This is a genomic window from Actinospica robiniae DSM 44927 (assembly GCF_000504285.1).
GTDB lineage: Bacteria > Actinomycetota > Actinomycetes > Streptomycetales > Catenulisporaceae > Actinospica > Actinospica robiniae.
The window spans coordinates 1,904,833-2,020,175 of sequence record NZ_KI632511.1 but is presented as its reverse complement, the minus strand read 5'-3'; the positions used below and the strand labels follow the sequence as shown (position 1 = coordinate 2,020,175).

Here is a 115,343-nt window from a genome sequence, read left to right as displayed (position 1 = left end):
CACCGCTCCCGGCGTCGAGGGCCAGATAGCCGCGATGAGCGAGGCCCTGGCGGCAGCCGGCGTCGAGCCGGGCAGCGTCGGCTATATCGAGATGCACGGCACAGCCACCGCGCTCGGCGACCGGATCGAGGTCGCCGCCACCGCCGCGGCCTATTCGGACGCGGGCACCGGCATCACTATCGGCTCGGTGAAGGCGAACATCGGCCACCTCGACGCCGCCGCCGGTATCGCGGGCCTGATCAAGACAGTGCTGATGCTGCAGCATCGTACGATCGTCCCGCTGCCCGGGGTCGCCGCGCCCAACCCGGAGCTGAAGCTCGCTCAGGCCGGGCTGCGCCTGGCCACCGAGCCGGCGGCGTGGCCGAGCGACGGCGCTGCCCCGCGCCGGGCCGGCGTCAGCTCAGTCGGGCTCGGCGGCAGCAACGTGCACGTGATCCTGGAGGAAGCACCGCGTGCCGCGGACAGCGGCCAGGGCAGCGAGAGCGCGCCCTCCGGCCACGTCAGCCTCCTGCCGATCTCCGCGCGCACATCCGAGCAAGCCGCGACGCTCGCAGCAAGCCTCGCCGAGGCCATCTCCGCGGATCCTCGGCTGCGCCTCGCCGACGTCGCCCACACGCTGCAGGTCAGCCGATTGCCGCTGGCAGCGCGCGGATACGTCCTCGCCGCAGACCGGGCCGAGGCGGTCGACGCGATCCGGGCGTCGGCCGCGAGCGCACGCTATCAGCCGGTGTCAGTCGATGAGGACACTGATTCGTACGGATGCGTGTTCGTCTTCCCAGGCCAGGCAAGTCAATACGGCGGCATGGGCCGCGAGCTATACGCGCAGCACAGCGCCTTCCGCGACGCGATGGACCGCTGCGCGCGGATCCTGACGGCGAGCCACGGCATCGACCCGCGCTCGTGGGCGCCGCAGCACGGAAACCCGGTCACGGACATCCTCGGCCGCACCGACTACTGGCAGCCGACCATCGTCAGCGTCGAGTACGCCACCGCCGTGCTGCTGCGCGAACTCGCCATCGAACCGGCGGCGACGGTCGGCCACAGCATCGGCGAGTACACCGCAGCATGCCTCGCGGGCGTACTCGACCTCGACGACGCACTCCAGCTCGTCGCCGAGCGCGGTCGCCTGATGTCGGCCACCGAACCGGGCGCGATGCTCGCCGTGTTCGCCGGCGAGGAGCAGGTGCGTCCGCTGCTGACAGCGGACATCGACATCGCGGCGGCCAACGGCCCGGACGCGTGCGTCGTATCCGGCGACGCCGCGAAGGTGCGTTCGCTGGCCGGCGTGCTCGACTCGCGCGGCATCAGTCACCGCGACCTGAACGTGCAGTACGGCTTCCACTCGTCGCTGATGGACGGCGTGGTCGAGGAGTTCGCGCGCATCGCCGCGCAGGTGACGCTGCATGCGGCCGATCAATCCTCGCCGCGCTACGTCTCGACCGTCACCGGAGCGTGGGCGAGCGCCGATCAGGCCACTGACCCGCGCATGTGGGCGCAGCAGATCCGCGGGCCGGTGCTCTTCGGCGCGGCGATGGCCGCCGCCCAAGCCGCGCACCCGGCCGCAATGGTGCTCGAGGTCGGCCCGGGCGTGGCCCTCAGCGGGCACGTGCGCCGCAGCCGGCCGGGGACGCACGTCCTGGCCACGCTCGGGCGCGGCGGCGACGAGCCCCGCGACCTCCTGCGGGCGGTCGGCGAGCTGTGGAGTCGCGGCCGGCGGATCGAGTGGAGCGCGCTGGGGGAGGAGGGCCGGCGAGTGCACCTGCCGACGTACCCGTTCGCCGGTGCGTCGCACGGCGCGATGACCCTGCGGGCGCTGACATCTGTGGCAGTGAGCAGCGAGGCACAGGGGCCAGGCGCCCGGTTGGCCGAGGTGCCGCAGCCCGCCGAACCAGGCACGCCGGCAGATCGGATCGCGGCGTTGCTGCGGGAGACCCTGGGCGTGGCAGAACCCGACGACCGTCGGCTGTCTTACCTGGCCGCCGGCGGCGAGTCGCTCACCGCCGTGCACCTGGTCGGTCGTCTTCGCGAGGAGTTCGGCCTCGAGGCCCCGCTCGCGCTGCTGCTCGAGCCCATCCCGCTGCGCGAACTAGCCGACCGGCTGGTCGCCGAGGCCTCCGCCGCGGGCGACCTGCTCGCCGCGCTCCTGGACGAGTTCGAGGCGGCTGGACCCGAATCGCGCGACGCGGGCGCCTGAGCTCGGAAGCCGATTCCTCTGCTCGCGACCGTCTAGTGTCCCCAATCCGGAAAGGGACACTACTGCGGGTTGATGATCGGCTGAGTGGTCGTGGTGGCGGGGGCGGCCGCTTCGCGTCGCCCTGTTTGTCGGACCACCCGCCCACCCGTTGCGTCGCGGGGCGGGCTGCAGTTTCAAGATTTCGCCTCCGGCGCGGGCCTTCCCTCGGAGAGAGTGCCGGGTCTCCGTAAGTGCTGTCGTTGGCGGGGCGGGCTGAGGTTGGGGGTGGTGGGGTTGCGGGTGCGTGCTCTCTCCTCGGTCGGTCCCCGGAGGCAATCAGGAACCTGTCGGGAGGTCAAGCGGCGGTGGTTTCCGCGTGCTCGATTGTGCATGGCGCCGCTTGAGCTCCCGGCAGAACCCTGATCGGGCTTCGCCTGCCCGACCGAGGAGAGAGCCCACCCCCTGGGGGAGTAGTGCGAGCTGCACTCGGGCCCAGTCCCGGACCGCGGCCCGGCCGCGCTCGATGCGGAAGGATTCTGCATCGCCGTTCTGAGCGGTCGCTTCTTCTCTCCTATGTCAACGACGGGGAGCATGCCCGAGTTCCCCGGTAATCTACGGGATTTTCTTTATTTGCCGAAGGCCGGGTATGCAACTTTTGTCGGTGGCAGCGTCTAGCATGGAAGCGTACGGAGTTGTTGTGGTTGTGGCAGGAGGGGTTGTGGACGGGATGGCTGCGCGGACGGCGTCAGGGGTGTGGCTGAAAGCGGTGCAGGATTTCCCCTCGGCGTGCGACCGGGCCGCGCGATCCCGTGCAGTGCGTGAATACCGGGTGGATCCGACCGGGGCGATGCAGAATTCGACGGCAGGTACGACCGGAGCGCCGACGCCTTCGTGCGGATCGAGGACTAGGATCGTCGGATCAGAGTGATGCAGGATCCTTCCGGGTCGAGCGCGGCCGGGCCACGGGATGGGACTCGGCCTGAGTGCAGCTCGCACGACTCCCCCAGGGGGTGGGCTCTCTCCTCGGTCGGGCAGGCGAAGCCCGATCAGGGTTCTGCCGGGAGGTCAAGCGGCGCGATGCGAAATCGACCATCAGCGCAGGCCACCGCCGCTTGACCTCCCGGCAGGTCCCTGATTGCCTCCGGGGACCAACCGAGGAGAGAGCACACCCCCGCAACCCCACCACCCCGAACAACAGCCCGCCCCACCAACGCCAGCACCCACGCAACCCCGGCATCTCTCTCCGAGGGAAGGGCCCGCGCCGGAGGCGGAATCTTGAAACCGCAGCCCGCCCCGCCCACGCAACGGGTGGGCGGGTGGTCCGACAAACCGGGCGGAGCGAAGCGGCCGCCCACACCCAGACAACCACCCTGACCCGACAGGCCATCACGCCCGGCAAGCAAACGAGTCGCTCATGCGGATCGACCCCAACGACAGCCTGAGGCAGATGAGGACCGTCGCCGAACTTCTCCAGGTCCCGCTGTACGACCACCAGCGCTGGCTCGGAATGCGCGAGGCCAGAATGGGAAGCCGTCCAGCTCGCCGCCGTCAATGACTGGCCTCGAACCCGCTTTTCAAGCGTGCCCCCGGCGGGCGGCTCGGCCGCCGCCCGCTGGGATGCGCGCGGGTCAGGCCCCTACGGGCTGATAGCGATGGAAACCCCGGCCGGACTTCTTGCCCAGCAGCCCTGCCTCCACCATGCGGCCGAGCAGCGGAGGGCAGGAGTAGACCGGGTCGCGGAACTCGGCGTAGAGACCCTCGGTCACGGCAGCGAGGGTGTCGAGGCCGATCAGGTCGGCGAGGGCGAGCGGGCCGATGGGGTGGGCGCAGCCCAGGCGCATGCCCTGGTCGATGTCCTCGGCTGAGGCGAAGCCCGACTCCACCATCCGGACCGCGGACATCAGGTAGGGCACGAGCAGGGCGTTGACCACGAAGCCGGCCCGGTCCCGGGCGCGGATCACGGTCTTGCCGAGCGGGCCGGCGATGAACTCCTCGGCCTGCCGTGCCGTACCTTCGTCGGTCAGCAGCGAGGCGGTCACCTCCACCAGCGGCAGCAGCGGCACCGGGTTGAAGAAGTGCGTGCCGACGACCTGCTCCGGACGCTCGCAGACCCGGGCCAGCCGGATGATCGGCAGCGAGGAGGTATTCGTCGCGAAGACGGCCGCCGGGTCCTCGACCACGCGATCGAGCTCCGCGAACACCTTCTGCTTCGCGGCCTCGTCCTCCGGGACGCACTCGAAGACGAACTGACGGTCGGCCAGATCCCCGAGGTGCCAGGTGAACTCCACCCGCGCCAGCGCCGCATCGCGCTGCGCCTCGGCGAGCCGGCCGCCGGCGACGGCGCGGTCCAGTGAGGCGGCGAGGCTGCGCCTGGCCGGCTCGATCCGGTTGGCGGCGGAGACCGCCACCCGCACGTCCAGGCCGGAACGTGCGCAGACCTCTGCGATGCCCGAGCCCATCGCCCCGCAGCCGACGACCCCGACCCGGCGGATGTCCGCGACGGCGCCCGCGCCGCTCACCCGACACCGCCGACGGACCACTGCAGCAGGCAGTTGCCCATCGCCATGCCGCCGCCGAAGGCGGAGAGCAGGACGAGGTCGCCATCGTGCAGCGCGCCGCTGCGGTTCGCGTCGTCGAGCGTCACCGCGACGGACGCGCTGCCCATGTTGCCGTAACGCGGCAGAGTCAGGTGCAGGTGAGCCCAGCCGAGGCCGGCTTCCTGCGCGATCTTGCCGACCATCACGCCGTTCGCCTGGTGCGGGATGAAGTGGTCGATCTCGGCGGGCTGCAGACCGTTGCGCCGCACCAGTTCCATGAGCGCGCCGGGGACGTTGCCGAGGACGAACTCGGTGACCTCCCTCCCGCGCATCCGCAGCAGGTGCGCCTTGTCCGCCACGGTCTCGGCGCTGGCCGGGCGGCGGCTGCCGCCCGCCTCGATCACCAGCAGCTCGGCGGCGCCGCCGAAGCCGCGCAGGTCCACGTCGTGCAGGCCGCCGCCGGCGGCGACCTCGCCGAGCACGGCCGCGCCCGCACCGTCGCCGAGCAGCACCGCGGTGCTGCGGTCGTCGTGGTCGATGAACCGGGAGTAGAGGTCCGCCGCCACGACCAGGGCGCGCGCGCCGGGGCGGGAGGCGAGCAGGGACCGGGCGACTTCGAGCGCGTACACGAAGCCGCTGCAGGCGATGTTGAGGTCGAAGCAGGCCGCTCGGTTCGCGCCGATCAGGGACTGCACCAGGCAGGAGGTGGCGGGGACCGCGTGATCGCCGGTGGAGGTGGACACGATCAGGAAGTCCACCTCCTCGGCGGTGAGCCCGGCGTTGTCCAACGCCGCCTCGGCCGCCTTGGCCGCCAAGTCCGAAGTCGCCTCGTGCGGCGCGGCGTAGCGGCGGCACTGGATCATCGTCTTGCGCTCGATCCACTCCGTGGTGACCTCGAAGCGGGCGGCGATCTCCGCGTTGGTGATCTCCTCTTTGGGCAGGTAGGCGCCAGTGCCCAGGACGCCGATAGAACGATGCGCGGCCATGGTCAGTCTCCCATCAGGTTGAGTCGGTCGGCGCCCAGTCGCGCCCGCTTGGCCGGGTCGGTGACCCCGAGCCCCTGCTCCGGGGCCAGGCACAGCACCCCGACCTTGCCGAAGTGCCGGTTCTCCTGCACGAGGCGCGCCGCCTCGCCGATCTCGGCAAGCGGGTAGACGGTGGAGAGGGCGGGCACGATCCGTCCCGCGTCGACCAGGGCGTTGCTCTCCCACATCTCCTGCAGGTTGCCGGCATGGCTGCCGATGACCCGCTTGAGCTTCATCCACAGGTACCGGTTGTCGTAGCGGTGGTTGTATCCGGTGGAGGACCCGCAGGTGACGATGCTGCCGCCGCGGCGCAGCACGAACATGGAGATGCCGAAGGTGGCCTGGCCGACGTACTCGAACACGATGTTCGGGTCCTGGCCCGTCTCCCGGCGGATGATCCGGCCCAGCCGTTTGCCCGCCTCGATCACGCTGTCCGGATCATCGGAGACGTCGCGGCCGATGCCGATCTCCTCACGGTTGATCACGACGTCGCAGCCGAGCCGGCGCAGCATGCGCGCCTTCTCCTCCGAGCTGACCACGCCGACCGCGGTGCCGCCGCCGTTGCGCACGATCTGCACCGCGTACGCTCCGAGGCCGCCGGCCGCACCCCAGACCAGCACCACGTCGCCCTGCTTCATCCGGGCACCGCGGTCGCTCACCAGCATCCGGTACGCGGTGCCCGCACAGGCCGGCGTGCTGGCCGCCTCCTCCCAGGAGAGGTGGGCCGGCTTGGGGATGAGCTGGCTGGCGCGCACCACGGTGTAGTGCGCCAGGCCGCCGAAGTTGGTCTCGTAGCCCCAGGCGCGCTGCTGCGCGCCGTGCATCCCGTCGGCGTGCGTGGCCGGCTCCTGGTCGTCCGCCTGGACCGGGCTGACGAGCACGTGGTCGCCGAGCTTCCAGCGGCGCACCCCGGCGCCGACGCGGACGATCACGCCGGCGGCGTCGGAGCCGAGCACGTGGAAGGGCTGGTCGTGCCGTGCCTCCCACGGGCCCTGCCGGCCGTAGTTGCGCAGGAAGTCGAAGGTGGAGACCGGCTCGAAGGTGCCGGACCACACGGTGTTGTAGTTGACCGAGCTGGCCATGACGGCCACGAGCACCTCGTCCGGCGCGAGCTCCGGCATCGGCACCTTGCCGACGTGCAGGGACTTGCGCACGTCCTTGTCGGCCACGTCCTTGAACATCCCGACGTCCTCGGCCAGCGTGTGCGCGGCGGTGAACTCGGCGGGCACCTCGAGGCGGGCGATCTGCTCGGGGCCGGCGCCGTCGAGCAGCGCCTGGGCCAGTGCATCCATGGAAACTCCCTGATGGTTGTGGTGGGGTGCGGATTCAGACGGCGCTCAGCTCCGGCTCGGGCAGCCCCGCGGCCTGATCGGTGTTCGGCGAGGCGTCTGCGTCGGCGTCGGCGCCGAAGCCGCGCCAGCGGCGCTGCACCAGCCCGGCCAGGACGGCCAGGCCCATCAGCCCGGCCGCGATCGGGAAGTAGGCGACGGTGCTCACGTCCTGCGCCACCAGGCCGGCGGCGAGCGCGGCGAGCGGGAAGACCCCGAAGCTGGCCAGCATCAGCAGCCCGGTCAGCCGGCCGATGAGGGCCGGCGGGGCCCAGCGCTGGAAGGTCGTCAGCATGATGATGTTGCCGAAGCCGTAGCCGATGCCGAACACCGCCAGCGCCGCGCCGGCCGCGATCGGGCCGCCGAGGTACGGGACGAGCCCGAGGGCGAGGGCGCACAGCAGGAACGAGGCCGAGCCGAGGATCGCCGGCCGGCGGGCGCGGCGCACCTGTCCGGCCGCCACGGCGCCGAACAGCGCACCGCCAGCGATCGCGGCCAGCAGCGCGCCGTAGCCGGTCGCGCTGACGTGGAGTCTGTCTTGGGCGAAGGCGGCCAGTGCGACCTGGCTGACACCTCCGGAGCCGAGGTTGGCGACGACGGTGAGCAGGAGCAGCATCAGCACGACGGGCTCGGCGCGCAGGACCTGCCACGTAGAGGTGGCGGGCTGCTCGGTGACGCCGGCCGTGGTCACTGCGGGGTCGGCCGCCGTCACCTCGGCCCCGGCGACGTCGGGAGCCGCCACGCTCTTGCGCTGGAGCACCCGGACGCCGAGCAGTGTCAAGCCGGACAGGACGAAGGTCGCGGCGTCGAAACCGAAGGCGAAGGTCGCTCCGGCCAGGGCCACCAGCGCGCCGCCGAGAGCCGGGCCGACGAAGCCGGCGAGTTCGGTGCCGCTGGAGGCGAGCGCGTTGCCGGCCTGGAGTTCCTCGTCCGGCAGCAGGGCGGGGACGATCGCGAACGAACCCGGCAGGAAGAAGCCCTCGCCGGCGCCGACGACCACCGCGATCGGAATCAGGATCCAGAGCCGGGGCGGGCCGCTGTGCGCGGCCACGGCCAGCCCGACCAGGGAGAGCGCGCGCACGGCGTCGGCGCTCATCATGGCGCTCCACGGTCCCCACCGGTCGGCCGCGAGCCCGCCGACGGACAGCAGCACGGTGCGCGGGACGCCGTAGGCGACCAGGATGAGGCCGAGCATCAGCATGCCGCCGTGCGCCGACAGGACGTACCAGGGCAGTGCCACGGCGTAGAAGGCGTCGCCGATGTTCGAGGCGAGTTGGCCGCCGACGAGAAGCCGGAAGCCGGTGCGGCGCAGCGGGGCCGCGGCGTTCGCGCTCATCGGCGCACCTGCCGGGCACGCAAGTCGTTCGTTTCGCAGGACACGGTGATCCTTTCCGGGCGCGGCGGGGGCGCCCAACGGGAGGGAAGGTGGGAGTTCGAAATCTCGGTGGCGCGGACTCGGACTCGGTGGTCGAAGTCGTCGCGTGCGGGCGGGGACGGCTCAGGGCTCGGTGTCGAAGCCCCACTGCTCCTCGTAGTCGATGTCGCGTAGCAGCTTCCCGGCGAGCTTGAGCCGGTAGGACAGGTCGGGGTCGCGCAGGTCGAAGAGCAGCCCGGCGATGTCCCCGCTGTGCGCGGTGTGCACGCCGGCGGCGCCGGCCTCGGCGGCCGCCTCACACACCTGCTCGAGCCGCGGGATCGGCAGATGGCTCTGGTTGATGCGGGTGCTGACGGTGGCGATCTCGCCGATCCGCGCGACGTCTCCGGAGCGGACGGCCGTGCGCAGCCTGACGCGCAGCTCGTCGAAGCAGTCGAGTTCCCGCTCGGTGTAGCGGGCGGGCAGGAAGCCGACGGTGTCGACCGCCAGCCCGGTGCCGAAGCCCAGCACGTGCATGGCCGGCAGCCGCGCGCCGAAGTCCTCGATGAGCGCGCCCTCGCGGTGGGCGAAGAGCACCGCGCTCTGGTCGAACATCAGCGAGTCGGACGCGGTCTCCGCCGCCACCGCGAGCCGGGCCACGGTCTCCCGCGGCAACCGGACGTCGAAGGCGTCGGCGACCGCCCGGATCGCGGCGAGCACGTCGCTGGTGGAGGAGCCGAAGCCGCGCCCGAGCGGCACGTCGCTGCAGACGCTCAGCGTGCCGCCGAGCCCCTCGCCGACGAGCGGCTCGAGCTCACGCAGGGTCAGTTCGGCGGCCTGGCGGGCCTTGCCGCGCCACTCCGGCAGCACGGTGACCTCGCCGCCGGGCTCCGGGGTGAACGCGGCGGTGGACCAGTACAGCTCGCACGGGATGGTCACCAGCCCGCGCTGGATCCGGCCGTGCACCCGGAACGCGCCCTGCAGGATTTCGCCGTGGTGGATGGGCGAGGTCGCGGTGCCGGTGCGCCGCGCCGTGGTCCGGGTGCGGTTCACTCCTGCTCCCCGCCGGTGACGCACCACTCCAGGACGGCCATGGCGGCGGTCATCTTGTGGTGGGCCTGCCGCCAGGCCACGCTGCGCGGGCCGTCGAGCACCTCGTCGTCGACCTCCTGGCCGCGGACGGCGGGCAGGTCGTGCAGGAAGACGGTCTCCGGCCCGCTGAAGCGCTCGAGCAGCCCGGTGCTCACCCGGTAGTCGCGGAAGGCCCAGAGCCAGTTGGGGTCCGGCTTCGACACGCCCATGGTCTGCCAGCGGCTGGTGTAGACGGCGTCCACCGGGCGGCGCACCTCGTCGAAGCTCTCGTGCTGCTCGACCAGTGCCCGGCCCTCGGAGATCTCGGCGACCTTGTCCAGGATCTGCTTGTCCACGCCGTAGCCGGGCGGGCACACGAGGGTGACCCGGAAGCCGGGGGTGCGGGCGGCGGCCAGGGCGAGCGCGACGGCGCTGCTGTTGCCCTCGCCGACGCACAGCACGTGCAGACCGTCGAGCGAGCCGAAGTGCTCGAGAAGCGTGGCCAGGTCGGCGATCGCCTGGGTGGGGTGCTCGTCGGAGCTCAGGGCATTGACGACGGCGAGGTTGTCGCAGGAGGCCAGCCGGCGCATCTCGCCGACGTCGCCGTTGGTGCGGATGACCAGTGCGTCCACGTATTCGCCGAGGACGCGCGCGGTGTCCTCCAGGGTTTCTCCGGTGCTCAGCTGCAGCTCGTTCGGGCCGTAGGTGATCACGTCGGCGCCGAGCCGCACGGCCCCGGCCCAGAACGAGGTGCGGGTGCGGGTGGAGGTCTTGCTGAAGAAGGTGGCGACGCGGCGGCCGGCCAGTGTTTTGGCCACCGGCTCCGGGCCGCCGAAGCGCACCGCGCGCCGGACCAGGGTGTCGAGTTCGGTCGGAGTCAGGTCGGCCAGGGAGATGAGGTCGCGCATGGGATCACCGGCAATCTCGTGAAGGGGGCGGACGGAGGGGCGGGTGTCGTCGGCGGGCGGCCGGGTCACGGCTGGGCCCGCACGGCCTGGGCGAAGAAGGTCACCGGGCGGCGGTCCACGCCGTCGTCCGGCACGTCCCGGGTGGACCAGCGCTCGAAGATGTCGGCGAACTCGCCGCGCACCTGCACCAGCTCGGCCGGGCTCAGCCGCAGCCAGCAGTCCGCGACGAAGCCGCTGACCTTCCAGTCCGGGCCGAAGGTTTCCCGGGCCTCGGTCCACTCCCGCATGAAGCCGGCGTGGCGCTCCCGGGTGACGCAGAGCATGGCGAAGATCACCGCGCGGGTGACGGCGTCGTCGGCCAGATCGTTGGTCTGCGTGCGCATCCCGGGCGCGGACCGGCGCCACGGCCGCTCCCCGTCCTCGTCGGCGGCGCTCTGCTCGACCAGCCGGCTCTCCTCGAGCAGGTGCAGGTGCCGCTCGATGGTGCGCACCGACTGCCCGGAGCTCTCGGCCATCGCCGTGGCGGTCATCTCGCCTTCGACGTCGAGGAAGTCGAGCAGGCGTCGGCGGATCGGGTGCGCGGTCGCGGCCAGCGCCTCGAGGTCGGTGATCTCGCGGATCTCGGTGGTGACGGTCATGTCAATCTCCTGTCGTGGACGCGGCGGTGGCCGCGGCGGGGCGCGGGGTGTCATGCGGAAGCAGGGCACTGATCCGGGCGGCGAGGCCGCGGGCGTGCGGTTCGGCGAGCATGGACCAGTGGTCGCCGGCCACCGGCTCGACCCGGACCTCCCGGTAGAGCGAGGCGAGGCCGCGTTCGATCGCCGCGCTGCGCCCGGCGTCGCCCGGTTCCGCCTTGAACAGCACAGTGCGGCAGGCCGCCGGCTTCGGCCGGTAGCGCAGCAGGGCGCCGGCGTTGGCCAGGAAGCGGCGGCGCAGCTCGGGCAGTCTGCGGATGCGGGCGCCGAGCGGCCCGGTGCCGAGTGCCACGCCCACCTGCAGGGTGACGGCGTCGCGCAGCACCGCGGGGCTGGCGCCGAGCGGCCGGCCGCGCCGTCCCCGGACCTGTCCGTCGAGGCAGACGAGCAGGTCCACGCTCTGTCCGGCCTCGATCAGCTGACGGGCCATCTCATGCGCGAGTACGGCTCCGAAGGACCAGCCGGCCAGGGTGTACGGGCCTTCGGGCTGGGCCTGTCGGGCGAGCGCGACCTGTTCGGCAGCGAGCCGCTCGAGTCGCGGGAAACGGCCCGGGCGCTCGGTCTGTTCGAGCCCGCAGACCGGGCGGTCCGTCTCGAGCAGGTCGGCCAGCACCAGATAGCTGGAGGAGGTGCCGAGGACGTCGGCGGCGAAGAACACCGGTCGCCCGGTGCCCTCGCGCAAGGTGACCAGACCGGTCGACGCAGCCGAGGTGGCCGCCTCCGCGCGGGTGCGCGCCTGCGCCGCGGCCGGGCCGGCCAGCCGGACCAGGGTGGCGAAGGTCGGGCTCTTGAGGAACTCGGCGGCGGTCACCCGCACGCCCCAGTGCCTGCGGATCTGGTTGACGAGGTTGACCGCCATGAGCGACTCCCCGCCGAGGGCGAAGAAATCGTCCTCCGCGCGGACCGAGGAGACGCCGAGCGCCTGGCGCCACAGGAGCTCCAGGGTCGGCAGCCCGGCCACGTCGTCCTGGTGCGGTGCACCGGAATCCGCCGATTTCTCGGCCGGCGCGGCCAAGACCCAGTCCGCTCGCGGGTCCTGTGCGTCGAAGGCGTACGGAGGCAGCGAGCACACCGGTGCCCGACTGTCGCCGGTCACCGCGGCCAGGTCGATCTCGGCGCCGCGCTCCCACAGGGCGCCGATCGCCCGCAGCAGGCTGCGGTCGCGGTCCTCGGCGGCCCGGCCGAGCATCGGCAGCACGAAGCGCTCCGGATCCCAGTCCCGGTGCCGGCGCAGCGATCCGCACATCGACGTGCCGGGGCCGAGCTCGATGAAGGTGTCGCAGCCCTCATCGATCAGGGTCGCGATACCGGCCTCCAGCTGTACCGTGCGGCACAGCTGGTCCGCCCAGTAGTCGGCGCCGAGCACGGCCTCCGGGCGGGCCCACTGCCCGGTCAGGTTGGAGACGAAGGGCAGCCCCGGCTCCCGGGTGGTCACCCGCGCGAGCGCCGCGCGCAGTTCCCGCGCCGCGGGCTCCATCGCGGCGGAATGGCCGGCCGCCGGGGCATCGAGCACGGTGAGGTCGAGGCCGTCCAGCGCGTCGGTGAGCGTGAGCGCGTCCATGGCCGCTTCGATCCCTGAGATGACCGCGGTGCCCGGTCCGGCCACCGCGACGCCCACCCCGTCGAACCCGGCGATACGCCGGAGGACCTCCTCCACCGGAGCCTTGACCGCGATCATCCGGCCCGGCTTCGTGTTCTGCGCCGCCACGGCCCGGGTATGCACCACGGCCGCGGCCTCCGCGGGCGTCCAGAGCCCGGCCACGGTGGCGGCGACGCACTCGCCGATACTGTTGCCGATCATGCCCGCTGGGCACACGCGCCACTCGATCAGCTGCTTGGCCAGCGCGTAGCCCAGGGCCAGCAGGCCCGCGTGCTGGTGCGCCGGGGGCGAGAACCACTCCGCGTCGCCGGCCCCCGGCACCACGACCGGGGCCAGGTCGACGCCGGGGCCGGCCTGAAAGGCGTCGGCCATCTCGTCGAAGCAGGTCCGGAAGGTCGGCAGTAGCCGGTAGGCGGCGGCCCCCGCGGCGTGGTCCAGGACCCCGTGGCCGGGGAAGAGGAACGCCACCTTGCCGAGCGCGCGCTTGCCCGGGGACGGCGCCGCGACGCGCAGCGCCTCGGCGGCCTCACCCGGCTCCGCGGCGACCACCGCGACCCGGTGCTCGTACTGGCGGCGGCGGGCCAGGGTCTGCGTCGCGTCGCCGAGCTCTGTCTCGCCGTGCTCCTCGAGATGGTCGGCGAGGTTCCCGCGCATCCGGTCGAGGCTGGTGCCGGTCATCGCGGACAGGCCGAGCACGCGCGCGGTGCGGCGCCCGGCCGGGCGGTCGCGCGAAGGGGGCGCCTGCAGGATCACGTGCGCGTTGGTGCCGCCGAGACCGAAGGCGCTGACCGCCGCCATCGGCGTGCCCCGCTCGGGCCAGGGCGTCCGCCTGGTCGTCACCCGGAACGGCGAGTCCTCGAGCTGCAGCCGCGGGTTCGGCTCGGTGAAGTGCAGCGAGGGCACCAGTTCCCGGTGCTCGAGCATCAGCACCGTCTTGATCAGCCCGGCGACGCCCGCCGCGGCCCCGGTGTGGCCGATGTTGCTCTTGACCGAGCCGAGCCCGCAGTAGCCGGTGGCGTCGGTGGAGCGGCGGAACGCGTCGGTCAGCGCCTGCACCTCGATCGGGTCGCCCATCGGGGTGGCGGTGCCGTGGGCTTCGATGTAGCCGAGGTCCGCCGGGTCGACGCCGCTCACCTTCTGCGCCAGCAGGATCGCCTCGCGCTGCCCGGAGACCGAGGGGGCGGTGAACCCGATCTTGTCCCCGGCGTCGTTGTTGACGGCCGACCCGAGGATGACGGCGGCGATGCGGTCGCCGTCGCGCAGCGCGTCCTCCAGCCGCCGCAGCACCACCATCCCGACGCCCTCGCTGGGCACCGTGCCGAGGGCGCGGGCGTCGAACGAGCGGCAGTGCCCGTCCGGGGAGAGACTGCCGCCCTCCACGTACGTGTAGCCCATCCTCCCCGCGGAGGCCAGGCCGACCCCGCCGGCCAGCGCCGCGTCCGTCTCGTAGGAGAGCAGGCTCTGCACGGCCAGGTGCACCGCGGTCAGCGAGGTCGAACACGCCGTCTGCACGGTGAACGCCGGGCCGCGCAGCCCGAGCTTGTAGGCGACCCGCGTGGCCAGGAAGTCCTGGTTGCGTCCGATGGCCCGCAGCAGCGGGTCGATCAGGTCGTCGAGCCCGTCCTCGGGACTGTCGCTGCCCCCGTATACGCCGATCCAGCCGGCGAAGCGGGTCGGGTCGATGCCGGCGTCGTCCAGGGCCTCGGCCGCGCATTGCAGGAAGACGCGCTGCTGCGGGTCGATCAGGGCGGCGTCGGTCCGGCTGTAGCCGAAGTAGGACCAGTCGAACGCGCGCGCCGCCGGCAGCGCGCCGCCGGCCGGGACGAACTCGCTGCTCCGGATGGTCTGCGCGTCGTAGCCCGCGGCGAGCAGCTCGGCCTCGCCGTGCCGGGTGATGCCCTCCGCGCCGGCCTGCAGCAGCCTCCAGTAGCGGGCCAGGTCCGCCGCGCCGGGCAGCCGTACGGCCATGCCGGTCACGGCGATCCTGCCGTCGGTATCCATGCTCATCTCCATTCCGCCCTGCGCCGGATCTGCTCGCGGCGGGCCGCGGCCCTCTCGTCCACGTCGGCGCGCCGCTCGGCCGCGGCCGAGTTCGCCGAGGCCGTGTCGGGCGCGAGGTGGCGGGCGATGGCCCGGATGGTCGATATCTCGAACAGGCGCTGGATCGGCAGCTCCACGCCGAACTCGGCGCACAGCCGCGCATGCAGGCCGATCAGCTTGAGCGAGGTGCCGCCGCACTCGAAGAAGTTGTCGTCGAGCCCGATCTGCTCCACGCCGAGCACCAGGCTCCACAGCGCGGCGACCTTCGCCTCGGTCTCGTCGAGGGACGGCCGGGGCTCGGCCACGCTGGTCGGGCCGGTCGCGACCGGCCCGACCGGAGCCGGCTGCCGCACGGGCGGCGGGGTGGCCGCGAGTCGTCTGCGATCGACCTTGCCGTTCGGCGTCAGCGGCAGTTCCGGCAGGAAGGAGTACTCGTCCGGGACCATGTAGCCGGGCAGCCGCGCGGACAGGTGCTCACGTATCAGTTCACTGTCGAGCGCCGTGGACGGCGCCGTCACCACGTAGGCGTGGATCCGGCCGCCGCCGTCCGCGGTCTTGGACGCGATCGCGACGGCCTCGCGCACGGCCGGGTGCCCGACCAGCGCCGCCTCGATCTCGCCGACCTCGATCCGGAAGCCGTTGATCTTCACCTGGCCGTCGGCCCGTCCGACGAAGCGGAGGTTGCCGTCCGCCTCCCGCCGGACCAGGTCGCCGGTCGCGTACATGCGCTCGCCCGGCGCCCCGAAGGGGTCTGCGACGAAGCGCTGCGCGGTCAGGCCCGGCTGGTTGAGATAGCCGCGGGCCACACCCGCGCCGGCCAGGAACAGTTCGCCCGCCTCGCCCGGAGCGACCAGTTCCAGGCGCTCGTCGAGCACGTAGCCGCGGGTGTTGTCCATCGGCTTGCCGATCGGGACGCTCTGCGCCGGATCGAGGTGCGCGCCGACCCGGTAGCAGGTGGCGTACGTGGTGGTCTCGGTGGGGCCGTAGACCCCGTACACGGTGATGCCCGGGTTGGCGTCGCGCACCTTGGCCAGAGCTTCCGGGGAGACCACGTCGCCGCCCGTCCACACCTCGCGCAGCCCGCGGAAGCAGGTCGGGTCGGCCGCGGCCAGGGCGTTGAACAGGCCGATGGTCAGGAAGGCCGCCGTGATCCGGCCGGTACCCGCCAGCTTCCGCATCAGCGGAACGTCCAGCCGGTCCGGGGCGAGCACCACCGTGCCGCCGCCGAGCAGCGGCACCCAGAGCTCGTAGGTGTTGGCGTCGAAGGCGTGCGGCGAGTGCAGCAGCACCCGCTCGTGGTTGCCGTTGCGCCAGATCCGGTCGGCGGCGAACGCGGCCACGTTGCGGTGGCTGACCGCGACGCCCTTGGGCGCTCCGGTGGACCCGGAGGTGTGGATGACGTAGACGAGCGAGTCAGGGCCCTGTGTCAGATCCGGAACGTGTTCGGCCGCTGATCCGCCCGGCGTTGCGGACCCCTCGAGGTCGGCCCGGACCGGCTTGTGGCCGGCGGCGACCTCATGGTCCTGCGTCGCGTGGTCCACGACCAGGTGTTCGCACCCCGCGTTCGCCAGCACGCCCCGCATCCGGGCGAGCGGGTCGCGGGCGTCGAGCGGGACGTACACGGCTCCGCAGCGGGCGATCGCCAGCAGCGCGACCACCAGGTGCGTCGAGCGCGGCAGCAGCACCGCGACCGGGTCGCCGGGGGCGACGCCCGCGTCGAGCAGCCGGCGGGCCAGCCGGTCGACGTGCGCACCGAGCTGCGCGTAGCTGAGCGTCTGCTCCCCGGACTCCACCGCGACGGCGTCCGGGGTCTGCGCGATGCGCAGATCCAGCAGGCGCGGCAGGGTCGCGTCCGGGACCGGGGTGACCGAGTCCGCCCACTCGCGGCGGTACCCGTCCAGGTCCGGGTCCTCGCGGACGGTCTGCGTGGTCGTCAGGCTCACCGACGGCTCCCGTTCGCTGCGGCCTGGGCCAGCTTGAGCGAGCGCGGGCGCATGTCGGTCCAGTGCGCGTCCACGTAGGCGGTGCACTCGGCGAGGGTGCCGCTTGAGACGGGCTCCCAGCCGGCCGGCACGGCATAGTCCTGCGGCCAGAGCGAGTGCTGGTCCTCGGCGTTGATCAGGACGTTGAACTGCTTGGTCTGGTTCTCGAAGGGACTGGGCATGATTACTCGCCTTCCTGGTTCACCAGGGCGCCGAGGCGCCCGATCGGGGTTTCGGGTTGTGCCGCGGCCGCCTCGAGCAGGCCGACGAGCCGTCGGGCCAGCCCGTGCACCGTGGCCGGGTCGAAGATGTCGGTGCAGTAGTCGATCTCGCCGTAGAGCGCGTCGTCCGCCGCGCCGCCGGGCCGGAAGGTGACGGTGAGATCGAACTTCGCTGTGTTCGGCGCGATCGGCAGGGCTCGGGACTCAAGGCCCTGGAAGCGCAGCGGGTCCTCCTGCTCGAGGTCGGGGACGAGGGAGAAGGCGACCTGGAAGAGCGGATTGCGGTGCGCCGTGCGGGTCGGCGCCAGCCGCTCGACCAGCTGGTCGAACGGGGCCTCCTGGTGCGCGAAGGCACGCAGGTCGGCTTCGCGGACACGGCCGAGCAGCTCCCGGAAGCCGGGGTCGCCACTGGTGTCGGCGCGCAGCACCAGGGTGTTGACGAAGAACCCGACGAGGTCTTCCAGAGCCTCGTCGCCGCGTCCCGTGACCGGCGTGCCGAGCGGGATGTCGGAGCCGGCGCCGCACTGGTCGAGCAGCGCGGCCACGCCGGCGTGCAGCACCATCAGCAGCGTCGCCTGGTTCTGCCCGGCCAGCTCCCGCAGCGCGGCGCCGAGTTCGGGTCGCAGCTCGAAGCCGACCACGGCGCCGCGTCCGTCGCGTTGGGCCGGGCGGGGCCGGTCCAACGGCAGCGGGATCTCCTCGGGCAGCCCGGCCAGTTCCCCGGCCCAGAACTCGAGCTGATGCTCGAGTCCCTCGGCCGCGGCGTCGCGCTGCCACAGGGCGAAGTCCGCGTACTGGAGGGGCAGGGCCGGCCAGTCCGGCGCCCGCCCGAGCAGCCGCGCGTTGTACGCGGTGCTCAGGTCGCGGGTCAGCGGCCCGGTGGACCAGCCGTCGGTGGCGATGTGGTGGATCAGCAGGAGCAGCGTCGCGTCCTGCGGCGCCGAACGCAGCAGCAGGGCCTTGACTGGCTGCTCGGAGGCCAGGGTGAAGCGGTGCGCGATCTCCTGCTCGATCCTGGCCTCGACCTGCTCGGCCGCGACCTCGCAGTCCTCGAGGTCGATCAGCGCGTCCTCGGGGGCCAGGATCAGCTGCCGCGGCTCGCCGAACAGGTCCGGGTAGAGCGTGCGCAGCGTCTCGTGCCGGGCGACGAGGTCGTTCAGCGCCGCCTGCAGGGCCCGCGGGTCGAGCGGGCCGGTCAGCCGCACCGCGAACGGCACGTTGTAGGTGGCGCTCGGACCCTCGAAGCGGTTGAGGATCCACAGCCGCAGCTGCGCCGAGGAGAGCGGAAGGACCTCGGGCCGCGTCTCGGCCCGCGCCACCGGCGGCAGGACGCCGAGTTCGATCTCCTGCCTCGCGGCGGCGGCTTCCAGGCGCTTGGCGATGCCCTCGACGGTCGGCGCTTCGAACAGGTCCCTGATGCTCAGCTCGCCGGCGAACGCGGCGCGGATCCGGTTGGTCAGGCGCAGAGCCAGCAGCGAGTGGCCGCCGAGGGCGAAGAAGTCCTGGTCCACGCCGACCTGCGCGAGCCCCAGCGTCTCCGCGAACAGGCCGCAGACCACTTCTTCGACCGGAGTACGAGGGCTGCGGTGCGTCCGGGGCGCTTCGGCGGCCGGCGCGGGCAGCGCCCTGTGGTCGATCTTCTGATGCGGGGTCAGCGGCAGCTCCGGCAGCACCACGAACGCCGAGGGCATCATGTAGCCGGGCAGCCGCACGGCGAGGAACTCGCGCAGGTCCGCCAGGTCAAGGCCGGCGTCCGGCTCGGCGGGGACCGCGTAGGCGACGATGCGCTTGTCGCCCGGCCGGTCCTCGCGCAGCATGACGAAGGGCCGGCCGACCGCGGGGTGCAGACCCAGGGCCGCCTCGATCTCGCCGAGCTCGATCCGGAAGCCGCGCAGCTTGATCTGGCCGTCGGCGCGGCCGACGAACTCGATCTCGCCGCGCGCGTTCCAGCGCACCAGGTCGCCGGTGCGGTACATCCGCGAGCCGGGCTCGCCGAAGGGGTCGGGCAGGAAGCGGCCGGCGGTCAGGCCGGGGCGGTCGGCGTAGCCGCGGCCCACCCCGGCGCCGGCGATGTACAGCTCTCCGACCACGCCCGAGGGCACCGGCCGCAGGGCATCGTCGAGCACGTAGACGACTGTGTTGTCCAGCGGACCGCCGATCGGGACCGTGCCGGTGAACCCGCTGCCGCGCACCGCGTGGTGCAAGGCGTACACGGTGGTCTCGGTCGGGCCGTACACGTGGAAGACCGCGAGGTCGGGGCAGAGCTGTCCGACCCGGTTCATGGACCGGACCGAGACCCCTTCTCCGCCGGTCCACACCTCGCGGACCAGGCAGAGCGTCTCCGGCGCGTCGGCCACCAGCACGTCGAACAGGGCTGTGGTCAGGAACATCCCGGTGACCCGGCCGGTGCTGAGCGTGTGGTGCAGGCGCTGCGGGTCCACCGCCCCCGGCGGCATCAGCACGACGGTCCCGCCGTGCAGCAGCGGCGCCCACATCTCGTAGGTGGCCGCGTCGAAGGAGTGCGGCGAGTGCATCAGGACCCGGTCGTGATTGCCGTTGCGCCAGCGAACGTCGTCGGCCAGGGCCACGATGTTCCCGTGGGTGATCGCCACGCCCTTGGGCGTGCCGGTGGACCCCGAGGTGAACATCACATACGCGAGCTGATCCGGCGGACACACCAGGCCGAGGTCAGCCGCGTCACCGGGCAGGGCCGTGTCCGCGTCGTCGACCACGATCACCGGCAGGCCGGTGGCCGCGATTGCGGGCACGACCTCGCGCCCGGCGTTGACGAGGTCGGTCAGCACCACGGCCGGCTTGACGTCGTCGAGTACGGCCCGCGCCAGCGGCGGCGGGTACGCGGCCGGGATCGGCACGTAGGCACCGCCCGCCTTGAGGGTGGCGAGGAAGGCGGCGAGCAGGTCGACCGAGCGGTCCATCGCGACGGCGACGAACACCTCCGGCCCGACCCCGTGCCCGCGCAGCAGCCGGGCCAGCCGGTTGGCTCGCCGGTTGAGCTCGCGGTAGGTCACCGTTGCGCCGTCGTACTCGACCGCGACGGCCGCCGGGGTGCGCGCGGCCTGCTGCTCGAAGCGCTCTGCCACGCTGCGCGGGCCGGCGGCCGTGACGAGGCCGGTGCCCCACGCCAGGAGCCGGTCGCGCTCGCCGGCCGGGAGGATCTCGAGCGCGCCGAGCCGGGCGTCCGGGTCGGCGCCGATCGCGTCGATCAGCGTGCTGAGGCGCTCGACCAGGGCCTCGATCGTGGCCCGGTCGAAGACGTCGGATGCGTAGTTGACCTCGCCGGTCAGGCCCGCGGGGGCGGCGTCGGCGCCGTACCGGGGGCGGAAGGTGATGGTGAGGTCGAACTTGGCCACCTCGGCCTGGACCGCGAGCGGCGTCGCGTCGAGCCCGTCGAACGCGGGGCCCGGATCCTGACCGGTCTCCACCGAGAAGATCACCTGGAAGAGCGGGTTGCGGTTCGGGTTGCGGGCCGGCGCCAGGTGCTCGACCAGCCGGTCGAAGGGGGCGTCCTGGTGGGCGAAGGCGCGCAGGTCGGCCTCGCGCACCCGGCCGAGCAGCTCGCGGAAGGTGGGGTCGCCCCCGGTGTCCGCGCGCAGGACCAGGGTGTTGATGAACAGGCCGACGAGGTTCTCGAGGCACGCGTCGGTGCGACCGGTCAGCGGGGTGCCGAGCGGGATGTCCTCGCCGCCGCCGTGCGTGTGCAGCAGGGTGACGAGCGCGGTCTGCAGCACCATGAACAGGGTCGCGTGCTGGTCGCGGCCGAGCTGTTCCAGCCTGCGGTGGCTCTCCGGCCCGGCCGCGAAGCCGACCGTGCCGCCGCGCCCGTCGCGCTGGGCCGGGCGGGGCCGGTCCAGCGGCAGCGGGATCTCCTCGGGCAGCCCGGCCAGTTCCGTCCGCCAGAACTCCAGCCCGTCGTCCACCTCGGCCGCCTGCCAGAGCGAGAAGTCGGCGTACTGCACCGGCAGGGCGTCCCACTGCGGGCCGCGGCCGCGGCGCCGGGCGTTGTACGCCTCGCCCAGGTCGCTGAGGAGCACGCCCATCGACCAGCCGTCGGTGGCGATGTGGTGCACGACGGCGAGGAGGACCGCGGCGTCCGGGGCGGTGCGCAGCAGCAAGGCGCGGAACGGGGGAGTGGCCGCGAGATCGAAGGGCCGCTCCGCCTCGTGCCGCAGCCGGTCGCCGATCTGCCCGGCCGGCACCTCGCAGACCTCGAGGACGACGCGCGCCCGTTCCGGGCTGAGGATGAGCTGGCGCGGCTCGCCGAGATCGCCGGGGTAGCAGGTGCGCAGCACCTCGTGCCGGGCGACGACGTCGTCGATCGCGCTCTGCAGCGCCTCGAGGTCGACCGCGCCCACGAGGCGCAGCGCGATGGGCAGGTTGTAGGTCGCGCTCGGACCTTCGAACTCGTAGAGGAACCGCAGCTGGCGCTGGGCGAAGGAGAGCGGCAGCAGGTCCGGCCGCGGCATCGGCTCGATCCGGCTGCGGCGGGCCGTCTCGGCCTCGAGGCGCCGGGCGACGCCCTCGGCCGTGGGCGACTCGAACAGGTCGCGGATGCGCAGATCCGTCTCCATGGCGGCGCGGATGCGGTTGGTCAGTCGCAGCGCGAGCAGCGAGTGGCCGCCGAGGACGAAGAAGTCCTCGTCGACGCCGACCTCCGGCAGACCGAGGGTCTCCGCGAACAGTCCGCACACCAGCTCCTCGAGCGCGGTGCCGGGCTTGCGATGCACCCGGGCGCGGTCCGCCACCGGAGCGGGCAGCGCGGCGCGGTCGACCTTGCCGTGCGCGGTGAGCGGCAGCTCCGGCAGCTCCACGAACGCGGACGGCATCAACGCGGCGGGCAGCCGGGCGGCCAGGAACTCGCGCACGTCGGCCAGGTCGAGTACGGGGCCGTCGGCCGCCGCGCGGGGCAGGGCCGGCACGAGGTAGGCGACCAGGCGCTTGTCCCCCGGGAGGTCCTCGCGCACGGCGACGAAGGGCTGTGCGATCGCCGGATGCTCGGCCAGCGCCGCCTCGATCTCGCCGGGCTCGATCCGCACGCCGCGGATCTTGACCTGGTCGTCGACGCGGCCGGCGAAGCTGAGCGCGCCATCCCGGTCGACCCGGCCGAGGTCGCCGGAGCGGTACATCCGGGTGCCGGGGTGGCTCGTGTACGGGTCGGCGACGAAGCGGGACGCGGTCAGGGCCGGGCGCCCGACGTAGCCGCGCGCGGTGGAGGCGCCGCCGATGTAGATCTCGCCGACGCCGCCGGGCGGCATGGGCCGCAGGTTGTCGCCGAGGACGTAGACGCGCACGCCCGCGGGCGGCGGGCCGATGGTGATCGGCTCCCCGGCGTGCAGCTCGGCCAGGCCTGCCGCGATCGTGGTCTCGGTGGGGCCGTAGCCGTTGATCAGCACGCGTCCGGGCACCGCCCAGCGGTCGGCCAGCACCGGCGGCACCGCCTCGCCGCACAGCATCAGGGTGTGGAGATCAGGCAGATCGTCCGGGCCGCCGATGAGCGCCGCGACCGAGGGCGTCAGGGTACTGAAGCTGATCCGCTCGTCCGCCAGGACGCGGGAGAGCTCGTCGCCGCCGCGCTCGTGCTCGGTGGCGATGCGCAGCACCGCGCCGGCGCCCCAGGCGAGCAGGAACTCCCAGATCGAGGCGTCGAAGGTGAAGGAGGCGTACTGCAGCACCCGGTCGTGCCGGTCCAGGCCGGACCAGCGGCGCACCGCGTAGGCGAGGTTGCCCAGGCTCCGGTGTTCGATGGCCACGCCCTTGGGACGTCCGGTGGAGCCGGAGGTGTAGATGATGTAGGCGAGCTCGGCCGGATGCGGCGGCCGAGGCGCCGCCGGGTCCGCCGCTCCGTCCGCCGGATCCTCGAGTTCGGTGAGCGTGAGCACCGGCAGGCCGAAGCGGCTCGCCTGGTCCGCGGTGCGCGCCGTCGCCACCAGCACCTGCGCGCCGGAGTCGGTGATCAGGTAGCGGGAGCGCTCCTCCGGGGCCTCCGCGTCGATCGGGACGTAGACCGCGCCGGCCTTCCAGATGCCGAGCACGGCCACGGCCACCGCCGCCGAGCGCGGCACGCACACGCCGACCGCGGTGCCCGCGCCGACGCCGGAGTCCGCCAGGCGCCGGGCGAAGCGGCCGGCGAGCCGGTCGAGCTCGCCGTAGCTCAGTTCCACGGTGCCGTCCGCGACCGCGATCGAGTCCGGGTCCTCGGCGACGACGTAGCCGAACAGGTCCAGGATGGTCCCGGTGTCCTCGGGCGCCGGCGTGGCGCACAGGCCTGACGTCAGCAGGCTGAGCTCGGCCGCGTCGAGCACCTCGATGTCGTCGATGCGTTCGTCGGGATCGGCCGCGACCGAGGCGAGCAGCAGGTCGAGACGCTGGATCAGGCCCTGCACCGTGGCCGCGTCGAAGACGTCGGTGGCGTAGGTGAGTTCACCCGAGAGACCGGACGGCGTGCCGTCGGCGGCGTGGCTGAGCCGGAAGGTGAAGTGCAGGTCGAACTTCGCCGTGGTCGGCGCGATCGCGAGCGTGCGCGCGGTGAGACCGTCGAGCTCCGGCCGCAGGTCCTGATCGGTGTCGAGGGCGAAGGCCACTTGGAAGAGCGGATGGCGGCCCGGCGTGCGGGTCGGCGCCAGCTGCTCGACCAGCCGGTCGAAGGGGGCGTCCTGGTGGGCGAAGGCGCGCAGGTCGGCCTCGCGCACCCGGCCGAGCAGTTCCCGGAAGGTGGGGTTGCCGCTGGTGTCGGTGCGCAGCACGACGGTGTTGACGAAGAAGCCGATGAGATCCTCGAGGCCCTCGTCGTCGCGTCCGGCCACGACGGTGCCGACCGGGATGTCGTCGCCCGCGCCGTGCCGGTGCAGCAGGGCCGCGATCGCCGCCTGCAGCACCATCAGCAGGCTGGCCTGGTTGGCGCGGGCCAGGTCCTGAAGCGCGTCGTGCACCTCGGGGCGGGTGCCGAACAGCTGCGTCACGCCGTCGTTGCCGCGTTGGGCCGGGCGCGGCCGGTCCAGCGGGAGGGCGATCTCCTCGGGCAGGCCGGCCAGCTCCCGCTGCCAGAACTCCAGCTGGTCCTCGACGCGTCCGGCCTGCCAGAGGGTGAAGTCGGCGTACTGCACGGGCAGCGCGGACCAATCAGGATTCTGATCTCGCAGGCGCGCGTTGTACGCGGTGCCCAGATCCGCGATCAGCGGGCCCATCGACCAGCCGTCGGTGGCGATGTGATGCGTGAGCAGGAGCAGCGTGGCCGTCCGCGCGTCCGGGTCCGCGTCCGCCTCGGAGCGCAGCAGCAGCGCCTTGATCGGCGGCTCGACGGTCAGCTCGAAGCAGTGCCCGATCTGGCGATTGATCCACTCCTCGACCCGCGCGGCCGGGACGTCGTCGATCTCCAGGGCGATGTGGACGTGCTCGGGATCGAGGATGAGCTGACGCGGCTCGCCGAGGTAGTCGGGGTAGACGGTGCGCAGGATCTCGTGCCGGGCGACCACGTCGTTGACCGCGGCTTCCAGCGCCTGCGTGTCGAGTGTGCCGGTCAACTCGAGGGCGAGCGGCACGTTGTAGGTGGCGCTCGGGCCCTCGAAGGCATGCAGGAAGCGCAGCCGGCGCTGGGCGGGGGAGAGCGGCAGCACATCCGGCCGCACCGCGGGCTTCAGGCGCGCCCCGGCGGCCGACGCGGTCTGCAGCCGGGCGGCCATCTGCTCGACCGTCGCGCCGAGGAACAGGTCGCGGATGCTGATCTCGGTCTGGAAGGCCGAGCGGATGCGGTTGGTCAGCTGCATGGCGAGCAGCGAGTGCCCGCCCATGGCGAAGAAGTCCTCGTCGATACCGATCCGCGCGATGCCGAGCACGTCGGCGAACAGGCGGCACAGTTCGGCCTCGGCCGGCGTGCTCGGCTCGATGTGCGAACTCTGTGACTGTGCGGCCGACGGCGCCGGCAGGGCCCTGCGATCGACCTTGCGGTGTGCGGTGAGCGGAAGTCCGGGCAGCACCACGATCGCCGAGGGCAGCATGTAGCCGGGCAGCCGGGTCGCCAGGAATCCGCGCAGCGCCTCGAGATCGACGGCGCTCTCGGAGGAGCCGCCCGTGACCGGATGCGGATCCGCCGGCACCACGTAGGCGACGAGCCGCTTGTCCCCGGCGCGGTCCTCGCGCACCACGGCCACGGCCTGGCTCACGCCCGGAGCCTGCGCGAGTACGGTCTCGATCTCGCCCAGTTCGATCCGGAACCCGCGGATCTTCACCTGGCCGTCGGCTCGCCCGGCGAACTCGAGTTCGCCCTCTGCGTTCCAGCGGGCCAGATCGCCGGTGCGGTACATCCGCGAGCCGGGCTCCCCGAACGGGTCGGGCAGGAAGGCCTGCGCGGTCACGGCGGGACGGTTGACGTAGCCGCGGGCCAGTCGCGGCCCGGCCACGTAGAGATCGCCGACAGTACCGGGCGGCAGCAGCCGCAGGCCGCCGTCGAGCACGTAGACGCGGGTGTCGTCCATCGGGGCGCCGATCGAGACCGAACCCTCGTAGCCGCCGGCGCCCACCAGGCGGTAGGTCGCGAACACGGTGGTCTCGGTGGGCCCCCAGACGTGCAGGACTGACAGGTCGGGGCACAGCTGCCCGACGGTGTTCATCGAGCGCAGCGAGGCCTCCTCGCCGCCGGTCCACACCTCGCGCACCAGCGAGAGGGTGCGCGGCGACTCGGCGACCAAGACATCGAACATGGCCTTGGTCAGGTACATGCCGGTGGCGTCCGCGGTCTCCAGGCAACGGGTGAGGCTGTCGGTGTCCACCGCGCCGGGCGGCATCAGCACGACCGTGCCGCCGTGCAGCAGCGGGACCCACATCTCGTAGGTGGCGGCGTCGAAGGAGTGCGGCGAGTGCATCAGGACCCGGTCGTGGTTGCCGTTGCGCCAGCACGCGTCGTCCGTCAGGGTGATGATGTTCCCGTGAGTGATCGCCACGCCCTTGGGGGTTCCGGTGGACCCCGAGGTGAACATCACGTAGGCGAGTTGATCCGGCGGGCAGTCGAGGCCCAGGCCCGAGTCGTCGCCGGGTGACTCGGCGTCGGCGTCGTCGACCACGATCACCGGTAGACCGGTGTCCGCGAGCCCCGGCACCACCTCGCCGCGCACATGGACGGCGTCGGTCAACAGCACCGCCGGCTGGAGGTCGGCCAGCACTGCCCGGGCCAGCGCGAGCGGGTACGCCGCCGGGATCGGCACGTAGGCGCCGCCGGCCTTGAGCGTCGCGAGGAAGGCCACGAGGAGCTCGACGGAGCGCTCCATCGCCAAGGCGACGAATACCTCAGCACCCACCCCGTGCTCGCGAAGGGTACGCGCCAGGCGGTTCGCCCGTTGGTCGAGCCGGCGGTAGGAGACACTGCGCCCCTCGAACTCCACCGCGATCGCGTCCGGGGTGCGGGCGGCCTGCTGCTCGAAGCGCTCGGCGACTCCTTTCGCGTCGGCGGCCAGAGCGGCGCCGGTCCCCCAGCGGAGCAGTTGCTCGCGCTCGTCCGGCAGCAGCGGGTCGACCGTGCCCACCAGGGCATCGCGGTCCGCGGCCAGGGCGTGAAGCACGTGCCGGAAGCGCTCGGCAAGGCGGCGGGCGGCCGCGGCGTCGGCGCGTGACCCGTCCACCGTGACGTCCACGTGCAGGCCGTCGATGAAACCGACGTCGACGACGACGGGATAGCCGGTCCAGCCGATCGAGTCGAGGCGGGTGCGCTCGACGCCGGGCAGGTCGTGGATGACGGCCGTGCCGTTCTCCACCACGAAGATCGACTCGATGCGCGCCCCGGCGTCCTCGCCGCGGCGACCGAGCAGCCGGCCGTCCAGGAAGGGCAGCGCCTCGTCGCTCCAGGCATCCACCAGTTCCCGCTGCACCCCGCGCAGCCAATCCCCGGCCTTGGCCGCGCGGTCCACCGCGAGACGCACCGGCAGAGTCGCGATGCAGGCGCCGACCAGGCGGTCCACGCCGGGAACGGCCTTGGGCCGCTGGGTCGCGGTGAAACCGAAGACGGCCTCGTCACCGCCGGTCAGGCCACTGAGCACCAACGCCCAGGCACCGTGCAGCAGCGAACTCATCGAGACCCGGGCCCGGCGGGCGAAGCCGGTGAGCGAGGCCTCTTCCTCGGCCGTCATCCGCAGCGTGACCCGCTCGAACGCGGCGGCCGAACGCGCGGAGCCGAGCGTGAGCGGGCCGAGCTGCGCGAGGTCGGCGAACCGCGCCGCAGCGGCCCGGGCGTCCTCGTCGGTCAGCTCGCGCCGCCGATCGGCTTGCCACTGGATGAAGTCGGCGAAGTACGGAGCCGGCGGCAGCGCGGCCTCGCGGTCCGAGACCGCGGCGCGGTAGAGCTCGTCGAACTCCGCGTCGAGCACGGTCAGGCTCTGATCGTCCACGAGGATGTGATGGACGGTGAAGAGGGTGAGCAGCTCGGTGCCGGACAGGCTGACGACGGTGAGCCGGGCCAGCGGCGGGCACGCCGGGTCGAAGGGGGTGCGCCGGTCCTGCTCGATGAGCGCGGCGAGTTCGGCCTCGCGCCGCCCGGGTGCGATCGCCGACCAGTCGAGACGGGTCACCGGGAGCCGCGCCGCGCGCCGCACCAGCTGCCGCGGCTCGTCCCCGGCCCACTCGAAACCCGTGCGCAGCGCCGGGTGCCGGTCCACCAGGGACTCGTAGACCGCTATCAGGATGCCGACATCGATGGCTCCGGTGAAACGATCGACCTGCTGCACCAGATAAGGGCGAGCCGCGCCGGGCGCGACATTCGACTCCTCATACAGCAGCCCTGCCTGGAGCGCCGAGAGCGGGTATACGTCCTCGATCTCCACATCGTCTTCATGCATTGCGAGCTTCTCCCGAGTCCGGCCGTTCACCATCCGGCACTTTTGCCGACAGCCAGGCCGGCCGCCGATTCGCCGGCGTGGTCCGGGGCCTGACATGGGCAGTGTGCAGCGGCGTTCGATCGGAACGGCTTCGCCGCGCTATCGGTCCGAGACCCCCCGCCGCGACCTCCGGGCGCCGGATCGAGGCAATCTGAATTCTGATGATCCACCGTTGATAGCGGATGGATAAGGCTTGGAAGGAGTACCGAAAGCAGGCCGTCTTAACTTCATTCCAGTTGGCCGGAAACGGCATCGGCGCACCATCCGAGCGCAGACTGGAGAAACCGCGATGGACATGGTCAAGGGCATCAAGGCGATGGCGGGGATCGCGTCCGCGGCGGGCCTGCTCGCGCTCGGACCGGGCGTGCTCAGCGTCACCGCGCACCACGGCGCGACGGTGGCCGCGCACATTCTGGCCGACGGTTCCACCACGAGCGGCACCCCGGTGCCGCCGGCCGAGCCGGACAACACGTCCTGGGAGTAGGAACAGACCCCGAAGAAGGAGGTGCGCGGCCCACAAGGCCCGACCGCCGAAGGCCCACGAGGCCCGCCGGCACTGCCCACGAGGCAAGCCGATCGCCGCTCCGGAAGACTCCGGAGCGGCGATCGGCTTTTGTCCCCGCCTTACCCCAGGTCGGCCTCGACCACGACGTTCAGCTGCGCGACGGCCTCGTCGAGCGCCCGCCGCACCTCCTCGGCGCTCTCTCCGGACGCGATGACGTAGCCGAGTCGGTCGTATGCGTCGCGTACCGCGTGCACCGCCTGCCCGGGGACGCCGGTGACCGTGACCTGGTCCACGCCGGCCACCGCCCGCGCCCGCTCCACGCCGGTCACCTGGAGCAGGCGCCCCGGAGCCGGCACGGTCAGAAACCTGATGCCGGCCCGCTTCGCGCGGGTCGCCGCGAGGCTCACCGGGAGGCCCGCGGCGCTGCGCACCTGCTGGTCCATCAGGTCGATCCCGGTGGCCAGGCGGACCAGTTCCGGGATCATCCCGCCGGCCGGGCGCGCGTTGACCTCCACCACGACCGGGCCGCAGTCGGCGGTCTTGAGCTCCACGTGCGCCGCGCCGCGCTCGAAGCCGAGCGCCTTGAGCGCCTGCCCGGCCGCCTCGGAGATCTCCCGGGCCTTGATCTCGTCCAGAGCGGCCGGGAACAGGTGGCCGGTCTCCACGAAGTGCGGCAGCGCACTGAGCGTCCGCTCGGTGACGCCGACGCAGTAGACCTCGCCGTTCACGCAGAACATCTCCGCGCTGTATTCCGGCCCTGCGACGTACTCTTCGACCAGCGCCGTGCGCGCGGTCTCCTGGCCGCGCACGTTCCGGGTGACCGCGAGGACCTTCGCGGCGTGCGCGGCGGCGGTCTCGGCATCCGGGCACCACAGCACGTCGTGCGAACCCGACTCACCGACCGGCTTCACCACGCAAGGCAGGCCGACCGCGGCGATGGCGGCGTCGACCTCGGACGGCTCGCTCACGGCCGAGAACCGCGGCTGGCCGATGCCGACGTCCGCGAGCACCCGGCGGGTCAACGCCTTGTTGCGGCAGGCCGCCATCGCGTCGACGGGGTTGCCCGGCACGCCGAGCCGCGCCGCCAGCCGCGCGCTGTGTTCGAGGTAGAACTCGCTGGTGGTGGTCACACCGGCGACGGTGCGTCCGGCCACCGTCTCCGCCACGACGTCGTGCAGCGCGGCGGCGTCGTCGGTGTCGCAGACCACGACCCGGCAGCCGGTCTCGGCCAGGCCCGGGTAGCGCTCCCGGTCCTTCGCGAAGAGCACCGGCTCCACCCCGAGGCGCACAGCCGTGCGCAGCATCAACATCCCGGTGCCGGTGGTGTTGGACTCGACGAACACCAGCACCGGCCGATCCCGGCGCGGGATGCGGGCGAAGGACCAGCTCGTGACGGCGGTCCCGTACTCGACCTCGGCCGGCTCGGCCGCGATCGGTCCGGCCGGCCGGTGCGTGTACACGCTCTCCACGTAGCGGTCGCCGCGGTCGGGCATGATGCCGACCAGTTTCGTGCCGGGCGCGGCGTTGCGCGCGAGGTGGCTCAGGATCCGGTAGACCGAGCCCGAAGTGTTGCCGCCGAAGATCTTCTGCTCCCGGGCCAGCCGGTGGGTGGCGTCGAAGGCCTCGTCGTCGGAGAGCCAGTGCACCTCGTCGAAGAGCGTGTAGTCGATGTTGTCCGGGAACAGGCTGTTGCCGAGGCCGCTCTGCTTGCGCGAGGGCACGTCCGGCTGGGCGAAGAGCACGCTGCCGACGCAGTCCACACCGACGACCTTCAGCTCCGGCAGCCGCTCCAGCAGCGCCCGCGAGGTGCCGCACAGCGAGCCGCCGCTGCCCACCGCGCCGACCACCACGTCCAGCCCGCCCAGATCGGCCACCAGCTCGTCGGCCAGGGTGCGGTAGGCCGCCGGGTTCTGCGGGTTCGAATACTGCCGCGGCCAGAACGCCCCGGGCAGGCCGGCCATCAGCTCGGCCAGCCGCTCCAGCCGGGCGCTCTGCCAGCCCTGGCCGGTCATCGCCTCGACCACGTGCACCTCGCAGCCGAGGGTGGTGAGCTTGGCCAGGGTGATCGGGTCGATCCGCGGGTCGGTGACGATGTGCACCGGATGGCCGAGATGGGTGCCCACCAGCGCCAGGCCGAGGGCCATGGTGCCCGAGGAGCTCTCCACGATGGGCGCGCCCTCGGCCAGCGCCCCGGTCCGCCGGGCCTCGGCGATCACCTGGCGGGCGACCCGGTCCTTCATGGCGAAGTTGTTGAGCATCTCGAGCTTGGCGTACGCCTCCACGCCTTCCGGGGCGTCGATCCGCAGCCGCACCAGCGGGGTGTGGCCGATCGCGTCGATGATCGATGAGTGTCGCATGGTCGGGCTCCTTCGAGAGTCAGGATTCTACGTCGTAAAGCAGGGCATTGACTTCAGTGGCGGCATCGCGGCCGGCCCGGCCGCGCCGCGCCCAGCCCTTGCCGAGCTCCGCCGCCTCGGCGTCCAGGTCGGCGAGCATCGTGCGGACCGCGTCCGGGTGGGCGGAGCCGGCCGAGCGCTTGGCCCGCAGCCCCTCGGCCACGCCGAGGGTGGCCTCGAGCAGCGTCCGCCCGTCCCGCACCGGGTGGCCGGCCTCCGCCGCGACCGCCGCGAGCAGCGCGCCGTCGGGCTCGGCGGGCGCGATCCCCGCCTCGATCGCCCGCTTGATGTAGCGGCCGGCGATCACCTGGGCGGTGCGCCAGGGGACGCCCTCGTCCAGGGTGAGGCGGTTGGCGAGGGTGAATCCGCCGAGGAACTCCGCTTCGCAGGCCTCGCGCATGCGCTCGGTGTGGAACGAGAGGTTGCGCACGACCACCAGCGCGATCCGCAGCACCGAGCGCATCGCGTCGAACTGGCCGTGCAGCCGGGCCCCGGCCTCCTTGGACACCTCGACCGTGTTCGCGTAGGCGCTGTTGCGCTGGCCGTTGGCGAGGTCGAAGGCGAGCCCGCTGACGTGCGCGCACCGGCCCCGCAGCCGCTCGAGCACGGGGAAGTTGCGCTTCTGCGGCATCGCGGCCGAGATCCCGGACAGCTCGTCGGGCAGCTCGAGGAAACCGTATCCGCTGCCGCCCCAGGTCATCAGGTCGGTGCTGAAGCGGCTGAGGGTGACGGCGAAGTTGGACAGCTCCATCGCGACGGCCAGGGCCCAGCCGCGGGAGGCGACCGAGACCAGCGCGTGGGCCTGCGGCCGGGCGAAGCCGAGCAGCTTCGCCATGCGGTCCCGGTCCCAGGGCAGCTCCTGCCCCGCCATCGTCCCCGCGCCCAGCGGCGAGGCGTCGATCTCGTCGTAGACGGCGAGCAGCCGACGCGCACAGCCGAGCGTCTCGCCCGCCACCGCCGCGAAGTAGAAGCCGGGGGTGATGATCTGCGCGGCCTGGGCGTGGGTGTACCCGGGCATCGGGACGTCCGCGTACTCCCGGGCCAGCTCGCCGGCGGCGTGCGCGAGCGCGAGCAGTTCCCCGGCGATCGCGGCCACCTGCTCGCGCGCGGCCATCAGCTGCGCGCAGGACTGCAGGTCGTTGCGGCTGCGGTCCACGTGCCAGGCGCTGAACGGCCGAGCCGAGCCCGCCGCGACGTGGCGCTCGATGGCGAAAGAGATGTCTGACATGTTCTCCCGCGGATCGGCGCGTACCGCCGCGGTATCGAGCGAATCCAGCCGCTCGGCGATCGCGGCCGCTCCGGCCGCGTCCACCAGCCCCATCCGCCGGTACTCCAGGAGCAGCACCCGCTCGATCGCCGCGTAGTGTCCGAGCAGATGCTCGGCCTCGTACGCGAACTGGGGAGCGAGGATCTCCTCGTTCCAGACCTCGGCGGGTACGCCGCTGATCCGGCCGGTCAACTCACCTGCCATGATGAACCCCTTATGGGTGGTTGATAGTTGTATGCGAAGCTTCTGCGGACGTCGAAGACCGGCCCGCGGCCGGGCGATCCGCGGATCAGCGCACGGGTATCTGGATGCTGATGATCAGAATGCTGCCGTGGTGCTCAGGAACCGGCCGCGGCAAGGGCCTCGAGCCGGCGGCCGATCTCCGCGGAGAGCGCCGCGGCCGGTCCGGCGTCGCTGCCGGAAAGCAGCCGGGCCGCCGTGCGCAGCTCGGCCTCCGCCTCGCGGATGCGGCCGCAGGCCTCGAGCACCCGCGCCTTCATCGCCATGGCCTGTACGGACAACAGCGGCGCGCCGATCTCCCTGGCCAGCGCGGCGGCCTTCTCCGCGTGCCCGCCCGCGCTGTCGTGGTGCTCCAGCCCGAGTTCCGCCTCGGCGAGCGCGATCACCGCGCGATAGCCGACCGCGCGGTCGCCCACGATGGCGGCCTGCCGGGCCGCGTCGGCCAGCGCCTGCGCGGCCTCCAGATAGCGCGCTCGCCGCAGGTCCACGCGGGCCAGCCCGATCACGCCGTAGCACCGGCCGACGACGTCCCCGGACTCGCGGGTCATCGCGATCACCTTGTCGTAGCACTGCGCGGCCCGGTCCAGTTCCCCGCTGTGCAGAGCCAGGTCGCCGAGCTGCTTCTCCACCTGCGCCCCGACGCGGTGGTTGCCGGTGCGCTGGCACAGCTCCTCGGCCCGGCGCAGCAGTCCGCGCGCCTGTTCGGCGTTCCCGGACTCGATCTGCACCTGGGCCAGATGGATCAGGCAGTAGGCCTCGGCGATCCGGTCGCCGGCCACCTGGAAGACGCGCAGGGAGGACTCCCAGTGCTCCGTCGCGGCCTGCACGTTCCCGCCGCGCCGCTCCAGCGTCGCCACGTTGCGCTGCACCAGCGCCGAGCCGTACTCGTCGCCGTTCCGCAGGTAGATCTCGTCGGCCAGCGAGAACTGGCGCATGGCCTGCTCGTTGCGCTGGACGAACAGATGCAGCGAGCCGAGCGAGTAGCGCATCGCCGCCTCGCCCCGCTCGTTGCCCGTGCGGCAGGCCGCCTGCAGCACCGCCTCGTGCGTCTCGCGCCAGTCCTCGAAATAACAGCGGGCCTCGTAGAGCGCGACCGAGCTGATCGCCAGCTCCGAGGCGTGGTCCACCAGAGCGTTCGCAGCGCACTGCCTTATCGTCGCGGCCAGCGCGACCCGCTCGTGCTCGAACCAGGCCAGCGGATCCTTGAGCAGACGGTCCGTCAGCTGCTGCGGTAGCGCGCGCCGTCGCGCACGGCCCTGCGGCAGCAGGTATTCGCCGCAGTACTCGCGGCTGTGCGCCGCGCGGGAGAGGTAGAGCATGGTGCCGGCGAGGCGCTCGAGTGCGGCCGCCTGCTCATCGGGCCTTTCCTCGGCGGCCAGCCGTTCCCGGGCGAAGGAGCGCATGATGTCGTGGAAGCGGTAGCGCGTCGGCTCGCCCACCGGCAGCTGCTCGGTGTGCAGCAGATAGGCCTCGACCAGTTCCTCGAGCAGGTCTTCGCCGTCGTAGACGTCCACGTCCAGCAGCGGGGCGACGGCCCACGAGGCCAGGCTCGGGGCCTCGGGCAGCGCCATCAGGCGAAGGAGCCGGCGCGCGCCGGCCGACAAGGACTCGTAGGTCCCGCTGATGCTCGCGCGCAGGCCCATCTCGCCGTGGTGGAGCTCGTCCAGGCGCCGCGAGTCGTCGAGCAGCCGGTCCACGAGCGAGGCAACGCTCCAGTGTGGCCGGGCGGCCAGACGCGCGGCGGCGATGCGCAGCGCCAGCGGCAGCCCGTCACACAACGCGCACAGCGTCGCCACCGGCTCCGGCTCGGCCGCGACCCGCTCATCGCCGAGGATGCGCGCGAGCAGTGCGGTCGAACCCCCCGGCTCGAGAGCGCCGACCTCGTGCCGGCCGGCCGCGGGCAGGCCGGCCAGCCGGCGTCGGCTGGTGACGATGACCGCGCACTGCGGATTGCCCGGCAGCAGCCAGGAGAGCTGCTCCTCGGAGACGGCGTCGTCCAGCACCACCAGGATCCGGCGCGAGCCCAGCAGGTTCCGGTACATCTCAGCCCGCTGATCCAAGCCCTCGGGCAGATTGTGCCCCTCCACCCCGAGCACCCGCAGGAAGCGGCCGAGCACCTCGGCGGCGTCCACCGGGCGGTCGCCCACCTGGAGCCGGGCCATGAGCTGACCGTCCGGATAGTCCGGGGCGAGCCGGTGGGCCACCTCGATCGCCAGCGCCGTCTTGCCCGAACCGCCCGGGCCGAACACGATGTCGACGCTGACCGCGGTCTGCGCTCCGGTCTGGGCCCGGCGCGGGTCGGCGGAGGCGAGGATGCGGGCGGTGATCAGTTCCCGCCCGGTGAAATCCGGCACCGCCGCCGAGAGCAGCCGCGGGATCGGCGGTTCGGACGGGAGCCGCACGGCCACCGGCACCGGCGCGGGGGGTTCGGCCCGGCGCGGGGCCGCGGGCTCCGGCAGCGCCTCGCCGTTGAGGATCGCCCGGTGCAGCCGCTGCAGCTCCGGACCCGGCTCGATGCCGAGTTCGTCCACGATGAAGATGCGGGCCTTGCGGTACGCGTCCAGGGCCTCGGCCTGCCGGCCGGTCCGGTAGAGCGCCGAGATGAGCAAGGCCTGGAGATGCTCCCGGAGCGGATGGTCGCGCACCAGCCGGATCAGCTCGCCGATCGACTCCTGCCGCGGCTCCGCGTGCAGTTCGGTCTCGAGGCACTCCTCGGTCGCGGCCATCCGGGTCTCGTCGAGATGCAGCACGGCGCCGCGCAGGACCGGGCTCTCCAGGCCGGAGAGCGCCGGGCCGCGCCAGAGAGAGAGGGCACTGCGATACGCGGCGGCCGCGCCGGCCCGGTCCCCGGCCTCGCGCAGCCGGCGTCCGGCGGCCACTCCGGACTCGAACGCGTCCAGGTCCAGCCAGTCCGTGTCGAGTTCGAGCAGATAGCCGGGCCGGCGGGTGGAGATCGGATCGCGCCCGCCGCTCTCGCGCAGCAGACGCCGGATGGCCGAGACGCAGATCTGGATCTGGGCCCGCGCGGTGCGCGGCGGATCCTCGTCCCAGACCGCGGTGATCAGCCGGTCCACCGGCACGACGCTGCCCTCCTCGAGCAGCAGCATGGCCAGGACGGTCAGGTTGCGCGGCCCGCCGACGTCGACGGGCATCCCCGCGTGCGCCGCCTCGAACGGGCCCAGCACCCGGAACTCGGTGCGCCGGGCCGGAACGCCTTCCCCGTCTGCGGTGCCGCCCGTCGCTCCCGTCGCATTCCTCACTACACCAGTCCCCATCATCACCGTGCAGTGCAGTCGGTACCAGGGCACGACATCATGCTCCGGTACACATGCGAGTACACCCTGTGCGTCGCAACGCGTCAAGGGTGGCATACACCGCAGGCGGCTTCCAGGGTTGCGCGGGTTCGGCCACTGCGGCCGATTCCGGGCACACCGGCGCCCCGGGTCCGGGCCGCGCCGACCGCCTCCGGCCGTCTGACCGGCCCTAAGTCCTCGCGTGATGCTCACGAATCTCACGTGCCCCTCTCCGATCCGCGCTCTCGAGTCACCCTGGGAACAGTCAAAAGCAGTCAATGAAACGGATTCCCGGCTTCGCGCCGACCGGTCATGCAGCATCCTGATATCATCTGGGGAATGAATGTCCGGGAGGGCTACCGATGATCACCCGCGCCGAGGCCGAGCTCGGCACCGAATACGCCGCACCCGTGACCGAGACACAGCGGCGGCTGACCCTGCTGTGGGCCGATCGTCTCGGCATCGAGCCGGTCGGGATCGAGGACGACTTCTTCGAACTCGGCGGCGATTCGATGGCCGCGGCCGAGCTCCAGCTCGCCCTCGAGGCCGGCTTCGGCGTGGAGGTCGCGGCCGCCGCGCTCTTCCGCGAGCCGACCATCGCGCGCCTCGCCGCGCTCATCGACTCCCGGCGCTGAAGCCCGCCGCCGCGAGCCGGTCCAGCGCGATCCGGTCCAGTTTGCCGTTGGGCTGCCGGGGCAGGTCGGCCACCGTGGTGAACGCGCTCGGCACGGCCGCGGCCGGCACCCGCCGGAGCAGGTGCGTGCGCAGGGTCTTGGCCGAGACCGGCTCGCCGCTGGCGACCACCGCGGCGACCAGCACCTTGCGCTCCGGCCCGGCCGCCACGCCGATGCCGGCCTCGGCGACTCCGGGGCAGGCGGCCAGCGCGGCCTCGATCTCCTCGAGTTCGATGCGCATCCCGCCGAGTTTGAGCTGCCGGTCGGCCCGGCCGTGGAAGTCGAGCGCCCCGTCCGGCCGCACGCTCACCAGGTCGCCGGTCCGATAGCTGCGTTCGCCGTCGAGCACGGCGAACCTGCCGCCGCCGGACGGGTCGATCACCGCCGAGTCCACCGCGTAACCCATCGCCACGCCGGGCCCCGCGACCCAGAGCTCGCCGATCCCGCCGGCCGGGACCGGCTCGAGTCCGGCGGTGCGCACGCGCAGCCGGGCCCCGGGGATCGGCACGCCGATCGGTATCCCGGAGGCGACCGCGTCCTGCGCGCTGCACCGGTGCACCGTGCACCAGACCGCACACTCGGTGGGCCCGTACTCGTTGTCCAGGGCCACCTGCGGCAGCAGTTCGAAGTGCCGGCGGACCAGGTCGCGCGGGCAGGCCTCGCCGGCCACGATCACCGCGGCGAGCCGGGCGAACCGCGCGGCGAGCCCGCCGCGCAGGGCCACGGCGTACAGCGTCGGCACGATCAGCAGGTGCGAGGCACGTGGATCCGCCGCGGCGCGGCCGATCGCGCCCAGGTCGCCGGCCCGCTCGGAGGGGATGAGCAGGGTGGCGCCGGCCGCCAGTGTCCAGAAGATCCCGGCGTACGCGCTGTCGAAGGAGAGCGAGGAGCACAGCACGAAGCCGGTGACGGCCTCGGGATAGTGCTGCAGGCGGGCCGCGGTGGAGGCGGCGATCGCCCCGTGCGAGATGACCGCGCCCTTCGGCGTGCCGGTGGACCCGCTGGTGAAGCAGGTGTAGGCGGGAGCATCCGCGGACAGGCGCGGGCCGTGGAATCCGTCGGCCGGCTCGATCTGCGCCAAGGCCAGCACCCGGAGCGAGTCCGCGTGCGCCGCCGGCATCGGGCCGGTGTCCGGCCCGGCCAACGCCAGCCGCGCGCCGGACGCGGCGATCATCCGCTCCTGCCGCTCCGGCGGGAAGGCCGGGTCGATCGCGACGAAGCGCGCGCCGGCCCGCAACACGCCGAGCAGCGCCGCGATCGCCACCGCGGACGCACCCGCCCGGACGATCACCGGCTCACCCGGCCGAGCGCCCGCGTCGAGCAGAGCGGCGGCGATCCCGGCGCTCACGCGCTCGAGTTCGCGGTAGCCGAGTTCGCCTTCGGGCCCGGAGACGGCCGCGCGCGGGGCGGCCGCGGCGGACGAGGACCAGTGTGCCGAGATGAGGTCGAGGACGGAGGCGGGCGCGTCCAGCGGCGGCCCGTCGAGGTCGGCAGTGGGCTGATAAGTGCGGACCGGCACGAGGGCCCATCCTTTCGGGTCGGGAGGCTGAGTTCGGGTAGGGCGTCGGCTCAGCCGACGCGCAGCGGCCGCGGAGCGCGGACGAGTGCGCGCAGCCGGTCGAGAAGTCCGGGCGCGTCTTGGATGAAGAAGTGCCCGCCCGGGTAGATCCGCACGTCGAACTCGGCGGCGGTGTGCCCGGACCAGGCGCGCACCTCGTCGGGCCGGGCCAGCGGGTCCTGCTCGCCTCCGATCGCCAGGACCGGCAGGTTCAGCGCGGGCTGCTCGGTGTAGTGGTAGGAGGCTCCGGCTCGCAGGTCCGCGCGCAGCGTGGGCAGGAGAAGGTCCATCAGGTCGCGGTTGGCCAGGATCTCCTCGTCGGTGCCCTCGGCCATGCGCATGAAGTCCTTGCAGGCCTCGTCGTCGTCCAGCTTGTCGGGGGCATGCGCGGGCGTGGCCACCAGGCGCAGGTGCGGGGCGCGCGAACCGGAGACGACCAGCGCTCGCGGCGGCCTCCCGGCCGCGCCCAGGGAGCGCGCGGCCTCGAAGGCGATCAGGGCGCCGAGGCTGTGCCCGAACAGGACGTAGTCCTCAGGCTCCTGCGCCGCGATCGCCGCCGCGGCCGCCGCGGCCAGGCGGGGGAACGAGGCGAACGGCGCCTCGCCCAGGCGGCTCTCCCGACCCGGCGGCTGCATCGGCCGCACGTCGTAGGCGTCGGCGAGGTCGGTGATCCAGGTCCGGTACATCGTCGCGCCGGAACCGGCTGAGGGCAGGCAGTACAGGCGCGGCAGCGCGGCGCCGGTCTGTGCGGACCAGAAGGGGAACCAGGGGTCTGTGATCATCGGGAAGCCTCCGTCGGCTCGGGTTCGGCTGCGCGGTGAACGTAGACGCCGTCGGCATCAGTCCTCTATCGCGGCGTTATTCCGCACCCCTGCGGTCGGCGGGATCCGAGGGCGCGGAGCGCACGAGGACCGTGTGGCTTGTACGAGGAAAGCGCCGACGGAGCGGTTCACTACGGCAGCGTGGTCACTATCGCGTAGTCGTCGGTGAGTTCCCGCACGCGCGGACGCGGCTGTGAGTGTGGCGGGTCAGCGGGGCACTGACCTGGCTTTTCCCTGGCCGCATCAGGCGTGACCGGTTCAGGGCGGCCCGTTCCTCTTCCGCCGTCCGCGGGCCCGGCAGCACACTCATGGTTGTCGGGGCAAGCCCGGAGCGGCCCGCCGGATGCGGCGGCCGAGAGCACATCAGAGCACTTCTTTCATCCGACTTCACGCCGTTTGGGGATACCGCCATGTCCGAAACGCTTCGCCGGCCGCTCGCGCTGCTGTTACTGGCCGCCTGCCCCCTCATCGCGGGCGCCGGGCTGCGCGCCTGTGCCGCCCCGCACGCGGCCGCCGCCGCAGTGGTCGCGGTCGGCACGCAGGCCGGTCCCTCGCAGCTGCCGGCGCCTTTGTGCGCGGGGTGTTGGGGGTGAGTGGATTGGACCTGATCTGGCTGAAGCTGACCGCCGAGGGAGACCCCCACGCGGTGGCCGAGCAGACCGTGATCGACATCCTGTGGGCGAGCGTGCGGCCCGAAGACAGGGTGGAGCACATCTCCGTCCGCGCCGACGGCGCGCTCGGCCTGCTGGTCGCGGTGTTCGTCCGGGCCGGCCCGCCCGACGGGGGAAGAGGGGCCGCGCTGCGGGTGGCGCGAGCCGCCGCGGCGATGTCGCCGATGCTGGCCGGCTGGACCGTCCGCCTCTCGCCGCCCGCCGCACCGGAGCCGACGGGCGAGCCCGCCCCCTGACCCTCTTCGCTCCCGGCCGCCCCGCCGGAGAGCTCCACCGGTCGAACGACCGTTCCGGCCGGCATCCCACCAGTAAATCAATGTATTGATAAGGAGTCGTCATGACCCGATCCGTGAAGTCCGTCCGCCGGGTGGCCCGCCTGCTCGCGCCGGTGCTCGTGCTGCCCGCCGCCGCGTTCGCCGCCGCGGGCCCCGCGCAGGCCTTCTCCGGCACCTATCAGGTGACCGGCGCCGACAGCCAGGGCCTGGCCGACCTGACCAAGCCGCACACCGGCGGCACCGACGGCAGCGTGCTGCTGCGCTGGCTCGCCAACGGCGCCAACCTGACCGTGGTCTGCCAGGTCGATAACGGCGACCAGGAGGACGGGCGGACCCAGTACGGCCACCCTTTCACGACCTGGGACCAGCTCAGCGACGGCAGCTACGTCTATGACTGGTACACGAACACGCCCACGGTGGCCACCAACGGCTACTCGCCGGGCATCCCCGCTTGCGGGAGCGGCTCCGTGTCGATCGGCAACGACTACCCGTCGTCCTGGCAGAACGCGGGCAAGGACAGCTTCGCGACCAGTTGGGGCCTCAACCGGGAGTGCGTCTCCTACGCCGCGTGGGAGCTCTACCGCCTCAACGGCGGCAAGCAGACGCCGACCGGCACGGGCTCCGGCTCGCTGCCGAGCGACTGGAGCACCTACTCCATCGACGTCGACAGCGTCTACGGGAACGCGGGCGACTGGGGGAGTGTCGCGCAGTCGAAGGGCATCGCGGTCAACAACTCACCCACGGTCGGGTCGATCGCCTGGTGGACCAACGGCGGCAACAACGGCACCTTCACCGTCGGGCACGTCGCGGTGGTCACCGCGGTCAACAGCGATGGCTCGATCGTGATCGCCCAGTACAACCTGCGCGAGGACGGGCTGTACTCCACGCTGCACATCCCGGCGGGCGGCAGCGCGGTCGACACCTCCAACGGCCACGGCGCATTCACCGTCTACTGGCCGAACGGGTTCATCCACTTCAACGGCCGCTGATCCGGTCGGTTTCGGCGCAGGCCTCCCGCGACTGCTCCTCGGTCGCGGGAGGCCTCCGCGGATTCGCGCCGTCGCCCGTTCACGCGAAGGACTACAACCAGCCGCGCTCCTTGGCGCGCAGCCCGGCTTCGAAGCGGCTTCTGGCGTTGAGCTGCTTCATCAGATCCGCCATGATGCGCCGCACCGTGCGTTCGCCGAGACCGAGCTGCCGACCCGCCATCTCGTCCGTGGCGCCGGCCGCCAGCAGCGCCAGCAACTGCTGCTGCAACCCGGTCAGGCCGGTGGCGGGATCGACGGGGAGGGCGTCGACGATGGGCGAGGCCCGGGCCCAGAGCATTTCGAACAACGCGGCGAGCTGGTCGATGACCCCGCGGTTGGTCGTGGCCACGGCTCCGGCCCGCTCATCGGCTGGATCCAGCGGGACCAAGGCGGTTTTGCGATCCACCAGCAGCAGCCGACGCGGCAGCAGCGGCGCGGTGCGCACCTGCGCGCCGGACTCGCTCATCCACCGTGCGTAGGCCGCGGTCGGCGGGTCGTTGCGGATCGCATCCTGATACAGCACGCGGATCGGCACGCCCCGCCCGAGCAGCCCGGCATCGGCGTCGCGCGCCGCCTCGAGCACCTCGACGGGTCGCGCCCCTCCCGGCACGAGTGAGAGCACTTCTGACCGAGCCCCCGCCAGCAGGCGGTTCAGCCGGTCTTGGACCGCGTCCAGCCCGGTCAGATGCTCGCTGTCGGATCTCCCCGGAGCGACGACGTCGAAGTTCGCCATGAGTGTCTTGACGGCAGCCTGACTGCGGTCGAGGGCCGCCTGTCCGGCGGCCAGTTCCTCCTGGCGGTTTCGTAGCAGCGCCTGCAGGCCGACGGCCGGATCGACCGGCCACAGCCGTCCCTCGTGCTGGCGCGACGGGCGCACCAGCGAGAGTTCGACCAGCTGCTCGAGGAGGTCGTGCACCTCGGTTTCGCCGAGGCCGACGGCCTCGGCCAGCTCGGCCACGCCGGCGGCGGGATTCGAGACCATCGCCGTGTACAGGGCCTGGGCGGATCGACCCAGGCCGAGCGCTTCCAACATACGACCAGCTCCTGCTCAAGACGGTGCGGCGCCGATGCCAGGCGTCTGCGATGCCGCTCTCACCGCAGAGATGTAGCCGATGCCATCGGCTTGCGGGATACTCGGCGCACCTTTGTGAAACAAACTGAATCAATGCACGGAGGCCGATGATGGGACGCCGGGAGGCTCCCCTGCGGAACGACGACGACTCGTGTGTGAAGTTCGCCGCGGAACTGCGGGCGCTGCGGATAGCTTCCGGTGAGCCGACCTACCGGCAGATGGCCTCACGGTGCCACTTCTCAGCCGCGACCCTGGCCCGCGCCTCGTCCGGGCGGGTGATGCCCTCGCTGGAAGTCACGCTCGCGTTCGTCGGCGCCTGCGGTGGCGATCCCGGTCCGTGGCGCCACCGATGGGAGTCGGCGCGGCGCGAACATCCCGGGACGGATCGCCGACCCGAGGGCCCCGACGAGACGGGGACGCCGCCCACGGGTGATGACAGCGATCAGGCCCAGGGACACGACACCCGGCCGTCGCCCGAGTCCGCCGAGCCGGAACCTCCCCGCCCGCGCACGCCGTGCCCCAGGCGTCGCCGCGTGGTGCTCCTGACCGGCGCGCTCACCATCTCGCTTGCGCTCAACGCCGTCCTGCTCTTGAGCGCAGGCAGGCGGCAACAGCCGTCTCCCAAGGCCGCTACCGCGACGTCCGCACCCATAAACGACGGGACCGATCCCGTGGCCAACCATTGCGACGACGCGGTCAACCTCGACGTTCAACAGATCAGGCTGCGCAGCAGCGCGCTGATCGACGGTCATCGTCTGCGCGCCGGAACCTCGATCGGCACCATCACGCTGCGCTACTCCCACCAATGCGCCGGAGCATGGGCGCGCTTCGACCCGGCCGATGGGCTCTTCGAAGACCCCGACGAGGCGAGCATCACCCTCGGGGTGGGCCGCCCGGCAGACGGATCGCAGAACACCTGGCGGCTCGGGCATATCGACCAGACCTACAGCGACTTACTGCTTACCGGCATGGGTTGCGTGCAGGCGACGGCCACCATCACCGTATTCGACGGCAATGTCACAGCGGACGGCACCACGCGGTGCCTGCCGCCGATGGCATAGGAACCTCCGATCCTGGTGCGCACGGACATCTCCGGCTGCACCCAAGGGTCAGGCCTGCGACGACAGCCTTGCCGCGAGTGATCGCGGCGTCGGGTGCTCGAAGAGCGTGACGATCGCCACGTCGCGGCCGGTCGCCTCGATCAGGCCCCCGTGTACGGCCGCGAGCGTCAGCGAGTCGCCGCCGAGGTCGAAGAAGTCGTCATCCGGGCCGACGGTGTCGAGGCGCAACTCCGTCTGCCAGAGCTCTGCGATCTTCGCGAGCCAGCCCTCGTACTCGGCGGAGACGAGGCGTGCGGCGAGAGTGCGCAGGGAGACGGGCAGTGTGAAGTCGTACGCGCCGAGGCCCTCGTGGCCCCGCTCGCGCAGAAACGCCAGCACGGCCGAGACCATGAGCAGTCTTCCGCCGGCCTCGAGGTAGCTGCGGTCCGGATCGACAGGTGCGATGGCGTTGGCCTGCTCGACCGCCGTGGTGAGCGCCGCGACAGCTGCGGCCGACGTCGCCAGCGCTGGTACGGGCTCTGATTCCGACGGCAGAGTCGGGGCGTGCCGCAGGCGTCCGGGTCCTTCGACGCCGGCCAGACGCTCGACGTCCGGCCAGGTCACTTCGCCGTCGAGGAGTGCGAAGAGGAGCTCTTCCGGACCGGTGAGCAGGGCGCGCATCTGCCGTGGAGTGAAGACGTAACGGTTGAAGCTGGATTGGATCTTGGCGACGCCGTCTTCGATCCGGACCATGAGATATCCCGCGAAGCCGCGGTAGTCGGCGGTGGTCTCGTTGCGCCCCATCAGAAGTTCGAGCTCACCGGCCGACTCACCTATGGCGGTGACGAGCTCTTCTTCCGGGGCCTTGGCGGCCTGTGCGTACGCGTCGTCGAAGGCGAAGTTCACCGTGGCGCCCTCGGCGAAGAGCGCGCCGCGGCTGCGCTCCTCGAGGGCCAAGATCTCGCGCAGCTGGAGGAATCCGGTCTGCGCCCGGGCATGGGCGCGCAGGGACTGTCCGGCCACGCGGCCGATCAGCGTGGCGAGATCGGGTCGGTCTTCGACGTCGACGACGATCGGCAGAATGCGGTGGAAGCAGCCGACTACGTCGTTCTGCTCCTTCGTGCGGCCTGCGAAGTGGTTGCGTACCACGCTTCTCGGGCCTCCCGACATCGCGGCGAGGAGCGCGTGGATCGTCGCCAGGTAGACGACTGCCGGAGTGGTTGCTCGACGTCGCGCCACCAGGGCGAGAAGCGCCGGCAGCCGGTCTGTGGTGTACGCGGCCCCGTGGCGGTCGAACAGGCCTTCGCGGCTGGGAGTGAACATGCTCGTCGGCATGATCGCCGCAGCCTGTTCCCAGAACGTGGTCGTCGAGGCGCGTTCGATGTCCGGGCAGTCGAGTGGCTGCGCCTGGGCTTGCGGTCCCGAGATGTCAGTGTCCGCATGGCCAGTCAGCCCATTGATGATATCGACGAACTGCGCGGCCAGCAGCGTCGTGCTGCGCCCGTCCACGAAGCAGTGCGCTACGACGAGCAGTACCTCGGTCACGGCGCCGTCGTGCCGGATCGCGGCCGCCGTGACGGCCGGGAACACTGACGGGTCGAGCTCTGCCTGCGCGCGATCGAGGCAGTAGTACAGGTGGTCGTGTGGCGTGGGGTCGTCGAGGAAGTCGAATTCCAGCGCTGCCGCGGCATGCACGACTTGGCTCGGCACGTTGTCCGGGCCGAGCTCGATCGTGGTCCGCAGCGCCTCGTTGCGCTCCAACAGCCGCAGCACGGCCGCGCGCGCCGTCGCCTCGTCGATTGGCCGCGGGGGCAGCAGGCGCACCGGGACGTTGGAGGTGTCGCTTGAGCGCAACTTCGGGTCCTGCATCTTCCACCACTCGTACTCCTGCGCACCGCCGAGCGGACCGCGCCGTTCTACGGACACCCGCCACCGCCTTTCGTTCCGTGATCCGGACCGGTTGACAGGCCACGGATTCGATGAAAGCCTCTCGACTCGAATTCTTTGTCGAAGCGCTTCGATTCCCTGATTATGACCGACAGGGCGGGAGAACGGTGTCGCAACGAACGGGGTACGGACCGGTGCACCAGCGGGTCCGGGAACAGGCGCGGCGCGATCCTTCCGCGCGGGCGGTGGTCGATGCCGAAGGCTCGCTCAGCTACGGGGAGCTGGACGAGGCGAGCGGGCGCGTGGCGGTGGCGCTGGTGGCCGCGGGCGCGCGGCCGGGCGACCGGATCTGCCTGCTGATTCCCAAGTCCGCCGACACCGTGGCGGCGATTCTGGGCGTGCTGCGGGCCGGCTGCGTCTACGTGCCGCTCGATCCGGCGAGCCCGCCCGCCCGGCTGGCGCAGGTCGTGCGCACCGCCGAGCCGAGCATCCTGCTCGCCCGGACGGACCGTGCGCAGCTGGCCGCGGACTGTCTCAAGGAACTGGAACCGCACGAGCGACCCGGCGTGCTCGACCTCGCCGACGCGCTCGCCGCGCCTGTGCCCGCGGACGGCGCCCCCGACTCGCCCGGTGCCCCGAACGGCCTGGCGTACCTACTGTTCACCTCCGGCTCCACCGGCCTGCCGAAGGGTGTTGCGATCGGCCACGCCAACGTCGCACACTTCGTGACCTGGGCGAACGAGCACTTCGGCCTCGGCCCGGACGACCGTGTGTCCGGCCACTCGCCGCTGCACTTCGACCTGTCCGTCTGGGATGTCTTCGGCGCCCTGACCGCCGGCGCCGAGCTGCACCTCGTACCCGACCATGTCAACCTACTGCCTGAACGCATAGCCGCCTTCATCCGCGATGCGCGGCTGACGCAGTGGTTCTCGGTGCCCAGCGTCCTGACCTCCCTGGCGGGCCGCGACGTGCTCTCGCGGGTCGAGCTGCCTGACCTCAGACGCCTGATCTGGTGCGGAGAGGTCTTCCCCGCGTCCGGCGTGCGCTATTTCGCCGAGCGGTTGCCGCACGTGCGGATGGCGAACCTGTACGGGCCGACCGAAGCGACCATCGCCAGCTCGTACTACGAGATCGAGAACCGGCCGTGGCCCGAGGACGCCGCCGTGCCGCTCGGTCTGCCGGTGCCCGGTGAGCAGCTGCGCGTGTGCGGGCCGGACGGCGCGCCGGTGCCGGCCGGGACGATCGGCGACCTGTACATCGGCGGCGCCGGACTCGGCCCGGGCTACTGGCGCGACCCGCAGCGCACCGCAGAGGCCTACCACGAGTCGCCTCCCGGATCGGAGCAGCGCTGGTACCGCACCGGCGACCTCGCGAGCGTCGACGCGGCAGGGCTCTTCCATTTCCACGGCAGGCAGGATCGACAGATCAAGTCGCGCGGCCACCGGATCGAGCTCGACGACATCGAGGTGGCGCTGAGCGCACTGCCCGAGGTCGAACAATGCGCTGTCATCGCGGTGCCGGACGAGCGGTCGGGGCAGTGCGAGATCGCCGCGGTCTGCGTGCCGGCGCCCGGCTTCCAGCCGACCTCGGCTGCCCTGCGCGGCGCCCTCGCCCAGCGACTGCCGCCCTACATGCTGCCGCGGACCTGGAAGTTCGTGCCGAAGCTGCCGACCAACCAGAGTGGCAAGATCGACCGGCGCGCGGTCGCGGACACGCTCGGGAAGCCCGAGCCCGCCACCGCGCCAGAGAACGGGGAGCGCAGATGACCGAATCGCGGACGGAATCGGCCCGTGCGGAGGAATGGCCCGACGCCTTCGCCGCGCTGGTGCGCGAGGCGCTGCCCGATCTGCCGGCCGAGCAGGCGGTGACGGCCGAGAGCCGCCTGCTGGACTCGGGCCTGGACTCCGTCGGCGCGGTGGCGCTGATCGGGGGAATCGAGGACCTGTTCGGAATCGTCCTCGACGAGGAACTGCTCGACCCCGACCTGTTCTCCACAGCCGGCTATCTCTGGCGGACGGTGCGCCGGCGCGCGGACGCGGACGGCTGAGCCCGACTGCGCGCCTGCACAGTCTGCTGCTTACTGCGTTTTGATGATCGGCTGGGTGTTGGTGGGAGGTGGTGGCTTGTCGGTTCGTGGTGTGGGCGGCCGCTTCGCGTCGCCGGTTTCGTCTATCCACCCGCCCACCCGTTGCGTAACGGGGTGGGCTGGGGTTTCAAGATCTCGCCTCCGGCGGGGGCCCTTCTCTCGGAGAGATTGCCGGGTCCACGCGGTTGCTGGCGTTGGCGGGGCGGGCTGACGTCGGGGGTGGTGGGGTTGCGGGGGTGTGCTCTCTCCTCGGTCGGTCCCCGGAGGCAATCAGGAACCTGCCGGGAGGTCAAGCGGCGGTGGCCTGGGTTGATGCTGAATCGTGCATCGCGCCGCTTGACCTCCCGGCAGAACCCTGATCGGGCTTCGCCTGCCCGACCGAGGAGAGAGCCCACCCCAATGTCGTTCGGTTCAAACGGGCATGCCGCGCCGCACGCAACGCGGCGCGCGTAATGACCAAGGGGCATCGGCGCACGTCAACCGCTGCAGCGCACGCAGGCTACTGGTCGCTTGCCGCCAGAGCCGGCTACACAGCGGTAGTCAGCCACTGACGAACGCGTTAACGATCGAACATAGCCATCGACGCAGTTCATCGGCACTGCACCAACGATCATGGAACTGAACCGAACGGCATTGGAGCCCACCCCCTGAGGGACCAGTGCGAGCTGCGCTCGGGCCGAGTCCCGGCCCGTGGCCCGGTCGCGCCCTATGCACGATCTTGCATCGTGGTTCTGGGCTGCTCTCTTCTTCTCTACTCCTTCAACGCCGGGGCGCGCGCCCGAGTTCCCCTGAAACCTCCGTTATTTTTAATTATCCGGTAAAAGCCGGATGCGCGGTTTTTGTCGGTGGTGGCGTCTAGCATGGAAGCGTACGAGGGTTGTCGGGACTTGTGACGGAAGGGGGGTGGACGGGGTGGCTGGGCAGATGGCGTCGGGGGTATGGCTGAAAGCGGTGCAGGATTTCCCCTCGGGGGACTCTGCTGGCGAAGTCGGGGGTGGTTTGGTTAGGCGGGTTTGCCGATGTGGTGGGTGTCGTAGAGGGCTTGTATACGGGTGGGTCGGCGGGGTTTGGTCTGGGTGGGCGCGTAGTGCGCGCCGAGGCGTCTGATGTTGATCGCGATGCCGGTCAGGACGTTTTGGAGGTGGTTTTTGGGGAGCCCGCGGTAGCGGGAGTGGCGTAGATCGCTGATGCGTACGGCCTGGGAGATGGTGCCCTCGATACCGGCGCGCTGGTTATAAACCTTCTGCCATTCTGGGGTGTGCTGGGTGCGGATCGCGTTCATGCGGGCCTCGTAGGGCTCGCGGGGGTGAACGACCAGCACGCGTGGCCGAGGGGCCGGCGCGCTCAGACAGGCGGTGCGTAGCGGGCAGGGTGTGCAGTCGCGGCGGGAGAAGCTGAAGGCGACCAGCCCGTTCTTCTGCCCGCGCATCGGGTTGCTCACCTTCTCGCCCGGGCAGCGGGCGCGCCCGGTGTCCCAGTCGATCTCGAACTCGCCGGGCTGAAGGTCCCGGTCTTCGCGCCCCGCCCGCTCGAGACGGTGACCGGCGCGATCAGGGTGATGCCGTGGCCGGCCGCGGCGATGAGGTTCGCGGCGGTGGGATACCCGGCGTCCATCACATGCACGCCCGGGCCCAGCCCGCGCGCCAGGAGCCGTTCCTGGATATCAGTTGTCTGCGCGGAATCCTGCACGGTCGCCGCGCTCGTGGCGACATCCGTGACCAGGTGCGGGAGATCCTCGTCGCAGGACTCGGTCAGGTGGACCTTGCCTCCCTCCCACCCGCTCGCGCGTTTGACCGCGTAGCGGGCATCCGGGTCGTACGGAGAGATCGGCAACTCGGCCGCGGGCGGCAGGTCGGTGACGGCTTTGAGCACCCATCCGCCGCCCTCACTCCGCTCGAAGTGCTGCTCCCAGACCTGGGCGAGCAGCCGTACCTGCGGCAGCCTAAGGACCCACCCGGCCGTGGGGTCCGCCTTAAGCGTCTCGAGCAGCAGCGAGCCGTCCGCGCCGAACCGCCCGGCCAACTCCTCCATCGTGGCCTTGCCCCGCCCGCGCCCGATCAGCCGGGAGGTCTCGACCTTGCGCCCGTACCGCTCCTCCCACCCCGGCGCCAGCAGCGGCACGACCCGCTCCGGAGCGACCCGCGCGATCTCCTCGAGCGCCGCACGCACACTCTCGCCGAGCATCTCGACCCGGCCCAGCGAGCGCACCGCCGCGAGCACATGCGTCGAGTCCGTACGCGCCCGCCCGCCCGCGCGCACCAGCCCGGCCGCCTTGAGCTTGTCCAGCACGGTATCGAGCAGCGCGTCCGCGCGCCCCGGCTCGGCCAGCCGGGCCCGGAACTCGGCCAGCACCGACGCGTCGAACCCGGTCTCAGCCACATCCAGGCCCAGCGCGTACTTCCACGAGATCCGGTCCGCCATCGCCACCACCGCCTCCCGGTCCGAGAGGTTGTGCAGGAACTGCAACACCGTGACCATCGCCAGCAACCCCGGCGAAAGCGCGGGCCGGCCGAGCGCCGCAAACATCCCGGCGAACCGCTCGTGCTCGAAATCCTCATCGGCGAACAACGGCCCGAGCGCATCACGCACCCGCATCTCGCCCGTGCCCTTCGGATGCACCGCCCACGCCAACGCGGCCGTCGCCGCCGGAACCCCACCAGCCCGCACAGGACGAAACACCACAAGCCCCTCAATCACCCAGCCGACACGACCACCCAGCCTGCCACAAAATCAGACCACGACTTCGCCAGCAGAGTCCTCGGCGTGCGGCAGGCCCAGGGGCCCGAGCGCCGACGCCTTCACACGGGTCGGGGATCGGGATGCTCGGATCAGGGCGATGCAGGATTCTTCCGCGCCGAAACACGGCCGGCCTGCGGGATTCTGCCGCGAAGTCTGGGATCGGGGTCGATCGCACCAGGGCGATGCAGGATCCTGCATCAAGCGCGACCGGAGCACCGACCCTTTCGCATGGATCAAGGGTCGGGATGTTCGGATCACGGTGATGCAGAATCCTTCCGGATCGTGGACTTCCCCCTTGAGGCCGGGCCACGGCACGGGTCTCGGCCCGAGCGCAGCTCGCACCGGGCCTCAGGGGGTGTGTTCTCTCCTCGGTCGGGCAGGCGAAGCCCGATCAGGGTTCTGTCGGGAGGTCAAGCGGCGCGATGCAAGATCCAGCATCAACGAGGGCCGCCGCCGCTTGATCTCCCGGCAGGTTCCTGATTGCCTCCGGGGGCCGACCGAGGAGAGAGCACGCCCCCGGCACCTCACCATCCCGGACCTCAGCCCGCCCCGCCAACGCCAGCACCCCACAAACCCCGGCATCTCTCTCCGAGGGAAGGGCCCGCCAGCGGCGTTTTTTAATCTTGAATCTCCAGGCCGCCCCGCCAACGCAACGGGTGGGCGGGTGGTCAGACGAACCAGGCGACGCGAAGCGGCCGCCCAGCCCCCGACGCCCACCGCGACGCGACAAGCCATCCCACCCCCCCACCAACACTCAGCCGATCATTAAATCGCTCCATGCGTCAGCGGAAACGCCCGACGGCCCACGCACGGTCCGCCGGCCCTTCGATCCGGTCCACGATCCGGCCGTCCACCACGTACTCGAGCGCTTCGATCCGTTCGGAGTCCACCGCCTCCTGCCAGGCCCGGGTCGGCCCCGCGCCCCACAGGTACCACGGCGTCAGGTCGTCGACCACGACCGTGGCCTGCTGCGCGGCGATCCGCGCGCTGTTGCGGATGTCGTTGGCGGCGACGTCGTACATGTGGCTGCCGTCGATGAAGACCAGATCGAAGCCCTGCGACCCGGCCCGGCAGGCCTCGGCGAACTCGGGCACGGTCACCTGCGAGTCGCCGACCACGAGCTCGTGCCGCCCGGGGTAGCGCTCGTCGATGAACTCCTTGGCCAGTTTCACGCACGGGCGCAGATCGAGCTCGAAGGAGACCACTCTCGCCTCGGGTGAGCTCTCCAGGAACCCGATGGTGGAGTAGCCCACGTTGAATCCGATCTCGGCGATCCAGGTGGATCCGCTGCGGCGGGCCACGTCCCGTAGATGCTCGATCTGGGCCAGGCTGGCGCCGCCTTCATAGATGCCGGCCTCGGCCTGCATCACGTGGTTGAACATATGCTTGACCACCAGCTCGAGGCGAGCGGGTGCGGGGGAGAGAGTGTAGACGGCCATGGAGGAACTCCTGTCGAAGAATTCGTCGAAGCGCTTCGATGCCTCGATCGGGGTTTATCGGTATCGGTGGCGCTCGACTTTGTCCGCCCGGGAACGGCTGAGCGCGTCGACCGTTTCAATGCCGCGTGGCACCTTGTAGGGCGCCAGCGCGGCGCGGCAGTGCGCGATCAGCTCGGCCTCAGCCGGCGGGCGCCCCGGGTCGGCCGGGACGACGACCGCGTAAGCGATCCGTCCCATCGCCGCGTCGGGGCGGCCCACCACGACTGCCTCGGCCACGCCGGGATGCGTCAGCAGCCGCTGCTCGATCTCGCGGGCGCTCACCTGCGCGCCGCCGACCTTGAACACGTCGTCCACGCGGTCGGTGAGGTAGAGGTAGCCGTCCTCGTCGAGACGGCCCACGTCCCCGACGCTGAAGTGGCCGTCCGGGAGGGAGCGCAGGTGCGCCACGTCCTCGGGTGGCGCGGAGAGCATCAGCTCATTGCGGAAGTAGATCTCGCCGACCTTGCCCGTGGGCACCGCGGCACCCGATTCGTCCGCGATCAGCACATCGCCCCAAGGCCGCCCGACCGTACCGCGCCGCTCGAGCCACTCATCGCCGTCGCACACGGCCAGGCCCACCATCTGCGAGGCGCTGTAGAGCTCGAAGACCCGGTCGCCGCCGAGCCGCGCGATCCAACTGAGCTTGAGCCCCTCCGGGCACGGTGCCGCCGTGTGCAGGATCCCGGTCAGGCGCGCGCACAGCGCCTGACCGAGCGGCCCGTCCGTGTCGAGCATCGCCATCTGATGCGGGGTGAGCTGGCACCAGGTGGGCGGGAACAGACGCATCGCCTCCAGTAGTTCGGTCGGGGCGATGCGGGTCGGCACCAACAGATGCGCTCCGCGCGCGAGACCGGCCAGGCTCGTGGTCAACGGCGCCGCGTGGGAGAGCGGACCGAGCACGAGCTGCACGGCGTCGATCTGCCACTTCGCCGTCCACATCACCGCCGTGATGACCTCGAACAGGTCGGCGGGCCGTCGCTTGACCGCCTGAAGCTGCGGCAGGCCCGTAGTCCCGCCGGAGGGCAGGTACCACGCCGTGGTCGGCTCGGGTGCCGGCTCCGGCAAGTCCGATTCCGCGCTGTCCGGGGCGCAGTCCAGGGCGCCATCGATCAGCTCCGCGACAGGCAGGATCTCCTCATCGGTGTGCTGGACCAAGCCTTTCAGCAGAGTCTCCAGCTCGTCCGCCGTGGCCTCCGGCGGCACGATGACGGGAGTGCAGCCGAGCCACCAGGAGGCCAGCACAGCGACGTAGAAGCGCTCGCCGTTCGGCAGAGCCACCCACGTGCGCATGCCCGGCCGCGCTCCGGCCTGTGCCGCCGCACTCGCGACACCGGCCACGCGCCGGCACAGCTGAGCGAACGTCAGCGTGCGCCACTGGCCGTCCACCCGGGTGGTCAAGGCCGGCCGGTCCGGATCCGTGAGGGCGAGCTCGCGGATCCGGGCGCACACGGCGGGCACGCCTGGTGCCGCGTCCCCGCTCACAGCGTCCTCAGCATCTGCTCCACCTGCGCCGGGCTCGGCACCACGGCGGCCGCCTCGGCGATCCGGCGCACCACGAAGCCACCGAGATCCTCCACCGTGCCGATCAGCGAGGCGGCCTCGAAGGTCATGAACTCCACATCGAAGAGCTCTTCCAGCCGCACCGCCAGCTCCACCAGCCGGAACGAGTCGAACCCCAGCTCGTCGATCAGCGATTGGGAGGGCTCGACCCTCTCCGGCGAGCCGGGGGCCAGCCGCGCCACCACGCGTTCGAGGGTGGCGCGGACGAACGTCAACTCCGCCTCGGACAGCGCTCCGACGGCTCCTTGCTCCTGCATCAGTCTCCTTCCCCATGTCGGCCCGATTCGGGCCGGCCCGTTCCTTCGGCGTGATAAAGCACGGTGTGCTCGAACCCGTCCGCCAGCGTCTTGGCCCACATGACCCGGCGGCGCGGCTTGCCGCTGGTGGTGCGCTCGATCCAGCCGGATCCGACCCGCGCGACCTGCAGGTCCAGCCACGGCAGCGGACCGGCGACCGCCCGGCCGACGGCCTCGGCCTCCTGATCGGCCAACGCCCCCTCCACCGCGATCACCGCCCGCTCGCGCCCCTGCACGGCGCCGAGCAGCGCGACCGCCGTCCGGCGCGCCGGCAGCGCGGGCGCGACCAACTCCTGCACGTCGTCGGCGAAGACCCAGCGGCCGAGGTACTTGACCGCGTCCCCGATGCGCCCGAGCACGAACAGATCCCCGCCGTCGAAGAACCCTGCGTCACCGGTGCGCAGCCGAGGCCCGATCTCCCCCATCCCGGATTCGCCTCTGGACAGTCGCGCCCGCGCCAATGAGGGCCCTGAGACGTGGATCTCACCTACCGCGCCGTCCGGCACCGGCAGACCGTCCTCATCGAGTACGCACACGCCGACACTCTCGAGCGGGCGGCCGCAGGAGACCGTACCGTCGGCCGCAGTGCGCCAGGCCGAGCCGAGCGGTGTGCCCGTCACCGCGAGCGTCGCCTCGGCCATGCCGTACGCGGGCAGCACCGCCGTCTCGCGCAAGCCGTGTGGAGTCAGGAGTTCGCTGAAGCCGCGGGCCGTGGCGGCGTCGATCCGCTCCGCCCCGACGATGACCGCCCGCAGGTTCGACAGATCGGCCCCGCCGAGGTCGAGGTCGCGGATCCGCCGCCGGACGTGCGAGAGCCCGAACGGCGGGATCGCCGTGATGGCGCAGCGCTGCTCGGCCAGCAGCCGGACCCAGCTCGCGGGGGAGCGGACGAACTCGTGTGGCCGCATCAGCCAGATGTCGCAGCCTACTGTCATCGGCCCGAGCAGCATGCCGACCAGGCCCATGTCGTGGTAGAGCGGCAGCCAGCTGCCGAAGGCGTCCTCCGGCTCGACCTTCAGCCAGTGGACCAGCGCGGTCACGTTCGCCCACAGCGCATCCGGGCCGAGCAGCACTGCGCGCTGCGCGCCGGTGGACCCGGAGCTGAACTGGATCAGGTCGGGCTGCTCGTCCGCGGGCTGCCGGACGGGTTGGGTGGCGTGTTGGGCAAGGAAGGGCTCGACCTCGGGATCGGCTGTCACCGCCGCGGCGCCGACCAGCTCGATCAGAGCATTGATATGCTGGGCGTACGCCGCGGGCCGCGTGAACGCCGGTGGCGGCGCCGCAGGAGCGGGGCTCGCCCCGAGCAGGATCGTGCCGAAGTACTGCGCTGCGAACCGCACCGGGTCGGAGACAACGATCAGAACCCTGTCACCCGCCCCGACGCCGCGTCCGGCCAGCGTGGCGGCGGCATCCTGCGCGAGCTCGGCCAGCCGGCGGTAGGAGGTGAACTCCCAGCGGTCTGAATCGGGCGAGGTGGCGTGCAGGCCGCGCTCGTCGTCCGGCTCGTGGAGCCAGCCCGTCGGTGACCGGTCCAACAGCCGCAATTCAGGGCTCATCGATGCGCCGCCGAACTGGGGCGCACCAGGGACAGCTGCTCCAGATGCGCCCGCACGCTGTCGGTGAAGAGACCGACGCGGACCAGGCAGGCGGTGACCCTCGTGAACATCAGCCGCCGGAAATCGACCATGATCGGGTCCGTGGTGGTGAAGCGCACTCCTTCGGCCACGTCGACGCCGAGCCGCTCCCAGACCTCGTCCATTCCGAAGCGCCGCGCCATCAACAGCGCGGACTCCTTGACGAACTCCTCCCGCTCGGCCAGCTCGCGGCTGGTCAGCTCGGGATACAGGCCCTCCAACGCGAGCACGCCGAAGGCGACGTGGCGCGACTCGTCCCGCGCGACCAGTTCGGTGATCCGGCGGATGACCGGATCGAAGGACGTGGCGTTGCCCAGCCGGAACATCGCCAGCGCGATCCCCTCGACGATGACCTGCATGCCGAGGAAGGTCAGGTCCCACGCGTCCGTCCCGATGATGTGCGCGAGCATTGTGCGCAACGGCGGATCGATCGGGTAGGCCGCGCCGAGCCGGTCGAGATAGGTGGCGTACGCCTCGACATGCCTGGCCTCGTCAGCCACCTGAGTCGCCGCGAAGAGCTTGGCCTCCAGATCCGGCACGGTCTCCACGATGCGCGAGGTCGCCAGCAGCGCCCCCTGCTCTCCGTGCAGGAACTGGCTGGTCATCCACGCGTGGTACTCCCAGCGGAACCGCTCCCACAGGTGGGCCGGCACCGGCGAGCCCGCCCGGCCGCGCAGCGGCACTCCGGGCAGCGCGCCCTGGTCCGGCAGCGGCGAGCCGAACTCCGGCACGTTCGCCCACTCGATGTCGGCGGACGCGTTCCACTGCGCGCTCTTGGCCTTCTCGTACATCGCCGTCAGCCGTCCGTCCCGGCCGTCGTAGCGCCAGGTGAAGCGGGCGGCCACCTCGGCCTGCACTGTCATCTCCTCGGCCACGGCCTTCCCCCAGGCCTGTGGTGCGTCTATCTGCGCCATGGAATCCCCTCCGTCAGGATCACGTCACGTCTTCGGCGGGCCTTCCGCCCGAGTAATCAGGGAGCTGCGAAGCGGTGCGCCGTTGTGGAAGACGAAGGCGCGCAAGGCATCCGCGACCTTCCAGTAGGCGCCGACGGGCTCGCGGTCGGCCGGCCAGAGGGCGGCGTCGACGATTCCCCAGCCGGCCAGGGCCCGCAGGAAGAACGGGTCGGCCCGACGCCATTCGGCACCGTCGCGCAGTTCGATCCAGCAGTGCGGCACCGACATCGGCGGAGCGAGGAAGACCCCGAATGCCGCACGCACCTCGAGCCCCGACGCGAGTCCCTGCCCGACAAGGTGGTGGGTGGCCAGGCGGCAGTCGGCGAGGCGCGTCGCGCGCAGAAAGCCGAGGTCGCCGGCCAGCGCGTCGGGCAGGTGGTGGAACTCGACGTCGTCGAGCGAGTGCAGCAGCGCGTGCACGGCCTCGCTGCGCGCCAGGTGGCGCTCGGGCCCGCCTTCGAGTTCGAGCTCCAACCGCAGGTGATGCGGTGCGAGCGCGATCGCTGCGGTGACGTCGGGAACGTCGGCCAGCCAGTGCGCGAGGGTGAACTCGCACGCCCCGTCGTGGCCCGGGTTCGGGCACCGCCCGACGATGTCCAGCGTGCGCAGGATGCGCTTGTCCTCAGCCCCTGCCGCCAACGCCGCACCCAACAGCGTCAACGAACGCCGTTGAGGGGAGTCCAGGCCGAGCCGGAGACCGATGTTGACCAGATCGTTGCGGTCGAAGAACTGCTCGGACCCCTGGATGCGGACGGGAAGCCCGAGGTCCACGAGTTCGTCCAGCAGCGGATCCGCGATCCGGTGGATCCGCACGGCGAGCGCGCGCGGCTCGGTGAAAACCCGATGGGAGTCGGGCACTCGCCGGAGCACATCCACGATCGGCCGAAGCTCAGCCATGGCCACCCCCTCGTCAGACCTCGGTGTCGAAGCTCAGGCTCGGGGCTGAGTTTCAGCCTCGGTGTCGAAGCGCTTCGACGCGCACTCTATACAGACTCCACGTGCGTGGTCTAGCATTGGGCGCAGATTTCTGACGGGGCGACAGTCTGTGCGCGGCCAATGGAGGACCGAAATGTCGAAGCGCTTCACCGGCCGGCGATAGCGGGAGACGCCTGGTGCAGCCGCGTTGGCCTCGGCCGTTTCCACTCGCCCGCGCCACCGCGCACTGGCCCGTTTTCCTGTTGGTGTTCGCGATCGCCACGGCCACGGCCACGCTCGTGGCCGCCTTCGCGGCCTTCGACGCTCAGGCCCTGGGCCGGGCCTCGGCCGCCCGCTTGGCGGGTGCAGATACCTCCTTCACCTTCAATGCGTCGACCACCTCGCCCGCGGCGTATCAGGCCGCATACGAAGCCGTCCGCGCCGACGCGCGGCAGAACCTCGGCTCGCTCTCCTTCGCCACCGAAGCGGCCCTGTGGTCCAAACCGCTGCTCTACACCGCCGTCCCGACCTCCGACGGCGTCGTCGAGAGTTTCATGGTCGCCACCGCCGCCGAGAATCTCGCCGACCACGCCACACTCGAGGCCGGGACCTGGCCGCAGGGGCCGAAGACATCTCAGGGTTCGAAGTCCGCAGGTCCGATCCAGGTGGCGATCCCCGTCGCCTTGGGCACCAAGCTCAAGCTCGGCGTGGGCAGCGAGCTCGCACTGAACCAGAGCATGGGCTTCGCCGCCGCGAAGAGCTCGGCCGCGACGTTCGTCGTCGTCGGCCTCTACCGGCCGGATTCCACCACCGACATCTACTGGCGGCTGAGCCCGGTCGGGACCGCGACCTCCGTCGAGTACGGCGCCGCCTTCACTTACGGCCCGCTCGCGGTCAACTCGGCCGCGTTCACGGGCGGCTCGCTCGCGGCCGCGAACACTGTGGTGCTGCTGCGGATCCCGGTCACTTCTCTCGCCGGCGCCAACCCGTCCACAGCCGCAGACGAAGTGAGCCAATTCCTCGCGGTCATATCGCAGGACCCTGCACTGCCCGGGGTGCGGACGGACTCGACCCTGCCGTCCGTGCTCTCCACCATCGCCGCGTCGCGAGCGTCGGCGAACTCCACACTGCTCGTCTCCTCGCTCGAGCTCGCCCTGCTCGCGGTCACGGCACTCACGGTCTGCGCTCGGCCCCTGGCCGCCCGGCGCGAGGCCGAGCGCGCGCTGTTCATCCAGCGCGGCCGCTCCACGTGGCAGTTCATCCTCGCCGACCTCGTCGAGGTGGTGCTCGTCGCGGCGTCAGCACTGGCGGTGGCCGGGCCGCTGGGCCTCGTCCTCGGCCGGTATCTCAGCAGACACGCAGGCGAGGCGACCGGCACCGCCCTCGGCTCCCCGTCGCCCGCTTCGCAATCCTGGACTGCAGCAGCGATCTTCGCTGCATTCTGCGTTCCCGCGCTGTTCTTCTCCGGAGGCCGACGCCGCGCGACGCGCGAGCTGCCTCCCCGCAGCACCCGGCAGGCGCGCCTGGCCTCCTTCGGCCGTGCACAGATCGACGTCGTCTTCGTGGTGCTCTTCGCCGTCGCGTACTGGCAGCTGCGCTCGCTTCCGCTGATCAGCACCGGCTCGGACGGCGGCGCGCAGATCAACCCGCTCGGCGCGCTCTGCCCGGCGCTCGGCCTATGCGCGGCCGCGTTGCTCGGCCCTCGGCTGATCGCCCTCATCGGCGCGCTCGCCGACCGGCTCTCCGACCGCGGCCGCGGGTTCTCCTTCGCACACGTCGCCTGGCAGGTCGGGCGCACTCCGCGTCGGCAGGCCGGACCGGCGTCGCTGCTGGTCCTGGCGGTGGCGCTGGGCACGTTCAGCATCGCGCAGCACCAGACCTGGCTCGACTCGGCGGCTGCTCAGAGTGCTTATCAAGTGGGCGCGGACGTCCACGTCACCGTTGAGAACGCCGACCCGCACAACGAGGGCGATCCGGCTATCGCGAACCTTTCCGGAGTGAAGAGCGCCACCGCGGCAATACGCTCGGGCGGTGACGGCAGCTCGACCCTCCTCGCGCTCGACAGCACCACTGCGTCGAGGACGATGTACGCCCCGAACGGCACGTTCTCCACGCCCTCGGCGCAGGTGTGGTCGCGGCTCGCCGGATCGAAGGTACCTGCGATCGCCTTGCCGGGCCGCCCTTCGCGCGTCGCAGTGTCCTTGCGTCTCGACGGCGACCTCACCGGCAGGTCCGTAGCCATCGCCGTTCAGGACGCGCACGGAGTGACCACGCAGGCCGCAGCTCAGGCGATTTCGGACGGTGCCGAAACGAGCACGCTGATTTACGCTCTGCCGAGCGACTCTGCGCTCGCCTATCCCTTGCGTCTGGTGGGGATCTCGCTGCACTACGACGTTCCCATCGGCGCTGTGAACGCCGGCTTCTCGATCGTCGGGATTCGTACTTCGGACAGCGCGTCCGCCGGATCGCCCGGCACCGGGACAGACCTCAGTACTCTCAAATCCTGGTCCGCCTACGCCGACAGTCCCGGCCTCAATGCCCTGATCCCCACCCTCCAAGCCCACGGTCTCCAGACACCCACATCGGCCAGCGCCGCGAGCGCTCCGGCCGAGGGGCCCGACGGGGCGTGGACCGAGCACTTCCAGCCCGGCGAGGGCGGCCGTGATCTCGGTGCCCTGGCCCAGTACGGAGTAGTGCTGCCCGTGCCCGGCTCCCTCACGCTCAGCCCACTGAGTCGTGCCAGCGCACTGCCGGTCGCCGCCACCGCGACCTACCTCGCCGCGAACCACCTGGATATCGGCTCCTCGACCAGCATCGACATCGACGGCAACACGCTCCCCGCGCAGATCGTCGCCTCGACGCAGGACTTCCCGACGATGCCCGGCGCCGAGGATCCGAGTGGCGGCGTCATCGTGGACCTCGCCCGACTCGAGGACGAAGTCCTCGCCAGCGGCTCAGGACCCGAAGTCGTCGACGAATGGTGGCTCGATACCCGGGGCGGAGCCGTGCCCGCCGGACTTCCCGCCGGCACCGCCGCCACCGACCTCGCCGACGTGCGCGGCAGCATCACGGGCGATCTCTTCGCCGAGCCCGCCCAGCAGGCCCTGCTCGCACTCGGCATCGCCGTCGGCATCCTGGCCGTCGTCACACTCGCCGCGGTGGCGGCCGCCTCGCGCCGGGAACGCGCCGGGCACGAGGCCGTGCTGGCCGCGCTCGGCCTGTCCGCGCGGCGCCAGGCCGCCCTGCAGTGCGGCGAACGCAGCGTGGTGAACGTGCCTGCGGCCCTGCTCGGCCTCGGCTTCGGCATCGGGCTCGCCTACCTGCTGCTGCCCTCCCTCACCCTGACCGTCGACGCGACGATCCCGGTGCCGTCAGCCAAGATCGTCATCGTGTGGGGCTGGTCGGCCGTGCTCGCCGCAGTCGCGGCCTTCGCCCCGCTCCCGGCTATCCTGCCCGCGGCTCTGCGCCGACCGGACCCGGCCGCCCGGCTGCGCATGACGGAGGAGCTGTAGCCGTGACGTCCATTTTCGGCCGCCTGCGCGGCGCCCTCGCGGCGATCGTGACCGCTCTCTCCGTCCTCGCCGGCAGCGCGATCGCTCCGGCGCTGCTCCTCGCCGTGGTCGCAAGCGCCGGAACCTTCGTCGCTCTCGACGCCGCGCATCGGACCAACACGATCGAGACCTCGGCCCTGCGCCACGCGCTGAGCACGTCCGCTCAGCTCGAGCAGTCGGTCACTTCGCAGCAGAGCCTCTCCGACGTCGAAGGGGCCCTCTACGACGCTCCGTTGCAGCCGCTGAGCGCTTACACTCTCAGCCAGATCAAGGAATCGCTCAATCGGACTATCGCCGGACTCGGGCTCCCGGTCGGCACGGCGTCGGGCAACTGGATCGGCCTGTCGGCGAACGCCGGCGTGATCTCCGTGCCGGGCTCGAAGCTACCCGACGTCACCTGGCTCGTCTGCCGCGACACGCTCGCACCGCTGCACCTGATCTCCGGCAGCCTGCCGCAGGCATCGAGGGCGCCGAGCGCCCATGCATCGGCCGCGTTCGACGTCGCCATCTCCGAGGCCACTGCTACCTCGGCGCACGCGCACGTCGGCTCCGTGCTCAAGGTCAAGAGCAGCACCGCCGGCACCCTCGAGCTCACCGTCACGGGCATATTCGAACCCACCGATGCCCGAAGCGCCTACTGGACCACGGATCCCGGCACCGTCACGCCGTACCTCGACGCCGACGGCCCGGTTCCGAACACGCTGTACCAGAACGCGATGATGTTCGTCGCGCCGCAGGCCGCGAAGGCGCTCGTCTCGGCACAGGCCGAGACGAACACGACCCTTCAGACGGTCACCTCGCTCGACCTGTCCAAGGTCACCGCCGATCGCGCCGCAACCCTGTCCGCCGCCCTCCAACAGGCCCAGTCGCAGATCAGCGCCGTCCTGGTGGGTCCGGTCGAGGGTACCGGCCAACTCCGGGACGTCCTGATCCACCTCAACGTCGGCCCCGCCGCCACAGTCGGCGCGTTCGTCAAGCAGCAGTCGCAAATCGCGACGCTGCTCTCGCTGGTGACGACGTCGCTGGAGGTCCTCGGCGTCATCCTGATCCTGCTGTGCATCCGGCTGGTGGCCGAGCGTCGAACCAACGAACTGGCGATGATGCGAGCCCGCGGCGCATCGAGACGCGCGCTCGCGGCCGAGGCGGCACGCGCAGGGCTGATATCAGTCCCCTGCGTGATTGCGGTGACGCTGCTGGCGCACGGAGACTCGTGGCTGCCGGCAGTATTCACCGGCGCGTTGGCGCTGCTCGGACCTGCGGTGCTGGCCGTGCACACCCACGGCCGCGTCCCGCGCGGCCACACGGTGGGCCACCAGGATCGCAGCGCCGGCCGCGTTTGCCGGGCGCGACGGATCGCGCTGACGGCGGCCATCATCGTAGTCTGCGTCGGCTCAGTGGTAGCGCTGCGCTTCGACACGTCTCAGGCCTCAGACAACGCACTGGTCGGGTCCGCTCCGCTTCTCGCAGCCGTCCCCATCGCGCTCATCCTGCTGCACCTCGGGCCGCCTGTCGTCAGGGCACTGACCAAGCTGGCCGCGTTCGCCCGCGGCGCGGTGGCCTTCGTCGGCCTGGCCCGGGCGTCTCGCTCCTCCACCGCCACGCTTCTGCCGAGCGCGGCGCTGATTCTCGCCTTCGCCGTGATCGCCATGGGCTCCACGATCCGCGGCAGCATCAGCGCCGCCGAGGTCAACGCCTCATGGCAGGCGGTCGGAGCCGACGACACGGTCAGGGTCGGCGGGCTCGGCACGACCGTCCCGGCGAACGTGGTCGATCAGGCCGAGGCGCTGCCCGGTGTCACCCGAAGCGTGAGCGCGTACAGCGCGGAGATCTCCGGAAACGACGCGTACGCGGGGCAGTTCACCGTGCTGGTCGTCGATCCCGCCGCTTATCAGGCCTTTACCGGCGTCAAGCTCGCCCTGCCGCACACGCGGACAGAGTCCGGCGCGCCGACGCCCGTCATCATCTCTCCGGCACTGGCCGCGGCCATGGGCGCGAAGACGGTCAAACTCGACCTTTTCGGCAGTACCCTGACGCTTAAATCCATCGGTACCGTCGCGGACACGGCGGCCCTTCCATCCGTCGACACCTTCGTGATCATCCCGGTGTGGGCGTTCAAGAGCCCGCCGGGCGCCTCGATCGTCATGCTCGACGGCGATATCGACGCGCGACGGTTGGCCGCGACGTTCAGCCGCGTCCCCGGCGCGCAGATCACGCAGCGCGCCACGGCGCTGGCCGCGCTGACCGACGCCCCCATGCAGAGCGGCGTTTTCGGGCTCTTCGACCTCGGCATCGGCATCGCGCTGGCCTGCTGCGTGGCCGCCCTCGCGGTGAGCCTGTCGCTGCAGGGCCCCGCCCGCGCCGCCGGCATGAACCGCCTGGCCACCATGGGCCTGAGCCGCTCCCGGCTGGACCTGCTCGTGCTCACCGAGCAACTGCCACCCGTGATCGTCAGCCTGATCGGCGGCGTGATCGGCTCGGTCGCCATCAGCGCCCTGATCGGTCCCGCGCTCGACCTCGCCGCCTTCAGCGGCACCCCGGCGCCCGCCCCCAGGGTCTTCGACCTCGGCGCCCTCGCCGAAGCGAGCGCGGCGATCGCGGCCGCCGCGGCCCTCGCCCTGCTCGGCCATGCCGCACTCAGCCGCCGCCGCGGCGTCGCCACGGCCCTGAGAGTAGGCGATCGATCATGACAGTACGCGAAGACGGAAAACTCGCGATCCACGAGGCGGCCGGCCTCGACCAGATCCGCAGCGAACTGCGTGCGGGCAGGGAGGGCTACGGCGAGGACGCCCTCGTCGTGTGCGATCAACTCGTGCGCATCTACACCGCGGACGGAGTGGAGGTCCAAGCCCTCCAAGGCCTCGACCTGCTGGTCAAGCGAGGCGAACTGCTCGCCCTGGTCGGCGCGTCCGGAAGCGGCAAATCCACCCTGCTCAACATCCTCGGCGGAATGGACCGCCCCACCGCGGGCAGCCTGCGCGTGGACGGCAGGGACGTGGCGGCGATGCGCGGCGCCGCCTGGCTGGACTACCGCCGCAAGACGGTCGGATTCGTCTGGCAGCAGACCGCGAGGAACCTGGTGCCCTACCTCACCGCCCGGCAGAACGCCGCGCTGCCCATGCGCTTCTCCGGCACGGGAAGAAGGAAGCGCAACGCCCGGGCGGACGAACTGTTGGAGATGCTCGGCGTGGCCTACTGCCGCGACCGCCGCCCGCACCAGATGTCCGGCGGCGAGCAGCAGCGCGTCGCCATCGCCACCGCGTGCGCGAACGGCCCCACGCTGCTGCTGGCCGACGAGCCCACCGGCGAGCTCGACACGAAGACCGCCGCCGACGTGTTCGGCGCCCTGCGCACGATGAACGCGGAACTCGGCGTCACGGTCCTGATCGTCACCCACGACCACATGGTGGCCGGCCAGGTCGACCGCACGGTGGCGATCCGGGACGGGCGTACGAGCACGGAGACGCTGCGCCACACGGTGACCGGTGACGACGGCGAGGAAGTGCGCCACGCCGTGGAGTACGCCGTTCTCGACCGGGCGGGCCGCCTGCAGATGCCGGCCGCGATGATCAGGAGGCTTCAGATGCGCGACCGGGTCCGGTTGGAAGAGGAGGCGGACCATGTCGGCGTGTGGCCGGGTCAGACGCGCCCGGAGCAGGGCGTCGGCGAGCAGAGCCTCGGCGAGCAGGGTCTCGACGGGCAGGCCGGGGAGCGCGACGGTGATTGAACCGACCGCCCTGACGACCGCCGCGATCGAGGTTCAGGGCATTACCCGCGTCTACGGCAGCGGCAACACGCAAGTGGCCGCCCTGCGCGGCGTGGATTTCCGCACCGAGCCGGGAAAGCTGGTCGCCGTCCGAGGCCGCTCCGGCTCCGGCAAGACCACCTTGCTCAACATCGTCGGCGGCCTCGACCGCCCGACCAGCGGGACCGTGCATATCGCCGGACGCGACGTGACGAAGATGAGCGAGAGCGAAAGGCTCAGGCTCAGAAGAACGGACGTGGCCTTCATCTTCCAGTCCTTCGGCCTGATCTCCGTCCTCTCCGCGGCCGAGAACGTCAGCGTCCCGCTGCGCATCGCCGGCCTCCCGCGCGCAGAGCGCAGGGAGCGGGTCGAGTTGATGCTGGAGATCACCGGCCTGGCCGAGCACGCCGCCCAGCGCCCCGGCGAGCTCTCCGGCGGCCAGCAGCAGCGCGTGGCCATCGCCCGCGCCCTGGCCGGCCGCCCCAAGGTCCTGATCGCGGACGAGCCCACCGGCCAGCTCGACGCCGACACCGCGCGCCTGATCATGCGCCTGCTCAAGACCGTCGTGCGCAGCGAGGGCATCTCCGCCCTCGTCGCCACCCACGACCTGACCCTGCTCGACCTGGCCGACGAGGTGCTGACCCTGCAGGACGGACTGATCGAGCGCAGCTGAACCGGCGGTGTGCTGAGCCGCCGGTCCGCCGCGGGCTCAGTCGATGCTGGACGAGCCGGTGTTGAGTACCGGCTGGACGTGCTGCTCGCTGCAGAGCACGACCAGGAGATTGGAGACCAGCTTCGCCTTGTGGTTGTCGTCGAGGACGACGCCGCTGCCTTCGCTCAGGTGCGCGAGCGTGGCGTCGATCATGCCGAGCGCACCCTCCACGATCTTGGAGCGCGCCCCGACGACGGCGCCGGCCTGCTGACGTCGCAGCATGTTGCCGGCGACCTCGGGCGCGTAGGCGATGCGGCGCAGGCGCACGTCCGTGACCACGATTCCCGCCGCGGCGAGACGCGACCCGAGTTCCGTGCGGAGCGCGTCGGCCACGGTGCCCGGGTCGCCGCTGAGCGAGAGACGCTCCTGCCCGTGGCTGTCGTACGGAAACCGGCTCGCGGTGTGGTGCAAGGCGGCCTGAGTCTGCAGCTCGACGAAGTCGTGGTAGTCGTGCACGTCGAACACTGCTTTCGCCGTGTCGTGCACTTGCCAGACGACCATCGCGGAGACCTCGATGGGATTGCCGTCCATGTCGTTGACCTTCTGGAACTCGCTGTCGTTCGTGCGGATCTTCAGCGAGACGTGCACTTTCTGCGCCAGCGGGTTGACGGCGTGCCAGCCCGCCCTGCGCAACGTCCCCGAATACTTGCCCAGCCGGGTGAGCACGACGGCTTCGTTCGGCTGCAGCACCACCAGGCTCCTGAACATGAACAAGCCGAGTGGCGGGACCACCAGACACACCACCGCGATGAGCAGACCCAGGAGCCCCGGTATCCGCCAGGCGTTCTTCTCAGATGACTCCATGGCACATCCCCCCTAGTGCCGCGTCGAGCGACACGGCATGAACCGACGGCGGAAACTGTAGTGCTCGCCGGGGTCCTAGGCATGTCCACGTTTCACGGCCGGTAGTGCCGCTCGATGGGAACGCGCGCCTCCTCGAACAAGGCGGGCCCCTCGTGCGGTACGACCGGCCAATCCGAGCCCGGGTTCAATGCGATCAGCTGGTCCGTGGCCAGCGCGTAGACGACGCGAACGAGTCCGGAGCGCGCGATCGCGCCGGTGCACATGCCGCATGGCTGGCAACTGGTGTACATCGTCGTGCGTGAGGCGGTCTCGGCGTCGAGTTCGCGTGCCGCCCATCGGGCGAGCTTGAGCTCAGGGTGGGCCGTGATGTCGTCATCGCGCACAACCGTGTTGTGTGCCTCGGCGAGAATCTTTCCGGCAGGATCGGCCAGCAGCGATCCGTAGGGCGCGTCGCCGAGGGTGACGGCGGTCGCCGCGATGGCGATCGCGCGTCGCAGCAGTGCCTCATCGGCGGGGGTGATCACGATTGCGTCCTCCATTGAGTGGCCACGGTGGTCAGGGCCCGCCAAGCCTCTTCCGGCCGTCGCGTCTCCTCGGGATCCCCATGGGGGGGATCGAGCACGACGGTCTCAGCTCCCAACAGCTGAAGCTGGCGGAGATCGTCAAGGATCTGCTCCAGGTCGCCGGTGCCGGCCGGTCTCTCGGGATCGTGAACCGGCGCGCTGCCCAGCTGGAAGGCGATGCGCGGCGCCAGCCCGGGCAGGGCGCGGTTGGCGACGGTCTCGCGCAGGAAGGGCAGGGTGACGCGCAGGGGGTGCCAGGCGTCGCCGAAGCGCTCGGCGCGGCGGATCGCCGCCGGACTGTTGCCCCCGACCCAGATGGGAATCGAAGACCCGGCACCCCACGCCTGCCGCAGCGACAGCAGGCACTCGTCAGTCAGCCGACCGCGCTCGGCGAAGGGGACGCCGAGCGCGGCGAACTCCTGCTTCGCCCCACCGACACCCACGCCGAGCACGAACCGGCCGCCGCTGAGCTCGTCGAGGTTGCCGGCCATACGAGCCGTCAGAAGCGGGTGCCGGTACGGCAACACGAGCACGGTGGTACCCAGCTTGATCCGGCTCGTGCTGCCGGCGAGCCAGGACAACGTGGTGAAGGGTTCGAAGAAGCGCTCCGGATAGCGCACCGCCACATCCGGGGTGACGGCGATGTGGTCGGAGAGCATCAGCAGATCGAAACCGAGCCCTTCGACGACTCGCGCCCACTCGCGCAGCACGCCTGGATCGGTCCCCGGTCCGTAGTTCGGTACGTTCACGCCGAGGTGCATGAGCAGGAGGCTATCCCGGTGGCGACCGCGCAGTGAACCACTTTCTCGCGGCCTATCCGGTCATCGACCATGGATTCCCCGGTAATGTCGTCTCATGACCGTGAATCTCGACGAGATCGACTGGGCACTGATACGGGAGCTGCAAGCCGACGCGCGCCTGTCGATCAGCGAGCTCGGACGGCGCGTGCAACTCGGCGCCTCGGCGACCGCCGAGCGGGTCCGCCGCCTCGAGGCGCTCGGCGTGATCACCGGCTATCACGCCGTCGTCGACCTGGAGAAGATCGGCTATCCCGTGCTGGCCGTGGTCCGGCTGAAATACCCGGGCAACCACCACCAACCGCTTCGCCGACTGCTCGCCGAGCGCCACGAGGTGCTCGAGTGCCTGCGTACCACGGGGGAGGACTGCTACACGCTGAAGGTCGCGGCCACCTCGATGGAGCACCTCGAGAAGCTCATGGACGAACTGGCCGGCTTCGGAAGCACGACCACCAACGTCGTCTACCGCCAGACACTGCCGTATCGCGGTCCTGAAAAGCCGTGACGCGGGCGGCCGGCCGTCGCGCCTGTGGGAAATCCGATGGAGCCGACGGCCGTGGCCGCGGTAGAACGCTGGTGTGACGAGTATCGAGTTCGAGGCGGTCTACCTGGCGCGGCATGGCCAGACGCAGTGGAATGCCGTCCGCCGGAGGCAGGGGCGGTTGGATTCGCCGTTGACGGAGCTGGGCAATGCGCAGGCGCGGGCGAACGCCGCGCTGTTGGCGAGCGAGCCGGTGGACGCGGTCTTCGCGAGCCCGTTGGGGCGGGCCCGCACGACGGCCGGGATCCTCGCCGAGGCACTGGGTCTTCCGGTCTCGGTGTGCGACGACCTGGCCGAGATCGACCACGGTGCCCTGTCCGGCCTGCTGCCCGATGAGGTGGAGGCGGCGTATCCGGGCTTCGCTGCGGCGAGGGACTGTGACCGCTACGGCTATCGGTTCCCGGGCGGGGAGAGTTATCAGGATGCCGATGCCCGCGCCGCCCGGGCACTCGCGCAGGTTGCCGCGAGCGGCGCGCGGCGGCCGCTGCTGGTCTCACACGAGATGATCGGCCGGATGTTACTCAAGCACCTGGGCGGGTTGAGCACCGCCGACGCCCTCGCGCTGACGCACCCGTCCGACGTCGTCTACCGGGTCGCGCCTGGTACTGGGCGGCCAATCGAGCAGTTGTCCGCTGCCGTACCGAGCGACGTAGTGGGGGGCAGGATCCGTGGAAACCGGCAGCGTAGCCGCCGAGGCGATGTGAGGGACCGCGGACGTTGGATCGAGACCGGCGAAGGCCAAATTTCCAAACGCGGTGACGAGTTGCTCGCCGCCCAAGAGACCCCGTACGCGAGCCCGGCGCTGGAGCGGCCGTCCCGATCCTAGGACGCTTCGCCGCGCTTCCACTCGCCGAGCCGGTACCAGACCTCTCTGTCGCCCGGCCGCACGCGCACCGAGTCGCCCACGTCGAACGAGCCCAGGACCGAGAAGACCCGGTTCAGCGCATCCGCACGGCCGACCCGGTCCGGCTCCACTTCCAGAGCCAGATCGGAGATCCCCATGCCGGTTCCGGCCCCGATGATCTCCCCGACGCCCTCGAACACCTCGTTCAGGCCGTCTTCGATGTCATCGCGATCGACCGGGATCGGCCCGTCGATGATGATCTCTGCAAAGTCCATCCGCCTATCCGAACAACTCGTCCTAACATGCATTGTCCGTCGAAGAGCCCGCATCCACGGCTACCCGGCGTACCCGGGCGCCGAGGTACTCGATCGGGGACGTGAGCGCAGTGGCGTAGGCGGCACTGGCGAAGATCTCGACGACGTCGCCGCGGCCGATCGAGCTGACCAGGCAGAGCTGCTCGGCCACGAAGCGGCCCCACGCTCGCTGATAGTTCACCGTTTGCTGGGCAAGGGAGAAGGAGTGGGGCGCGAGGACGTCGTCGGGCGCGAGCAGCCCCCAGCGGCCGCTGACGACGAACCACGGCACCCCGCTCGCCTCGGCCCGGGCCCGCCGGCGCGCGAACAGCGGGCTGACATACAGATCACGGGCCGCGGCGGGCTCGCTCAGCTGGGCTTTTCCACCTCCGACGAGGATGATGGACGCTGCGGTCGAGGACGTGGGCGAGGCGGGCGTCGAGGACGCGGCGAACGGTGTCGCGGATCCATCGCCGGATTGCATGGGCATGCCAGATAGGTACACGATCGCGGCGCAGCGCGCCAGCCGGGCGGGCGGCTATCACGTGATGGATCATTCAGTGCGGCTACGACTACTACCTGGGCCGAACGAGGTCCATGCCCGAGACGTTACCCTGGGCACGATGGCGCAGAAAGCGGGCGTATCGCCTCGGGAGGGATCGTGAGCGATCAGGGCTCGACGACGGGTACCGGCCAGGGCGGATGGTCTGGACACTCCGCCCAGTCCGGAAAGGCCGAGGGCTGGAAGGAACGCTGCGACGTCCTCGCCGGGGAGATCAACCACCTGCTCCGCAGCGGAGCCGGCGCGAACGCACGCGCGAGGGAGGCCGAGTTGTTCGAGCTGCTGCGTGTGCACAGTTCCGCGCGTCTCGCGGCCGACACCCTCCACACGATCGCTCGCCACCACTACGCGGCGGGCGACACGGTCAGCGCGCTCAGCGCGTTCCGCGACGCTCGGGCCGGCTACCTCGAGGTCTCCGACTCTGACGGCCTGTCGGAGGTAGACCGCGGCACCGCGCTGATCCACGCGGGCGCCCTCGAGTGGGGCCGGGCGGTCGCCACGCTCCACGCGTCGGCCAGGGACCTGATGGAGCTCGGCGCGACGGAGAAGGCGGCGCGCGCGCACATATCCGCCGCAGCGTTCCGCACGGTCGGCGGCCGAATCAGCGACGCAGAGCCCGAGCTCGACACGGCCGATCGCCTGCTGCGCAGTGCGGCGATCGACCTCTGGTACGAGACTGGCGAGGCGAGCGTCGCCTGCCAGAGCTGCGGGCAGAACTCAGATCTCCGCGCGTGGCGGTGGGCGGATGACTACTTCGCGTTCGGCTATCTGGGCTTCGAGTTCTGGGACTGGCCCGACTTGGCCGCCGGCTTCGTCGACGACCTCGCCCAGGTGCTCGACGGCCACCGGATGATCCGTGTGCGGGGAAAGCTATGAGCTCGGTGCCGTGGCTCAGGCGTCGTGCCGTGGATGATCATTTCGCCGACGGCACCACCGGCCACCTGGCGATCTGTAGGAGTTTCAGAACCTAGTCGGTTAGTCGGGCGCGACGGAGATGCCTTGGCGGGTCAGGCGGCGGATGAAGCCTCGCTTGGCGGGTGCGGCCTTGATGTGGGCTTTGAGGATGGCGGCGAGATTCGATTCGGCGAGTGCCACGATGCTCGGATCCATGCCGGGGCACATGAGTACGACTGCTGCGAGGAAGTCGTGGAGGGCGCTGTAGCGGTGCCCGACAGCGCGGGCAGTGAATCGGTAGCGTTCGGCGAGTTGCTCAGCGATGTCCGAGCGGTGTTGCGGTGTTATCCATGCGGCGATGCACAGCGCGAATGCGGCGGCGTCGACTGTCCAGTCCTCCGGGCCGTGCAGCAGCCGCAGGAGAAGCCTGCGGCGAGCCGAATCGGTCCAGGGCTCCTGCGGGCGGTGGTGGAGGATGCCGATGCACAGCCAGGCCTGGGACACTCGGTTCGAGTACAGGCCGGTGACCGTGTCGAGGCGGCGGGCCCTCTCGTCAGGCGGCGGTACGTGGGCGAGCAGGGCGAGTAGGTCCTGCTCGCTGAGCGCGCCGAGCGGTGCTACATGTTCGTACGCCGCCAGCGGTTCACCCCAGATGCCGATGACCAGAGGTGCGAGCAGGCTGACGGCGGCCGCGTCGGGCGGTGGAATAGCGGGCACAGCCGAGGTGCCTTGGTAGGTCCACAGTGGCGGTCCGTACTTCGTGCTGCATGCCGTGCGCAGGTCCGGTTCCGGAGTCTCGCCGACGGTGATCCTCGCCTCCGGGTGGCGCGTGCGGAAGGCGTGAATCGCGCTGGGCGCCTCCAACGCCATCATGTGGACCTCGTTGATGCGCACGACGCCGTTTTTCGGGCTGGCGGCGATGGCTTCTTTAGGCGGTGGCACAAGGCCAAGCCAGGGCACGGCCTGGCACGTCCTGGCCATGAGAGTGCGCAGATACGGGATCTGCGGGTGGACGGTGGCGAGGTGGAAGAGTTCGGCGATGGCCTCGGCGTCGCGCAGGAAGCCGTCGTGAGCGGCGAGGCTCGCCCGAGCCTTCGCGGACAGGACCGCACCACGGGCTTCGATGGAGTCGGGGTCGAGCGCAGCCGCGCGTTCGGCCCAGCGCAGCGAGGTGGTGAAGTCACTTCGGTCGAAGGCCAGGTCTGCCAGGTCCAGGTGCAGTTCTGCGTTGTCGGGCGCGAGAGCCACACCCGCCTCCAGCGTTTTGGCGGCGGGTGCGAGGGCGCCGGCGTCGCGTTGTGCGAACCCCAGCTTGATCAGGCTGTTGGGCGAGCGGATTCCGGCCTTGCGGTCGAGGCGTACCGCCTTCTCACACCAGGCGACGGCCTCGGATGCCGCGTCGAGGCGCCGGGCGGCGTCCGAAAGCGAACAAAGTACTCCGGCGTCAGCGTCCGGTCGCGCCGCGGCGGCGCGCGCGAGTCCCAACCACGGGCGCAGCGCCGCGCGCACGGCGGGATCGTCCGGGTACCCGACGGCATCGAAGATCGCTTTGACCGCGTGCGCCACGGCGCGAGGGGACAGCACATCGGCTAGGTGTGTACCGAACCATGCCGCGCCCGCCCAGGGGAGCGCGGGCTCGATCGCGACCAGCTGGCCGAGGAGAGGTACTGCCTTCGCATAGTCGTCATCGCCCGCGATCAGGGCGGTGATCAATGCTGCATTCTGAGCGGGAATATCGCCGCTCTTGGCCTTGAAGTACTCGCGGGCTGCGGTGCGCGATCCGGCCGCTGCCGCCAACTCCTCAAGCACTGCGTATACCCGGGGGTCGTCGGGAGCCAACGCCATCGCGTTCGCGAGGTGCGTGGCCGCGTGCTCAAGCTGAGCGGAGCCGATAGCGGCACTGCTGCGCGCAAGTTCCGTGCGCGCAGCCTCAGCACGCTCAACCCGCTCGGCCGCCCGGCTTACTTCCCCAGCCCCCACGGAAGGCCCCTCGCGTGCCCTGGATCGCCCGCTGCAGGCGCTCTCGTTGGCATGATCCTAGCTGCAAGCCGTTGCCAACAGCGCATTGCGACGGTTGGTGGAGCGGTCGACGTGGATTTCGGCCGGCGAGGCGGGCATTATCGGAACGTGGCATGGATACGCGGCCGGGACGATGAGCAGCAGCCGGGGTTCTCGATCGAGTTCGAGGACGAGGACGAGGGGCTGGACGCTGCAGCGTGGGACGAGGCGCTTCAGAGCGGCGAGGCGGCGGGGGCGGAGGTGGTGCGGGGGCACCGCATGTCGCGGTGGGCGCGGATGCCGCGGCGGGCCCGGGTGGGGCTGGCGGCGGGGGTGCTGGCGCTGGCGGCCGGGTCGGTCGCGCTGGAACAGGGGGTTCGCTCGGCGCAGGAGCGTGCACGGGATCGGTACTCGCTGGCCGTTGTGGGCGACCATTATCAGCCTGTGATCTTCAGTTATGGGCTCAACATGAGCCTCACCTTGGTCGACAACGGGCCCGCACCGGTCACGGTGGAGTTCTTGCAGGTCAGCCAGCCAGGGTTGAGTCTCGACTTCTATCCGGTCAATGTTCCGCTGCCGGTCGGGAAGCCGACGACGCTCGCCCTGAACGGCGTTTTCGATTGTGAGCGCACGGCTTCCTCGACTGCGGCCGCCGGCGCTGACAAGGACGCCCACGCCAGCGGTAACGCAAGTGCGGGAACCAAGGCGGGCGCGGACGCCAACGCGAGCACCGTCGACGTGACCGTCAGCAGCCGGACCGGGATCGGCGGTGTGCGGGTCGGGCTCGCGGCGGGTTCCGTGCCGCCGCAGGGGTGGCAGGACGAGCTCGCCGCGTTCTGTGCGCCTTCTCCTGTGTCGAACACAGGCCGCTGATTGCTCGCGGCGCGACCGGGATCCGCGTTGTGCAGGCATCTGCATCCAGCTGAGTAGTTGAGCAGAGATATCAGACCTAGAATTTCTGTAGGGTGTAGATGACTCATTCGGCTTCCATGGGGGCGGTAAACCGTGAGCTTGCGGACGATGACCTTCCACGCCCTGGATGTCGGCAGCGGTGACGATGGCCGCTGGGCTGCGCACGCGCAGGCCTTGTGGCCCATTGCCGAGGGCTGGATGAGCGAGGAGAGCCGAACGGCGGACGGCGAGATCCGTGCCCGACGGCTGTTCGAGGAACATATGCCGGAACTCGTCCCCGTACTCGACCGGCTCGCCGGCCAGTTGGACACGCCCGGCGGCAGCACCTTCCTCACGCACGCGAACCTGCGGCCCTTTTTCTCGGGATGCATGCAGATCGGCTCCGACGGCACCCTGCTCCGCAACTACGATCTCAGCCCGGAAGGTTGCGAAGGCGCCATCGTCCGCTCCGACTTCCTGCGCCCGGTGATCGGTATGCAGGAAGCACTCTGGGGCCTGCTGGACGGTATGAACGACGCCGGGCTTGCGGCCTCGCTCACCTTCGGCGGACGCTTCGTCCACGGACCCGGGTTCGCCATCCCCATCGTCATGCGCTACCTGCTCGAGACCTGCGACACCGTCGATCAGGCCATCGACAGACTCTCATCGATACCGATCGGGATCCCGCAGAACGTCACCTTCGTCGATCGCAACAGCGCCGCCACGGTATTCACTGGGCCCGACATCCCGGTGACCCGGGCGCCCGACGCCTGCGCAGCCAATCATCAGCACCTTGCCGTACCCGACGAGCAGGAGCAGTCCTCCAGAACCCAGGAGCGATTGAGCGCGATTCGCCGCGCCGGCACGGATGTCGAGGCAGCACTCAAGCCGCCTCTGTACCTGAGCGACTATGACAAGTGGCTGGGAACGATCTACACGGCGCGCTACCGGCCGACCGAGGGCCGGGTGACGTACTTCTGGCCCAGCGAGAGCTGGGAGCAGTCTTTCGGCGATTTCGCCGAGGGAACGCGCACTGTGACCATCGGCCGGGTCTGACCGCCCCGAGCGGGCGGCTGCTATCAGCCTTCGGATTCTGTGGTCAGCTTACCGATAAGCCCGTGCAGGGTCGTGAGCTCTTGGGGTGTCAGCCGGTCGAATCCGCCGGGAGGGCGGTCGATCACGTCGTGTACGCGGCGTACCACGTCACGGCCGGCCTGAGTGAGGGTGATGTCCTTGCGCCGCCGGTCTTCCGGGTGCACATCGCGGGTGATGTAGCCGCGCTCCTCGAGGGTGTTGAGGATGACGGTGACGTGCGAGCGGTCGACGTCGAGGAGCCGGGCCAGTTCGGCGGGTGTGCGGGGGGACTGCTCGAGCAGGGTCAGGGTCGTCACCCGGCCGCTGCCGCGTCCGATCCCCACGGTCTCGCGGAGCTCGCGGGCCCGGTCCTGGGCCTTGACGTAGGCGCGCAGCGCCCGCCAAGCGGCGGCTTTCTCCTCGTCGTCCACGCCTCATGCTCCCATGCCGCGGTCCTCGTGAAGCGGACGGTTTCGCGAATCGAACTAGTTGTATGTTATCAATGATTACATGTTTGCAACTAGCTCCACGGTCGCCGCCATACGTCGGCCGGGAGTGCACCACCCGCGACTGCTCGTCACGGCCTGCTGTCTGAGTGTGTTCGTGACCGGGATCAGCAACACCACGCTCAACGTCGCGCTGCCGACGATCCGCGCGAGCCTGCACGCCTCGGTCTCCGGCCTGCAGTGGGCGGTCGACTCGTACACGCTGGTGATCGCCTGCTTGCTGCTGCTCTCGGGCTCGCTCGCCGACCGGTTCGGCCGGCGGCGGATCTTCCTGACCGGGCTCGCGCTTTTCACCGCCGCCAGCGTCGGGTGCGCGCTGGCCCCGTCGCTCGGCTGGCTGATCGCCCTACGCGTCGTGCAGGCGATCGGCGGATCGATGCTCAACCCGGTGGCGTTGTCGATCATCACGAACGCGGTGACCGACCGCGCCGAGCGGGCCAGGGCCATGGGCACCTGGGGTTCGGTGTTCGGGCTCAGCGTCGGGCTGGGGCCGGTCATCGGCGGCGGCCTGGTCAGCGCGTTCGGCTGGCGGTCGGTGTTCTGGATCAACCTTCCGCTGGGTCTGATCGCGATCGCGCTGACCCTGCGCTACGTCGGGGAGTCCCGGGCCTCCCGGGCCCGGCCGCTGGATCCCCTCGGCCAGGCGCTGTTCATGATCGCCCTTGCCACGCTCACCTACGCCATGATCGAGGGAGCCGGGCGCTTCGGCTCGCCGTTGATCCTGGGCGCGTTCGCCGTCTGCGCGCTCGCGGTGGCGCTGTTCATCGTGGTGGAGCTGCGCTCGGCGCAGCCGCTGGTCGACGTGCGCTTCTTCCGCAGTCCGCCGCTGACCGGCGCCAGTCTGATCGCAGTGCTGGCGTTCGGAGCCCTGGCCGGATTCACCTTCCTCAGCAGCCTCTACCTGCAGCAGGCTCGAGGGATGAGCCCCGCGGTCGCCGGGCTGACGTTCCTGCCGATGGCCGGGCTCATGGCCGTGCTCGGCACGGTCTCCGGCCGGATGGTCGCCCGCCGCGGCGCGACGATCCCCCTGGTCGTGGCTGGTCTGGCCACCGCGGTCGGCTGCGCGCTGCTTCTCGGCCTGGCCCGCGACACCTCCCTGGTCTACCTGCTGATCGCGTACGGCGTCGTGGGCGTCGGTCTCGGCATGGTGAACCCGCCCATCTCCACGATCGCGGTGTCCAGCCTGCCGGCCGACCAGTCCGGCGTGGCCGCTTCGATCGCCTCCACCAGCCGGCAGATCGGCAGCGCGCTCGGCGTGGCCGTGGTGGGCCTCTTCGTCGGACGCAGCACCCCGGCGCACTTCGCGCACGACAGCCACGGAGGCTGGCTCGTGCTCACATTCTCCGGTCTGGCGGTGGCCGCCATCGGCCTCGCCTCGACCGGTGCTCGCGCCCGCGCGAGCCGGCCAGCCGCGAGCTGACCACCCCGCACCGCAAGAACAACGAGAAAAGGCAACAACCGTGACCGTGACACTCGACGCCTCGACCGCCCTCGTCGTCATCGACCTGCAGAAGGGCATCGTCGCCCTGCCCCCGGCCGAGACCGCGGCGGCCGTCGTGGCGAACGCCGGGCGCCTCGCCCACGCCTTCCGGGCCCAGAACCGCCCGGTCGCACTCGTCACCGTCGTCGGCGGCGCCCCCGGCCGCGCAGACTTCTCCCGCGCGGGCGGCGAGTTCCCGGCGGACTTCGCCGACCTGAGCCCGGAACTCGGCGCCCACCCCGACGACATCCTCGTGCAGAAGCGCACCTGGGGCGCCTTCGGCAGCACCGACCTGCACGAGCAGCTCGCCGGCCGCGGCATCACCCAGATCGTGCTGTGCGGCATCGCCACCAGCATCGGGGTGGAGAGCACGGCCCGCTTCGCTCACGAGTACGGCTACAACGTGCTCATCGCCCGCGATGCCGTCGCGGACGCCAACCCGGCAGCCCACGCGCACTCGGTGCAGACGATCTTCCCGATGATCGCGGAAGTCCGCGAGACGGCCGAGATCCTGACCGAACTGGGCTGACCCACCCCGACTCGGCCTGCGGGTACGGGCTCGCCGCGGCGAGCCCGTACCCGCAGGCCGAGTCTTCGGACTGAGCGCCCGAGCAGGCTGGCTCGGCGGCCGCGCCTCACGCGTGCGGCGGCCCTGCCGCCTTCTCCGGCGCGATCTGGGTGAGGCCCAGTGCAGTGGCCTGGACGATGAGGGCGAGCCGGGACTCGAAGTCCAGTGCGATGTGTCCCCATTCTGGTACCTGCTCGTAGAGTGCTGCCAGGGTCGGGGTGGGGTGTGAGACCTGCCAGAGGCTGGCGGCGAGCGAGATGGTCGTCGCGACCAGAGTCTTGATCTGCCCCGTGTTCATGCTGCCGGCGGCGACGAGCGTCGCCACGAGTTCGTCGTGTGCGGCAGTGGCGTTGGTCTTGTAGCGGCGGGCGCGTTCGATGTCGACGTCGCCTTCGAGTCGCATCGCGACGTGTGTCAGCAGGTCGCAGAAGACCGGAAGCCCGGCGATGGTCGTGACCAGGACGCCGGCCACCTCAATCGGGCTGATGTCCCCGCGAACGCCGGTCTCCTTCTTGACCGCGTCACGCCACTGGCCCCAGCCGCGTTCGGCCAGTTCCAGCAGCAACTCTTCCTTGTTCTCGTAGTACCGGCGCACGCCGGTTCGGTGCAGACCGGCGCGCTCGGTGACGGCGGCGATGGTGACGAAGCGGATCCCGCCGAGCTCGAGCGCGACGGATTCCGCGGCCGCCAGGAGGTCCTGTGACCTGCGGGCTTTGTCCTCGGCTGATCGCGCTCTCGCACCCATGTCACCAGATTAACGCATCACGCCGTGCGTTACCCCTGGATCCGTGTTACCGTGGCGATAACGCATCACGACGTGCGTTATCTGAAGTGCATACCGCGTAAAAAGGAAGAATCCCCTCATGGAAGCAGTCCAGGCAACCGCGTTCGGCGGCCCGAGCGTGCTCACCGTCACCGAACTGCCCGACCTGAGCCCGGGCCCGGGCCAGATCACCATCGACGTCACGCACGCGGCGGTCGGGCTGATCGACCTGTTCATCCGGCAGGGCGTCTACAAGGACCGCCCTGGGATGCCGCAGCCCTCCTTCATCCCGGGCCTGGAGGTCACCGGAACGGTGCGCGCGCTCGGTGCGGGCGTGGCCGACTTCAAGGTCGGCGAGCCGGTGGTGGCGATGTCGCAGACCGGAACGGGTGGCTACGCGTCGGTATATGTCGCGGCCGCGCCCTTCGTGGTTTCGCTGGCGGGCCACGACATCGATCCGGCGATCGCGGTGTCGATGATCCCGAACGCGGCGATGGCTTTCGCCGCCCTGACCGAGGTCGCGCACCTCAAGCAGGGCGAGAGCGTCCTGGTGCACGGCGCCCTCGGCGGCCTGTCGAGCGCGTTCCCCGGCATGGCGAAGCAGCTGGGGGCCTCGCGCGTGATCGGCACGGTCCGCCCCAGCAAGCTGGAGGCGGCCGGCAGCACGAGGCTTCCGTACGACCGGATCGTCGACTCGACGCAGCTTCCTGACGTGTTCGGTGACGAGAAGTTCGACGTGGTCATCGACCCGGTCGGCGGCGACGTGCGGACCCGCAGCCTCGAGCTGATGGGCCCGGGCGGTCGGCTGATCGCCGCCGGCAACGCGAGCGGCGACTGGGAGCACACGATCTCCGACAACCGACTGTGGCTCGGCAGCATCACGATCGCCGGGTTCAACGCCGGAGCGTTCATGCCCTCGCACCCGCACGTGCTGCGCCCCGCCCTCGAAGCAGCCCGGGCGGCGGTCGCCGCCGGCCTGGGCGAGACCGTGGTCGAGGCGCTCGGCTTCAGCCAGGCCGCCGAAGCGCACGAGCGGATGGAGAACCGATCGCTCGCCGGCCGCCTCGTCCTGACACCCGGGTCCTGATGCCCGGGAATGCCGGCTACAGATTGGAGAGCCGCGGAGGCATTCGCTGCTCACTGGCGACGAGGGACGAGCGTAGATCCGTCGGCTTACCCCGGTCATCGAAGAGTCCGCGCAAGCTGCCCAGCGCCATGTTCCCTCGCGGGACCATTCCCCGTGCAGCGAGAGCGCGCCAGACGTCTGCAGCAGCCAAGGTGGCAACATCTGCGATGCGGTCACGATCGATGTCGCCACCCTCTTCGGGACGTAGCAGGGCATCCGGCATGACCACCGTCAGTACCGGCCACGTCGCCATGCCTACTGCGTCATCTAACAGCGTTCTCAGTTGGATCATCTCTTCGAGATCGATGTTCCATATACTCGAACCGCGCCTCAGAAGCTGATCCTCGCTGCGAACGTAAACGGCACAGCCGATCGCCGAGTCGGCCAAATCAGAAATGACGTGAGGTATCACGCGATGATCGGTGATGGACCAGACGTGCTTCGCGGTCTGCTGCTCATCGCTCAACAGAGACCTGGTGTAGCGGAGTCGCGCGTCCGTCACGATGGGATCAGCCGGCAACCGATCCAACGGGAGAGGGACGCTGTACCGGACGTCGTGATAGCCATAACCCAGAGAGTCGGCCAACAAGGCGCCTATGTACTCGGCGTGCGCGTACGGACATCCCAGCATCAGAATATTCGGAGTCGCCGACAGTCTGTTCTCGGCAGGTGGCCGCGGCCGCTCATGCTGCGGAACATTGAGAATCAGTCGGGGACGCGGCGGTTCCCAGTCATGGGCATCTTGCTCGCGCCAACGGGCGCCGAAGCTTGAGGATGCCTCACCTACGATCCGCGTCACTATTCGGCGGAGCTCGTCTTCCGCTAAGCTCCGGCTCGCGCCGTAGGTGTCGATACCGATGTATGTGCTCAAATGAACCGGATACTTTCCACCCCGGTTTGCGCGCCGAAGTGTCGTCTGGAGGTCGAACCCCTCGGCCAGCAGTATCCCGGCGAGTCGCCCACCGGCATCGGTGAAGGCCAGTTCAGCAGCATGGGCGACCAAGTAGTCAAGCTTTCCGGCGGCAGTGCGTAGTTCCGAAGCGACCTGCGCCATATGAGCGTCAGCGGACAGAGATGGTGGGAGTATTCCTCCTAAGGATAATTGGTAGGCATGGCTGAGTCCGGTGATCTGGCTGAGCACCGGCAGGATATCCAGACGGGGAGGACTCTGGCCGTCGAGCCACTTGCGCAGCGTCGTATTCCGCACGCCCACGCGATCCGCCGCGGCGTTGATGGAGATATTCCGTTCCCGCAGCGCATCATCGATCGCTTTACCCCAGACAGGCCAGCCATGCCCAAGGCTTGCTGGGTCGTGACCCTCACGCATCGAGGTTGCCTCCCAACTCAAGATTCTGCTCGTCGAGATGACGGCGCGGCAGATACGGTCGGCCAGTCAAGACCGTCGCCGACGGAAAAAGGCGCTCTGCCAACAAGAAGCCGTCGTTGCTTCGAGCCCGCCCCACGTCAGACGGTGTCGAACATCAGACACTCTAACCTCTGCGACCGCGACTGTGACGGCACTCCACTGCCGATTTTCGGCACGAGGCGCTTGAAGGTAGCCGACGAGTATCGGCGCGCTCGCGCCTCCCGGCGCGTGGCCAGGGTCGTCGCGCCATCGGCAGTCAGGCGGTGCCAGAACTTGCCGGGCGCAGATCATGGCGGCCTCAAGATCGCAGATATATCGTCGCCAGTCAGGCATCGCGAATATCACGACAGGCGACTAACAAGAGCGCCCTTCTTTATGGAAAGGATGCCCGTGATGAGTCCGGATCCTGGCCGTCGCCACGTGCCCGACCCCGAGAGCGGTGCTGGTGCGCTCTTCTATGCGATCCTTGGAGGGCTCGCGACTACGGGAGTTCTGGCATTGCTCCACCACATCCATGTGATATGGAGCTAGGAGCCCGCTGAGAATATCCACCCTGGCCCGGCCACGTTACGGCCGGGCCAGAATGCTGCCATGCCTGGGTGAGCGAGCCGGTATACCTTCGGGCGGCCCCATCGGTGTCACCCACGGGTGTCGATCTCTGACAGACTGTTGCCGTGGCTGAACAGTTGGCAAAGTGGGCTGTGGTTGACGGAACAGTGGTTCGCCACATGCACTACGGACTCAGGGTCCAGGTCTCGTCCGGAGAGATCGGTGTGGTCGACCGCGCCGAGATCGCCGAAGGGCGCGCAGACTCGGCGGACTGGCCGGCAGTCGGTTCAGTGGCCGCGGTCGTCGGCGCGGGCTACGCAGGTAGCCAGCTCAGGCTGAGCACGCGCCCGAGCCACCTCGAAGAAGCAAGGCGCCGCAAGCTAGCGGCCGAATCGTAGAGCCATTCCGGACCAGACGCTCCGACCTTGGGCAGCCAAATCTGGGCGGTACGCTGCCGGCTTGGGAGGCGGAGGATCCGCATATCACTGGCCTGCGCACAGGTCGGAGGCTCGCCGCCTAGTTGATCTCCCGTGAGTCCTCGAGATCGACCGCTCGGCTACTTCCTGACGGTCCCGCATCGGGGACGTTCCTCGGTTCGCCGCCCAGCCCGCTTCGGGCCCTGTGTGGCTGGTACCGAGCGATGAGCCAACCTCCTAGGCGGCCGGAGAACCAGCACGCCGCAAGGCCTGCCACGGTCGTGTCGACCACTAGTGGCAGGCCTATGGCGTAGGCGACGAAGAGAATCTGAGAAAAGATGATAGGGGCAGCGAAATCCCGACGGACACTGACTAATAGGGTCCTGCGGCCGAGTGCCGGTCGTTCGGCCAGTGAGTACCGCTCCCCTTCGCGCACCGCGGCGTCCCATCATCGGAGTCCCTCTGCGCCCGAACCGGCCATCGACTGGATCATGCCAGGTATCCGGGATCATGGTGTTGATTTCGGACGCTCATCGTCCAATCGACGGCACCCTGTGTCGTGCGCGGCGGTAGGGCCTGGTCACGGCGCCGGAGAGGCTAATGATCATACCCCGAAGCTCCGATAACATACCACGCAAAACATGGCATATAGGGCCAATCGGGTGGCATAACTCATGTGAGCACACTTGCACAATGCAGTCTGTGCGCAGCGCGTGAAAGGAAGTCACTCATGCCTGTGTCCACCACTCCGGGAACCGTCTGGGGCACCTGGATCAACCTCCAGGGCTCCATCGACGCCGAGCCCGCCCCCGTCCGCAACGCCGACAACCGCGTCCAGGTCTTCGTCCAGGGCGGCTCCAACACGCTCTGGACCATCTGGGAGCAGCGCGACCGGACCTGGAGCTCCTGGCTGCAGATCGCCGGCGCCGCGATCGCCGGCGTGCCGAACGCGGTGCTCGGCAAGGACGGCAAGATCCGGGTGTTCTACCGCAACACCTCCGGCGACATCGAAGTCGTCACCCAGGCCGCGCCCAACGGCGGTTTCGGCGCGCCCACCCGGATCGTGACGAACGCCGGCGGGGACCCGGCCGCCGCGCTCAACGCCGACGGCCGGATCCAGATCTTCTTCCGCGGCACCGACAACGCGCTGTGGTACGTGCGCAACCCGGGCCTGTACTACGAGCAGTACACCGCCCCGGTCTCCCTCGGCGGTGCGATCTACGCGACGCCCTCGCCGATCCTCGACGGCTCCGGGCGGATCGTGGTCGCGGTCCAGGGCGGATCCAACAGCCTCTGGACGATCCAGCAGAGCAGCCCCAACGGCGTCGACGCCTGGCAGGCTTACGCCCAGCAGACCACCGGCGTGACCACCCGTCAGTCGGTCGTGCTCGACGCCGCGGCCCGCGTCCAGATCCTCTACCGCGGCTCGGACGCCGCGGCCTGGCGCGTCGGCCAGGCCGGCGACTACAACTCCTTCAACGCCCCGGCCAGTCTCGGCGGAGCCATCATCGACCGGCCCACCGCCGCGCTCGGGCTCGACGGACGGGTCAACGTCTTCGTCAAGGGCACCGACAACGCCCTGTGGGTGGCCGTGCAGAACGCCGAGAACGAGGCTGCCTACGCCGACTTCCAGTCGCTGGGCGGCGTGATCGGCTCCGCCAACGTCAGCCCCGCCATCGCCAACCAGGAAGCCCTGCTCTACGTGTTCACCCAGGGCTCCGGCACTGCGCAGAACCTGTGGCTGCAGCGTCAGACCTGGGTCTGACCGGCCGGCAGGGTCGCAGCCGGGCGTTCCCGCAGTGATGGTGAGCCAGGGAATGTGCACCGCCTAGGCCAGGACGTCCGCCGCACTCGCGGCGGGCGTCCGATCACTGCACCGGATGGGTGAACTGAAACTCAGTCATGGTACGCGGCACCTGCTCCAATAGGTGGAAATAATCGAATACGCTTGCCTGGCTTATCTCTGCTCCCTCACGATGAACACATGAGAGTCCTGGTAGGCGAGACGCCGTCCGCGGACGCCGGCTGACCGGCCGGCGCCCGCGATGCCGGGTGCGCGCGGAGTCGACGACCCTTCACCGCGCCGATCGTGCTCTCGCCGGTGCAGACGGTCTGGGTGAAGGGAGTGAGCGTGTCGCACACCGCGTCGCCGTCCGCAGGGAGCGGCACGGCAACGGCCGAGACGTCGATCCCTGACGGCCGCGCAGGTCTGCTGCCTACCCCGGGCCCCGGGCCGCGTGACCGGCGCGAGCGGCTCATCCTCGCCACGATCGTGCTGCTGGCCGCCGCCATGTACGGCCGGCAGGCGGCGCACGCCGAGTACAAGGGCTTCTACGCGATGGCCGCGCGGTCGATGACGACCGGGTGGCGCGCGTTCCTGTTCGGCGCGCTCGATCCGCACGCGTCGATCTCGATCGACAAGATCCCCGGCTTCATCTGGCCGCAGTCGCTCAGCGCCCTGGTTTTCGGATTCCATCCCTGGGCGCTGGTGCTGCCGCAGGTCGTGGAAGGCGTGGTGACGATCCTCGCGCTCAACACCGCGGTGCGCCGCTGGATCGGGCCGCGCGCCGGGCTGATCGCGGCCGGCGTCTTCGCTCTCACCCCGGTAGCCGCGTCGCTGTTCGGCAAGGTGATCGAGGACGCGGCGCTCACCTGCCTGCTCGTGCTCGCCGCCGCGGCCTGGCAGCGCGCGATGGAGGCCGGGCGGCTGCGCTGGCTGATGCTGTGCGGGCTCTGCGTGGGCCTCGCGTTCCAGGCCAAGATGCTGCAGTCCTGGGCGGTGCTGCCCGCCTTCGCCCTCGCCTACCTCGTCGCGGCGCCGCCCCGGCTGCGCACCAGGGTGTGGCACACTCTGGCGGCCGGCGCCACGTGTCTGGCCGTCTCGCTGTCGTGGGTGGTCATCGTGACCCTCACCCCGGGCGCGGACCGGCCATACATCGACGGTTCGACGAACAACAGCGCGTTCGCGATGGTCTTCGGCTACAACGGACTCGCCCGTTTCGGCGGGCTCGAGGGCTCCGCCGCGGGCCTCGGCAGCGTCACCACGGCGCAGAGCTCCGACCTCGGCGGATCGGGCCCGAGCGGCTGGTTCAAGCTGTTCGAGCACGGATTCGCCTCGCAGGTCGGCTGGCTCTACCCGGTGGCCGTGGCCGGGGCGCTGCTGGGCCTGTGGCGGCGCGGCCGGGGGCGTACCGAACCCGTGCGTGCCGGGGCTCTGATGTGGACCGGCTGGCTGCTGACCCTCGGACTCGCGCTCTCGGCCGGCAGTGTGCCGCACTCGACGTACCTGGTCGCGCTTGCCCCGCCGCTGGCCGCACTCTCCGCGTATGCGCTGGTGCGTGCGATCGCGTGGTATCGCTGCGCCGACTCGTGGGCACACCGGCTGTTCCTGCCCGCGCTGACCGCGGTCACCCTGGCCTGGGCGGTGCGGCTGAGCTCCGACTTCCCGAGATTCGCGCCCGGAATCGCACTGCCGCTCGCGGCGTCCGCCGCCACCGTCGTCGCAGCAACCGTCGTGGTGCGCCGGAGGGTCACGAGCGGGGCGGGCGTCACCGCGTGGACCGCGGCCGCCTCCTGTGCTCTGATGCTGGCAGTCCCGGCAGTCTGGTCGCTCTCCGTCTTCGACTCCGCCCACGCCGGAACCCCGATCAACGCCAGTGCGGGCGGCTACGTCGACGGCTCCGCCAGCCTCCTCGCCGGCAGCACCGCTGCTTTCGCCGGCACGGGCAAAACCGGCGAGAGCACAGCAGACATGGCCCGGACGGCACGAACGCACGCGAAGACCGCAGCGTCGGCGCCGGGATCGCGCGCGCGCGGTTCCGGGGCGAACGCGTACAACCCGGCCAGCCCGCCGGCGACGCTCGATGCGGCCGAGCAGAGGCTGCTCGGCTACCTGAAGGTCCATCAGGACGGCGCAAGCTACCTGATGGCGACACAGTCGTGGACCATGGCCACGCCCTACATCCTGTCCGTGGGCGCGTCCGTGCTGCCGATGGGAGGGTTCTCCGGAGCGGCGAACTTCCCTCAGCCGCAGCAGTTCTCCGCATTCGTCGCCGACGGTCGACTGCACTACGTCCTGCTCACCGGCCGCAGCGCGCGCTCGGGCACGGCGGCGACCTCCGGTGCGAAGCCGGCCGCCTCCGGCCAGTCGGTCGCGGCCACCGACGTCTCCCGTATCGCGGCCGAGGTCGTCCGGACCTGTCAGCTCGTGCCGGGATCCGACTACGGCGCGGTCGAGCAGGAGACCGCCCCGCTCTATCGCTGCCGCTGATCGGGGGTCAGGCCCGCGCCGAAGGCTCGGAACATGAGCGGTCCAGCAGCCGCGACGGACGGTACCGAGGTCGCAGGGCACGCATGGATCCGTGAGCGTCGGGCACTCGTTCCTCCTGCAACCGTCCGGAGAAACGGAGGAACGACGATGGCTTCGCCCTACACCGGGAATGCGCCCGTCACCCGTACCGGAGGCAACGGCCTGGCCGTGGCGGGACTCGTGTGCGGCATCATCGGGGTGTTCCTGTTCGACTTCATCCTCGGTCCGCTCGCCCTCATTTTCGGCGGCGTCGGACTGCGCAACGCCAACCACGGCGCCGGGCACCGCGGGATGGCGCTGGCTGCCGTGATCCTCGGCATCGTCGACATCGTGCTGTTCGTCGTCATCATCGCGGCAGCCTCGCACCACTCCGCCAGCTGGCACTTCGGCTGAGCGAGCTCGAACGTGTCCACAGTGCGGTATCTGCTGACAAGCAACTGACAAGCGGTCGGCAACTGTGCGTTCAAGGCTCCGGCCCCGGTGCTTGTGCACCGGGGCCGGAGTCACCGCTGCCGACCACTCGTCGGACGCGGACCTACCGTTACGGCAGGGTCCAGTTCTGCGCATTGGTGCCGTTGCAGGTGTACAGCTGGAGTTGCGTGCCGGCCGTGGTGCTGGAGCCCGGGTCATCAAGGCAGAGCCCTGAGTTCGTGTTGATGAGGGAGCCGTTGGCTCCCTCGGTCCACTGCTGGGCGCCGGTGCCGTTGCAGGTCCAGTACTGGACCACGGTGCCGTTGGTGGTGCCGGAGTTGCTGGCGTCGAGACAGCCGCCGAGCACCTGGAGGGTTCCGTTCGACTCCACCGTCCACTGCTGGGCGGCGGTGCCGTTGCAGGTCCAGATCTGGACGTGGCTGCCGTTGGTCGTCGATCCGCCGTTATCGTCCACGCACAGGCTGCTCGAGACGCCCGAGACGATCGGGCCGGTCGACCCGGTCGGCGGCGGCGTGCTTCCGGAGCCGCCGGCGAACCCGATGGCGAACACGTGGAAGTCACCGCCGCCGGCGGTCGGCAGCGTGACGCTGCCGCCGGTCTTGCCGCTGGTGAGAGCGGCGTCCGTGGCGAACACATAGGTGTTGACCGTCTGGGAGGAGCCACCGGCGTTGCGGTAGGTCGTGGTGGCGACGGTCTGGTCCGAGGACGGTGCCGTGTACGCGCCGGCGCCCAGCGTCCAGTCGCCGAAGTCCACCGAGATCTGCTGCGTGGTGCCGTCGGTGTAAGTCACCGTGAGGGTTCCGGTGGAGCCGCCACTGCCCGCGTTGGTCGCGCTGCCCAGTAGGCCGATCTTGGTCGCGCCGGAGATGTCCGGTTCGGCGATCTTCTGGCCGGAGGCCTCGATGTTGTCGAGCTGACCCGCGGCCGCGGAGGGCCAGGTGTAGCTCACGCCGTCGGAGGTGACGGTGCCGCCCGGCTTCAGGCCGGCGTTGCCGAGCGCCGTCGCCGAGTAGCTGTAGCCGGCGCCGTCGTAGTTCGCCGCGCTCTGGTTCGTGTCGGCGGAGATGCCGGCGTTGGTGTAGTACGGCGGGAGCTCGCCGGCCTTGGCCACGGCCACGTTCAAGCTCGCCGCGGGCAGGCTGGTGCCGCCGGAGGCGAGGGTGAAGGTGATCGGATAGCTGCCTTCGGTCTGCCCGGCGGTGACGGTGACCGACTGGCTGCCGGCGGAGTCGGCCGGCACGCTGAACGAACCGCTGGTCGGGCTGATCGCGACGCCGCTCGGGGCGCTGGCGGTCCAGGTGACCGTGATCGCGGAGCCGGTGAGGTTGGTCGCGTCCACGGCGCCGGTGCCGGTCGCCCCCGGGGCGATGACCAGTCCGGACGCCGGGCTGGTGGAGGTGACCGCGATCCGCGAGCCGGTGCTGTCGGACGGCGGGGCCTCGTTGGCGGCGGCGGCCCACCCGGTGTTCGCGCTCGTACCGAGGACGTCCGTGAAGGTTCCGCCGGCGGTGATCGCGGAGGTGGGCGCGTAAGCGTTGTTCCACGCGGCGCCGTTCCAGGTCGCGGACTGCACGTACGGGGCGTTGTCGGCGGCGTTCGTGCCGTTGATCGTCAGGGTGTTGCCGCTGGGCAGGGTGACGACGGACTGGGTGAAGAGCGAGCTGCCCAGGGCCAGCGCCGAGGTGCCCGGGGTCTCCGGGTACATGCCGAGTGCGGACCAGACGAACCACGAGCTCATCTCGCCGAGGTCGTCGTTGCCGGCCAGGCCGCCGGGCGTGTTCGTCCAGATCTGGTCCTGGACCTCGCGCACCACGTGCTGGGTCTGGTACGGCTCGCCGGTGTAGTCGTACTCCCAGGGCAGCTCCAGGCTCGGCTCGTTGCCCAGGTCCGCCTGGGAACCGTTGGCGCCGCCGAAGCCGGCGAGCACCTGGTTCAGGTAGCTGCTGTTGTAGTGCGCGTTACCGCCGTCGGCCTGGGCGAGGCCGGCGATGTTGAACGGGACCATGCCGGTGTACTGCCACGAGGTGCCTTCGACGAAGTCGGTGCCGCTGGTCGCGTCGAACACGGGGCTCCAGGAGCCGTTGAGCAGCTTCGGCTGCATGAAGCCGGACGCCGGGTTGAAGATGCTCTGCCAGTTCTGCGCCCGGGTGGCGAAGGTCGTGTAGTCGGCCGTGTTGCCCAGCTGCTGGGCGAAGGACGCGATCGCGTAGTCGGCGCTGTCGTACTCGAGCTGCGTGGAGGAAGGGCCGTAGAAGTTGCAGCAGCCGTAGCTTCCGTCAGAGGGCAGATATCCGGGGCTGCCGGTGATGTAGTTCAGGCCGGGCCGGTTGTTGTTCGTGTTCTTAGCCTCGGCGACCATGTCGGTCAGGGCGGTGGCCGTGTCGAAGCTGCGGGCGCCGAAGGCGTAGTAGTCGGCCAGGATCTCGTCGGCCGGGTCGCCGACCATCACGTAGCTCTCCCCGTTGTCCTCCGACCACTTGGGGAATTGACCGGTCTGGGAGTAGTCGTCGATCATCGACTGCGCCGTGTCGGACGCGACGGACGGCGCTACCAGCGCTTCGAGCTGCGCTTGTGAGCGGTAGATGTCCCAACCGGAGTAGTTCGCGTATGCGGCGCTGTGCCCGGAGTCGACAGTGTGGGTCTTGCCGTCGAAGCCGAAGTACTGGCCGTTGGTGTCGCTGATGATGTTCGGGTGCAGCAACGCGTGGTACAGCGCGCTGTAGAAGACCGTTTGCTGCGCCGCGGTGCCACCGGCTATCTGGATCTTGCCGAGCGTCGAGTTCCAGGAGGACTGCGCGGCAGCCTGCGTCGTGGCGAAGTTGAACCCCGAGTCCTCGGCCGTCAGGTTGCCCGTCGCGTTGGCGACCGACACGTAGGACAGGCCGACCTTGGCCAACACCGTCGCGGTGCTCGTGGTGTTGAACGTGAGGTAGTCGCCGCCGGAGAAGGTCCCGGAGGAGCTGAACGGGGTGTTGAACTTCATGTCGAAGTACACGGTGTAGGTGTTGCCGGCGCCGCAGAAGTGCCCGTCGGTGACCTGGCCGGTCACCTCGGTGTTCGAGACGACGGTGAAGTGCTGGTTGGACGTGCCGTTCTGACTCGAGTTCATCTTGAACAGCAGGTTCGCCTGCGTCGTGGACGGGAAGGTGAACTGGCCCAGGCCGGTGCGCGGCGTGGCCGTCAGCTTCACCCCGACCCCGTTGCCGAGCGTCACCGAGTACAGGCCCGCGCTGGCCGACTCGTTGCTGTGGGAGAACGCGTCGGTCGCCGAGCCGTTGATCGCGCCGGTGGTGGGCAGGATCGGGATGTCCCCGCCCGCACCGCATCCGGGTCCTGAGATATGGGTGAGGCTGAACCCGGTGATCGAGGAATCGTTGTACGAGTAGCCGCCGCCGGCGGGCGAGGACGTGGTGTCCGGGGACCACTGGACCATGCCGAACGGCGCGTCGGCGCCGGGGAAGTCGTTGCCGCCGTTGGTGGTGCCGATGAACGGGTTAACCAGCGATGCCGGATTCGACACGAGGGCGGCGGCCTGCGCCGAGGGCGTGAGCGCGGGCAGGCACGCCGCCGCGCTGACCAGCGCGGCGACCACGGTGACCCGCAAGGTCTTGCCCGCGCGTAGGCGGCGGGGCACAAGGCCCCAGGGAACTGATCTCATCGAGTTTCCATTCCGTTCGGTGGTGGGATCGGGTGAAGCGTGAGGCCGAGCCGTATGACAACGTTGTCATCGCCGCTCCGCGGTTCGGCCGGCTCTCCGGCGGCCGTCCGTCTTCCGCCCGGGGCGCACCGGAAGGAAGAACAGGTGGGAGTTGCGGTGACGCGGTGACGCGGGGGCACCGATGGCGCCGAGGCGCCGCGGCCCTGCGGGTCGATCACGAAGAGATCGCTGTGCAGCCGATCAGACAACGTTGTCATACGGTGAAGCTGAGAGAGATGAAAATACCGATCTGACGCAGCGTCAAGTACCGCGGCGAAACTTGCGGAAGTTTCTTCAAGATCAGACCTCGATCTCTCGCCGAAAAGGCGGCGAGCGCATCAGGGTCACGACACGGCGCACCTGAGGCGCCATGGCGCAGCCGGGGAAGGCTTGACAGCGGCTCCACGCTGTGTCAGATTTTGAGCGTCCGAGTGACAACGTTGTCATAGTCATGATCACGCACATCCGTTCGTGTGAGGAGCTGCGCCGCACCCGCGGCCGGACGCGGTCAGAGCAGGAGAGCGCGCGATGGCGGGTGAGGAAGGACGACGGGCTGTCTCGTCGGTGCTGCAGTGCCCTTACTCCCGCCCGGGGCTCGTCGGCGGATCGCGCCATCGATAAGCGAGGGGCAGGGGTGTCGGTGCGATCGGGTGGTGCGGCGCTGGCCGTGGACATCGGCGGCACGAAACTGGCCGCCGCGCTTGTCGATTCCGAGGGGCAGGTGCTGCGCCGAAACGAGGTCCCCACCCCGAAGACCACCGTCGCCGAACAGGCCGGCGACGCTCTGATCGGCCTGATCCGCCCCCTCCTGGCCGGTGCCGACAGGCCTGTCGTGGCCGCGGTCGCCAGTGCCGGCCCGCTCGACCCGCGCCAGGGAACCATCAGCCCGGTCAACATCCCGGCCTGGCGTTCCTACCCGGTGCTCGAGCAGGTCGGCGAAGTCACCGGATCGATGCCCTCCGTCCTGCTCGGCGACGCGCTGGCGGCGGCCGTGGGAGAGCAGTGGCGCGGGGCCGCGACCGGCAGCGGCGCGATGCTCGGCGTGGTCGTCTCCACCGGTGTCGGCGGCGGCTTCGTCTTCGACGGACGCCCGTTCGCCGGACCGACCGGAAACGCAGGCCACCTCGGGCACATGTGCGCCGACCCGCTCGGGCAGCTGTGCCCGTGCGGCGCCCGCGGTTGTGTCGAGATGCTGGCCAGCGGGCCCTCCATGGTGCGCTGGGCGCGGGGGATGGGTTGGCCTGGGCACGAGGCCCGGCAGCTGGCCGTCGAAGCGCGAAGCGGCCGGCCGCTCGCGCTCGCCGCGTTCGGGCAGGCGGCCGAGGCTCTTTCGCTGGGCATCGCGGCCGCAGCCGCGTTGTGCGACCTCGATGACGTGGTGGTCGGGGGAGGTGTGTCTCAGGCCGGTGAGATCCTGCTCGGGCCGTTGCGCCGCTGTCTGGCGGCGCGCACGGCCCTCGAGTTCGTGCGCCGGATCAAGGTGCACCAGTCGGCCCTGGGCACCTCAGCCGGCCTGATCGGCGCCGCCAGAGCCGGCTTCCAACTGCTCGCGGACGCGTAGCCGCCGTTCCATTCAATCTGCCGGCAGACCGGCCAACGGCCCGAAGATGCCGCTGTCGGCGATCGAGCCGTGGACCGGCAGCAGTATCGGCCCGCTGCCGCGAAGCTCGAAATGCAGGTTCGCCGCGGGAACCCGCAACCTGCCTGTGCTTGTCGACCCCATCGCAACCCCCGTTGTTCGATCGACCAGACTTCGATGTCGATTGTACTCAACGTGGATCATGCGCGACGGTGACATTCGTACCCTGCGACTGGGTCGCCGGGTACGGGTGTTTTCACCAGTTTTCAGGCCTGCCGCGCCGCTGGCCAGTGACGCTTGCCGATCCGTGTTCACCGCTGTTGTCCTCGGTGGGGGGCCCGGCGATCCTGTACGGAAAGTCGGTTCGGGCCGTACCCCTTTCCGATCCGACCCGACGGACGAACACGAACCAGCAGGCACGAGCGCGAAACAATCGAACAGGAGGCCAGGTGCGCAGACTGTACAAGAGAATCCTCCGCTCGAGCACGGCGACGCTGATGATTCTCTCCGCGGCACTCGTCATGAACGGGTCCAGGGCGCTGGCGGACACCCCTAGCAGCCACCCCTTGAAGGACCTGCCCGTATTCAGCAGCACGCGATATGACGAGTGGGCCGGCGCGGGCTCCCCGCTCAGTATCGAAACCGCGTCCTACAACGGCAATCCGGCGCTGCCCGTCGACACCACGCAGACGTACAACGGCCTGCCCTCCCTGCGAGTCGACGTCACCTCGGACGGATCGAGCGGCTATGGCTGGTGGTCGGTGACCCAGGCCGACAACAACTGGGAAACCTACTCACTGGTCCCGTACTACGCGAACGGCGCACTGGAGTTCAACGTCAAGGGCGCCGTCGGCGGCGAAGCGTTCACGATCGGCTTGGGAGATCGCAACAACCGGCGCAGCCCCGTCCAGTACAACGCACCCACGGTTCAGAGCAGCCACTATGTCACGGTCACCTCGACCTGGCAGCACGTGCGAATACCCCTCGCGGACCTCATTCCGGCCGGAAGCATCTTCGATCTCAACCAGGCGTACCTGCTGTACTTCGGCAGTGCCAACAACAACGCCCAGGAATTCTGGCTGAACGACGTCAAGTTCACCTCGCCGGATCCGCAGCACAGCGCGCCCTTCATCAAGGTCAACCAGCTCGGCTATGGCAGCCTCGCGGCCAAGGACGCTCTGGTCACTGGCTACGCCGATGAACTCGACGCCGTCGACGGGACACCCTTCCAGGTCAAACGCAGCTCCGATAACGCCGTCGTGTACAACGGCAAGCTGAAGCTGGCCGACGACTACGACTCGCAATCGGGTGAAAGGATCTTCCGGGCCGACTTCTCCTCGCTGCTGCGGCCGGGCACCTACTACCTGTCGGTGGCGGCACCTGGTGTAGCGGATTCGCTGCCCTTCCAGATCGGCGACAACGTCTACCAGCCGCTGGTCACCGACGCCTCGCGCTACTTCTACTACCAGCGCCAGGGAATCGCTTTGGACGCCGCGCACGCGGGCGTGTACACGCGCGGGGTGGGAGATCCGCAGGACGCGAACGCCCCCTTCGCCTCCGGGGTGAACCCGCCCAGAGACGTCTCGCAGGGCTGGTACGACGCCGGCGACTACGGGAAATACGTCAACTCCGGCGCCGTCGCCGTCTCCGACCTGACGTGGGCTTATCAGCTCGTTCCCAACGAGTTCAAGGACGGCCAGCTCAACATACCGGAGAGTGGAAACGGCGTCCCCGACATCCTCGACGAGGTGAAGTGGGAGACCGACTTCATCCTCAAGATGCAGGACCAGGCCAGCGGCGGCTTCTACCACATGGTCCAGCCCACCAGCACCGCGGCGCCCGACAAGGACACCACGCAGCGTGTCATCGAGGACGTCAACGGTTCGCAGACCAACGTGCGGCCGACCGACGACGCAGCCAGCGCCGCCGCGGCCCTCGCAGAGGCCTCCATCTCGTTCAAGAAGTTCGATCCCGCGTACGCCGCCACCCTGTTGTCGGCGGCTCGTCGCGGCTGGGACTACCTGAGCGCCAACCCCGACGGTGTCGGCGGGGTTCCCGGTCCGTACGCCGTCAGCGATGACTCGGCGGATCGCCTGTGGGCCGCCGCAGCGCTCTACCGGGCCACCGGCGATGCGCAGTACAACACGTATTTCCTTGACAACTACCAGAATTTCGCGAGCGCCTGGGACGGGTCCAGAGACGACCCGGGCGGCGTCGGCAACATGGCCCAGACCGCCTTCCTGGACTACCTGCGGGCAGCACACCCCGACGCCACGGCCAGAGCCTGGTTCGCGACCAACTTCCAGGCATGGAGTAAGGCCGTGCTGGCACGCTCGGAGCAGGGCCCGTGGCACAACACCCTGGAGGACAACGACTATTACTGGGGCAGCAACGGCGTGGTGCTCAACACGATGCATGTGCTGGCAGCGGGCACGATCGTCCTGGGCGGCCTCAATCTGAGCAGCGACGTGCGCGTCGCCGGAGCCCTGCAGTCCGGCATGAACTACATCCTCGGGGTCAACCCGCTGCATCTCAGCTTCGTCACCGGGGACGGCGCGGACAGCATCACGACGATCTACTCGACGGCCTGGAGCAATGAGGGTCATCCCGGTGTACCGAACGGCTACCTGGCCGACGGCCCGAACAGCGACGACAACCCGTTGCTGTCCTGCACCGCGCCGGCCAAGTGCTACCTGGACAACGACTCGAACTGGACGACGAACGAGAACGCCATCTACTGGAACGCGGATCTCGTCCTCGACTCCGCGCTCCTCGCCCAGATCCCGTAGAACTGGCACCATGCGCTAGAAAAACGAGGACCGGGTTCGCCACCCGGTCCTCGTTCGCACGCGAGACTTCGCACATACGAGCACTGCGATGGAAATCGACAGCGACCTGTATCAGCTGTCATACTTGCGCCCGTGACTAGGTCGGGGGTTCCGTTCTACGCGTTTTTCGGGTTGGGCTGGCTGCTTGCCGGACTGGGCCATTACGGGGGCGCCGCCATAGGTGTGGCGGGCACACTCGGCCTGGCGATCGCACTCACCTTGGTGCGGTTGTCGCGCAAGCCTACGTCCGAGCAAGCCATCGAGAGGCCCGATTATCCATCGGCCGCCTCGGCCGCCACATCGCGGCAGTTTAAGCTGATAAACGTCGTGCAGTGGAGTCTCGTCGCCGTCATCGTTCTAGCCTGCAGGGCCGGCGGAGAACCCGGGCTGATCATGCCACTGGTCGCCATCGTGGTCGGTCTGCACTTCTTTCCGCTGGCCCGTGTCTTCGCCAAGCCCCGCCTCGCTGCTCCAGGCGCCGTGCTCACCGCGGTGGGAGTCGCCGGGCTCATCGCGCGAGCCGCGGGCCTTTCGCAAGCAGCCGTATACACACTGGTGGGTGTCGGCTGTGCGCTGACCCTGTGGTTCTCGGCCGGTTGGACGATCCTCGGCCATGTCAGTGATGGCGAATCTCAGTAGCCGCTCTGCTGCGTGGCGAGCAGGAGGATCGCGGATGCCCCGAGCACTCGCGTCAGGATAGTCAGGGCATAGATCCAGTCGAACGCCTCAGTCCAGCGGTCGCGATGAGTGCGCACTGCAGCAGGCGAAGTAGTCATGCTTCATCCGATAACCGCCCTCGCACAGCCCATGCGTGCCGTGAAATACCGGGAGGCCCGGCTCTACAGCGAGTTGATGATCGGCTGGGTGGTCATCATGGTGCGGGCGGCCGCTTCGCTTCGCCCGGGTTTGCTTCCACCCGTCCACCCGTTGCGTGGGCGGGTGGGCTGGGGTTTCAGGCTTTCGCCTCCGGCGCGGGCCCTTCCCTCGGAGAGAATGCCGGGGTCGCGTGGGTGCTGGCGGGGCGGGGCGGGCTGAGGTTCGGGGTGGTCGGGTGCCGGGGGCGTGCTCTCTCCTCGGTCGGTCCCCGGAGGCAATCAGGAACCTGCCGGGAGGTCAAGCGGCGGTGGTTTCCGTTGATGCTGGATCTTGCATCGCGCCGCTTGACCTCCCGGCAGAACCCTGATCGGGCTTCGCCTGCCCGACCGAGGAGAGAGCCCACCCCCTGGGGGAGCGGTGTGAGCTGCGCTCGGGCCGGGTCCTGTCCGGTGGCCCGGTCGCGCTCGATGCGGAAGAATCTTGCATTGCCGTTCTGGGCCGCCGTCTTCTTCTCTACTTCTTCAACGCCGGGGAGCGCGCCCGAGTGCCCGGAATCTCCAATATTTTTCTTTTCCGGCAAAGGCTGGATACGCGGCTTTTGTCGGTGGTGGCGTCTAGTATGGAGGAGTACGGGGGTTGTCGGGGCTTGTGACGGGAGGGTGGACGGGGTGGCTGGTCAGATGGCATCGGGGGTGTGGCCGAAGACGGTGCAGGATTTCCCCTCGGGGTGCGGCCGGGCCGCGCGATCCTGTGCAGTGCGTGAGCACCGGGTGGAGCCGATCGGGGCGATGCAGAATTCGACGGCAGGTACGACCGGAGCACCGACCTCCGCGCGAATCGAGGATCGGGTTGGCACCGGATCGCGGCGATGCAGGATCCTTTCGGATCGAGCGCGGCCGGCCTGTGGGATTCTGCCGCGATGGTCGGATCAGGGTGATGCAGGATCCTTCCGCACCGAGCGTGGCCGGGCCACGCGCCGAGACTCGGCCCGAGCGCAGCTCGCACCGGACCCTCAGGGGGTGGGTTCTCTCCTCGGTCGGGCAGGCGAAGCCCGATCAGGGTTCTGCCGGGAGGTCAAGCGGCGCGATGCAGGATCGAGCATGAGCGGAAGCCGCCGCCGCTTGAGCTCCCGGCAGGTTCCTGATTGCCTCCGGGGACCGGCCGAGGAGGGAACACGCCCCCGACATCCGACCACCCCGAACCTCAGCCCGCCCCGCCGCGCCAGCACCCCACAGGCCCCGGCAATCCCTCCGAGGGAAGGCCCCCGCCGGAGGCGAGATCTTGAAGCCCCAGCCGTCCCTGCCAACGCAACGGGTGGGCAGGGTGGGTAAACGAAACCGGGCGACGCGAAGCGGTCGCCCGCACCCGACGACACCCCGATCCGACAGGCCATCACGCCCCACAAGCACTCAGTCGATCATCAAATCGAGTTAGGGCCCGATCGGGTCGCGATCACACCATTGCCGAGCCGATGCACCGGTATGCGCCCTGATCCTGCTCTATATGCTGGTGCACACGGCGAAGCCCGGACCCTGGACAGGCCCTGCCGCCGGGCTCCGGCTCGGGCGGCTCGAACGCGGGAGACGATGTGGCCGGAAGCGGCGGCGAGGCGGCACGGGACGCCGGTGCGCACGACGCGCCCGGGGGCCGGGCCGGGCAGGTGCGCTATGGCCGGGCCGACGGGTGGTGGGTGCTGGTCGCCACCATCCTGGGCTCCGGCATGGCCTTCCTCGACGCGACGGTCGTCAACATCGCGCTCCCGCACATCGGTGCCCAGTTCCACGCGGCGACCGCGCCGCTCCAATGGGTGGTCAACGGCTACACGCTCAGCCTCGCGTCCCTGATCCTGCTCGGCGGTTCGCTCGGCGACCGGTTCGGGCGCCGCCGGACGTTCGTTATCGGCGCGACGTGGTTCGCGTGCGCCTCGCTGCTGTGCGCGCTCTCCCCGAACGTCGACGTGCTGATCACCGCACGGGTCTTCCAGGGCATCGGCGGAGCGCTGCTGGCTCCGGGCTCCTTGGCGATCATCGAGGCCTCCTTCCGGCCCGCCGACCGCGCCCGCGCCATCGGGGCGTGGTCCGGGCTCGGCGGAGTGGCCGGAGCCATCGGGCCGTTCCTGGGCGGCTGGCTCGTGCAGGCCGCGACGTGGCGGCTGGTTTTCCTGATCAACGTTCCGATCGCGGCCGTGGTCTGTTTCGTCTCGATGCGGCACGTGCCGGAATCGCGCGATCCCGAGGCCGCTCGGAGCCTCGACGTGGTCGGCGTGGCGACCGCGGCGCTCGGCCTGGCGGGGCTTACCTACGGGTTCACCGCGTGGCCGGAACACGGCGCGACCAGCCCGCTCGTGTTCGCCTCCCTGATGATCGGAGTGGCGGGGCTCGTCGGGTTCGTCTTCGCGGAGCGGCATGTGCGCCAGCCGATGCTTCCGCTGGAGGTCTTCCACCGCCGAGCGTTCAGCGCCGCGAACCTCGTCACGTTCGTGGTTTACGCGGGTTTCGGCGGCGTGCTGTTTCTGGCGGTGCTCAACCTGCAGGTCGTGGTCGGCTTCACCGCGCTCAGCGCCGGCGTCTCGCTGTTGCCGATCACGGTGTTGATGCTGCTGCTCTCGGCACGGTCCGGAGCGCTCGCCCAGCGGATCGGGCCACGCGTGCAGATGACTGCCGGCCCGCTGATCTGCGCCGGGTCGCTGCTGCTCTTCTCCCGGATCGGCGCGCATGCGACCTACCCGCGCGACGTGCTGCCGGCGGTCGTCGTGTTCGGCCTGGGGCTCGCGGTGTGTGTCGCGCCGTTGACCGCGACGGCGCTGGGCTCGGTCGACGAGCGCCACGCGGGCATCGCGAGCGGCGTGAACAACGCCGTGGCGCGTGCCGCGGGCCTGCTCGCCGTCGCGACGCTGCCGCTCGTCGCGGGGCTGGGCAGCGGCAGCCTCACCGTCGCCGCGGACCTCGCGCCGATGTATCACAGGGCCATGCTGATCTGCGCGGGGCTGCTCGTGCTCGGCGCGGCGATCGCCTTCGTCGGTATCCCCACCAAACTCCCGGTGCAGGAGGCACACGCCGAGCCTCGTGAACCCGCCTGCAAGAGACACTGCGCGGTGGGCGGCCCGCCGCTCGAGCCCCGTCCCGAGCGAACGGGTGCGCAGGGGTGAGCCTCGCGACCGCGCATCGGCCGATCAGCCTTCGCACCCGAAGGTCACTCTCGGTGTTTCGTGCGAAGCCTTGACGCAACATCAGTGACGGGTGATAGTGAAGAGCATCGCGCTGCTCGCGCATCAACCCACCGACGGAGGTTCCAGGTGTCGTCATCCTGGCAGCAGGATTGTTAGCGCTAACAAAATGTTAGCGCTAACAACGCGCTGACCAGGGCACTTGGCCATAAATGCCTCCGTGGGTGCGAAGTACGTCATCTGATCAGGGGACGAAGGAGTTCCAGTGGATGCTCGATCATTAATGTCCAGACGATCGTTCGTGCGCATACGGCGCAGGGCTCGCGTCGCGGCGGCGGCGGTCGTGCTCGCGCTGATGGGCGCGGGTCTCGCGACGGGCACCGTGGCGCAGGCGGCCACGTCGGCCGCCTCAGCCACCGCGCCCAAGGCGCAAGGCCCCTGCGACATCTATGCCGCGGGCGGGACTCCCTGCGTCGCAGCCCACAGCACCACCCGGGCGCTGTACGCCTCGTACAACGGCCCGCTCTACCAGGTGCAGCGGCTGTCCGACCATAAGACCAGGAACATCGGCCTGCTGAGCCGTGGCGGGTACGCCGACGCCGCCGAGCAGGACGGGTTCTGCGCGGACACGACCTGCGTCATCACCCGCATCTACGACCAGTCTCCGATGCACAACGACCTGACTCAGGCGCCTCGCGGAGCGTTCAGCGGCCCGGCGACGGGTGGCGCCGACAACCTCCCGATCGCGGACATGGCCCCGATCACGATCAACGGCCACAAGGCTTACGGCGTGTTCATCGAGCCCGGCATGGGCCTGCGCGACAACGACACCACCGGAATCGCGACCGGCGACCAGCCCGAGGGCACGTACTGGATCGTCGACGGTCAGCACTACAACGGCGGCTGCTGCTTCGACTACGGCAACGCCGAGATCGACAGCCGCGACGACGGCAACGGCACGATGGAGACGAGCTACTTCGGCGACGCCACCTCCTGGTACCACGGAGCCGCTCCCGGGCCGTGGGTCATGACCGACCAGGAGAACAACCTGGTGGGATGTGTCAACCCCGGAAGTAGCTCGAAGCTCTGCGCACAGCTGCCCAGCGTCACCTCCCGGTTCGTGACGGCCGTGGCCAAGGGCGAACCGCACCACTGGGCGAGCCTCGGCGGCGACGCGCAGCAGGGTGACCTGACGACGATGTTCGATGGACCGCGTGTCGACTCCAGCTATGACCCGATGCAGAAGCAGGGGGCCATCGTCCTGGGCAACGGCGGCGACAACAGCAACGGTTCGCAGGGTACGTTCTACGAAGGCGTGATGACGGCCGGGTACCCCTCGGACGCCGTTGACCAGCAGGTGCAGGCCAACATCGTCGCGGCCGAGTACAACGTGCAGCAGTTGACCCTGGCGCCGAGCTCGGCGAGCGTCAACCCGCCCGGCCTGCAGACGTTCGCGCCGCGCTCGAGCCAGGATGTCGCCGAGACCTTCACGAACACCACCGGCTCGGCCGTGGACGACCTCAAGCTGAAGCTGTCGGTCCCTCACGGCTGGACCGCGAAGGCACAAGGGCCGGACACGTTCTCCTCTGTCGCACCCGGTGCGAGCGTGAGCGCGACCTTCACCGTCACCTCGGGTAAGGAGGCGTTCAACGGTGATCTGGACGGCAGAGCCGAGTGGGGCAGGAGGGGCGAGCCCAACGGCGAGGCGACGACGACCGAGAAGGTTCGCAACGACAGCCCGATCAAGATCAACGAGTTCCGGATCGGCACGGCGGACGACTCGACGAACTCCTACGTCGAGCTCGCCAACGCCTCCGCGCACGCCATCGACGTCTCCGGCTGGACGCTGACCGAGCACCCGTCGGGGCAGGCGGTCTTCTCCACGGTCACGATTCCGGACGGCACCACCATCCCGGCCGACGGCCACTACCTGCTCGCCCTGGCCGATTCAGGGCTCGCCGCGCCGGCCGAGGCGGGCGACTCCACGCTCAACGTCCGCAGCACGGCCGGGATGAGCGTCGGGGACCCGGTCGTGATCGGCACCGGCCGCACGGCCGAGACCGCGAAGATCGCCGCCATCCCCTCGGTCGGCGCGACCGGGCCGCGGGTCTCCGGGGAACTGGGGAACGCGGTGAAGCTGAACGGCGCCAACGAATACGTCAGCCTGCCCACCGGAATCGTCAGCGGCCTGTCCGACTTCACCGTCTCGGCCTGGGTCAACCCGTCCGTCGACTCCACCTGGTCGCGCGTCTTCGACTTCGGCACCGGCCAGAACACGTACATGTTCATGACGGTCGACGGCGGCGGCGCCGGACTGCGCTTCGCGATAACCACGGGCGGAGGCGGAGGGGAGCAGCAGCTTACCGGCGGCGGTCAGCTTCCGCTGAACACGTGGTCGCACGTCGCGGTGACGCTCTCCGGCACGACCGGCACGCTCTACCTCGACGGCAAGCCGGTGGCGACCAACCCGAACATGACGCTTCACCCGTCCAGCCTCGGCAACACCAACCAGAACTGGATCGGGCGCTCGCAGTACGCAGACCCGTTCCTCGATGCCGCGGTCGACGACTTCAACATCTACGACACGGCGCTGTCACCGGCCGAGATCGCCGCACTGGCCGGTGGCCAGGCCGGCGCGGGCGACGTCGCCGACTACAAGTTCGACGAGACCGGAGGCGCCACCGCCGTCGACTCGTCCGGCAAGGGTAACAACGCGACGATCATCGGTCAGGGCACTGCGGCGACGGGCAACACGCCGCTGTGGCAGCCCGTACCGGACGGTCCGATCACGATTCCCGCCGGCTCGACCAACGTCCCGGTCACGAGCACCACGGGTTTCACCGTCGGGCAGAAGGTCTCGATCGGCTACGGCAGCAAGCTTGAGGTGGCCACCGTGAGCGCGGTCGGCACGGCAGGCACCCAGGCGCGGTTGGCCGCAGCAGCAGCCGCCGGCGCGAGCGTCGTCAAGGTCTCGTCGACCGCCAACATCTCGGCGGGCGACAAGATCCGGCTGGACATCGGCAAGCAAACCGAGACCATCACCGTCGCCACGGTCGGGACGGCCGGCGCGAACGGCACCGGGCTCGGTCTGACGGCCCCGCTGACCCAGAACCACTCGTCGAACCTTCCGTTCAGCGACCGGGGGACCGGAATCAGCTTCACGCCGGCGACGCACTTCGCGCACTCGAGCGACGAACCGGTTCAGGCCTTGGGCGCCGGGATCGTGCTCGACCACCCCTTGGCACACAAGCAGGCGATCAACGCTCCTGTACGCGACACCAAGGTCACCACGGCGGGATATCAGGGTTCGCCCACGCCCGACCAGTGGTTCGGTGGACCGGCTCTGTCCACCAGTGCCGGCGCGATGGTGCTGCAGGACGACCACGGCCTCGTCGCCGACAGTCTCGACTACGGCCTCCTGGTCGACCCGTCTGCCGCGGAGGGCTACCAGGGCGGCACGGGCAGCGGCTGCACAGTACCCACGCCGGCCTTGGCCAGCGGCGTGGGTAAGAGCGCGAGCCGCTTCCCCGACGGCAACGACACGGACAGCAACTGCTCCGACTTCATCGTCGCCAACGCCACGCCCGGCACGGACAACAAGTTCGCACTGGACGCGGGGCCGCTGGTGTCGTTGCAGACCACGGCCGGAGGCACCTCGTCCGACTTCATCAAGCACGACGACACCGACGACCTCGTGGTCACCGCGCCGATCACGGCTGGCAGCGCGCAGATCGACAAGCAGGACGGGACGTGGGTCGAGGCGGCCGGTCTGGCCAATCCGAGTTGTGTCTCGTTCGAATCGGTCAACAAGCCCGGCAGCTATCTCAGGCACATGAACTTCCAGTTCCACCTGCAAGCGAGCGACGGCAGCGCCCTGTTCGCCCAGGACGCGACGTTCTGCCCGCAGGCGGGCAACAGCGGGCAGGGCATGTCGTTCCAATCAGTGAACTACACCACCAAGTACGTCCGCACATTCGGCAACACCCTCTACCTCGCCAGCGATGGCGGAACCAACCCGTGGGACGACGCCACCTCGTGGGCGGCCGACTCGAGTTGGCTGGTCGACCAGCCCTGGGCCCAGGCGCCGTGATGTCCACGGAAACCTGACCCGTAGCAGGGCGCTGTAGGTGGTCGCTCTCGGCACCGAGCCATACCGGTGCCGAGAGCGACCGCGCAGCCGGCTGGCTGGCTGGCTGGCCGGACGGCTCGGCCACGCCGTCGACCGTCGAACCCGGACCGCCGAACCCGTTATCGAGTGTGCGAAAGGAGGTTTCTCGGAGCAGTCACGACGAGGTGGTCGACTCGCGCGGCACCAGGCGGCAGGGTAGCGACTCCACCCCGGCGCCGATGTCGCCGTCGAGAGCGGCCGACAACCGCTCGGCGGCGACCCGGCCGAGGGTCTTGAGATTCATGTCGATGCTGGAAAGGGGCGGCCGGGCGCTGGTGGCGAAGATCTCCCAGTTGTCGAAGCCCACCACGGCCACGTCGCCCGGCACGTCGAGACCCGCCTCGTGCAAGGTGTCGATGACGCCGCGGGCGATCTGGTCGGAGCCGGCGAACACCGCGTCGATCTCCTGGGCCCGCGACAGCAGCATCCTGGTCGCGCTGCGGCCCCAGGCCTCGGACCAGGAGCCGAAGTAGACCCGGCCGCCGACGAGTTCGAGGCCTTGCTCGGCCAGCTCCGCCAGCGCCCCCTCGGCGCGGTCCTGGGCCGCGCCGTAGGTCGGATCGCCGGTGATGTGGGCGATCGAGCGTCGCCCGATCTCGGTCAGGTGCCTGATCGCCAGCCGGCCGCCGGCGATGTTGTCGCTGACCAGCGACAGGTCGTTCGGATCCGCTGACGGCGCGTAGGCGTAGACCACGGGCACCGGCAGATCGCGTCCGATCGAAGGGCGCGCGTCCGGGCGGGCACCGAGCACGATCAGCCCGTCGACCCGGCGCGACAGCAGCGTTTGCAGGTGGTGCGCCTCGCGGATCGAGTCGCCGCGCGCATCACACAGCAGCACACTGGTACGACCCGCGCCGAACGCGTCCTCCGCGCCCATCAGGATCGGGATCGACAACCGGCCTTCCAGGTCGGAGGTCAGCAGCCCGACGATCCCGGTGCGCACCGCGCGCAGCCCCTGCGCCAACGCGTTGGGGGAGTACGACAGGCGCTCGGCGGCCTCCTGAACCAGGGTCCGTGTCGTGGCGGACACGTGCGCGCGGCCGTTGAGCGCCTTCGAAGCGGTCGCGATCGATACTCCGGCCAGCCGGGCGACGTCTTCCAGTGTGGCAGTCCGGCTGTTCGCACGCTGAGCATCTCGCCCCGCCACCGCGCCTCCCGTCGAACATCGCAGTAGATGTGATGCACACCATACCGCCTCGACGTCCTGGCCGCGGGCGCGGCGAGGAGGACGCTGAAGAAAACCTTTTCGGCCGCCGCTCAGCCGTCAGATCGACGGCAGCAGAACCAGAAAACCCCATGTGAATGGGCTAATCCATGGCTGGCTGGCGCGAGGCACTCAGCCACCTCTCCGGCCATGCGAAAGCGGTAATGAAACTTCCTGGCGCGCCACGGCACGGCCGCCGCGCGAGCTCGGGGACAGCGCGTCACGGTTGCGCGCCGACGTCGGCATCGAGCGCGGCCCAGGCAGATTACTGCCATAGATATACATGCAGTGCCCTACCTTACCTGTGCACATAGCGGCCCTTGAAGGTGATGCCGGTGTGGCCTGCACGGCGGCACGGCTGCGGCCGCAGTTAGGAAACCGTTTTCTCTTTTTTCCTTCCGGGCAGGCTTGGACGCAGCATGCGCCAGGCCGGCCGCAGGGGATGGCAGCACTCTCCGGTATTCGCCGGACAACCGTGCGCAACCCAGCGCGCCACGGTAGACGCAGGTCAGTGCCTCTTCATGTCGGCTTGCGGACGGATTGACCGACTATCTCGGGTGGTGACTGGTGGTTGACGAACTGAGCTCAACTCTCTAACCTCCTCATCGGAAAAGGTTTTCGTGCACTTTTCTTGCGCAGCCGGGCGAGAGCCCGCCTGCGTCGACGACGCCCTGGAGGCACCGCATGAGCGCACCCCTGCGCCGAAGATTCACGTCGATGAAACTGACCGCCCTCGCCCTCGTCGCGCTGGCCGCCACCGCGCTGCCGGCATCCGCGAAGGCGAGCGGCAGCGGCGATCTGCAGCATGTCCAGACCATGCCGGTGAACATCTGCCAGAACTCCGCACTGCCGAAGGACTACGGCACCGGCTTCCCGACCCCGAGCGACCCGAACGGGTTCGGCTACGCCGACCAGACCGCGATCGGCTGGGAGAACAACTACTACGCGCCCTTCGAGTACCTCTCGGGCTCGTACTTCGCGCGCGGCGTGCCGCTGACCTACCAGGCCAACGGCAAGGGCACGACCTACTGCGGCGCGATGTACTCCTTCGGCGTCTACACCTACGGCCTGGCCGCCGGAAAGGCGCCGGCGGCGGGCTCGGTCCAGTGGACTGAGGCCGACGGCTACCTGCCCGCGATGACCACCTCGTTCACGCGCAACGACGTGGCGATCTCGATCACCGACTTCGCGGACGAGCAGTCGATCAACGGCACTCCGACCGAGCTGGTCTACACCCGGGTGAGCGTGACCAACAACGGCAGCGCCGCGGTGAGTGTGCCGTCCGGCCAGTCCGGGCCCAACCTCGTCTCACTCGACTCCAACTCGGACACGGTGGACCCGGGCGCGACCGTGCAGCACGATTTCGTGGCGGCGGTCGACACCTTCAGCACCACCGTCGCGCTGCCCACCGTGGCCGCGATAACGCCCGCTGCCGGGAACCCGGGCGCCCAGTCGTACGACGCGGCGTACAAGCACATGGCGGACTACTGGAACCAGCGGCTGTCGGTCACTCCGCAACTCTCGCTGCCGAACACGTCGCTGCCGAACACCAACAACCTGAAGGATCCGGGCACCGCGATGGACAACGCCTATAAGGCCGCGTTCATCTACACCCGGATCGTCCAGGCCGGCGAAGCGCCGTACTCCGGTGCGAACAACTACGCCTACCTGCTCGACCACGATGCCCCCGGCATCCTGGGCAACAGCTTCGAGCTCGGCGACTATCAGGACGCGCAGAGCCTGCTGCTCAACGCCCGGATCTCCGACGCGTCGAACTTCAACGAGCAGGGCGCGAACTGGTACTGGGACGGTCCGTGGCGCACCCCGGTAGCCTGGGCCGACTACCTCGAGGGGACCAACGACACCGCGTTCGTCAGCCAGTACTTCCACGACGACGCGAACGGTCAGAGCCAGTGGGGTCCGAGCCTCTACACCATGATGCACACGGACTACCTCGCGCAGCTCAACGCCACCACCGGATACCTCAAGACGTCCTTCGACAACGACAGCTCCGGCGTGTGGCTGTTCGACGACGAGACGGCGCTGGCCGGCCTGTCGGCGTACAAGTACATCGCCACCCGTATCGGCAACACGGCCGAGGCTCAGTGGGCTGACGGTGCTTACACCAGCCTGCTGAACTCCGTCAACAGCGCGCTCTCGACCAACGAGCAGACCAACGGGTTCGACTACCTGCCCTGCGAAGTGAACGTCCCCTCGACGAGCGACCGGTGCAACACCGCCAATGACGCGAACTGGGCCGGGTCCAACCTCTGGGGCCAGAATGTCTGGGACATCATGCTGGCCGGCGGAACGCTCAACGGCGTTCTCGGCGACCCGACCCAGACCGACAACCTCTACGAGACCGGCTTCAGCAAGCTGGACGGAACGGGCGTGCCGTTCCCGTCGTTCGGCGCGTACTCGGGGTACAGCGTCGCGCTGAACACCGCTTACTCGCAGGGCGCCCTGTACGGCGACGCCTACCGCGACCTGCCGATCACCAGCTACGCCTGGCAGATCGCCACCACCACCGGCGGCCCGAACGCCTGGTGGGAGGCCAACGGCAGCGCGCCCGACCCGACCAACCCGTGGGCCGGCAGCCACGCCGCTCCGCAGTTCGGCGCGGTTCCCTACGCCTGGCCGATGGCAGGCCAGACGCAGACTCTGCTCCAGTCGCTGGTCGCCTCCGGGCTCACCTCGACGACCAACGCGGACGGCAGCTACAGCTACGGCACCGCGCTCTACGTCGGCCGCGGCGTTCCGGACGCGTGGATCACGCCCGGGCAGACCATCGCGGTGAACAACCTGACCTCGTCCTATGACGAGTCCAGCGGCAAGCGCGCCACCTACGGCGTGTCCATCTCCACGAGCAGCGAGGGCAAGAACACCGTCGTCAAGGTCCACCTGAGCGGCAAGGCGCCCAGCGGCGACGTCCGGGTGCAGCTGCCGCAGTTCGCCGAGTACGGCGTGCAGAAGGTGTCCGCCGGCAAGTACGACGCCGCCACGCACACCGCCACGATGAACGGCAGCGACGTCAAGATCACCCTCGGCGACTCGGCGAAGCCGACGGTCGCGGTGAGCACTGCCAGCACGGCGCCGGGCGCGCACAACCAGCCGGCGCTGCTGGCCGGCTCGCAGACCACGGCGACCGCGACCGTGACCAACAACGGCGCGACCACCCTGACCGGCGTCGCCCTGAACCTGCAGGCGCCGTCCGGCTGGACGGTCGCCGACACGTCCGCGGCGAAGGCCGTCGACCTCGCTCCCGGCAAGAGCGAGACCGTCACCTACGACGTCACCCCGCCCGCCAACGCCAACGGCGGCAACGGACTGGTGGCGACCGCGACGTACAGCGCGCCGGACAACGCTTCGGGCTCGGCCAGCGCCGAGCAGTGGGTCATCGCCCAGAAGCCGCTGCCCCTGCCGGCGGGCACCACCAACCTGGCACTGACCGCGACCGCCTCGGCCTCGTACACCTCGGGGTGGACCACGGTCTCGGCGATCAACAACGGTGTCTACCCGATCCAGTCGAGTGACGACGGCAACCTGACGCCCTACTGGGGCGACTGGCCGCAGACCGGCACGCACTGGGTCGAGTTGGACTGGGCAGCGCCGATCACCACCGACAGCGCCGAGGTCTACTGGGCCGACGACGGCGGCGGCCTGCGGGTGCCCTCGTCGTGGACCGTCCAGGCGTGGGACGGCAGCAACTGGGTGAACGTGACCAGCCAGAGCGGTCAGCCGACCGCCCTGAACACCTTCAACGACATCACGTTCGACCAGGTGACCACCAGCAAGCTGCGCATCTCGATGCAGAGCACTGGAACCGCCTCGGTCGGAGTGATCCAGTGGGCTGTGCCGAGCCTGCCGAGTTCGTGACGCCTCACCACTCGCCTGAGTAAGGCTTCATACGAGCGTAGCGTGCCCCCGGTCGAGGTGACCGGGGGCACGCTACGTGTTCTACGAACTTCCAATGCCCGGCGGATCGATAGCGGCCGAAGTGACGGAGCCCGTTGGTCAGTCGAGCCCTTCGACGATGCGGAAGTCGCGCTCGACCCCGTCGCCGAGGGCGGCCAGCGCCGCCTGGTAGGCGTCACTCTCGTGCGCCGCGACTGCTTGTTCGAAACTGTCGAACTCGATCAGGACGGTGCGCTCGGCGATTCCGTCGTCGTGGGCGACGACCCGGCCGCCGCGGCAGAAGACCCGCCCGCCCCCGGCCCGGACGGCCGGACCGGCCAGTTCGTTGTAGGCAGCCAGCTTCTCGGGGTCTGAAATGGTGCGGTACGCGCTGACCCAGTAGCCCTTGGCCACGGACCCTCCAGTGTTCGAAAAGAACATATCCGACTTCGAATCCACCACTCGGATTGGATCATACCGAACACCGGATCACGCGGTTCTCGCGCTCACCGGCACGAGGGGGAAGGGGCCCGTCCGCGCAATGCCGCCCGCTGCACCCGGGGAGGCGGCCTGCTACTTGTAGGGATAGTGCTTCGAGTGGTCACCGGCGTCCCAGGAGGCTCGCAGCTCGGGCAGGCTCGGGTCCCAGTCGGGGCGGACTTCGCGGGTCACGTCGCGCAGGTCGCGGCGCAGATCCTCGATCGAGGGCCGACCCCAGTACCAGTACCCGTTGTAGATACTGTGCACGACCAGGCCCGGCTTCAGGACCAGGGTGTGCGGGATCATCGGGTCGTGGGTGGTGTCAGTGTACTCCTGGATATCCAAGTCCTTCTGAACCTTGCGCCCGATGTCCGACAGGAAGGTCCACTGCGCACCGACCGAGGACCGGAACTCGTTGAGCTCGAAGAAGTTGTCGGTGGCGATCGTGACGATCTGCGTGTAGGCGACCGCTATCTCAGAATAGTGGGCTGCCAGCTGCAGGTGCTGCTGGTTGTCCTTGGGGCAGAAGTGCCCTCGGGAGAGGATGAGGATCATCGGATCGCCACCCTGGAGCTCGCTCAGCTTGCGGCGCGCTTTGGTGTGATCGGTCAGCTCGTAGTCGGGAAAGACGGCGCCGGGGACGATGTCCGCACGCATATGAGACTCCCTCAGGTCTGTGTCACTCGGGACGAGCCGGGTCGGTCGGTGGGTGGGGGCCGGGGGACAGATCGATGCTAAGGCGGCAGGCGCCGGTTCGCGCCCGGGGCCCTGTCTGTGTCGGTACCCCCATCATCGTTCCGAACCCCCGGTGCCGTAGTGCGCCCTGCCCTGAACGGCGGTAGTTGACGGGCGCGTGCCGCGGTCCGTTTGCGGGCGGCGGTGGGCGGTTCGACCGTGGAGCTGCAAGTACCGCGGTCGGGGACATGCGGGGCCGATGGCCCGGTTGGCCGGCGACCCGGCCAGCAGACCCGCCCGGCATCCTGTCCCAGCCGCCGCCACCCTTCAGGAGGGCTTGATCATGGCCGCAGTGTCCGCTCCGCCGGCTCCCGTGCTGGAGGCTGCCGCGAAGCAGCTCGCGGAGGAGACCGACCCGCATCCGCGGATCTACGAGATGCCGCCGGACGAGAGCCGGGCCCTTATCGACCGGCTGCAGGCCGGTGACGGCGTCCCCAAGCCCGAGATCGACGAGGAGTGGATCGACGTCGATGCCAGCGAGTGGGGGACGGTGCGCACGCGCATCGTTCGACCGAGGGGCGCGATCGGAACCCTGCCCGTGTTCATGTACATCCACGGGGGCGGCTGGGTCCTCGGCGACGCCGACACGCACGACCGTCTGGTCCGCGAGCTGGCGGTCGGCGCCGGCGCGGCGGCGGTGTTCCCCGTCTACCACTTGGCACCCGAGGCGAAGTACCCGACGCAGATCGAGCAGAACTACGCCGTCGCCCGATGGATCATGCGCGAAGGTGCACAGCACGCGATGGATCCTTCGCGGCTGGCAGTGTGCGGGGACTCTTCGGGCGGCAACATGTCCGCGGTGCTGGCCCTGATGGCCGAGGAGCGCGGCGACGTGCGTCTCAGGGCCCAGATTCTGCTCTATCCGACCATGGATGCGAACTTCGAGACCGCTTCCTACCAGCAGTTCGCCGACCACTACTACAACACGCGCGAGGCGATGGAGTGGTTCTGGGACCAGTACACGAGCAGCCCCGCCCAACGCGCAGAACCGTACGCCTCCCCGCTGCGCGCGAGCTCGGATCAGCTACGCAGCATGCCGACCACTCTCGTGATCACCGACGAGGCCGACCCGTTGCGTGACGAGGGGGAGGCCTACGCGGCGAGGCTGCGGGAGGCTGGGGTCGACGTGACCGCGGTGCGCGTGCTCGGGATGGTGCACGACTTCCTGATGCTCGACAGCCTGCGAGACGCCAACGCCACCAAGCTCGCCCGCCGCTTGGCCATCGATGCGTTGAAGGCGGCGTTCGGCAGCTGACCAGGCGGTACGGAACCTCGGCGTAGAGCGCGCGGCGGTGCTCGACGTCACCGATCGACCGTGGTGCCAGCGACCCCGCTCTTCCCTCACCCGGATGGCCCTATCCGTTGTCGGAGGAGGTGGCCGCGCGCCGCCCGGCGCCCTGCAGTGCACCGTCCGGCGCTCGGGATCTGCCGAGCGCGTTCTGCGGCGAGCTCGCAGACGTGCCTAGGGTGAGGACGGGGGAACCGTCAGAGGCGCGTCGATTTCGGTCGATCCCGATGTCGGACGAGTCGGCTTCGCGGCTGATCCCGCTCAACCCCGGTTCGCAATCCCAGTTCGCACCCGAAAGGAACCCGTCACCATGGCAAAGGTACTTTTCATCGTCAGCGGCGCCACCTACTGGGTATTGAAGGACGGCTCGAGGTACGCGACGGGCTACTGGGCCGAGGAGTTCGCGAACCCGTACAAGATACTGACGGACGCCGGCCACGAGGTCGTGGTCGCGACGCCGAACGGCGTGACTCCGAACGTCGACATGATGAGCCTTCGCCCCGAGATGGTCGGCGGCAACGATGAGGCTCTCGAACTGGAAGCCATCATCCGTTCCGCGGAGGTGATGCGGCGGCCGCTGCAGCTTTCGGACGTGCGGCTCGAGGACTACGACGCGGTGTACATGCCCGGCGGCCACGGCCCGATGTCGGACCTGGCGTGGGACGCCGACGTCGGCCGCCTGCTGACCCGGCAGCTGACCTCGGGCAACCCGCTGTTCATCGTGTGCCACGCGCCCGCAGCGCTGCTGGCGACCAGGATCCACGGCGAGTCCCCCTTCAAGGGCTTCAACATCACGTGCTTCACCAACGAGGAGGAGGAGGGCGTGGGACTGGCCTCAAGGGCTCCGTGGCTGCTGGAGACCGACGTGAAGGAGAAGGTCGGGGTCAACTTCAGCCGCGGCCCGATGTGGAAGCCGTACATGGTCGAAGACCGCAATCTCGTCACCGGGCAGAATCCGGCCTCGGCCGCGATCCTCGGCAACCGGATGCTGGAAATCCTCAAGTGACCCGGTCCCGGAGCGATCCGGTCGAGACGCCGGGTGCGGACGCCCCGCAGAAGGTTGCGATCATCACCGGCGCCGACGGTGGAATCGGGTCCGCCGTCGTCGCCGCCTACCGAGACCTCGGTTACGCGGTCGTCGCGACCAGCCGGTCCATGCCGAAATCCGAAGACCCGCGAGTACTCCCCGTCAGCGCCGATCTCGTCGAGCCCGACGCAGGCGAACGCATCGTCGGAGCGGCGATGGATCGGTTCGGCCGAGTCGACACCCTGGTCAACAGTGCGGGCGTCTACATCGGCAAGCCGTTCACCGATCACACCGACAAGGACTTCGACCTGATCGTCGGCGTGAATCTGCGCGGCTTCTTCAACGTCTCCCGCAGCGCCGTCGGCGCGATGCTCTCCCGCGACGGCGGCGGCCACGTGCTGAACATCTCCACCTCCCTGGTCGACCGGTCCGATTCCCAGGTGCCGTGCGCGCTCGCATCGCTGACCAAGGGCGGTTTGAACGCCGTCACCAGGGAACTGGCGATCGAGTATGCGGCGCACGGGATCCGGGTGAACTGCGTCTCTCTCGGCGTGGTGCGCACGCCGATGAACCCCGAGGTCACGCCCGAACTCGCCGCCCGCCACCCGCTCGGCCGGATGGAAGAGGTCGACGACGTCGTCCAGGCCATCCGGTACCTCGAACAGGCCTCGTTCGTCACCGGCGAGATCCTGCACGTAGACGGCGGCCAGAACGTCGGCCGCTAAGAAGGGCTCGCGTCCCGCGCCCTGCAGGGCTGCGGGTCACGGGCCGGCGGACGCCCGCCCGATATGCAAGGCCATTGTCATATCGAACTTTTCTTCACAATTTGCGCACAGAATCATCACCCTACCTGCACACCGAATCCGACCACGTATATGTCCGGACGGACTACCTTCGAGCCAGATTGAAAGTGCTTGAGGGAGGGAGTTCGAATATGCCGGAGAACACAGGTGGCGGGGCGGGAGCAGGTTCGGCACAGGATGCACCACCGCCGGGGTTCGCGATGGCCGTGGACCAGCAGGCTCGGCCGCTGCCCCCGGGGCCGCCGCTGAACTACTTGCCGGCGCCGTCGAACGCGGTCAGCATCCCGCCGCCCTGGGCTCCGGCGTACTCCGATCCGGCCCCGGCGATGCCGAGGGCGGCCGGGCTTCTCGTGCTGGCGACCGGAGTCGCCTCCGTGTGGCTGCTCGACGCCGGATACGGGTTCAACATCGCAGTACTCGCAGGCCTCCTGGCCGCCACGGCCCTGGCGAGCGGGCGCACGATCGGCCGCCGACCGGGGCGGTGGAGTGCCGTATGGGGCGTTTCGACGCTGGGGCTGTTGTGCCTCGCGGCCTGGCGCGGTGAGCCGGGTCCGTACTGGCTGGCCGTGCTCTGCGCGCTCACGGTCGGAGCTCTCGCCGTGCACGGCGGCCGAAGCTGGGCCGCCGTCCTGCGTGCGCCGGTCGGCCTGATGATGCGCTGGGACGCCGCGGCGAGATGGACGTGGAGAGCGTTGTACAGCCTGAACTCGCTCGGCCGCTCCCGAACCCGCAACGGCATCATCGCGGCAGGCGTGACCCTGGTGCTCCTCGTCGTCTTCGGGGCCTTGTTCGCCGCTGCGGACCCGGTCTTCGCCCGATTCTGGGATGCGGTCGGTTCTTTGTTCTCGGGCTGGTCGCCGTTGCCGATCCTGTGGTTCCTCGTCGGTGTCGGAGGAGCGCTGGTGGTGGGCCATGGTGCGGCGGCGCCGATGCGGTGGGATCGGCTGCCGACCCGAGTGGTCAAGCCGCTGAGCCGCAACTTGTGGCTCGCGCCGTTGGTGGCCGTGGCGGCTATGTTCGCAGCCTTCGACGGCATTCAGGTGTCTGTGCTCTTCGGTGGTTATCGGGCTGTGTTGAAGTCGAGCGGGATGAGTTACGCGGACTATGCCCGCCAGGGTTTCTGGCAGTTGATCGTGGCGACCGTCCTGACGCTCGTGGTGATCGGCCTGGCGATCCGGTGGTCGCCGCGCGGCGGAAGGCGCGACGGCGTGATCGCCTCCATCACGTTGTGCACACTGTGCGTGCTGGCCCTCGTCATCGTCGGTTCGGCGCTGCGCCGGATGACACTGGACATCGACGCGTACGGCCTTACCCTGCCCCGCGTCGCGGTCGTGGCGATCGAAATCTGGCTGGGGCTTCTCTTCATCATCCTCGCCGCCGCGAGATGCCGGCCGGCCGTGGCCTGGCTGCCGCGCGGTGTCGCGCTCAGCGCCGTGCTCGTCGCAGCGGCGTACGTGGGGATCGGCCCGTCGCACTTGGTCGCGCAAGTCGACGTGAACCGTTACTTCAACGGCCAGTACGTCGACCTGACCTACCTGGACAACCTCCCGTCCGATGCCCAACCCGAGCTTGCGCGGCTGCCCGCAAGAGCCAGGGCCTGCGTGTTCGACCCGCAGCAGTCTTCCGCAGGCAGCTGCTGATCAGAGGGCTTGCTCGCTGTCCCCGTCCCGGCGAGCTGCGCCGAAAAGCGAATCAGTGTAAGCCTTCGCCGATCGGCGAGTATGTGCCCTGTGTCGGGAAGACGCCTGCCGCCGCGCTCGGCAAGATCAGTGTTTCCCTGGCGTGCAGATGGGACGTCTCGGCTAGCGTAGCGCCGACGAGGATCGCCAATATGACGGCCATGCCCGCCCACTGCACCGTCTCGCGTCGGCGCCGCGGTGCGTAGGCGAGCAGCGCGCCGACGACGAGACCGGTGAGGAGCCCGCCGAGGTGTCCCTGCCACGAGGTGAAGGTCCACGTCACGCCCAGCCAGATGACGTAGTACGCCAGTAGTCTGCCGTTGCCCCGGATCCCGAGCTTGCGTCCGAACACGAAGTAGGCGCCGACGAGGCCGAAGATCGCGCCGGAGGCCCCGTCGGCCCCGGAGTAGGGCGCGAGCACGTAGACCAGCACCGACGAGCCGAGCCCGGCGAGCAGATACAGCGCCACGAACCGAGCCCGGCCGATCAGCCGCTCGAGCTCCGGCCCGATTCCCCACAGGGCCAGCATGTTCATCAGGATGTGTGCTATCCCGAACGGGGCCGCCGAGGGGAGCGAGTGGGCGAAGAACCCGGTGATCAAGCGGTAGTACTCGCCGTGCGCGATGCCGATCTGATGCGGAGTGCCGCCGGTGAACGAGAACCCGGAGCCGAGGGTCTCGAGGTCCAGGAGCGACTGGTTGCGCATCACCTCGAGGGCGTAGACCGCGAAGTTGAGGATGATCAGCGTCATCGTGGCGTGCGGCGTGGCCTGATACGAGACGGCACTTCCGCCGAACGTCCCGCGCACCCGGCGAACGGTCCTGCCGCCCTCGCGCACACAATCAGGGCACTGATGTCCAACTGCCGCCGACCGCATGCAGTCCGGGCAGATGAAGCGGTCGCAACGGGTGCACCGTATATAGCTCTCGCGCCGCTCGTGCCGGTAGCACGGCGCGGAAACCGGCGCCGGCGCGGAGGTGTCGGACGTCATTGCCGCTAAGTCCTCTCTGATGAACCGCTGTGAACTGCCGGGCGGCGGCCCGATCCCTATCCTCGGCCGTCACCTGAAATCAGCACGCAGATATTACCCCCGCCGCGACCCGTGCCGGCCGGGTTGAATCCGCCAAAGGGGGCGTCGATGGCCGTGCTCCTGCGCCGAGGGCTCTAAGCTGCTGCGATGAGTCGTTGGGAAGAGCTCACCGGTGGGAAGTCCGGCGAGGACTACGCCGCACGGTTCGCGGCCCTCGCCGCGAGCGGCAAGGACGTGCACGGCGAGGCGCGGTTCTGCGCGGCATTGGTTCCGGCCGGAGCACGGGTGCTGGACGCCGGGTGCGGAACCGGGCGCGTCATGATCCGACTATCAGAACTCGGATACGTCTGCGTCGGGGTGGACCGCGACGCGTCCATGCTGGCCGTGGCGCGCAGGCAGGCGCCGGAATCGACTTGGATCCAGGCCGACCTGACCCGGTTCGACTCCGCTGCGGAAGGTATCGCCGCGGACTTCGATCTCGTAGTCGCCGCCGGCAACATCTTCCCGCTGCTCACCACCGGCACCGAGGCCGCGGTCGTCAACCGACTTGCCCGGGCACTGCGCCCGGACGGCCTCCTGGTCTCCGGATTCGGCCTGGACGCGGCCAACCTGCCGGTTCCGCCGAGCATCACCCTGGCCGAATACGACGCCTACTGCGCCGCGGCCGGCCTCACCTTCGTGCAGCGCTTCGCCACCTGGGACGCCGACCCGTACAGCGGCGGCGGATACGCGGTCAGCGTCCACCGTCGCGCTCCGGACGAAGGCTGAACGGCACGAGGCCCGAGCGAGAGCCGGCAAGGTTCGAGCTAGATCGCGGACTCCGTGAGATCCAGGGGCGCGGGGTCATGTCCGTCCCAGACGGCGCGAGACGCGGCATGCGGATAAGGCGAGGTCTTCGACTCGGTGTCCAGCACGCGCGTCAGGCGGTGCTCGGCCTGGTAAGCGGGCCAGCCGGGGTCGCCGGTCGCGGCGAAGCGAACCCGTGCCTGCCGTAACTCCCGGGAGACCGCCGCGACCTGCGGAGTCGGCTGGTTGCCGAAGAACAGTCTGCCGGTTGGGCTGTGCATGGTGCCGAACGCCCCACCGGTCTCACCCCGCTGATCGAACTGGGCGTGATCGAGCCTGAGCGAGCCTCAGCCGCCGTCGACCAGTACCTCGACGGGCTGTTCGGCGTTGAAGCCCGACCGTAACCAGACAAGGATGACGCCCCTGCCCGGCGGCCTGGCAGGTCAAGGATCTCCGTTGCTAGGTCAAAAGCTTCTCCCAGCGTGACGGTTCCGGCAGGTTGGGACCCCTAAGGTAGGCGGGGTGTCGAACAACAATGATCTCGATTCTGCCGCCAGCACTCAGATGTTCCAGGCCTTCGTCGAACGCGGCGAAGCCAAGAACCCGACCTTCGCCGCAAGTGCGCCCGCCGCGAGCGGCGGCTCCGGCTCCGGCAAGGTGATCGGCATCGTCGTCGCCCTCGTGGTGGTCGTCGCCGTCATCGCCTTCGTCGCGCTGCACTAGCATTCTGCGTCTTATATTCGTTTCAGTTTTTTGCGAGTGAGGTGAGGATCTCCTCGGCCGTCTTCTTCCACACGAACGGCCGGGGAACCTCTGCCCGCCGGCGTGCCCGTGGGGTTGACACCTTTGACGGAGCCCGGAGAGGATCAATCGAATGACGGGTACTGATACCGGCACCGAGGTCCGCGCGCCGAGCTTGTGGCATCACCGGGACTTCATGCTGCTATGGGGCGGGCAGACGGTCAGCGAGGTCGGCTCGCAGATCACCGTGCTGGCGCTGCCCCTGGTCGCGGTGGTCCAGCTGCACGCCTCCACCCTCCAGGTCGGCCTGCTCTCGGCCGCGGAGACCAGCGCCTACCTGCTCGTCTCGCTCCCGGCCGGCCCGCTGGTGGGGCGCAATCCCAAACGGCGCACCATGCTCTGGTGCGACTTGGCCAGGCTCGTCCTGATCGGCTCCGTGCCC

At 70.2% G+C, this 115,343-nt stretch carries 81 protein-coding genes and 1 pseudogene (2 of these 82 only partly in view); 39 read left to right on the top strand and 43 right to left on the bottom strand.

Annotated features, from left to right (window positions below; genetic code table 11):
- A protein-coding gene (locus ACTRO_RS08575; protein ID WP_051450526.1) for a type I polyketide synthase crosses the window boundary here: on the top strand, positions 1 to 2,194 show its 3' portion. The gene continues 866 nt to the left of window position 1, outside the view; the window shows 2,194 of its 3,060 coding nt (coding positions 867-3,060); its start codon lies beyond the left edge, outside the window; its stop codon occupies positions 2,192 to 2,194.
- Positions 2,195 to 3,801: 1,607 nt separating this feature from the next.
- On the opposite strand, the gene ACTRO_RS08570 is transcribed toward ACTRO_RS08575, so the two are convergent.
- From ACTRO_RS08570 to ACTRO_RS08520, 11 genes are all read right to left on the bottom strand, one after another.
- The gene (locus tag ACTRO_RS08570) at positions 3,802 to 4,692 is read right to left on the bottom strand and encodes a 3-hydroxybutyryl-CoA dehydrogenase (protein WP_034262623.1); all 891 of its coding nucleotides are present in this window, start codon (positions 4,690 to 4,692) and stop codon (positions 3,802 to 3,804) included.
- Positions 4,689 to 5,696 (bottom strand): 3-oxoacyl-ACP synthase III family protein, encoded by a 1,008-nt coding sequence (locus ACTRO_RS08565; protein ID WP_034262621.1) that lies wholly within the window; start codon positions 5,694 to 5,696, stop codon positions 4,689 to 4,691. The genes ACTRO_RS08570 and ACTRO_RS08565 overlap by 4 nt, the downstream gene beginning before the upstream one ends.
- Positions 5,697 to 5,698: 2 nt before the next feature.
- Positions 5,699 to 7,027 (bottom strand): crotonyl-CoA carboxylase/reductase, encoded by a 1,329-nt coding sequence (gene ccrA / locus ACTRO_RS08560; protein WP_034262618.1) that lies wholly within the window; start codon positions 7,025 to 7,027, stop codon positions 5,699 to 5,701.
- A 34-nt stretch (positions 7,028 to 7,061) separates the two neighbouring features.
- Positions 7,062 to 8,399: an MFS transporter gene (locus tag ACTRO_RS08555; protein ID WP_051450525.1), complete on the bottom strand. Its 1,338-nt coding sequence runs from the start codon at positions 8,397 to 8,399 to the stop codon at positions 7,062 to 7,064.
- 162 nt (positions 8,400 to 8,561) lie between these two features.
- Positions 8,562 to 9,470: a GHMP family kinase ATP-binding protein gene (locus ACTRO_RS08550; protein ID WP_034262615.1), complete on the bottom strand. Its 909-nt coding sequence runs from the start codon at positions 9,468 to 9,470 to the stop codon at positions 8,562 to 8,564.
- Positions 9,467 to 10,396, bottom strand: coding sequence for an ornithine carbamoyltransferase (locus tag ACTRO_RS08545; RefSeq protein ID WP_034262613.1), 930 nt, complete (start codon positions 10,394 to 10,396; stop codon positions 9,467 to 9,469). Before ACTRO_RS08545 ends, ACTRO_RS08550 begins: the two co-directional genes overlap by 4 nt.
- Before the next feature lie 65 nt (positions 10,397 to 10,461).
- On the bottom strand, positions 10,462 to 11,034 hold the full coding sequence (locus ACTRO_RS08540; protein ID WP_034262610.1) for an ArsR/SmtB family transcription factor: 573 nt from the start codon (positions 11,032 to 11,034) through the stop codon (positions 10,462 to 10,464).
- 1 nt (position 11,035) lies between these two features.
- On the bottom strand, positions 11,036 to 14,692 hold the full coding sequence (locus tag ACTRO_RS08535) for a type I polyketide synthase (RefSeq protein ID WP_051450524.1): 3,657 nt from the start codon (positions 14,690 to 14,692) through the stop codon (positions 11,036 to 11,038).
- A gap of 2 nt (positions 14,693 to 14,694) precedes the next feature.
- Positions 14,695 to 16,674 carry a non-ribosomal peptide synthetase gene (locus ACTRO_RS08530; RefSeq protein WP_051450523.1) on the bottom strand — a complete coding sequence of 660 codons (1,980 nt, stop codon included), beginning with the start codon at positions 16,672 to 16,674 and terminating at the stop codon, positions 14,695 to 14,697.
- Positions 16,671 to 16,895, bottom strand: a complete 225-nt coding sequence (locus ACTRO_RS08525) for an MbtH family protein (RefSeq protein WP_034262608.1) — start codon at positions 16,893 to 16,895, stop codon at positions 16,671 to 16,673. Before ACTRO_RS08525 ends, ACTRO_RS08530 begins: the two co-directional genes overlap by 4 nt.
- A gap of 2 nt (positions 16,896 to 16,897) precedes the next feature.
- Positions 16,898 to 27,772 carry a non-ribosomal peptide synthetase gene (locus ACTRO_RS08520; protein ID WP_051450522.1) on the bottom strand — a complete coding sequence of 3,625 codons (10,875 nt, stop codon included), beginning with the start codon at positions 27,770 to 27,772 and terminating at the stop codon, positions 16,898 to 16,900.
- A 328-nt stretch (positions 27,773 to 28,100) separates the two neighbouring features.
- On the opposite strand from ACTRO_RS08520, the gene ACTRO_RS08515 reads away from it, so the two are divergent.
- On the top strand, positions 28,101 to 28,295 hold the full coding sequence (locus ACTRO_RS08515) for a hypothetical protein (RefSeq protein WP_034262606.1): 195 nt from the start codon (positions 28,101 to 28,103) through the stop codon (positions 28,293 to 28,295).
- Positions 28,296 to 28,435: 140 nt separating this feature from the next.
- Here ACTRO_RS08515 and ACTRO_RS08510 read toward each other — a convergent pair whose 3' ends face one another.
- The 3 genes from ACTRO_RS08510 to ACTRO_RS08500 form a co-directional block, all read right to left on the bottom strand.
- Positions 28,436 to 30,673 carry a pyridoxal-phosphate dependent enzyme gene (locus ACTRO_RS08510; protein WP_034262602.1) on the bottom strand — a complete coding sequence of 746 codons (2,238 nt, stop codon included), beginning with the start codon at positions 30,671 to 30,673 and terminating at the stop codon, positions 28,436 to 28,438.
- 19 nt (positions 30,674 to 30,692) lie between these two features.
- Positions 30,693 to 32,183, bottom strand: a complete 1,491-nt coding sequence (locus tag ACTRO_RS08505) for an argininosuccinate lyase (protein ID WP_034262598.1) — start codon at positions 32,181 to 32,183, stop codon at positions 30,693 to 30,695.
- Positions 32,184 to 32,317: 134 nt separating this feature from the next.
- Positions 32,318 to 35,479 carry an AfsR/SARP family transcriptional regulator gene (locus ACTRO_RS08500; RefSeq protein ID WP_051450521.1) on the bottom strand — a complete coding sequence of 1,054 codons (3,162 nt, stop codon included), beginning with the start codon at positions 35,477 to 35,479 and terminating at the stop codon, positions 32,318 to 32,320.
- Between the two features lie 395 nt (positions 35,480 to 35,874).
- Between ACTRO_RS08500 and ACTRO_RS08495 the strand changes: the two genes are divergently transcribed.
- Positions 35,875 to 36,147: a phosphopantetheine-binding protein gene (locus tag ACTRO_RS08495; RefSeq protein ID WP_034262595.1), complete on the top strand. Its 273-nt coding sequence runs from the start codon at positions 35,875 to 35,877 to the stop codon at positions 36,145 to 36,147.
- Here the strand turns inward: ACTRO_RS08495 and ACTRO_RS08490 are convergent.
- Positions 36,128 to 37,705 carry an amino acid adenylation domain-containing protein gene (locus ACTRO_RS08490; protein ID WP_051450520.1) on the bottom strand — a complete coding sequence of 526 codons (1,578 nt, stop codon included), beginning with the start codon at positions 37,703 to 37,705 and terminating at the stop codon, positions 36,128 to 36,130. The two genes, ACTRO_RS08495 and ACTRO_RS08490, sit on opposite strands and share 20 nt — an antisense overlap.
- A gap of 50 nt (positions 37,706 to 37,755) precedes the next feature.
- Complete coding sequence (locus ACTRO_RS08485) at positions 37,756 to 38,526, bottom strand: thioesterase II family protein (protein ID WP_084316089.1); 771 nt, start codon at positions 38,524 to 38,526, stop codon at positions 37,756 to 37,758.
- Between the two features lie 449 nt (positions 38,527 to 38,975).
- On the opposite strand from ACTRO_RS08485, the gene ACTRO_RS08480 reads away from it, so the two are divergent.
- The 3 genes from ACTRO_RS08480 (at position 38,976) to ACTRO_RS08470 (ending at position 40,500) form a co-directional block, all read left to right on the top strand.
- The gene (locus ACTRO_RS08480) at positions 38,976 to 39,158 is read left to right on the top strand and encodes a hypothetical protein (protein ID WP_034262593.1); all 183 of its coding nucleotides are present in this window, start codon (positions 38,976 to 38,978) and stop codon (positions 39,156 to 39,158) included.
- A complete protein-coding gene (locus ACTRO_RS08475; RefSeq protein WP_157435970.1) occupies positions 39,155 to 39,472 on the top strand; it encodes a hypothetical protein in 318 nt (105 codons plus the stop codon). The genes ACTRO_RS08480 and ACTRO_RS08475 overlap by 4 nt, the downstream gene beginning before the upstream one ends.
- Positions 39,473 to 39,573: 101 nt before the next feature.
- Positions 39,574 to 40,500 carry a CHAP domain-containing protein gene (locus tag ACTRO_RS08470; RefSeq protein WP_034262588.1) on the top strand — a complete coding sequence of 309 codons (927 nt, stop codon included), beginning with the start codon at positions 39,574 to 39,576 and terminating at the stop codon, positions 40,498 to 40,500.
- A gap of 91 nt (positions 40,501 to 40,591) precedes the next feature.
- Here ACTRO_RS08470 and ACTRO_RS08465 read toward each other — a convergent pair whose 3' ends face one another.
- Positions 40,592 to 41,572: a LuxR C-terminal-related transcriptional regulator gene (locus ACTRO_RS08465; protein ID WP_034262585.1), complete on the bottom strand. Its 981-nt coding sequence runs from the start codon at positions 41,570 to 41,572 to the stop codon at positions 40,592 to 40,594.
- Positions 41,573 to 41,718: 146 nt separating this feature from the next.
- On the opposite strand from ACTRO_RS08465, the pseudogene ACTRO_RS51370 reads away from it, so the two are divergent.
- Together ACTRO_RS51370 and ACTRO_RS49575 are read left to right on the top strand one after the other, a co-directional pair.
- A pseudogene (locus tag ACTRO_RS51370) lies at positions 41,719 to 41,931 on the top strand (helix-turn-helix domain-containing protein); the annotation flags it as partial.
- Positions 41,932 to 42,144: 213 nt separating this feature from the next.
- Positions 42,145 to 42,672, top strand: a complete 528-nt coding sequence (locus tag ACTRO_RS49575) for a DUF2690 domain-containing protein (protein ID WP_245594326.1) — start codon at positions 42,145 to 42,147, stop codon at positions 42,670 to 42,672.
- Between the two features lie 48 nt (positions 42,673 to 42,720).
- Here ACTRO_RS49575 and ACTRO_RS08455 read toward each other — a convergent pair whose 3' ends face one another.
- Entirely contained in the window at positions 42,721 to 44,577 is a 1,857-nt protein-coding gene (locus tag ACTRO_RS08455; RefSeq protein ID WP_034262582.1) for a condensation domain-containing protein, read from the bottom strand.
- Positions 44,578 to 44,705: 128 nt separating this feature from the next.
- On the opposite strand from ACTRO_RS08455, the gene ACTRO_RS08450 reads away from it, so the two are divergent.
- Together ACTRO_RS08450 and ACTRO_RS08445 are read left to right on the top strand one after the other, a co-directional pair.
- Positions 44,706 to 46,304: an amino acid adenylation domain-containing protein gene (locus tag ACTRO_RS08450; RefSeq protein WP_063627950.1), complete on the top strand. Its 1,599-nt coding sequence runs from the start codon at positions 44,706 to 44,708 to the stop codon at positions 46,302 to 46,304.
- Positions 46,301 to 46,585 carry an acyl carrier protein gene (locus ACTRO_RS08445; RefSeq protein WP_051450518.1) on the top strand — a complete coding sequence of 95 codons (285 nt, stop codon included), beginning with the start codon at positions 46,301 to 46,303 and terminating at the stop codon, positions 46,583 to 46,585. Before ACTRO_RS08450 ends, ACTRO_RS08445 begins: the two co-directional genes overlap by 4 nt.
- 1,042 nt (positions 46,586 to 47,627) lie before the next feature.
- On the opposite strand, the gene ACTRO_RS45530 is transcribed toward ACTRO_RS08445, so the two are convergent.
- From ACTRO_RS45530 to ACTRO_RS08410, 8 genes are all read right to left on the bottom strand, one after another.
- Complete coding sequence (locus ACTRO_RS45530) at positions 47,628 to 48,053, bottom strand: transposase (protein WP_157435968.1); 426 nt, start codon at positions 48,051 to 48,053, stop codon at positions 47,628 to 47,630.
- An 8-nt stretch (positions 48,054 to 48,061) separates the two neighbouring features.
- A complete protein-coding gene (locus tag ACTRO_RS08440) occupies positions 48,062 to 49,219 on the bottom strand; it encodes a transposase (RefSeq protein WP_051450878.1) in 1,158 nt (385 codons plus the stop codon).
- A gap of 926 nt (positions 49,220 to 50,145) precedes the next feature.
- Positions 50,146 to 50,802, bottom strand: a complete 657-nt coding sequence (locus ACTRO_RS08435) for a class I SAM-dependent methyltransferase (protein WP_051450515.1) — start codon at positions 50,800 to 50,802, stop codon at positions 50,146 to 50,148.
- Between the two features lie 54 nt (positions 50,803 to 50,856).
- Positions 50,857 to 52,323 (bottom strand): class I adenylate-forming enzyme family protein, encoded by a 1,467-nt coding sequence (locus ACTRO_RS47060; RefSeq protein WP_157435966.1) that lies wholly within the window; start codon positions 52,321 to 52,323, stop codon positions 50,857 to 50,859.
- Positions 52,320 to 52,658: an acyl carrier protein gene (locus tag ACTRO_RS08425; RefSeq protein WP_034262574.1), complete on the bottom strand. Its 339-nt coding sequence runs from the start codon at positions 52,656 to 52,658 to the stop codon at positions 52,320 to 52,322. Before ACTRO_RS08425 ends, ACTRO_RS47060 begins: the two co-directional genes overlap by 4 nt.
- Entirely contained in the window at positions 52,658 to 54,253 is a 1,596-nt protein-coding gene (locus ACTRO_RS08420) for an AMP-binding protein (protein WP_084316084.1), read from the bottom strand. Before ACTRO_RS08420 ends, ACTRO_RS08425 begins: the two co-directional genes overlap by 1 nt.
- The gene (locus tag ACTRO_RS08415) at positions 54,250 to 55,245 is read right to left on the bottom strand and encodes a ferritin-like domain-containing protein (RefSeq protein WP_051450513.1); all 996 of its coding nucleotides are present in this window, start codon (positions 55,243 to 55,245) and stop codon (positions 54,250 to 54,252) included. The genes ACTRO_RS08420 and ACTRO_RS08415 overlap by 4 nt, the downstream gene beginning before the upstream one ends.
- A 24-nt stretch (positions 55,246 to 55,269) precedes the next feature.
- Positions 55,270 to 56,181 (bottom strand): hypothetical protein, encoded by a 912-nt coding sequence (locus ACTRO_RS08410; protein ID WP_034262572.1) that lies wholly within the window; start codon positions 56,179 to 56,181, stop codon positions 55,270 to 55,272.
- Between the two features lie 215 nt (positions 56,182 to 56,396).
- Here ACTRO_RS08410 and ACTRO_RS08405 point away from each other — a divergent pair, with 215 nt between their 5' ends.
- The 4 genes from ACTRO_RS08405 to ACTRO_RS08390 are packed head-to-tail and all read left to right on the top strand — an operon-like array spanning position 56,397 to position 64,165.
- Positions 56,397 to 59,711, top strand: coding sequence for a hypothetical protein (locus tag ACTRO_RS08405; protein ID WP_157435964.1), 3,315 nt, complete (start codon positions 56,397 to 56,399; stop codon positions 59,709 to 59,711).
- A 2-nt stretch (positions 59,712 to 59,713) separates the two neighbouring features.
- Entirely contained in the window at positions 59,714 to 62,437 is a 2,724-nt protein-coding gene (locus tag ACTRO_RS08400) for an ABC transporter permease family protein (protein WP_034262566.1), read from the top strand.
- Complete coding sequence (locus tag ACTRO_RS08395) at positions 62,434 to 63,474, top strand: ABC transporter ATP-binding protein (RefSeq protein WP_063627949.1); 1,041 nt, start codon at positions 62,434 to 62,436, stop codon at positions 63,472 to 63,474. The genes ACTRO_RS08400 and ACTRO_RS08395 overlap by 4 nt, the downstream gene beginning before the upstream one ends.
- On the top strand, positions 63,467 to 64,165 hold the full coding sequence (locus tag ACTRO_RS08390) for an ABC transporter ATP-binding protein (protein ID WP_211244163.1): 699 nt from the start codon (positions 63,467 to 63,469) through the stop codon (positions 64,163 to 64,165). The genes ACTRO_RS08395 and ACTRO_RS08390 overlap by 8 nt, the downstream gene beginning before the upstream one ends.
- Positions 64,166 to 64,201: 36 nt before the next feature.
- On the opposite strand, the gene ACTRO_RS08385 is transcribed toward ACTRO_RS08390, so the two are convergent.
- The 3 genes from ACTRO_RS08385 to ACTRO_RS08375 all read right to left on the bottom strand — a co-directional run bounded on the left by ACTRO_RS08385 (position 64,202) and on the right by ACTRO_RS08375 (position 66,332).
- Positions 64,202 to 65,008, bottom strand: coding sequence for an SPFH domain-containing protein (locus tag ACTRO_RS08385; RefSeq protein WP_034262563.1), 807 nt, complete (start codon positions 65,006 to 65,008; stop codon positions 64,202 to 64,204).
- A 92-nt stretch (positions 65,009 to 65,100) separates the two neighbouring features.
- Positions 65,101 to 65,532 carry a nucleoside deaminase gene (locus ACTRO_RS08380; protein ID WP_034273766.1) on the bottom strand — a complete coding sequence of 144 codons (432 nt, stop codon included), beginning with the start codon at positions 65,530 to 65,532 and terminating at the stop codon, positions 65,101 to 65,103.
- A complete protein-coding gene (locus ACTRO_RS08375; RefSeq protein ID WP_034262560.1) occupies positions 65,529 to 66,332 on the bottom strand; it encodes an LLM class flavin-dependent oxidoreductase in 804 nt (267 codons plus the stop codon). Before ACTRO_RS08375 ends, ACTRO_RS08380 begins: the two co-directional genes overlap by 4 nt.
- A 94-nt stretch (positions 66,333 to 66,426) precedes the next feature.
- On the opposite strand from ACTRO_RS08375, the gene ACTRO_RS08370 reads away from it, so the two are divergent.
- Entirely contained in the window at positions 66,427 to 66,873 is a 447-nt protein-coding gene (locus ACTRO_RS08370) for an Lrp/AsnC family transcriptional regulator (RefSeq protein ID WP_034262556.1), read from the top strand.
- Positions 66,874 to 66,946: 73 nt separating this feature from the next.
- Positions 66,947 to 67,735, top strand: a complete 789-nt coding sequence (locus ACTRO_RS08365) for a histidine phosphatase family protein (RefSeq protein WP_063627948.1) — start codon at positions 66,947 to 66,949, stop codon at positions 67,733 to 67,735.
- Here the strand turns inward: ACTRO_RS08365 and ACTRO_RS08360 are convergent.
- Together ACTRO_RS08360 and ACTRO_RS43040 are read right to left on the bottom strand one after the other, a co-directional pair.
- Entirely contained in the window at positions 67,732 to 68,028 is a 297-nt protein-coding gene (locus ACTRO_RS08360) for a hypothetical protein (protein ID WP_034262553.1), read from the bottom strand. The genes ACTRO_RS08365 and ACTRO_RS08360 overlap by 4 nt on opposite strands.
- Positions 68,029 to 68,050: 22 nt before the next feature.
- A complete protein-coding gene (locus tag ACTRO_RS43040) occupies positions 68,051 to 68,536 on the bottom strand; it encodes a DUF6884 domain-containing protein (RefSeq protein ID WP_157435962.1) in 486 nt (161 codons plus the stop codon).
- Between the two features lie 171 nt (positions 68,537 to 68,707).
- Here ACTRO_RS43040 and ACTRO_RS43035 point away from each other — a divergent pair, with 171 nt between their 5' ends.
- Positions 68,708 to 69,484 carry a hypothetical protein gene (locus tag ACTRO_RS43035; protein WP_051450511.1) on the top strand — a complete coding sequence of 259 codons (777 nt, stop codon included), beginning with the start codon at positions 68,708 to 68,710 and terminating at the stop codon, positions 69,482 to 69,484.
- A gap of 99 nt (positions 69,485 to 69,583) precedes the next feature.
- On the opposite strand, the gene ACTRO_RS08345 is transcribed toward ACTRO_RS43035, so the two are convergent.
- Positions 69,584 to 71,311, bottom strand: coding sequence for a tetratricopeptide repeat protein (locus ACTRO_RS08345; protein WP_157435960.1), 1,728 nt, complete (start codon positions 71,309 to 71,311; stop codon positions 69,584 to 69,586).
- A gap of 318 nt (positions 71,312 to 71,629) precedes the next feature.
- On the opposite strand from ACTRO_RS08345, the gene ACTRO_RS08340 reads away from it, so the two are divergent.
- Together ACTRO_RS08340 and ACTRO_RS08335 are read left to right on the top strand one after the other, a co-directional pair.
- Positions 71,630 to 72,373: a hypothetical protein gene (locus ACTRO_RS08340; RefSeq protein WP_034262548.1), complete on the top strand. Its 744-nt coding sequence runs from the start codon at positions 71,630 to 71,632 to the stop codon at positions 72,371 to 72,373.
- 147 nt (positions 72,374 to 72,520) lie between these two features.
- The gene (locus tag ACTRO_RS08335) at positions 72,521 to 73,447 is read left to right on the top strand and encodes a C45 family autoproteolytic acyltransferase/hydrolase (RefSeq protein ID WP_169739856.1); all 927 of its coding nucleotides are present in this window, start codon (positions 72,521 to 72,523) and stop codon (positions 73,445 to 73,447) included.
- A 23-nt stretch (positions 73,448 to 73,470) separates the two neighbouring features.
- Here ACTRO_RS08335 and ACTRO_RS08330 read toward each other — a convergent pair whose 3' ends face one another.
- The gene (locus ACTRO_RS08330; RefSeq protein WP_051450510.1) at positions 73,471 to 73,896 is read right to left on the bottom strand and encodes a MarR family winged helix-turn-helix transcriptional regulator; all 426 of its coding nucleotides are present in this window, start codon (positions 73,894 to 73,896) and stop codon (positions 73,471 to 73,473) included.
- Between the two features lie 79 nt (positions 73,897 to 73,975).
- Here ACTRO_RS08330 and ACTRO_RS08325 point away from each other — a divergent pair, with 79 nt between their 5' ends.
- Both ACTRO_RS08325 and ACTRO_RS08320 read left to right on the top strand, forming a co-directional pair.
- Positions 73,976 to 75,391, top strand: coding sequence for an MFS transporter (locus ACTRO_RS08325; RefSeq protein WP_051450509.1), 1,416 nt, complete (start codon positions 73,976 to 73,978; stop codon positions 75,389 to 75,391).
- Positions 75,392 to 75,431: 40 nt separating this feature from the next.
- Complete coding sequence (locus tag ACTRO_RS08320; protein ID WP_034262543.1) at positions 75,432 to 75,980, top strand: isochorismatase family protein; 549 nt, start codon at positions 75,432 to 75,434, stop codon at positions 75,978 to 75,980.
- 106 nt (positions 75,981 to 76,086) lie between these two features.
- Here the strand turns inward: ACTRO_RS08320 and ACTRO_RS08315 are convergent, their stop codons facing one another.
- Positions 76,087 to 76,764 carry a TetR family transcriptional regulator gene (locus ACTRO_RS08315; protein ID WP_034262540.1) on the bottom strand — a complete coding sequence of 226 codons (678 nt, stop codon included), beginning with the start codon at positions 76,762 to 76,764 and terminating at the stop codon, positions 76,087 to 76,089.
- Between the two features lie 118 nt (positions 76,765 to 76,882).
- On the opposite strand from ACTRO_RS08315, the gene ACTRO_RS08310 reads away from it, so the two are divergent.
- Entirely contained in the window at positions 76,883 to 77,869 is a 987-nt protein-coding gene (locus ACTRO_RS08310) for a quinone oxidoreductase family protein (RefSeq protein ID WP_034262537.1), read from the top strand.
- A 16-nt stretch (positions 77,870 to 77,885) separates the two neighbouring features.
- On the opposite strand, the gene ACTRO_RS47055 is transcribed toward ACTRO_RS08310, so the two are convergent.
- Positions 77,886 to 79,235 (bottom strand): helix-turn-helix domain-containing protein, encoded by a 1,350-nt coding sequence (locus tag ACTRO_RS47055; RefSeq protein ID WP_157435958.1) that lies wholly within the window; start codon positions 79,233 to 79,235, stop codon positions 77,886 to 77,888.
- 713 nt (positions 79,236 to 79,948) lie between these two features.
- Here ACTRO_RS47055 and ACTRO_RS08300 point away from each other — a divergent pair.
- The 4 genes from ACTRO_RS08300 to ACTRO_RS08285 all read left to right on the top strand — a co-directional run bounded on the left by ACTRO_RS08300 (position 79,949) and on the right by ACTRO_RS08285 (position 84,941).
- Positions 79,949 to 80,221 carry a S1 domain-containing protein gene (locus ACTRO_RS08300; protein ID WP_157435956.1) on the top strand — a complete coding sequence of 91 codons (273 nt, stop codon included), beginning with the start codon at positions 79,949 to 79,951 and terminating at the stop codon, positions 80,219 to 80,221.
- 748 nt (positions 80,222 to 80,969) lie between these two features.
- The gene (locus ACTRO_RS08295; RefSeq protein WP_034262529.1) at positions 80,970 to 82,004 is read left to right on the top strand and encodes a DUF8189 domain-containing protein; all 1,035 of its coding nucleotides are present in this window, start codon (positions 80,970 to 80,972) and stop codon (positions 82,002 to 82,004) included.
- Positions 82,005 to 82,370: 366 nt separating this feature from the next.
- Entirely contained in the window at positions 82,371 to 84,509 is a 2,139-nt protein-coding gene (locus tag ACTRO_RS08290; protein WP_157435954.1) for a glycosyltransferase family 39 protein, read from the top strand.
- A gap of 147 nt (positions 84,510 to 84,656) precedes the next feature.
- Entirely contained in the window at positions 84,657 to 84,941 is a 285-nt protein-coding gene (locus ACTRO_RS08285) for a DUF4190 domain-containing protein (protein ID WP_034262526.1), read from the top strand.
- 148 nt (positions 84,942 to 85,089) lie between these two features.
- Here ACTRO_RS08285 and ACTRO_RS08280 read toward each other — a convergent pair whose 3' ends face one another.
- Complete coding sequence (locus ACTRO_RS08280) at positions 85,090 to 88,638, bottom strand: lectin (protein WP_169739855.1); 3,549 nt, start codon at positions 88,636 to 88,638, stop codon at positions 85,090 to 85,092.
- Positions 88,639 to 89,311: 673 nt separating this feature from the next.
- On the opposite strand from ACTRO_RS08280, the gene ACTRO_RS08275 reads away from it, so the two are divergent.
- The 3 genes from ACTRO_RS08275 (at position 89,312) to ACTRO_RS08265 (ending at position 93,723) form a co-directional block, all read left to right on the top strand.
- Positions 89,312 to 90,238, top strand: coding sequence for an ROK family protein (locus ACTRO_RS08275; RefSeq protein WP_034262523.1), 927 nt, complete (start codon positions 89,312 to 89,314; stop codon positions 90,236 to 90,238).
- 467 nt (positions 90,239 to 90,705) lie between these two features.
- Positions 90,706 to 93,045, top strand: a complete 2,340-nt coding sequence (locus tag ACTRO_RS08270; RefSeq protein ID WP_051450507.1) for a glycoside hydrolase family 9 protein — start codon at positions 90,706 to 90,708, stop codon at positions 93,043 to 93,045.
- Between the two features lie 132 nt (positions 93,046 to 93,177).
- Positions 93,178 to 93,723, top strand: a complete 546-nt coding sequence (locus tag ACTRO_RS08265) for a hypothetical protein (RefSeq protein WP_034262520.1) — start codon at positions 93,178 to 93,180, stop codon at positions 93,721 to 93,723.
- Here the strand turns inward: ACTRO_RS08265 and ACTRO_RS50280 are convergent.
- Positions 93,717 to 93,839: a hypothetical protein gene (locus ACTRO_RS50280; protein WP_281177846.1), complete on the bottom strand. Its 123-nt coding sequence runs from the start codon at positions 93,837 to 93,839 to the stop codon at positions 93,717 to 93,719. The two genes, ACTRO_RS08265 and ACTRO_RS50280, sit on opposite strands and share 7 nt — an antisense overlap.
- 1,721 nt (positions 93,840 to 95,560) lie before the next feature.
- On the opposite strand from ACTRO_RS50280, the gene ACTRO_RS08260 reads away from it, so the two are divergent.
- The gene (locus ACTRO_RS08260) at positions 95,561 to 97,048 is read left to right on the top strand and encodes a DHA2 family efflux MFS transporter permease subunit (protein WP_051452322.1); all 1,488 of its coding nucleotides are present in this window, start codon (positions 95,561 to 95,563) and stop codon (positions 97,046 to 97,048) included.
- Between the two features lie 301 nt (positions 97,049 to 97,349).
- The gene (locus tag ACTRO_RS48790) at positions 97,350 to 101,156 is read left to right on the top strand and encodes an arabinofuranosidase catalytic domain-containing protein (RefSeq protein WP_051450506.1); all 3,807 of its coding nucleotides are present in this window, start codon (positions 97,350 to 97,352) and stop codon (positions 101,154 to 101,156) included.
- Between the two features lie 193 nt (positions 101,157 to 101,349).
- Here the strand turns inward: ACTRO_RS48790 and ACTRO_RS08250 are convergent, their stop codons facing one another.
- Complete coding sequence (locus ACTRO_RS08250; protein ID WP_034262517.1) at positions 101,350 to 102,381, bottom strand: LacI family DNA-binding transcriptional regulator; 1,032 nt, start codon at positions 102,379 to 102,381, stop codon at positions 101,350 to 101,352.
- A gap of 774 nt (positions 102,382 to 103,155) precedes the next feature.
- Between ACTRO_RS08250 and ACTRO_RS08245 the strand changes: the two genes are divergently transcribed.
- Positions 103,156 to 106,314, top strand: coding sequence for an NEW3 domain-containing protein (locus tag ACTRO_RS08245; RefSeq protein ID WP_051450505.1), 3,159 nt, complete (start codon positions 103,156 to 103,158; stop codon positions 106,312 to 106,314).
- A 138-nt stretch (positions 106,315 to 106,452) separates the two neighbouring features.
- On the opposite strand, the gene ACTRO_RS08240 is transcribed toward ACTRO_RS08245, so the two are convergent.
- On the bottom strand, positions 106,453 to 106,746 hold the full coding sequence (locus tag ACTRO_RS08240) for a DUF1330 domain-containing protein (RefSeq protein ID WP_034262514.1): 294 nt from the start codon (positions 106,744 to 106,746) through the stop codon (positions 106,453 to 106,455).
- A 159-nt stretch (positions 106,747 to 106,905) separates the two neighbouring features.
- Positions 106,906 to 107,469, bottom strand: coding sequence for a peroxiredoxin family protein (locus tag ACTRO_RS08235; RefSeq protein WP_034262512.1), 564 nt, complete (start codon positions 107,467 to 107,469; stop codon positions 106,906 to 106,908).
- Positions 107,470 to 107,830: 361 nt separating this feature from the next.
- Between ACTRO_RS08235 and ACTRO_RS08230 the strand changes: the two genes are divergently transcribed.
- The 3 genes from ACTRO_RS08230 (at position 107,831) to ACTRO_RS08220 (ending at position 110,587) form a co-directional block, all read left to right on the top strand.
- The gene (locus ACTRO_RS08230) at positions 107,831 to 108,802 is read left to right on the top strand and encodes an alpha/beta hydrolase (RefSeq protein ID WP_034262510.1); all 972 of its coding nucleotides are present in this window, start codon (positions 107,831 to 107,833) and stop codon (positions 108,800 to 108,802) included.
- Between the two features lie 343 nt (positions 108,803 to 109,145).
- Positions 109,146 to 109,841 (top strand): type 1 glutamine amidotransferase domain-containing protein, encoded by a 696-nt coding sequence (locus ACTRO_RS08225; protein WP_034262507.1) that lies wholly within the window; start codon positions 109,146 to 109,148, stop codon positions 109,839 to 109,841.
- Positions 109,838 to 110,587 carry an SDR family NAD(P)-dependent oxidoreductase gene (locus ACTRO_RS08220; protein WP_051450504.1) on the top strand — a complete coding sequence of 250 codons (750 nt, stop codon included), beginning with the start codon at positions 109,838 to 109,840 and terminating at the stop codon, positions 110,585 to 110,587. The genes ACTRO_RS08225 and ACTRO_RS08220 overlap by 4 nt, the downstream gene beginning before the upstream one ends.
- A 328-nt stretch (positions 110,588 to 110,915) precedes the next feature.
- Here the strand turns inward: ACTRO_RS08220 and ACTRO_RS47050 are convergent, their stop codons facing one another.
- Entirely contained in the window at positions 110,916 to 111,074 is a 159-nt protein-coding gene (locus ACTRO_RS47050) for a hypothetical protein (protein WP_157435952.1), read from the bottom strand.
- A gap of 109 nt (positions 111,075 to 111,183) precedes the next feature.
- Here ACTRO_RS47050 and ACTRO_RS08215 point away from each other — a divergent pair, with 109 nt between their 5' ends.
- A complete protein-coding gene (locus ACTRO_RS08215; RefSeq protein WP_157435950.1) occupies positions 111,184 to 112,305 on the top strand; it encodes a DUF4153 domain-containing protein in 1,122 nt (373 codons plus the stop codon).
- 52 nt (positions 112,306 to 112,357) lie between these two features.
- Here the strand turns inward: ACTRO_RS08215 and ACTRO_RS08210 are convergent, their stop codons facing one another.
- A complete protein-coding gene (locus ACTRO_RS08210) occupies positions 112,358 to 113,152 on the bottom strand; it encodes a rhomboid family intramembrane serine protease (RefSeq protein WP_063627946.1) in 795 nt (264 codons plus the stop codon).
- 369 nt (positions 113,153 to 113,521) lie between these two features.
- Between ACTRO_RS08210 and ACTRO_RS08205 the strand changes: the two genes are divergently transcribed.
- Positions 113,522 to 114,142, top strand: coding sequence for a class I SAM-dependent methyltransferase (locus ACTRO_RS08205; RefSeq protein ID WP_034262504.1), 621 nt, complete (start codon positions 113,522 to 113,524; stop codon positions 114,140 to 114,142).
- Positions 114,143 to 114,180: 38 nt separating this feature from the next.
- Here the strand turns inward: ACTRO_RS08205 and ACTRO_RS08200 are convergent, their stop codons facing one another.
- Complete coding sequence (locus ACTRO_RS08200; protein ID WP_034262500.1) at positions 114,181 to 114,441, bottom strand: hypothetical protein; 261 nt, start codon at positions 114,439 to 114,441, stop codon at positions 114,181 to 114,183.
- A 241-nt stretch (positions 114,442 to 114,682) separates the two neighbouring features.
- On the opposite strand from ACTRO_RS08200, the gene ACTRO_RS44805 reads away from it, so the two are divergent.
- The gene (locus ACTRO_RS44805; RefSeq protein ID WP_063627945.1) at positions 114,683 to 114,883 is read left to right on the top strand and encodes a hypothetical protein; all 201 of its coding nucleotides are present in this window, start codon (positions 114,683 to 114,685) and stop codon (positions 114,881 to 114,883) included.
- A gap of 151 nt (positions 114,884 to 115,034) precedes the next feature.
- On the top strand, positions 115,035 to 115,343 hold the 5' portion of the coding sequence (locus ACTRO_RS08195) for an MFS transporter (RefSeq protein ID WP_063627944.1). Its footprint extends 1,038 nt past the window's final position; the window shows 309 of its 1,347 coding nt (coding positions 1-309); the start codon lies at positions 115,035 to 115,037; its stop codon lies beyond the right edge, outside the window.

Coding starts and splice junctions, on each gene's coding strand:
- ACTRO_RS47050 (WP_157435952.1), bottom strand. CDS start 111,074: ATGTTGAACCCGTATCCGGCGTCGAGCAGCCACACGGAGGCGACTCCG.
- ACTRO_RS08470 (WP_034262588.1), top strand. CDS start 39,574: ATGACCCGATCCGTGAAGTCCGTCCGCCGGGTGGCCCGCCTGCTCGCG.
- ACTRO_RS08555 (WP_051450525.1), bottom strand. CDS start 8,399: ATGAGCGCGAACGCCGCGGCCCCGCTGCGCCGCACCGGCTTCCGGCTT.
- ACTRO_RS08335 (WP_169739856.1), top strand. CDS start 72,521: ATGACCTTCCACGCCCTGGATGTCGGCAGCGGTGACGATGGCCGCTGG.
- ACTRO_RS08435 (WP_051450515.1), bottom strand. CDS start 50,802: ATGGCCGTCTACACTCTCTCCCCCGCACCCGCTCGCCTCGAGCTGGTG.
- ACTRO_RS08310 (WP_034262537.1), top strand. CDS start 76,883: ATGGAAGCAGTCCAGGCAACCGCGTTCGGCGGCCCGAGCGTGCTCACC.
- ACTRO_RS08505 (WP_034262598.1), bottom strand. CDS start 32,183: ATGGCAGGTGAGTTGACCGGCCGGATCAGCGGCGTACCCGCCGAGGTC.
- ACTRO_RS43040 (WP_157435962.1), bottom strand. CDS start 68,536: ATGCCCATGCAATCCGGCGATGGATCCGCGACACCGTTCGCCGCGTCC.
- ACTRO_RS08510 (WP_034262602.1), bottom strand. CDS start 30,673: ATGCGACACTCATCGATCATCGACGCGATCGGCCACACCCCGCTGGTG.
- ACTRO_RS08485 (WP_084316089.1), bottom strand. CDS start 38,526: ATGATCACAGACCCCTGGTTCCCCTTCTGGTCCGCACAGACCGGCGCC.
- ACTRO_RS48790 (WP_051450506.1), top strand. CDS start 97,350: ATGTCCAGACGATCGTTCGTGCGCATACGGCGCAGGGCTCGCGTCGCG.
- ACTRO_RS08200 (WP_034262500.1), bottom strand. CDS start 114,441: ATGCACAGCCCAACCGGCAGACTGTTCTTCGGCAACCAGCCGACTCCG.
- ACTRO_RS08280 (WP_169739855.1), bottom strand. CDS start 88,638: ATGAGATCAGTTCCCTGGGGCCTTGTGCCCCGCCGCCTACGCGCGGGC.
- ACTRO_RS08230 (WP_034262510.1), top strand. CDS start 107,831: ATGGCCGCAGTGTCCGCTCCGCCGGCTCCCGTGCTGGAGGCTGCCGCG.
- ACTRO_RS08325 (WP_051450509.1), top strand. CDS start 73,976: ATGTTTGCAACTAGCTCCACGGTCGCCGCCATACGTCGGCCGGGAGTG.
- ACTRO_RS08525 (WP_034262608.1), bottom strand. CDS start 16,895: ATGCCCAGTCCCTTCGAGAACCAGACCAAGCAGTTCAACGTCCTGATC.
- ACTRO_RS08425 (WP_034262574.1), bottom strand. CDS start 52,658: ATGCAGGAGCAAGGAGCCGTCGGAGCGCTGTCCGAGGCGGAGTTGACG.
- ACTRO_RS08445 (WP_051450518.1), top strand. CDS start 46,301: ATGACCGAATCGCGGACGGAATCGGCCCGTGCGGAGGAATGGCCCGAC.
- ACTRO_RS08315 (WP_034262540.1), bottom strand. CDS start 76,764: ATGGGTGCGAGAGCGCGATCAGCCGAGGACAAAGCCCGCAGGTCACAG.
- ACTRO_RS08465 (WP_034262585.1), bottom strand. CDS start 41,572: ATGTTGGAAGCGCTCGGCCTGGGTCGATCCGCCCAGGCCCTGTACACG.
- ACTRO_RS08520 (WP_051450522.1), bottom strand. CDS start 27,772: ATGCATGAAGACGATGTGGAGATCGAGGACGTATACCCGCTCTCGGCG.
- ACTRO_RS08540 (WP_034262610.1), bottom strand. CDS start 11,034: ATGACCGTCACCACCGAGATCCGCGAGATCACCGACCTCGAGGCGCTG.
- ACTRO_RS08370 (WP_034262556.1), top strand. CDS start 66,427: ATGACCGTGAATCTCGACGAGATCGACTGGGCACTGATACGGGAGCTG.
- ACTRO_RS08420 (WP_084316084.1), bottom strand. CDS start 54,253: ATGAGCCCTGAATTGCGGCTGTTGGACCGGTCACCGACGGGCTGGCTC.
- ACTRO_RS08375 (WP_034262560.1), bottom strand. CDS start 66,332: ATGCACCTCGGCGTGAACGTACCGAACTACGGACCGGGGACCGATCCA.
- ACTRO_RS47055 (WP_157435958.1), bottom strand. CDS start 79,235: ATGCGTGAGGGTCACGACCCAGCAAGCCTTGGGCATGGCTGGCCTGTC.
- ccrA (WP_034262618.1), bottom strand. CDS start 7,027: ATGGATGCACTGGCCCAGGCGCTGCTCGACGGCGCCGGCCCCGAGCAG.
- ACTRO_RS08360 (WP_034262553.1), bottom strand. CDS start 68,028: ATGGACTTTGCAGAGATCATCATCGACGGGCCGATCCCGGTCGATCGC.
- ACTRO_RS08565 (WP_034262621.1), bottom strand. CDS start 5,696: ATGGCCGCGCATCGTTCTATCGGCGTCCTGGGCACTGGCGCCTACCTG.
- ACTRO_RS08410 (WP_034262572.1), bottom strand. CDS start 56,181: ATGGCTGAGCTTCGGCCGATCGTGGATGTGCTCCGGCGAGTGCCCGAC.
- ACTRO_RS08225 (WP_034262507.1), top strand. CDS start 109,146: ATGGCAAAGGTACTTTTCATCGTCAGCGGCGCCACCTACTGGGTATTG.
- ACTRO_RS08395 (WP_063627949.1), top strand. CDS start 62,434: ATGACAGTACGCGAAGACGGAAAACTCGCGATCCACGAGGCGGCCGGC.
- ACTRO_RS08440 (WP_051450878.1), bottom strand. CDS start 49,219: ATGCGGGTGCGTGATGCGCTCGGGCCGTTGTTCGCCGATGAGGATTTC.
- ACTRO_RS45530 (WP_157435968.1), bottom strand. CDS start 48,053: ATGCGCGGGCAGAAGAACGGGCTGGTCGCCTTCAGCTTCTCCCGCCGC.
- ACTRO_RS08515 (WP_034262606.1), top strand. CDS start 28,101: ATGGACATGGTCAAGGGCATCAAGGCGATGGCGGGGATCGCGTCCGCG.
- ACTRO_RS08480 (WP_034262593.1), top strand. CDS start 38,976: ATGTCCGAAACGCTTCGCCGGCCGCTCGCGCTGCTGTTACTGGCCGCC.
- ACTRO_RS08385 (WP_034262563.1), bottom strand. CDS start 65,008: ATGGAGTCATCTGAGAAGAACGCCTGGCGGATACCGGGGCTCCTGGGT.
- ACTRO_RS08235 (WP_034262512.1), bottom strand. CDS start 107,469: ATGCGTGCGGACATCGTCCCCGGCGCCGTCTTTCCCGACTACGAGCTG.
- ACTRO_RS08245 (WP_051450505.1), top strand. CDS start 103,156: ATGAAACTGACCGCCCTCGCCCTCGTCGCGCTGGCCGCCACCGCGCTG.
- ACTRO_RS08415 (WP_051450513.1), bottom strand. CDS start 55,245: ATGGCGCAGATAGACGCACCACAGGCCTGGGGGAAGGCCGTGGCCGAG.
- ACTRO_RS08205 (WP_034262504.1), top strand. CDS start 113,522: ATGAGTCGTTGGGAAGAGCTCACCGGTGGGAAGTCCGGCGAGGACTAC.
- ACTRO_RS08535 (WP_051450524.1), bottom strand. CDS start 14,692: ATGGATACCGACGGCAGGATCGCCGTGACCGGCATGGCCGTACGGCTG.
- ACTRO_RS08285 (WP_034262526.1), top strand. CDS start 84,657: ATGGCTTCGCCCTACACCGGGAATGCGCCCGTCACCCGTACCGGAGGC.
- ACTRO_RS08495 (WP_034262595.1), top strand. CDS start 35,875: ATGATCACCCGCGCCGAGGCCGAGCTCGGCACCGAATACGCCGCACCC.
- ACTRO_RS08545 (WP_034262613.1), bottom strand. CDS start 10,396: ATGCGCGACCTCATCTCCCTGGCCGACCTGACTCCGACCGAACTCGAC.
- ACTRO_RS08295 (WP_034262529.1), top strand. CDS start 80,970: ATGCCTGTGTCCACCACTCCGGGAACCGTCTGGGGCACCTGGATCAAC.